Genomic DNA, 111658 nt, shown 5'->3' with positions numbered 1-111658 from the left:
GTATCGCAACATGGGCCAGACCTGCGTATGTACCAATCGTTTCTATGTGCACGACAAGGTGTATGACGCCTTTGCGCAGAAGCTGGTGGCGGCCGTGGAAAAGCTCAAGGTCGGCAACGGCCTGGAGGAGGGCGTCACCCAGGGGCCGCTGATCGACCAGGCCGCCGTGGACAAGGTCAGCGAGCACGTGGCCGACGCCTTGAAGCTGGGCGGCCGCGTGCTGACCGGCGGCAAGCAGCCCGAGCTGGGCGGACAGTACTACCTGCCCACGGTGGTGGCGGATGCCACGCCCGCCATGAAAGTGGCGCAGGAAGAGACCTTCGGCCCCATGGCTCCGCTGTTCCGCTTCAGCAGCGACGCGGACGTCATCGCCCAGGCCAACGACACCATCTTCGGCCTGGCCGCTTATTTCTACAGCCGCGACATCGGCCGCGTCTGGCGCGTGGCCGAGGCCCTGGAATACGGCATGGTCGCCATCAATTCCGGCCTGCTGTCCAACGAGGCCGCGCCTTTCGGCGGCGTGAAGCAATCCGGCCTGGGCCGCGAAGGCTCGCATTACGGCCTGGACGACTACATGGTCGTCAAATACATGCTGATGGGCGGTATCTGAGCTTTATCGCAGTACTGCAGCTAGACCTTGGCCCGCGCGTTGAATCGACCCAAAAAGTCCGGCTGCGCGCCGGGCTTTTTTCGTCCAGCCTCGTTGCGCCCGGGACGGCGCCGCGGCGCTCTGGACAAGAGCCCTTGCGATCAATCAATCAGCCTGCTGACTATCTAATAACTGTAAGCCTTTGATAGAAAAGGTGTAGTTGAAGAAAATTACCTAGGGTATTCACTATATTTTTATTTATTCATCGTTTAGTTAATATTTTTCCGACAGCAATTCCAAGACTTACAAACATCCTTCAGGAGACAAGAATGCGGAAGACAATGCTGATGACCGTGGCCGGATTGGCGCTCGGCATGGGGGCGGCGGCGCAAGCCGAGAGCATCAGGATCGGCGTCATCCAGCCTTTGACCGGCTCGGTGGCGTACAACGGGGTGGCGGATGTGAACGGTTCGCGCCTGGCTGTCCAGCAGCGCAACGCCAAGGGGGGCGTGCTGGGGCAGCAGGTGGAGCTGGTGGTGGAGGATGGCGAATGCCAGCCGTCCAAATCGGTGAACGCCGCCGAAAAGCTGATCCAGAAAGACAAGGTCGCGGTGATGTCCGGCGCATTCTGCAGCTCGGCCACCATCGCCGTCATGAGCGTGGCCCAGAAGTACCAGGTGCCGCTGCTGTCCGGGGTGTCGTCCAAGAGCGATCTGACCGAACGGGGCAATGAATGGTTCTTCCGCACGGCGGAGACCGACGGCCTGCTGGCGCATGCCTTTGCCAAGCTGCTGGTCGAGCAGCTCAAGCTCAAGCGCATCGCCTACATCGGCGTGAACGACGACGGGGGCCGGGGCGGCATGGAGGAGATCTCGCGACAGATCGAGGCGCTGGGCGGCGAGACGGTGGAGAAGCTGTATTTCGATCACGGCGCCACGGACTTCTACACCATGCTGACGCGCCTGCGCGCCCAGAAGCCGGACGGCATCTTCGTGGCCGCGGAAACCCAGGACGGCTCCATCCTGGTCAAGCAGATGAAGGAAGTGGGCCTGCAGTCGCGCATCTTCGGCGTGGGCAGCTGGGCCACCGCGGACTTCGTGGGGCTGGCCGGCGAGGCGGCCGAGGGTATCTACGCCGCCGTGCCCTACGCGCATACCATCAAGCGCGAGCAGAACCAGCAGTTCGTGAAGGACTACCAGGCTGCGTACAAGGAGCTGCCCGGCAAGTACTCGGCGGCCGGCTACAACGCGCTGAACATCATCATGGACGCGATCGAGCGCGCGGGCGCCGCCGATCCCGACAAGATCCGCCAGGCGCTGGCCGCCACGGACTACCAGGGGCCCAACGGCAGCTTCACGTTCAATGACAAGCGCCAGGCCTACGGGTTCGACGCCGTGCTGGTCCAGCTGCAGGGCGGACAGCCGCAGATCGTGGCCGAAACGTCGGTGACCAATGACTGATCGGCCCGGACTTCGTTCTGGCTTTGTTGAGGAGATAGCAAAGTGCTGGACCTAACGTTGCAGTTCATCGTGAATGGGCTGGTCAATGGCACGTTCTACGCCTTGTCGGCCCTGGGCTTGACCCTGATCTTCGGCTTGATGAGGCTGGTGAACTTCGCGCATGGCGAGTTCTACATGATAGGGGGGCTGCTGGGCTGGATCGTCACCCAGCAGCTGGGCTTGAACTTCTTTGCCGGGCTGGCCCTGGTCATCCTGGTGATGGCCGCCTTCGGCTGGCTGCTGGATCGCTTCCTGATCGAGCGCATCCGTGACAAGGGGCCCGAGCCGGGCATCCTGCTGACCATAGGGATGTCCATATTCCTGGCCAACACCGCCTTGATGCTGGTGGGCACGGCGCCGCAGAAGGTCCTGGCGCCGGTGCCCAGCGCGCCCCTGTTCGTCGGCCCGGTGTTCATCACCGAAGTGCGCCTGTTCGCCATCGCCATGTCGGTGCTGGCCATCGTCGCGGTGCGTCTGCTGATCCAGAAGACCAAGCTGGGCAAGGCCATGCGGGCGACCTTCCAGGACCCGACCGCGGCCAGCCTGGTGGGCATCAAGACCTCCACCATCTATGCGGCGACCTTCGCCATGGGTTCGGCCCTGGCCGCCACTTCGGGCATGCTGCTGGGCTCCATCTACGTCGCCCAGGCGTCCATAGGCGGGCTGATCAGCCTCAAGGCCTTCGTGGTCGTGATCCTGGGCGGCATGGGGAATTTCGCCGGCGCCATCCTGGGCGGCCTGATCCTGGGCGTGGCCGAGGCTCTGTGGGGCGGCTTCGTGCAGACGGGCACCGTGGACATGGTGGGCTTCGCCCTGGTGATCCTGATCCTGCTGTTTCGCCCTTATGGTTTGTTTTCCGTCCGTGCGGAGCGTGCCTGAATGACTATCGAACGACGTTTTCTGATCGGCAGCCTGATCGTGGCCGCCGTGCTGGGGGCGTGCTGCAAAGCGACTACCTCCTGCACATCCTGGTCCTGATGCTGCTTTACGCCATCCTGGCCAGCAGCCTGAACCTGATCGTGGGCTATGTGGGGGAATTTCCCCTGGGACACGTGGCCTTCTTCGGAATCGGCGCCTATGCAGTGGCCATCCTGAGCTCGCCCTCCGTGGGCTGGCCAGTCACCTTGTCGCTCTGCGCCGCCGCCCTGATCGCCGCCGTCCTGGGGTGGCTGATCGGGCGCATCACGCTGCGTCTGAACGGCCCCTTCTTCGTCATCGTGACGCTCGCCTTCGCCGAGGTGCTGCGCCTGCTGGCCAACAACTGGATAGGCCTGACCAACGGCCCCATGGGCATCGCCGGCGTCGCGCACCCGGCGATCCTGGACGCGGTGCCTTTCCTGCACGGCAAGCGGGGCTTCGTGGCCATGGGCGTGGCGCTGGCCGCCCTGACCTTCTACGTGTGCTACCGGCTGGTTCATTCCAGCGCCGGCCGCGCCGCCGTCACCTTGCGGGAGAACCGCTATGTGGCGCAGTCCGTGGGCATCAATCCATTCCGCTACGCCCTGTTCGTGTTCGTGGTGGCTGCCTTCCTGGCGGGCCTGGCCGGCGCCTACTACGCCACCTACATCGGCTTCGTGGGGCCGGAGGTCTTCGGCTTTCCGTTCACCGCCACCATGATCATCATCGTGCTGCTGGGCGGCAAGGGCACCCTGATCGGCCCGGTCATAGGCGCGGTGATCGTGACCCTGCTGGAAGAGTATCTGCGCGAATTCAAGGAGCTGCGCCTGTCCCTGTTCGGTCTGGTGGTGATGGGTGTGGTGCTGTTCGCCCCGGACGGGGTCATGGGATATGTGCGGCAGCGTTTCGCGCAGGGATTCAGGAGGGTGCGCCATGCTTGAGGTTCAAGGACTGGGTAAATCATTCGGCGGCATCCATGCCGTGCAGGACATCGATTTCGCGGTGCCCAAGGGTCAGATCGTCAGCCTGATCGGCCCTAACGGCGCGGGCAAGACGACCTGCTTCAATCTGATCACCGGCTTCTATCAGCCCTCCAGGGGGCAGGTGCGCTGGGACGGGCAGGACGTGACCGGCAGCCGGCCCTACGACATGGCCCAGCGGGGCGTGATCCGGACCTTCCAGAAGACCAATGTGCTGCGCTCGCTGCCGGTCTTCGACAATCTGGTGCACGCCCAGTACATGCAGGACCGGGACCCCCTGTGGCGAACCTTCTGGCCCGGAGGCCGGCGCCAGGCCCAGAGCCGGCAGATGGACGAGGCGGCCGGCGCGCTGCTGGAGCTGGTCGGACTGAGTCGCCGCGCGGATGTGCAGGCAGGTTCGCTGTCCTGCGGAGAGCTGCGTCTGCTGGAGGTGGCGGTCGCGCTGGCGGCGCGGCCGCGGCTGCTGATGCTCGATGAGCCGGCAGCCGGGCTGAACACGCGGGAGGCCGAGCACCTGGCCGAGCTGCTGCGCAGCCTGCCCGGCCAATGGGTGGAGTCCGTGCTGGTGGTCGAGCACAACATGAACCTGATCATGCGAGTCTCGGACCACATCGTGGTGATGAACTTCGGCAAGAAGCTGGCCAGCGGCACGCCCGCCCAGATCCAGGCCGATGAACAGGTGCTGGAAGCGTACATGGGGAGGAAAGCCGCATGAAGGTCGTGAACACGCCGCCCTTGCTGGAACTGGACCAGGTCGTGGCCGGCTATGGAAATCTGGTGGCCCTGCACGAGGTCAGCCTGACGGTGCAGCCCGGGGAAGTCGTGGCCCTGCTGGGCGCCAACGGCGCCGGGAAGTCCACGACGCTGCGGGCCATCTCCGGCCTGATCAGGCCCATGGCGGGCGCCATACGCTGGAAGGGCCAGGACATACAGGGACGCAGCCCGGATCACATCCTGCGCCTGGGACTGTCGCACTGCCCCGAAGAGCGCCACGTCTGGCCGGAAATGAGCGTGGAGGAAAACCTGGAGCTGGGCGCGTACCTGATACGGTCGCGCATCGAAGTCGCGCGCCGCCAGGCCCTCGCCTTCCATCGCTTCCCCCGCCTCAAGGAACGCCCCCGCCAGTTGGCCGGACCCCTGAGCGGCGGCGGGCAGCAGATGCTGGCCATCGCGCGGGCGCTCATGTCCGAACCCGAGCTGCTCATCCTGGACGAGCCGTCCCTGGGCCTCAGCCCCAAGATGGCGCTGGAAGTGTTCGAGGTGGTGCGGGAGATCAGCGAGCACGGCGTGTCCATCCTGGTCGTGGAACAGAACGTGCACAACGCCTTGAGCGTGGCGAGCCGGGCCTATGTGCTGGAGACCGGGCAGGTGATCGCCGAGAAGGACAGCTCCAGCTTGCGGGACGATCCGGAATTGCTGAGCGCCTACCTGGGCGGCTGATCGGAGGCCGGAGCCGCTCGGCAGCGCGGCCTGGTTCGGGTCATGAATTATTTATTCGATTAATTAAATTAATGTTGTTGCCCGCTGGACGGGCGGAGGAAGAGAGCATGAGCAAGACCTTGAAAGTGGGAGTGATGGGCGCGGGCATCGGCGGCGTGACGCTGGCGGCGGCGCTGGCGCAGCGCGGCATCGAGGTGCACCTGTTCGAGCGGGCGGCGGGCTTCGGCGAGGTGGGGGCGGGCATCCAGATGACGCCCAACGCCGTCAAGGTGCTCAATGCCCTGGGCGCCCACGAGGCCCTGGCGGCCGTCGGCTTCCTGCCCGAGGCGCTGGTGGGGCGCAACTGGGAAACGGGCGAGGAAAGCTTCCGCATTCCCTTGAAGGCGGACTGCCCGCGCCTGTATGGCGCCGAGTTCTTCCATGTGCATCGCGCCGACCTGCATGAGCTGCTGACTCGTCTGCTGGGCGATGCGCGCGTCACGTTCAATGCCCAGTGCGTGGGCATCAGCCAGGATGCGGACAAGGCCGTGGCGCATTTCGCCGACGGCAGCCGCTGCGAGGCGGATCTGATCGGCGGCGCCGACGGCGGGCGCTCGGAGGTGCGGCGCGCCCTGTTCGGCGCCGAGGCGCCGCACTTCACCGGCAATATGTGCTATCGCGCCGTGGTGCCATTCGAGCAGATGCCCGATTTCGTGGCGCCCGAAGCCTCGTTCTGGTTCGGCCCCAAGAGTCATGTCGTCACCTACTTCGTCAATGGCGGCAAGGCGGTCAACATCGTGGCGGTCAATGAGACCAGCGACTGGGTGGAGGAATCCTGGAACGTGCGCAGCACGCGGGAGGAAATGCTGGCGGCTTTTGCGGGCTGGCATCCCAACATCCAGCGGCTGTTCGAGCGCGTGCAGGAGGTCTATCGGTGGGGACTGTTCGACCGCGACCCGATGGCGACCTGGACGCAGGGGCGCGTGACGCTGCTGGGCGACGCCGCCCACCCCATGCTGCCGTTCCTGTCGCAAGGCGCCGCCATGGCGATCGAGGATGCGTATGTGCTGGCCGCCGCCCTGGCGGCCTGGCCGGACAACCTGGCGCTGGCCCTGCAGCGCTACGAACAGGAGCGCCTGCCGCGCACCAGCCGCGTGCAGCTGGAGGCCCGGGAACGCGGCCGCACCTATCACCTGGCCGACAAGGAGGAGCAGGCGCGGCGCGATGCCGCCTACCGCGAGCAGCAAGCCCGCAATCCGCACGCCGGCGGCATCAAGACCGATTGGGTGTATTCGTATAATGCCACTGACTTCCAGCCGGAAACCGCGCCGGTTTCGTCCTGAGCTTACGGAGAACCTGATTGCAATTTCTGCGCCAGCGCATCGAAGACCAGATTCACGCCGTCACCGGGCTGGATTCCAGCCCGGTGGACTTTACCGTGCCGCCGGGAGATCCAGGGCTGTTCGGCCCGGATTCGGCGGTATGGATCGTGCATTCGGATTTCACCTCCATGCTGATAGGCGGGGTGGCGGCGCTGTATCTGCAGATGCTGGATCCACGGGTGCTGGCGGGCGTCTGGGATCATTCCAATTTCCGCCAGGACATGCAGGGCCGCCTGGCGCGCACGGCCCAGTTCATCTCGGCCGTCAGCTATGGCGGACGTGAGCAAGCCGAGCAGTTCATCGCCCGGGTGCGGCGCCTGCATGAGCGGGTGCATGGGCATTTGCCGGACGGCACGCCGTACGACGCCAATGATCCCGAGTTGCTGGCCTGGGTGCATCACAGCCAGGCTTACAGCTTTTTGCGCGCGCACCTGCGCTACCGCCGTCCCGACCTGGCCGGAGAGCTGCAGGATCGCTACATCCGCGAATACCGGGTCGTGGCCCGGGCCCTGGGAGCGGACGCCGGGCTGGCGTGGGACCGGGAAAGCCTGCAGCAGCGCATGGACCAGCATCGCGCCCTTGTCGTGGTGGACGAGCGCACTCGCGAGGTCGCCCGCATCCTGAGGCGATCCGCGGACCAGTTCAAGGGCCCCAAGGCGTTGGCGGGCCGGATCTTCATGGCCTCGGCCCTGGATCTGCTGCCGCCCTGGGCGCAGGCCTGCTTCGGGCATGAGCCTTCCGGGCTGGAGCAGCGCTGGCGCCTGGCCGCCGTATCGACCATGGCGCAAGGCTTGCGCTGGGCGACGCGCAACGGCTCCATGCACAGGGCCCGGCGACGCATGGGGCTGTCGTGAACGAGCCATTCGGCGGAAAATAAGGAATCATCGAAGGGGAGAATGGGTATGCCATCAGCCGCCGCAGGGCGCTGGGTCAAGCGCGACCGGCCGGGACGGCCGGAAGGGGCGGGCGACAATGCGTCCGAACGCATCCTGGATGCGGCCGAGCAGGAGTTTTCGGAAACCGGCTACGCGGGCACCACGCTGCGCACCATCGCGCAGCGCGCCGCCGTGACGCAGGCCCTGATCAATTATTACTTCGGGTCCAAGTACGGCCTGTACGAGGCCGTCTTCATCCGCCGCGGCCGCCTGATCTCGGATGAGCGCCTGCGGCGCCTGGAACAGATTCGCGCCCAGTCCGGCGCGGCCCGGGTGGAGGAGGTCGTGCGCGCCTTCCTGGCGCCGACCATCGCCTTGCGCGAGACCGAAGGCGGCCGGCGCTTCCTGCGCCTGCAGGCGCGCCTGCACACGGAGCCGGCGGAGATCTCCTACAAGCTGCGCAACGAGGCCTACGATGCCTCCACGCGCGCCTATGTGCACCTGCTGGAGGAAATCCTGCCGCAGTTGCCGGCGCGCGATGTGTACTGGCGCATGGTGCTGATGATAGGCGCCTACATGTACGCGTTCTCCGACACGCACCGCCTGGAGGAGCTGGCGCCCGTGGTCTGCGACCCGAACGACACCGGCGAGGTGTTCGAACAGATCGTGGCCTTCGTGACGGCGGGGCTGCAAGCCGAAGCGGTGCGCCAGGGCGAATCATTGCGAAGCCCTGCAGGGAAATCCTAACCTGTTGAATTTAAATTTTTTTCTATGCCAAACTTTACTTGGACCCGCCCCGATTTACAGCTCGAATTGCCCAAAGGCTCGTAGGTGGCAAGTTGGCGGGTAGATAGAGGTAAAGGAAATCTTGCTATCCGGTCAAAGAGGAATAATCGCTGCGCCGGGCAGCCGGGCGGCATTCTGATCGAATGTAGCCAGGGTACGTGTATTCTGAACCGCATTGGCAATGTGCATGCAATCCGCAAAGTCAGCGCCAACCCAGTTGCGCCATAGCTTGAGGGCCTCTTCCAGTACGGCAGGCTCTTGCACGACGAGCTCATGTGTCTCCAGGACCGCATTGAAGGCCTGCTGGATCTCCGCCGGCAAAAGCTTGTAGCGGCTGCGCAGCACCCATTCCGTTTCCAGAAGTACACCCGACGAAATCAACACTGGCGTGCCTTCTTCCGCAGCGGCCTGCACGATCCGAACTGCTGCCGCGCACTGTGTTTCATCGTCGCGAGTCAGAAGCCGGACGAGCACGTTTGTGTCTATGGCTATGCTCATGAGACGGAGTCATCGGTCGGTAGGTCAACAGTCATCTCTTTGAGCGGCACAGGTGTTCTACCAGGTTTATGCAGCAGCCCGGCCAAGTCCGACACATGCCGCAGTTTGGGCCGCACAACCAGGGTCCCGTCGCTGAGCAGCGAGAAGGTGATCTTGTCGCCGGGCTTCAGCCCCATTCGCTGTCGTATATCCCTAGGCACGGTCACTTGTCCCTTTGATGTCAGAGTGATGGCCTCGGTCATAGCGGTCTCCCGGGTGAAAGTATTACGTTATAGGGTATCGTACTGCTTTCGTGCCGCAGGGTCAAACCTTGGCGAGCCCAAGGCGCATGCGGGCGCCAAGGCGAGTGAAGCCCGGCTTTTCGGGTTCAGGACGCGGTCTGCAGCAGGAAGTTCAGCAGCGTCAGGGCGCTGGGCTGCAGGTCCCGGCGCCGGCGCACGCCGATCAGGATGTCTCGCCGGCTCCAGTCGTCCTCCAGTTCTATCATGCGCGTCTGGGGCACCTTGTAGATGCGGGCGCTCTCGCGCGGCAGGATGGCGATGCCCATGCCGGCGTTCACGAGCAGGCACATGGCGTCGTAGCCCGACACTTCCGTGCGCACGCGCACCGAACGGTTGGCTTCCATGGCGACCTTGGTGATCTGGTAGTTGATCTGCGTGCCGGGCAGCAGGGTGATCTGCTCGTGTTCCAGGGTCTGTTCGAAGCGCAGGCGTTCGTACCGGGCCAGAGGGTGGTCCAGGGGCGCGAGCACCACCAGTTCGTCGCTGCGAAACGGATAGGCCTCGATGTCGGCGTCGTAGGGCAGGCGCGTGAACACGCCCAGGTCGGCTTTGCCGTCGGCCAGGGCGCGGATGATGTCCAGGCTGGTCTTCTCTTCCAGTTGCAGCCGTATGCTGGGATGCAGCCGCCCGAATTCGCCCAGCGGCGCGGGCAGGAACTGCGAGATGGCCGAGGTGTTGGCCAGGATGTGGACCAGGCCTTGCTGGCCCTGTGAATAGGCCTGCAGGCGTGATTCGATATCCTCGACGCTGTTGAGCAGGGCGCGCGAGCGGTACAGCAGCTCCAGCCCCGCCGCAGTGGGGCTGACGCCTTTGTTGGTGCGCACCAGCAAGGTGGTGTTCAGGGCCTGTTCCAGGTCGGCGATGCGGCGGCTGACGGCGGCCGCGGCGATGTGCTCGCGCTCGGCCGCCTGGCTGATCGTGCCTTCTTCCAGTACCCGGACAAACAGTTTGAGGGTCAGGAGGTCCAGTTTCATGCACGCATCATATCGTTTTTTTCTTCATCGACGATATGAAAAAAAGCCCTGCCGGCGCAGACCGGCAGGGCTTTGCGCAACGATGCGGGCGATCAGGCCTGCTGGGGCTTGGCGCCGGACAGGATGTGGCCGGCGTTGGGTACGCGGGTTTCCAGACCCAGGGTCTTGAGCATCTGGTACACGGTGCAGACGGCGGCCGACAGCACGGGCTTGCCGATCAGGTCCTGGGCGCGCTGGATGGCGGGCAGGGAAGTCATCTGCACGCAGGCGGACAGGATCACGGCGTCCACGCCGTCGTGGTTCAGGCGCTGCACGTGTTCGAGCAGGTTCTCGGGGTTCAGCAGGCCCACTTCCAGGTTGTCGGACACTTCCAGGCTGATGGAGTCCTGCACTTCGATGCCCTCGGCCGTGATGTAGTCGGCCACGCGCTTGGTCGGGGGTTTCATGTAGGGGGTGATGATGGAGACTTTCTTGTAGCCGAATTCCTTCAGCGTATCGACCAGGGCGCCCGCCGAGCTCAGCACGGGGATCTCCACGCCGTTTTCCTTGACGGTGTTCTGCAGGCGGGCCTGCGAGACGCGGTGGTAGCCGTCGCCCTGGGCCATGATGGCCACCAGGCAGGCGTAGGCCATGACGTTCATGCGGGCGTCGCTCAGTTCGACGGCGCAGCGGTCGCTGGCGATGTCCATGGCCTTCAGTTCCTCGGGGTTCACGTGCATCATGCGCATGCGCGAGGAGTGGAAGGTGAAGCGCTCTTCCGGAAACTCGGCGTAGCGAGCCTGCAGCATGGCAGGAATCTCGGTTTCCATGGTGGTGTTGGAGCTTGGGACGATCTGGCCGATGCGGTAGGTTTTCATAGCGGTCTGTCTCTGAATGAGGTTTTTAGATTGACGGCTTCATTCTAGAGGCCGCTTTCCGCCTTGCAAATCAATCATCTGTCAACGTGCCATCGCCGTTGGCGATGGCAGCATGGAGCGCCCGCCTATTCCTGGCTGGCCTGCCAGCGCCAGGCGTCGTCGCACATTTCCTGTATGTCCCTGACTGCGGTCCAGCCCAGCTTTTCACGCGCCAGGCGCGTATCGGCCCAGCAGGCGGCGATGTCGCCTGGACGGCGCGGCGCAATGGTGTAGGGAATGTCCCGGCCGCTGCTGCGCGCGAAGGCCTGGATCATCTCCAGCACGGAATAGCCGCGGCCGGTGCCCAGGTTCACGGCCAGCAGCTCGGGCTCGCTGTCCTGCAGGTAGCGCAGGGCGGCGACGTGGCCCTGCGCCAGGTCCATGACGTGGATGTAGTCGCGCACGCCGGTGCCGTCCGGGGTGTCGTAGTCCTGGCCGAAGACCTGCACCCGTTCGCGCTGGCCGCTGGCGACCTGCGCCACATAAGGCATCAGGTTGTTGGGCACGCCTTGCGGGGCTTCGCCGATCAGACCCGAGGGATGCGCGCCCACGGGGTTGAAGTAGCGCAGCAGAGCGATGCGCCAGCCCGGCTCGCTCCTGGACAGCTGGCCCATGATTTCTTCCAGGACCAGCTTGGTGTGGCCGTATGGGTTGGTGGCCGACAAGGGGTGGTCCTCGGGAATGGGAAGCTGCTGCGGGTCGCCGTAGACGGTGGCGGACGAGGAGAACACCAGGCTGCGCACGCCGGCCTGCTGCATGGCCTGCAGCAGGGTGACAGTGCCGGCGACGTTGTTGTCGTGGTAGTCCAGCGGCCTGGCGACGGATTCGCCGACCGCTTTCAGGCCGGCGAAGTGGATGACGGCGCCGATGTCGTGCTGCTTGAAGATCGAGTCCAGCAGGGCGCGGTCGCGGATGTCGCCGCGGATGAACCCGGGCCGCGCGCCAGTAATTTGTTCAACGGCGTCCAGGACGGTTTCCCGACTGTTGGACAGATTGTCCAGGACCAGGACCTGATAGCCGCCGGCGATCAGTTCAACGCAGGTGTGGGAACCAATGAAACCGGTTCCGCCGGTCACGAGAATCTTGCGGGTCATCGGGTGAATCTCCAGTAGATGACGAGGCGAGGGAATAAGCTCAATCCAGGCGCTTGAGGGCCGTCTTGTAGTGGGCGGCGCGTTCGGCGTAGACCTTGGCATTGTGGCGCAGCCTGGCCACCTCTTCATCGCTCAGGGTGCGCACCGCCTTGGCGGGCGAGCCTATGATCAGGCTGCGTTCGGGAAAGACCTTGCCTTCGGTGACCAGGGCGCCGGCCCCGACCAGGCAGTCGCGCCCGATGACGGCGCCGTTCAGCACCACGGCCTGGATGCCGATCAGGGCGCCCGCGCCTATGGTGCAGCCGTGCAGCATGGCCTGGTGGCCGATGGTGACGTGTTCGGCGATGTCCAGCGGAAAGCCCGGATCGGTATGCAGTACCGCGCCTTCCTGCACGTTGGAGCCGCGGCCCACGGTGATGGTCTCGTTGTCGCCGCGTATGACCGCGCCGGGCCATACGCTGCTGTTTTCTTCCAGCACGACCTTGCCGATCAGGGTGGCTTCCCTGGCCACGAAGGCGCTGTCGTCGATCCGGGGGCGGTGTTCGTCCAGTTGATAGATGCTCATGGCTTGTGCGGGGCCGGAGCGCCGGCCCATGAGGTTACAGGGCCTGCGCGAACAGGTCGTACTCGCTGGAGTCGGTGATGCGCACGCGCACCATCTGGCCGGGCTGGAGGGGCTGCTCGCTGGTGACGAACACATTGCCGTCGATCTCCGGCGCGTCGGCGCTGGAGCGGGCGACGGCGTCGCCGTCCTCGTCGATCTCATCGACCAGCACGTCCACCTCGCGGCCTACCTTGGCGGCCAGGCGGGCGGCGGAGATGGCCTGCTGGTGCTCCATGAAGCGTTCCCAGCGCTCCTGCTTGACTTCATCGGGCACCGCGCCGTCCAGTTGGTTGGCGGGCGCGCCTTCCACGGGCGAATACTGGAAACAGCCCACGCGGTCCAGCTGGGCCTCGCTCATCCAGTCCAGCAGGTACTGGAAGTCGTCCTCGGTCTCGCCGGGAAAGCCCACGATGAAGGTGGAGCGTATGGTCAGGTCCGGACAGTCCTGGCGCCATTGCTTGATGCGCGAGAGCGTGCGGTCTTCGAAGGCGGGGCGCTTCATGGCGCGCAGCACGGAGGGGCTGGCGTGCTGGAAGGGGATGTCCAGGTAGGGCAGGACCTTGCCTTCGGCCATCAGGGGGATGATGTTGTCCACGTGCGGGTAGGGATACACATAGTGCAGCCGCACCCAGGCGCCCAGCTCGGACAGGGCGGCGCTCAGGTCCACCATGCTGCTCTTGACGGGGCGGCCGTTCCAGAATCCGGTGCGCTGGCGGATGTCCACGCCGTAGGCGCTGGTGTCCTGGGAGATGACCAGCAGTTCCTTGACGCCGGCCTTGACCAGGCGTTCGGCCTCGCCCAGCACATCGCCCACGGGGCGGCTGACCAGCTTGCCGCGCATGGACGGGATGATACAGAAGGAGCAGCTGTGGTTGCAGCCCTCGGAGATCTTCAGGTAGGCGTAGTGGCGCGGGGTCAGCTTGACGCCCTGCGGCGGCACCAGGTCCAGGTAGGGGTTGTGCTCGAGCGAGGGCGGGGCGGCTTCGTGCACCGCGCGCACCACCTGTTCGTACTGCTGGGGACCGGTGACCGACAGCACCGAGGGGTGCACGTCGCGGATGACGCTTTCGTCCACGCCCATGCAGCCGGTGACGATCACCCGGCCGTTCTCGGCCAGGGCCTCGCCGATGGCCTCCAGCGACTCCGCCTTGGCGCTGTCGATGAAGCCGCAGGTGTTGACCACCACCACGTCGGCGTTGTCGTAGCTGGAGGTGATCTGGTAGCCGTCGGTGCGCAGCTGGGTAAGAATGCGTTCGGAGTCCACCAGGGCCTTGGGGCATCCCAGGCTCACGAATCCGACTTTGGGGGCGGTCATAGAGGGTCCTTCTGGAGCCGGATGGCTCGAAATTGGCAAATAGGATTGATTTTAACGTCCTGCGCGTTCAAGCGCGCCGGTCTTTGGCTTGCGGGCCGGCCAATGCGTCAAATAGTGCTAAAGTCGCAGACATATTTTTCTTTACTACCGGTTTTCCAGTGTCCGACACGCACCTTTCCCCATCCCTGCCCTTGTCCGAAGTCCTGCTGCTCAGCGCCCGCCATGTCGAGGGCGTGCTGGCGGGCAAATCGCTGTCCGACAGCCTGGCGGCCACGCCTGCGCCTGCGCGGGCGGCGGTGCAGTCCGTCAGCTTCCACGTGCTGCGCCGCCTGGGCCATGCGCGCCAGATACGTATCACGCTGGTGCCGCGCCAGCCGGGCAACCCCTGGCTGGACGCCTTGCTGATGGTGTCGCTGGCGCTGCTGGATACGGCCATGCGCGTGCAGGCCGACGCGCAAGTCTTCGCCGACCGGCCCGACGTTCCGGTATACGCGGTGCACACGGTGGTGGACCAGGCGGTGCGCGCCGCCGACAGCCAGGCCGCGCTGCGCCAGTCCAAGGGGCTGGTCAATGGCGTGCTGCGCCGCTTCACGCGCGAGCGCGAGACAATTTTAGCGCAGGTCGAGTCCCGACCAGAAGCCCGCTGGAATCATCCGGGCTGGTGGGTCAAGGAATTGCGCCGCGCCTACCCGCGCGACTGGGAAGCACTGTTGCAGGCCGCCAACCGCCCCGGCCCGCTGACGCTGCGCGTGAACCAGCGCCGCTGCACGGTGGAACGGCTGCGTGCCGTGCTGCAGGAGGCCGGCATCGCTTCCAGCTCGCCCGGCCAGGGCGCGGTGACCCTGGACAAGGCCTTGCCGGTGCATGCCATTCCGGGCTTTGATCTGGGCTGGTGGTCGGTGCAGGACTGGTCCGCCCAGCAGGCCGGCCTGCTGCTGCCGCTGCGCGACGGCATGCGCGTGCTCGACGCCTGCGCGGCGCCCGGCGGCAAGACCGCCCATCTGCTGGAGCAGGCGGACCTGTCCCTGCTCGCCCTGGATTCGGACGCCGAGCGCCTGCAGCGCGTCTCGCAGAACCTGCGCCGGCTGGGGCTGGACGGCGAGCATGTGCGGGTTGCACAGGGCAACGCCGCCCGCCCCGCGCAGTGGTGGGACGGCCGGCCTTTCGACGCCATCCTGGCGGACGTGCCCTGCACGGCCTCGGGCATCGTGCGCCGCCATCCGGACATACGCTGGCTGCGGCGCGAGTCCGATGTGGCCGACACCGCCCGTCTGCAGAGCACCATTCTGGACGCTTTGTGGTCCACCCTGCGAGTGGGCGGCCACCTGCTGTATTCGACCTGCTCGATCTTTCCGGCCGAAGGCCAGCAGCAGGTGGAAGCCTTCCTCGCCCGTCACGAGGAAGCCGAGCTGCTGCCGTCTCCCGGCCAGATCCTGCCCGGCGTGCCGGGCCGTTCCCTGGCCGATGGCGACGGCTTTTTCTATGCTTTATTTACGCGTCGTGCTTGAGCCGTCACAATAAGGGTTCCGACTTTGTTCTCCTTGCGGTTGATCCCGATGTGGCGCGTTCTTCTGTCCTTCCTGCTGATTTTCCACTGCGCGCTGACGTCTGCCGAAGACATCGTGCCGGTCGCGGCGTCGGGAGAGCGGGTGGTCAAAGTGGAACCTCACATTCGGGACGAGAAGCTCTACATCGACGCCGACATCGAATTCGAGCTCAGCGACGAATTGCGCAACGCCGCCGAGAAGGGCGTGCCGCTGTATTTCACGGCTGAAGTCGAAGTGGCCCGACCACGCTGGTGGTGGTTCGACAAGAACGTTGTCAAGGAACAACAGACCTGGCGGGTCGTATACAACGCCCTGACCCGGCAATGGCGCGTGGGCACCGGGGACTTGTCCCTGCCGGAGTCGTCCATGAACGATGCGCTGGACATGCTGCGCCACATCCGCGGCTGGGCCGTGGCCTACGTGGCCGACCTGGACCATGACCTGGAATATCACGGCCGCCTGCGCCTGCGGCTGGATACCTCCCTGCTGGCCCGTCCTTTCCAGGTGGATGCCATCAACAGTTCTGCATGGTCGCTTGCTACCCCATGGAAAACCTTTTCTTTTTCCGTCTCCGTCGCCGAGCCCCGGCCTTGATCCGCTGGGTTTTGCGCACCGCCCTGGCCGGGGCGGCGGTCAGCGCCCTGGCGCTGTTTTCCCTGCTGGTCTGGTCCACGGGCAACGCTTCGCGCTACGCGCAGCAGTACGACCTGCTGCTGGTGCTCAACGGCGTGCTGGCCGCCACCCTGATCTCCTGGGTGCTGCTGCTGACCGCCCGCCTGGTGCGGCAGATACGCCGACGCCAGTTCGGCGCGCGCATGACGGCGCGCTTCGCGTTCTATTTCACCCTGATCGGCATCATTCCCGGCGTGCTCATCTACATCCTGTCGGTGCAGTTCATGTCGCGCTCGATCGAATCCTGGTTCAACGTGCGCGTGGACACGGCGCTCGAGTCGGGCTTGAGTCTGGGGCGCGCCGCGCTCGACTCCCAACTGAACGAACTGGAGGGCAGGGCGTACGAGATGGTGGCCGCGCTGAACAAGTCCGACGGTGCGCAGTACAGCAGCCTGCTGACCACCCTGCGCGAGAACAACGGCGTGTCCGAGGCCATGATTTTTTCCAGCAACGGTCGTCTGCTGGCGTTCTCCTCTTCCCGATACGACACCTTGCTGCCGGACATGCCGCCCTCCAGCGTCATGAACCAGCTGCGCATCTCCCGCCAGTATTCCGCGGCCGAAGTGGACGACGATCAGCCCGCGTCCGACGGAGCCGTCGACGAAAGCGGGGCGCCGGTGGAATCCACCGGCCTGCGCCTGCGCACGGTGCTGCCGCTGGGCGAGGCCAATCGTTTCACCGCTTCGCTGGGCGGCAACGCCGACGCCCGCTGGCTGCAGGTGATCCAGCCGGTGCCCGACAAGATCGCCCGCAATGCCAATCAGGTGCAGCAGGGCTTTCGCGACTACCAGGAGCTGGCCTTGTCGCGCCAGGGCCTGCGCAAGCTGTACGGCATCACCCTGACCCTGGCGCTGATCCTGGCGGTGTTCACGGCCGTGGCCGCCGCCCTGGCCCTGTCGCGTCGCCTGACCCGTCCCCTGCTGACGCTGGCGGCGGGCACCCAGGCCGTGGGCGTGGGGGACTACCGGCCCCTGCCCGAACCCCCCGCCAAGGACGAGTTGGGCCAGTTGACCCGCTCCTTCAACGCCATGACCCGGCAACTGGACGAGGCGCGCCGCATGGTGGAGAAGAACCGGCTGCAGCTGGAACGCTCCAACGTCTATCTGGAATCGGTGCTGAGCAATCTGTCCAGCGGGGTGCTGGCCTTTGACGAGATGTTCCGCGTCACCATGTTCAACCAGGGCGCGCAACGCATCCTGCACGTGGACCTGCGGGCCATCAAGGGCCGGCCGCTGGAGACGCTGGACGGCGCCCTGAAGTTCGCCACCGTGATCCGCGAGGCCTTCGCCGCGCATAAGGCCCTGGGATCCGAGCATCCCTACTGGCAGCAGCAGTTCGAACTGGAGATGGGCGAGGCCAACGAGGCGCGCGACACCATCGTCACCGTGCTGGCGCGCGGCACGCTGCTGCGCGTGGACGGGCAGGCCACGGGCTACCTGGTGGTCTTTGACGACATCACCGACGTGATCTCGGCCAGCCGCCTGGTGGCCTGGAGCGAGGTGGCGCGCCGGCTGGCGCACGAGATCAAGAACCCGCTCACGCCCATCCAGCTTTCGGCCGAGCGCCTGGCCATGAAGCTGGAATCGCAGCTGGACGAGACGCACGCGGCCATGCTGCTGCGCTACACCAATACCATCGTGAACCAGGTGGGTTCGCTCAAGAAGATGGTGGAGGATTTCCGCGAATACGCGCGCAAGCCCGCCACCCAGATGCAGGACATCAACATCAATTCGCTCATCACGGAAGTCCTGACGCTGTACGGCTGGGATCCGGTGGACGGGATGGTGCGCGACGACGGCTACAGCGTGGCCATCGATGTGGAGCTGGATCCGGACCTGCCTCTGATACAGGGCGATCCCACGCAGTTGCGCCAGGTCATCCACAACCTGCTGGCCAACGCCCGCGAGGCCGCCGCCCAGGATCAGTCGCTTGACCAGGCGCGGGTATTTGTTAAAACCATGATGGCGGGCGTGGAAGGAGCGGATTCACCGGCCGCGGTGCGCTTCGTGGTCTCGGACAACGGACCGGGCTTCGATCCCCAGATGCTGGCGCGGGTTTTTGACCCCTATGTAACCACCAAGCCCACCGGCACCGGTCTGGGACTTGCTATAGTTAAGAAAATCATCGAGGAGCACGGCGGCAGGATCGATGTCTCCAATCGCCGTGAGGGGGGCGCACGCATTTCCATCCTCTTAACACGGCTTGCCGGCCAGCATATTCGTCTGGACTCTGGGCGGCAAGCAAACGATAATGCGTAAAAAGTACGTAGGTGACGCTATATGGCCAGAATTCTGGTAGTTGATGACGAAATCGGCATTCGCGAACTCTTGTCGGAAATTCTCTACGACGAGGGGCACACCGTTCAGCTGGCGGAAAATGCCGCCCAGGCTCGCGAGGCCCGCCTGCGCGGCCGTCCCGATCTGGTCCTGCTGGACATCTGGATGCCCGATACCGATGGCGTCAGCCTGCTCAAGGAATGGGCTTCCCAGGGGCTGCTGGACATGCCGGTCGTCATGATGAGCGGTCACGCCACCGTGGACACGGCTGTGGAAGCCACGCGCATCGGCGCCGTGGATTTCCTGGAAAAACCCATCACCATGCAGCGCCTGCTCAAGACCGTGTCCGCCGGCCTGGAGCGCACCGTCGCGCCCAAGGCCCTGGCCGCCGCCCGTCCGGCCGCCAACGGCAACGAGCGCCGGCCCGACGTCCCGGCCGCGCCTGCCGCTCCCGGCCAGCCGCCGGCGGTGGCCGCGCCCGAGCCTGAAGTGGACGAATCCCAACTGGGCAGCATCTCCCTGGACCTGCCCCTGCGTGAAGCGCGCGATGAATTCGAGCGCATCTATTTCGAATACCATCTGCGCCGCGAGAATCACAGCATGACCCGGGTGTCCGAGCGCACCGGCCTGGAGCGCACTCACCTGTACCGCAAGCTCAAGCAGCTGGGCATCGATTCGTCCCGCAAGCGCAATCAGTCCTGATCCAGTGGCAACACGAAGAAAAGCCCGCGAAACGCGGGCTTTTCTTCTTTGGCGGCAGCGACGCCGGCGCGCTTAGAGACCGTGGGCATAAAGACATAACCTCTGTTTCGTTTTCCCCTTGATAGCGGGTGCTTAGAATGGTCCGGCGCCCCATCGCCTGCGCTTTTCCCGAGGATCCATGAGCACTACATCGACAACCATCCGCAAACATACCGTAGCAGTCATCGGCGCCGGCGCCGGCGGCGCGGCCGTGGCGGCCCGCCTGCGGCGCCAGCAGGCCGACCTGGACATCGCCGTGATCGATCCGTCCGAGCATCACGATTATCAGCCTGCCTGGACGCTGGTCGGCGGCGGCGCCTGCCGCGCCCAGGACACGCGCCGACCCCTGCGCGACTGTCTGCCCGCCACGGTGAACCACATCGCCCGGCGCGTGCTGCGGCTGCTGCCCGAGGAGAACCGGGTCGAGCTCGACGATGGTACGAGCGTCGCCTACGACTATCTGGTCGTGGCGGCCGGCATCCAGATCAACTGGGATGCCATCGAAGGCCTGGCCGAATCGCTGGGCAAGAACGGCGTCACCAGCAATTACCGCTATGACCTGGCTCCCTACACCTGGGAGCTGGTCCGGCAGTTCACGGGCGGCACGGCGATCTTCACGCAGCCGGCCGGCGCGGTGAAATGCCCGGGGGCGCCGCAAAAAGCCCTGTATCTGGCTGCCGATCATTTTCGGAGCCAGGGCGTACGGCCGCACAGCCTGCAGTTCCGCAGCGCCGGTCCCACGGTGTTCGGGGTGCCGTTCTATGCGCAGGCCCTGGAAAAGGTCATGGCGGCGTATGACGCCGACACCCGGTTCGGGCAGAATCTGGTGCAGGTGCGCGGCCAGGACAAGATAGCCGTGTTCGAGTCCGTGGTGGACGGACAGCCCGTACGGGAAGAAGTCGCCTATGACCTCCTGCACGTGGTGCCGCCGCAGTGCGCGCCGGACTTCATCCGCCAGAGCGCGCTGGCCGACGCCAACGGCTGGCTGGAGGTCGACAAGAATACGCTGCGCCATCCGCGCTACCCGAACGTGTTCGGCCTGGGAGACTGCACGTCCACGCCCAACAGCAAGACGGCTGCCGCCATCAAGAGCCAGGCCCCGGTGCTGGTCGGCAATCTGTTGAGCGCCTTGCGCGGTGGCGGGCAGGTGCATTCCTACGACGGCTACGCCGCCTGTCCCCTGACCACGTCCAGAGGCAAGGTGCTGCTGGCGGAGTTCACCTATGGCGGCACGGTCGCCCCGAGCCTGCCCCTGGATCCGCGTGTGCCCCGGCGCCTGTATTGGGGCCTGAAGCGCTCCTTCCTGCCCTGGTTTTATTGGAACGTCCTGATCAAGGGACGCAGCCTGCCTGTCATCGCTCACAAGCCGCGCCAATTCCAGGCCGGCGTGCCGACCGTCCAGCCCTGAGCCCGCATCTTGCGGATCCAGAAAAAAAGGAACCCCCTGGAGCAGGGCGGTTCCTTTTTTGTTCAGTAGCGCTGTCTCAGAGAGCGGGCGCGGCCAGCGGCATGGGCAGGGCCTGCAGCTTGGCCACGGTGTCCAGGCAGGTGCGGGCGGCTTCCTGGCCCTTGATCACGAAGTGGCGATGGAAATAGTCGTGGTGCTCACGGCCATCATGGAAGTGGTGCGGCGTCAGCACCACCGAGAACACGGGCACGCCGGTTTCCAGTTGCACCTGCATCAGGCCCTGGATGACGGCCGTGGCCACGAAGTCGTGGCGGTAGATGCCGCCATCGACGACCAGGCCGGCCGCCACCACGGCGGCGTATTGGCCCGATTGCGCCAGACGCTTGGCATGCAGGGGGATTTCAAACGCGCCGCCGACCTCGAAGCAGTCGATCTGCGCGGGATCCGGGCCCAGCGCGCGCACGTCGTCGACGAAGCCCTGGCGGGCCTGGTCCACGATGTCCTTGTGCCAGCATGCCTGGATGAAAGCGATACGGGGAGCCAGCTGGCTGGCGGGGGTGAAGCTGTTCATGATGATTTCCTGTTTCAAGACAACAAACAGGGCTTGCAGGAAGCAGGATAGGCAATCGGCCGACGCCGGACGCAGGCCCGGCGTGGTGGAGAGATCTGTATCCCGTTCTCTCTTCATCCGGACTGTTACCGTCGGCTCCGGAATCGCACCGGATCTGCTGTCCCCGGCCATGGGCCAGGCGCTCGCGGGCTAGGTCAAGAACCTGTTCAAGCATTTTTCATGAACAGGTTCCAGGGCCATTACCGCCGGTGGGGACTTGCACCCCGCCCTGAGAACGCAGCCGGCCATGGGGCCGGCCGAACAAGTTTACCTCTAAACAGATGGTTTGTCAGAAAGGGCCTGGCGCGCCGCCTCAGGGCTTGGGACGGCGGCCTATGGTGGAGATGGGCACGCTGACTTCGCCCTGCATGCCGCGCTGGCTGCGGGCGCGCCAGGCGTGGCCATAGGCCACTTCCAGGGTGAGGTGCAGCGTGCCGTCCATGTGGCGCTGTTTTTCCAGCGCCTGCAGCAGGCGCTGACGCCACTGCAGGCTGCTCAGGCCTGGCCTGCGGCCGATGTGCGGGTTGCCGCCCAGGATGCGCAGGTCGTCCAGCAGCTTTTCCGCGGTGCGATAGGTAAGGGTGATGATCTCTTGGTCCATCACGGGATCGGCGAAGCCGTTTTCCAGCAGCAGGTCGCCGAAGTCGTGCATGTCCACGAATTCCATGCTGTGCGTCCCCAGGTCGGCCTGGGTCATGGCGCTGCGCAGCTCGGCCAGAGACCCGGGGCCCAGGCACGAGAACATGACCAGCGTCTCGGGCTTGAGCAGGCGCCGCCATTCGGCCAGCACTCGATGCGGCTCGGGATGCCAGTGCAAAGCCATGTTGGACCAGATCAGCTCCTGGCTTTCGGCGGGCAGGCCGCTCTGGGCCAGATCCGCCTGCACCCAGCTGGCGGCCGGCGTGGGCTGGTTGCGCAAGCGTTGCCACAGACTGGGCTTGGATTGGTAGCGTTCGCGTGCGGTCTCCAGCAATCTGGCGCTGCGGTCCAATCCGACGTAGTTCATGTCTGGGTAGCGGGAGCGCAGCGGCTCGAGCGCGTGGCTGGCGCCGCAGCCGGCATCCAGGATGTGGGCCGGCTGCAGGCGTATCAGGGCCAGCCGGGAGAGCATGCGCTGGGCGACTTCCCCGTACAGGAACTGGGCCTGGTCCAGGGGCGCGCGACGGTCGAACTGCCGTTCGACGTGGACGGGATTGTCGGGCAGCGAGGGGAACCGGGCCATGTTTGCGCAAGTGGCGCTGGCGCGGATCCCGGTCTCGTGGTGTGATCAGGCCAGCGTATTTCCGTAAGGACAACAAGTTATTATGGCGCATCCCCCGCCGCCGCGCGACCTGCAACCCCTGGCCTTGTGGCGTCATTTTCCGGCCAGGCCCTGCCTGTTGTGCGGCTTGCGTTCGACGTCAGGCGCCTTGTGCGGGCTGTGCCGGCAGGTGCTGGGACCTCGTCCGGGCTGCGTGCGGTGCCCGCGCTGCGCGCTGGCCCTGCCGCCCCTGGCGCTGCTGGCCTGTCCTGATTGCGGCGCCGGGCAGGTATCGCTGTGCTCCACGGTGGCGGCTTTCGATTACGAACACCCTGGCGACATGCTTATCCATGGGCTTAAAATTTCGCATCAGCTGGAGGTCGCACCGGCCTTGGCCGAACTGATGGTCGATCAGTGGCGGCGCTGCGGCCCCGGCCTGGGCGCCGATGCCTGGGTGATCCCCGTTCCGCCCAGGCCGCAGGCCCTGCGCCGCCGCGGCTTCAGCCCCAGCGCCGTGCTGGCGCGGCGGGTCGCTCGTCTGCTGGGCCTGCGGATGCGGCCCGGGGTCGTGCGCTGGGCGGGAGCCCGGGACCTCGCCCAGAAGCGGCTGGGCAGGCAGGCGCGCCGCGCCGCCATGCGCGCCGCTTTCGTGGCCGGAGACGAGCTGCGGGGCCGGGAGCTGCTGCTGGTGGACGATGTCCTTACCACGGGCGCTACGCTCGATGCATTGGCCCGGGCCTGCCGGACTGCGGGAGCGCGGTCGGTCCACGCCCTGGTGGCGGCCCGCGCTCCCTGGACCGTGGCTGTACCGTAAATCATGCCTGGCCGCTTTGGCGGCGTTTTTTCTGGATGCTTCATGTTTCATATCGTGCTGGTCTCACCCGAAATCCCTCCCAATACGGGCAATGTCATCCGCCTGGCCGCCAATACCGGCAGCGTGCTGCATCTGGTGCGGCCCCTGGGTTTCGAGCTGGAGGACAGCAAGCTTCGGCGCGCCGGCCTGGACTACCATGAATGGGCGCAGGTGCGCGTGCACGATGACCTGCAAGAAGCCCTGCAGGCCACGGGCGCGGCGCCGGGCCGCTGTTTCGCCCTGACCACGCGGGGCAGCCGCCTGATCGGCGAGTCATCCTTCCGACCGGGCGATGCTTTCGTGTTCGGCCGCGAAACCGCGGGACTGTCCGCCGAGCAACTGGACCTGTTCGCGCCGGAGCAGCGTATCCGCCTGCCCATGAGGGCCGGCCAGCGCAGCCTGAACCTGTCCAATGCCGTGGCGGTCTGCGTCTTCGAGGCCTGGCGCCAGGCCGGCTATGACGGGGGCGTATGAACGGCGAACCTGACCGGCGCTCATGAAAAAAGCCGCTTCCCGGGAAGCGGCTTTTTCGTCTGAGGGACCGGCGCTTATTCCAGCGACAGTTTCAGGCGCTCGATCACGGCGTCCCAGCGGGCCTTGTCGGAGATGACTTTGTCCGTCATTGCCTGGGGCGTGGACGGTTCGGACGAAAAATAGAAGGCGTTGAGCTTGGCCTTGATGTCCTCGCGCTGCAGGATGGCGGTGACTTCCTTGTTCAGGCGGGCCACCACGTCCTCGGGCGTATTGCTGGGCACGAAGAAGGCGTCCCAGGAGATGGCCTCGAAATTGTCCAGTCCGGCCTCGACCATGGTTTCCAGGCCGGGCAGCAGCTCGCTGGGCTGCAGCGAGGTGATGGCCAGAGCCTTGACCTTGCCGGCCTGCACCTGCGGCATGGCGATGCCCGGCACCATGAAGGCGGCGTCGATGTCGCCGGCGATGATGGCGGTCAGGATCTGTGGAAAGCCCGAGTAGGGGATCTGCTCCAGCTTGATGCCGGTGGCGTGCTCGAGCATGGCCATGGCCAGGTGGGCGGAGCTGCCGGGCCCTACTGTGCCGTAGTTGAGCGCGCCGGGGCGGGATTTGGCCAGTTCGATGAATTCCTGGACGCTGTTGGCGGGTGAGTCGGCCGGAACCACCAGCACGTTAGGGCTGGTGCCTATCATGGAGATGGCTTGCAGGTCCTTGAGGGGATCGTAGCCCAGCGTGGTCTTGTACAGAGTGGGAGCGGTCACCATGGGGCCGTTGATGGTCAGCAGCAGGGTGTAGCCGTCCGGTTTGGCGTGCGCCACGAAACGGGTGCCAATGTTGCCGCCCGCGCCCGGGCGGTTGTCCACGATGACGGGTTGGCCCAGGGCCTGCGCCAGCGGCTCGGAGATGGCGCGCGCCAGCGCATCCGGAGAGGAGCCGGCCGGGAAGGGCACGACCATCTGGATGGGGCGCTCGGGCCAGCTGGACTGGGCCGACGCCGAGGCGGCCGTCAGGCCGGCGCAGGCCAGGCCCAGCAGGGATTGGGACATCAAGCGGCGGAAGCGTGCTAGCAATGACATGGTTCGGATTCAAAAAATAAGTACGGGTTCGCCCTTGGGCGCAAGGAGAGGGCTCGCGGCCCTGTCGGCGCAGCCGTGGACGGGCGGCGCCACGATGGGTGTTCAGCTGCTTTCCTGCTTGGCCTCGCGCGCCAGCAGTTCGCTGACCGCCTGGCGGGGCGGGAGTTGGTGAAAGAGGATCTGGCAAACCGCTTCGGTGATGGGCAGGTCGACGTGATGGGCTCGGCCCATGGCCAGCGCCGCGCTGGCGCAGCGCACGCCTTCGGCGGTGATGCCGGTGGCCAGGATGCTGTCCAGGCTTTGGCCGGCGCCCAGCGCCAGGCCGACCTGGCGGTTGCGCGACAGCTCGCCGGTGGCGGTCAGGACCAGGTCGCCCAGCCCGGTCAGGCCGGAGAAGGTTTCCGCCTGGCCGCCCAGGGCCACGCCCAGGCGCTGCATCTCGGCCAGGCCGCGCGTGATCAGGGCTGCGCGGGCATTGTGTCCCAGGCCCAGCGCATCGGCGATGCCGCAGGCGATGGCCATGATGTTCTTCAGGGCGCCGCCCACTTCCACGCCTATGATGTCGCTGCTGGTATAGAGCCGCGCCTGGGTGCCGTGCAGCGCGTCCAGGGCCACATGAGCCATGGCGGCGGGCTCGCTGGCCAGCGTCAGGGCCACGGGCAGCCCCTTGGCTACTTCCAGTGCGAACGAGGGGCCCGAGAGCACGGCGCGCCCCAGCCAGGCATGGCCCGGCAGGTTCTGTTGCGCGATCTGGTGCGGCAGCAGCCCGCTTTCATGCTGGAAGCCCTTGCAGGTCCAGACCACCAGCACGGGCTGGCGGCGTTCGGCGGGCAGGTGGCGCGACAGGTCCTGGCAGGTCTGGGCCAGGCCGCGCACCGGCACGCCCAGGATGATCAGCGCAGGCGCGGCATCGTCGTCCAGCACGAAGGCCATGGCCTGCGAAAGCTGGTCGGTGGCCTGCAGGTTCTGCGGCAGGGCGAGCCCGGGCAGATAGTGTTCGTTGCGGTGCCGGGTGTTGATCTCCTGCGCCGTGGCAGGGTTGCGCGCCCACACCAGGGTGGGGGCCTGGGCGCAGGCCAGGGCGGCCAGCGCCGTTCCCCAACTGCCCGCGCCCAGGACGGCGACGCGAGGGGTGGTGCGCGCTTGCGGCACGATCAGGCCTGCAGGGGCTGGTTGCCGGACTGTTCAGCGCCTTGCGCCAGACGCTGCTCGTACAGGGACTGGAAGTTCACTTCCGTCAGATGGAGCGGGGGCAGGGACGTGCGATTGATGGCATCGGCCACGGCGGCGCGCAGGTAGGGGTAGAGCATGGTCGGGCACACGATGCCCAGCAGCGGGTCGAGTTGATCGGCGGGGATGTTGGCGGCTTCGAAGATGCCGGCCTGGGTGGTCTCCACCAGGTACATGACCTTGTCGCCGATACGGGTGGTCACGGTGGCGGTCACCGTGCTTTCGTAGACCGTGTCGGCCAGGCGCTGGCCGCCGACATTGATGGACACTTCAACGGTGGGGGCCTCCTGCTCCAGGAAGATCTGGGGAGCATTGGGCATTTCGATGGACATGTCCTTGATGTAGGTGCGCTGCAGGCTGAAGCTGGGTTGCGCTTCCTGGTCGGCAGCGGTCTGGGTGTTCTGGTCGGCCATGGTGGGTCCTATGGGGTGAGAGAGTGGTAAGTAAAAGAATCAGGCGGAAAGCAGCGGCAGCAGGCCGCCTTCGCGGTCCAGGGCGGCCAGGTCGTCGTAACCGCCGACGTGGGTGTCGCCGATATAGATCTGGGGCACGGTGCGTCGGCCGGTGCGTTCCATCATGATGGCGCGCTGCTCGGGCTCGCGGTCGATCAGGATCTTGTCGATCTCGGTCACGCCGCGCTGCTTGAGCAGCATTTCGGCGCGCACGCAGTATGGGCACACCATCGTGGAGTACATCGTTACTTTTGCCATGAGTACCTCGTGGAGCGTTGGCTTACGATTTTTTGACGGGCAGGCTGGCCTGCATCCAGGCCTGGATGCCGCCTTCCAGCGTGTAGACTTCCTGCAGGCCGTGCTTGCGCAGCACGGCCACGCTGCGCGGAGCGCTGCGGCCGGTGTCGCACACCAGGATGACGGGCTTGTCCTTGGGCAGGCTGGCGGCCTTGGCGTCCAGGTCGGCGGCGGGGATGTTGCGGGACTGCGCAATGGCGGCGGCCTTGAACTGGTCGGCGCTGCGCAGGTCGATCAGCACGGCCTCTTTCTGGTTTACCATCTGTACCGCTTCGGCGGTTGAAACGGCCCGTCCGGCACGGCCTTTGAAAAAGCTGGGCATTAACAGCATAATGCCGGCAACCAGCGCAATTGCTAAAATTAGAAGATTATTCTGACTTAATATGAAGTCCACGTTAAATCCTGTTGAGTGCCAAGAAAAACAAGAAAAAAGGGCGGGATCACACGATTATAGAGTGGCGCCGATTTTTCAACCTCGAGGCTGTTTTTACCATGTATAAACTTGTACTGATGCGACACGGCGAAAGCCAATGGAACCGGGAAAACCGGTTCACCGGCTGGACCGACGTCGATCTTACCGAAACCGGGCGCCAACAGGCAAAGCAGGCAGGTGAGCTGCTCAAGGAAAACGGCTATGAGTTCGACCTGGCTTTCGCGTCGGTACTCAAGCGCGCCATCCGTACGCTGTGGATCGCCCTGGATTCCATGGACGCCATGCACACGCCCGTAGGACTGAGCTGGCGCCTGAACGAACGCCATTATGGTGCTTTGCAGGGCTTAAATAAAGCCGAAACCGCACAAAAATACGGCGAGGACCAGGTGCTGGTCTGGCGTCGCGCCTACGCCATCGCTCCCGATCCGGTGGGCGAGGACGACCCGCGCATTCCGCGGTTCGACCGCCGCTACGCGCGCGTGCCGGCCGAACAGCTGCCGCGCACAGAATGCCTGAAGGACACGGTCGCCCGCGTGGTGCCGTTCTGGGAGGAGTCCATCGCGCCCGCCATCCGCTCGGGCCGCCGCGTGCTGGTCACGGCTCATGGCAACAGCCTGCGCGCCCTGATCAAGCACCTGGACGGCATCTCGGACGAGGACATCGTCCACCTGAACATCCCCACCGGTCAGCCGCTGGTTTATGAACTGGACGAGAACCTGCGTCCCATCCGTCATTACTACCTGGGCGACCAGGAAGCCATCCAGGCCCAGATGCAGGCCGTGGCCAACCAGGGCAAGGCCCATCAGTAATGCGGCGCGCCGGCTTCTGCCTGCTGCTGGCTGTCTGGGCCCTGCCGGCCCTGGCCGCCGACCCTGACCTGACCGCGCGCCAGGCCCAGGCACAGAAGCAGCAGGCGGAGCTGCGCCAGAAGATCGACGCGCTGCGCAAGTCCATCGACAGCAGCGAGGGTTCGCGCCGGGACGCCGCAAGCGCCCTGCGCGAATCCGAACAGGCCATCTCCGACATAGACCGCCGCCTGGCGCAACTGGAGCGGCGCCAGGAGGAACTGCACGGGCAGCTCCAGGTCCTGGGCCGGCAGATCGCCGAGCAGCAGGCCCTCAAGGCCCGGCGCCAGCAGGAGCTGGCCGAGCAGCTGCGCACGCAATATGCGAACGGCGTCTCGCCCTGGGCCGCCCTGCTGTCGGGCGACGACCCCAACGCCATCAATCGCGAACTGCATTACCTGGGCTATGTGTCGCGCCAGCAGACCGAACAGGTCCACAAGGTGCGGCGCACCGTCGAACGGCTGGACCGCCTCCAGCAGCAGCTTGCGGCGCGCGAGAAAGAACAGCAGCAACTGGCGGCCGAGGCCGAGGAGCAGAAGGCGGCCCTGGAAGAACAGAAGGACAAGCGCGCCAAGGTGCTGGCCGACATCAGCGCCGAGCTGGATCGCCAGCGCGGGGAAGCTTCGCGCTTGCAGCAGAACGACAGACGACTGGGCGAGCTGATCTCCGGCCTGGAGGTGGAGATCGCCCGCCAGGCGGAGCTGGCGCGCAAGGCCGAGGAACAGCGCCGGCGTGAGGCCGCCAGACGCGCTGAGGAGGCTCGCCGCGCCGAGCTGGCGCGCCAGGAGGCGCAGCGTCGCAAGGCGCGCGAGGAGCAGGCCGCCCGCGAACAGGCGCGCCTGGAACGGGAGCGCGAATTGCTGGAGCGCGCACGCGCCACCCAGCCCGCGCCGCTTCCCGCGCCGCCGCGCAGCCCATCCGCCGCGCCGGAGCCGGAAGCGCCGCCAGCGGCACCTCCGCCAGCGGCACCTCCGCCATCCACTTATCGGCCGCCCGCCGAGCACGAGCGCCTGCTGTCCGACAGCCTGGATGCGCCGTCCGAGCCCAGCCCGGCCATCAGCAGGCCGGAGCGGCCGGCGGTGCCCGAAGTCGAAGCCGTACCGGAGGAGCCGGCGCAGGCCCAGCCCGCCGTGGAGCCCGAAGGCGGGTTCCGGGGAATGGCCCGGGGCCTGCCGTACCCGGTGCGCGGCCAGGTGCAGGGCGAGTTCGGCGCCGCGCGCCCCGACGGCGGCATCTGGCGCGGCATCGTGCTGCGCGCCAACGCCGGCACGCCGGTGCGCGCCGTGGCCCCCGGCCGGGTGGTATTCGCCAACTGGATGTCGGGCTTCGGCAACCTGCTCATCATCGACCATGGCCGAGACTACCTGAGCGTCTACGCCTACAACCAGAGCACGCTCAAGCAGGTGGGCGACATCGTGGGGCGCGGCGAGGCGGTGGCCCGCGTGGGCGCGACCGGCGGGCAGGTGGAACCCGGCCTGTATTTCGAATTGCGCCACCAGGGCAAGCCCATCAATCCGCAAGTCTGGCTCGGCCAGTAAGATCGTAAACAGGTTCCAAGCGCCGCGCACCCGTCTGCGACACGGTAAATTTGCATTGGTTATCAACGGACAGGCTGCTAGTATGGCTTTTTGGGCTACTCTATAATGCTTGGGCGGGCCGACAGGAACATCCCGGCCCAGTCTTGAATCTGAATTAATGGGAATGTGCATGGGCACTCGAAGGTTTGGCAGCATCGGTCTGGTGGCAGCAGGCGCCGTGGGCGGCATTTTGATCAGCCTGGGCATTACCGCAGCCGCCCAGCGTGGCGAGCCCTTGCCGTTGCGCGAACTGCAGCAGTTCGCCAATGTGTTTGCCGCCATCAAGAATACATACGTGGAGCCCCTGTCCGACCAGGCCCTGATCAACAATGCGATCAAGGGCATGTTCAATGATCTGGATCCGCACTCGGCCTACCTGGACGCCGACGCCTTCAAGGAAATGGAAGCCATGACCCAGGGCGGCTTCGGCGGCCTGGGCATCGAGATCGGCAGCGAGGACGGCATGCCCAAGGTGATCTCCCCCATCGAGGATACTCCGGCCGCGCGCGCCGGCATCCTGGCGGGCGACATCATCACGCACATCAATGGCAAGCCCACCAAGGACATGACGCTGAACGACGCCATCAAGCAGATGCGCGGCGAACCCAAGACGTCCATCAAGCTGACCATCCGTCGTGCCGGACGTGAAAAACCCATTGAATTCCAGCTCGTGCGCGACTTGATCAAGGTGCGCAGCGTACGCTCTAAGATGCTGCCCGGCGATGTGGCCTACGTGCGCATCGCCCAGTTCCAGGAACGCACCGCGGCCGACCTGATCAAGCAACTGGCCACCGTCAACAAGGGCGCCGGCGCGCCCAAGGGGCTGGTCATCGACCTGCGCAACGACCCGGGCGGCCTGCTCGAGAGCGCCATCGGCGTGTCTTCGGCCTTCCTGGAGCCCGGCACCCTGGTGGTGTCCACCAAGGGCCGCATTCCCTCGTCCAACCGCGAGTACTACGTCAAGCCCATGCAGTCCGTTCTGGGCGAGCTGGATGCCGACGCCGACATCCTCAAGCAGGTCGACTGGCTCAAGAAGGTGCCCGTTGTGGTGCTGGTGAACGTGGGTTCGGCCTCGGCGTCCGAGATCGTGGCCGGCGCCCTGCAGGACCACAAGCGCGCCACCATCATCGGCAATCGCACTTTCGGCAAGGGTTCCGTGCAGAGCGTGGTGCCCCTGTCCGATGATGCCGGCCTGAAGCTGACCACCGCCCTGTACTACACGCCCAGCGGCCGCTCCATCCAGGTGACCGGCGTGGAACCGGACGTGGTGGTGGACGACACCGCCCCGGGCAACCTGTTCCGCCTGCCGCGTGAAGTGGACCTGAAGCGTCATCTGCTCAACAGCAAGGTGGACGAGGAGGCCGACGGCGCCAAGGACGAAGTAGCCTTGAACCCTGACCTCAAGATGTTCGAGTTCGGCGGGGACGACGACTTCCAGTTGCAGCAGGCGCTCAATCAACTGGCGGGCCGCCCCGTCAAGAAGAACGACCCCGCCAAGGTGGCGGCCGCCAAGCAGGCGGCCCAGGACGCCAAGGCCGGTGAAGAGGCCGCTGCTGAAAAAAAAAGTCCGCTGAGTGATCAACCGCGCATCGAGCGCTTCCGCATCACGCCCAAGGGCGTGGAGCCGGTGACGCCCTGATCGCGAGCGTGCAGACGTGGAAGATCAGCAACTACTGCGCTATGCGCGGCATATCCTGCTCGACGAGTTCGGCGTGGAAGCCCAGGAACGCATCCTGGCTTCCCACATCCTGGTCGTAGGCGCCGGCGGCCTGGGTTCGCCGGTGGTGGCCTACCTGGCGGCTTCGGGGGTGGGCAGGATGACCCTGGTCGACGACGACCAGGTCGAACTGAGCAACCTGCAGCGCCAGATCGCCCATACCACCGACAGGCTGGGATGGGACAAGGTGGAGTCCGCCAGGGTCCACATCCATCAGCTCAATCCGGAGGTCCAGGTGCAGCCGGTGGTGCAGCGTCTGGACGACGCGGCCTTGATGCACTGGGTCGGGCAGGTGGACCTGGTGCTGGACTGCTGCGACAACTTCGCCACGCGTCATGCCATCAACCGGGCCTGCGTGGCCCACCGCAAGCCGCTGGTCTCAGGCGCCGCCATCCGCTTTTCCGGGCAGGTCAGCACCTACGACCTGCGTCAGCCGCAGGCTCCGTGCTACCACTGCCTGTTTCCCGAAGCCGACGATGTGGAAGAGCTGCGCTGCGCCACGACGGGCGTGCTCTCGCCCTTGCTGGGCATGGTGGGCAGCGTGCAGGCCGCCGAGGCCCTGAAGGTGATGGGCGGCTTTGGCGAACCCCTGGTGGGCCGCCTGCTCAGCGTGGACGCCTTCAACATGAACTGGCACACCGTGCGCTTTCGCAAGGACCCGGGCTGCCCGGTCTGCAGCGCGGCCGAGCTGCTTTAAGACAACCCCGTATTTTCCAGAGTAGAGCCGCCATGCCGGTGGTTGCCCAGCTGGGCGATCCGGCTGATGCGGCTGTCCACGTACTGGTTGCGCCCTCGATGCAGGGCGCTGAAGGGCGTGCCCGCGTTGTAGATGTGGATGGTGCGCATGCCCATCTGGCGGGCGCTTTTCAGGTTGCGCAAGGTGTCTTCGACCAGGATGATGTCGCGCGCCTGGGCCTGCAGCACGGCCAGGGTCTGGCGCATGAGCGCGCGCGAGGGCTTGGGCCGGTAGCGGCCCTGCAATTGCATGTGCTCGATGGCCCAGATGCCGTCGAAGACGGGCAGCAGGTTCAAGGCCTTGAGCACCCGGCGGGCATATTCCAGCGGCGCGTTGGTCAGCAGCAGCTTGTAGCCCGGCAGGCGTCGCACTTGCGCCGGCAGGCCTTTCTCCGCACTGAGCAGGGCCGGCACGTCGAAATCGTGGGCGTGCCTCAGGAAGGCCGCCGGATCGGCGCCGTGATGGCGGTGCAGGCCTATCATGGTGGCGCCGTAGCGCTGCCAGTATTCCATGCGCAGCCGGTCCGCCGTGTCCATGTCCACACCCAGGGTCTGGGCCACGCCGATGCGCATGCGCTGGTCTATGGCCTGGAAGATGCCGCCGGAGGCATTGTGCAGGGTGTTGTCCAGGTCGAACAGCCAGATGGGGCCGCCCTGGCGGCAGGCCGTGAGGGGCCGCGCCCAGGGATGGGCGCGGATTGGGTCGCGCATATCGGTGTCGGCAGGCTTTAGTGCGAGCTGATCATGGTGCCCACGCCGCGATCGGTCAGGATCTCCAGCAGCAGGCAGTGCGGCACGCGGCCGTCGATGACGTGCACGGAATTGACCCCGTTGCGCGCAGCGTCCAGGGCCGAGGATATCTTGGGCAGCATGCCGCCGGAGATCGTGCCGTCGGCGAACAGTTCGTCGATGGTCTGGGCCGACAGGCGGCGCAGCAACTGGCCGCTCTTGTCGAGCACGCCGGGCGTGTTGGTCAGCATGACCAGTTTTTCAGCGCCCAGTACTTCAGCCATCTTGCCGGCGACCACGTCGGCGTTGATGTTGTAGGCTTGTCCGTCCTCGCCGTAGCCGATGGAGGAGATCACGGGGATGAACTGGTCGTCCTGCAGCGCCTTGACCACCTCGGGCTGACTGCGCTGGATGTCGCCCACGAAGCCGATGTCCAGGAGCTCCCCGGGGTGCTCGGCGTCGGGCAGCATCTTCTTGGTGACCTGGATCATGCCGCCGTCCTTGCCGGTCAGGCCCACGGCCTTGCCGCCGGCCTCGTTGATCATCATGACGATGTCCTGTTGCACCTGGCCGCCTAGCACCCATTCGACCACTTCCATGGTCTCCGCGTCCGTGACGCGCATGCCCTGGATGAAGGTGCCTTCCTTGCCGATGCGCTTGAGCGCGTCGTTGATCTGGGGGCCGCCGCCGTGCACCACGACGGGGTTCAGGCCCACCAGCTTCAGGAGCACGACGTCATGGGCGAAGCTGCGCTGCAGGGCTTCTTCGGTCATGGCGTTGCCGCCGTATTTGATGACCACCGTCTTGCCGTGGAAGCGGCGGATGTAGGGCAGGGCCTCGGACAGGACCTCCGCTTTGACGGTGGACGAGTAATTCTGCGAATCTGTGGTGCTCATTGACGCGCTCACTTGAAGAAAACCCGGGTCCACTGCTGGCACCCGGGGTTGTATGTGGCTGGGGCGAAAGTAAAGATCAGCTGCTGGACAGGGCTTTCTCGACCGTGGCGATGAATTCCTGCTTGTCGTAATTGCCCAGGTATCGCTTGATGATGTGGCCCTGCTTGTCCAGCAGGAAGGCGGTAGGGGTCAGGCGCACGTCGCCGAAGGCCTTGGCGATCTCGCCCGTGTCGTCGTGGGCGACCGTGAACGGCAACTGGCGCGACTGGGTGAAGTTGCGCACGTAGTTGATGGGGTCGTGCTTCATGGCCACGGCCACGATGTCGAAGCCCTTGCCGGACAGGGCGTTGAAATTGGCGATGTTGTCGGGCATCTGCGCCACGCAGGTGGTGCAGTCGGTGGCCCAGAACTTGACCAGCACCACCTTGCCGCGCAGATCTTCGGTGTGGAAGGTCTTGCCGTTCAGGTCGGTGAAGGCCACATTGGGGGCGCTGGGCTTGGAGTCGGACATGGTCCAGACTCCCAGGCCCACGGCTGCCGCCACGGCGACGGCGATGATCAGTACTTTTTTCATTGGACAGGCATGACTTCGACGGAGGTGGCGGCGGGGGCTGGCTCAGCCGGCGCCGGAGACGGAGTCGTCTTTTGCGTGTTGCTGGACAGCGGCTGCGCCAGGCTTTCGGCGCTGACGTATTCGAACAGCTTGACGACCTTGTTCACGCCGGGCACGCCTGCGGCCGCAATGGCGGCGCGTTCGCCTTCGTCCTGGGTGACGCGTCCCTGGAGATAGACCACGCCGCGCTCGGTGGTGACCGAGATGGTGCGGCTGGGAACTTCCTTGGTGTTGATGAGCGCGGTGCTGACCCGGGTGGAAATCCAGGAGTCGTTGGAGCGTACGCTCAGCGGGGTGGGTTCACCCACGCGCAATTCGTTGACCACGCGGGTGACTTTCTCGACCTGTGATACCAGGCGGCCGGCCTCGGCCTTGTCGGCTTCGGTGGGCACGTCGCCCGTCAGCAGGGCCACGCCTGCGTAGGAAGACGTGTTGATGCGGCCTTCCTTGTTTTCCAGCAGGCGGCGCGTTTCCGAACCCGCCTTCATGACGATGGCCCTGTCCTCGACCTGTTCGCCGGTGGTGCGCCGGTCCGTGGCGACCGCGGCGGTGGTGGCGGCGGCGCCGCCCACGACCAGCAGGCCGCAGCCCGACAGGGACAGCAGGGATCCGGCCAGCAGGCCGGCGATGATCAGACGGTTGTTCTTCATAGGGGGTCTCCGAGCAGCAGGGCGTCGATGCCGTCGCACATGGCGTGCAGCAGGACGATGTGGACTTCCTGGATGCGCATGGTCCGATCGTGGGGCACGCACAGGTGGATGTCGGTGTCGGAGAGCAATTCGGCGATCTTGCCGCCGCCCTTGCCCGTCAGGGCGATGATGACCATGTCGCGCTCGCGCGCCGCTTCGATGGCGCGGATGACGTTGGGCGAGTTGCCGCTGGTGGAGATGGCCACCAGGATGTCGCCGGTCTGGCCCAGGGCGCTGACCTGGCGTTCGAACACGCTGTCAAAGCCGTAGTCGTTGCCGACGGCGGTCATGATGGAGGTGTCGGTGTTGAGGGCGATGCCCGCCAGCGGCAGGCGGTCGCGTTCGAAGCGACCGACCAGTTCGGCGATGAAGTGCTGGGCGTCCGCCGCCGAGCCGCCGTTGCCGCAGGCCAGAATCTTGCCGTCGTTGGCCAGGGTGGCGAACAGCAGCTCCACGGCCGCGGCCAGGGTTCGGCCAGTTCGCGGGTGCTGGCTTTGAGGGTGTCGACGGAATCGTCGAAATGCGATGTCATTAAGGCGATAAGGTCCATAGCGCGCATTATCGCATGGAGAATTTCGCCGTGGGGCAGGCAGATCGTGTCATGTTGAAAAAAACGCAGCCGTATTTAAAAGACTATGACAGGCCCGTTTCCGGAAGGTTCCCGGCGCAGGGGATCAAGGGCGTTTTCACTGGTCGGCGAAGGCGTTGCGTATCCAGCGCAGCGACTCGCCTTCGATGGCGATCACATCGAAGCGGCACGGCGGCAGCCGTCCCTGGAAATGGCGCCGGGCCAGGGCCGGCAGCCATTGGCGGGCGGCCAGGATCAGACGGCGCTGCTTGTCCCGGTTTACACTGGCAAGCGCCCCGCCGAAACGATGCGAATTGCGCTGGCGCACTTCAAGGAGGACCAGATGCTCTTCGTGCCAGAGCAGCAGGTCGATCTCGCCGCCGCGGGCGCGCAACTGGCGCGCCAGGATGCGCGCGCCATGCCGCTGCACGTGGTCGGCGGCGCGCTGCTCCGCCCGGTCGCCGCGTTGCTGGCTGGGGGAACGGCGCTCCGAAGGGGCCGCAGAAGCGGGGCGAGCGCGCCGCAGGCGGCGCAGCGCGCGTTCCTGGGACCGGCGGGCCTGTTCGAAGGGATTCATGGGCAATCAATGACAACGATGTTTAGACAGGATTTAGCATGAGCGACACAGAGGGCCGCACGCCGTCGGCCGGAGCCTGGCAGGGCATGATGGACAAGGTCAGGGGCCAGGTCTGGCCCGAGTCCTGCCTGTATGTGGTGGCCACGCCCATCGGCAACCTTGGAGACCTTACCCTGCGCGGCTGGCAGGCGCTGGAACAGTGCGACATTATTGCGGCGGAGGATACGCGCGCAACGCGTCCCTTCCTGCAGGCCTGGGGCATACAGACGCCGCTGATGGCCGCGCATCGGCACAACGAGGCCCAGGCGGCATCGGCCATCATCGAGCGGCTGGCGCAGGGCCAGAGAGTGGCGCTGGTCTCGGACGCGGGCGCGCCCGCCGTCAGCGACCCGGGCGCGCGCGTGGTGCGCGAAGTGCGGCAAGCCGGTTACCGGGTCGTGCCGTTGCCGGGAGCTTCGGCCGTGATCGCGGCGCTGATGGGCAGCGGAGCGACCAGCGACGAAAATCCGGCCTTTGCCTTTGCGGGCTTCATGCCGTCCAAGGCAGTGGCGCGCCGCAAGTGGCTGCAGCAGTGGGCCGGCCTGGACATGCCGGTGCTGATGTTCGAGTCGCCGCATCGCCTGCGGGCGGCCGTGCGCGACATGGAACAGGTCTGCGGGCCGCAGCGCCGCCTGACCTTCGCGCGCGAGCTGAGCAAGCGTTTCGAGCAGATCCATACCGTGCCCCTGGGGCAGGCCGAGCAATGGCTGGCCGAGGACGGCCATCGGGAGCAGGGCGAGTTCGTGCTGATCCTGCACGAGGCCCCGCGCCAGGAGCATGATGCGCCGGAGCTGGATGCGGCCACGGAGCGCTGGATGTCGGCCTTGCTGGAGCAGGTGTCGCTGCGCGATGCGGCGCGCATCGGCAGCCAGGCTAGCGGCGTGCCGCGGGATGTGCTGTACGCCTGGGGCCTGGCGCGCCAGGCCCGGGAGGAGCGGTCCGGCGATTGAGCCGTTTCGTCAGCGCACCGCCACGGCCGGGTTCAGGCCCGTCTCCTGGCGGATGCGCAAGGCCGCATTGATGGCTTCCGTGCGGCTCTGGTAGGGGCCTATCTGCACCCGGAACAATTCGTTGTGCGCTTCGACCTCGGCGTTGCGGTACTCCACCTGCGCGATCTGGCGGTTCAGTTGCTGCGCCAGGGCGGAAGCGTTCTGGCGCGCGGAGAAGGCGCCGAACTGCAGGTAGACGCGGGTCTCGCCGGATGCGGAGTTGCGGCGCGGCTGGGCTGGCGCGGCGGACTGGACGATCAATTGCTGGTCGCTTGCATCGCTGCTCCAGCTGGGCGATTCGTCCAGTTCCAGGTCCAGTTCTTCCTGCGCCAGCGCGTCCAGCGCGTCCGGAGTCGGCTGCTGCTCCTCCTTGACCACCAGGCTGGGCTTGGGAGCCGGAGCGGGCGCGGCCTGCGTGGCGGCCCGGGCGATCCGGGTTTCGTTGTCGTCGAAGCGGCCTGCGCGGATTTCATCCTCGGTGATGGCCTCCACCAGTACGGTGCCGCTGCCGGGCGCGATCAGGTCCAGCTTGGCGGCGGCCACATAGGACAGGTCGATGATGCGAGAACTATGAAATGGACCCCGGTCGTTGATGCGCACGATGACGGATTTGCCGGTGCTGGGCCGGGTCACGCGCGCATAACTGGGAATCGGCAGCGTGGGATGGGCTGCCGTCATGGCGTACATATCGTAGGTTTCGCCGTTGGCGGTTTTCTTGCCATGGAACTTGCGGCCGTACCAGGACGCGGTGCCGGTCTGGGAGAAGGGCTTGTGGCTGGTGTGGGGGACGAAGCTCTTGCCGAGCACCGTGTAGGGACGGGTATTGCTGCGGGCAATGGGTTCGAGGCGGGGGTGGCGTTGGGAGTGGAGAGCAGATTGGCGGGGATGCGGCCGGCGGGCCCGTCATCTTTGTAGTAGCCTCCGCCGCGAGGGGCGGAGACGGTGGCGCCGGGCTTGGGCTTGGAGCGCTTGGGGCTGGAGGAGCAGCCCGCCAGCAGCGCCAGGGCCGCCAGCATGGCTCCCAGCGCGCGCAGGGAGGATGGATTCATGGGACTGGATTGATGGGTGGCTGGTTGCGGTGGCGCACCAGCAGGGGCGCGTGGTCGGCGAAGCGCAGCGCCAGCTGCTCGGTGACGTAGACGGAACGATGCTGGCCGCCGGTACAGCCGATGGCCACGGTCAGATAGTGGCGGGTGTCCTGCATGGACAGCGGCAGCGAGGGGCGCACGGAGCTGGCAAGGTCGGCGGCCATGTTTGCCACCGAGCCGACCTGGGCCAGCCATCTGGCCACGGGCTCGTCGCGTCCGGTCATGGGGCGCAGTTCGGGATCGTAGTGGGGGTTGGGCAGGCAGCGCACGTCAAAGACCAGGTCGGCATCGCCCGGCACGCCGCGCTTGTAGGCGAAGGACTCGAAAGTCAGCACCACGCTGGCGCGGTCGGCCTGCACCAGGTCGCGCACCCAGGCGCGCAGCTGGCCGGGCGTGGTGTCGCTGGTGTCGATGACATGCTCCAGTTCGCGCAGCGGCGCGGTCAGCTCGCGCTCCACGGCGATGCACTCCTCCAGCGACGGCGAGCGGCCGTCCTGGCGCAGACGGTCGGTGAGCGGGTGCCGACGGCGCGATTCGGAGTAGCGCTGCAGCAGGGTATGGTCGCTGGCGTTCAGGAAGATGACGCGCAATGCGTAGCCATCTTCGCGCAGCTTGCGGATGACCTCGGGCAAGGTGTCCAGATCGCCGGAGCCGCGCACGTCGATGGCCACGGCCAGGCGCTCCAACCCCTGCTCGGCCAAGCTTTCGACGGATTCGGCCAGGAAGCGGGCGGGCAGATTGTCCACGCAGGTATAGCCGGTATCTTCCAGCAGGCGCAGCGCAACCGATTTTCCCGATCCGGATATGCCGGTGATCAATACAACTTTCAGCATTGTGGTTAGGGCCTGTTAACACGATGCGATGATTCGCATTCGAATCAGTTCGTCGGCAGGCTCGGCCTGGCCGACGATTCGTCAGAAACGGGGCAGCCGCAAAGGCTGCCTAGTCTTCACGGCTGTTCATGATGGCCAGGGCCTGGCGCTCGATGAAGTCGCCCATGGTGTCTATGCCGCGGAAGGCGAGTATGGTGTTGCGAACCGCCGCTTCCACCAGCACGGCCAGGTTGCGGCCGGCGGCCACCTGCAGCATGACGCGCTTGATGCCGATGCCCAGCACGTCCTGGACCTGGTCCTGGGTGGGCAGGCGCTCGAAGTTGTCGGGGTTGGAGCGGACGAGATGCACGATCAGCTTGAGCTTCATTTTACGACGAACCGAGGTTTCGCCAAAAATGGTGCGTATGTCCAGCAATCCCAGGCCGCGCACTTCCAGCAGATTCTGCAGCAGCGGCGGGCATTGGCCGTCGATGATGTTGGGCGCGGTGCGCGACAGTTCGACCGCGTCGTCCGCGACCAGGCCGTGGCCGCGCGAGATCAGCTCCAGCGCCAGCTCGCTCTTGCCCAGGCCTGATTCGCCGGTGATCAGCACTCCCAGGCCCAGCACGTCCATGAATACGCCGTGCATGGTGGTCTTGGGGGCCAGGCGCTTGCCCAGGTAGATGCGCAGCAGGTCGATGAGCTGGGCGGCGTCGATGGGCGTGTAGAGCAGCGGCACCCCTTGCGTCTCGCAGAACTCCAGCAGGTCGGCCGGCGCGGAGGCGTTGTTGGCGATGAAGATGGCCGGCACGCCACCCTGCACCAGGTCTTCCAGGTGATGCTGGCGCCGCTTGACGTCGAAGCGGTTGTAATAGGAAAGCTCTTCCGGCCCGAAGACCTGGATGCGGGAGGGATGGATCAGGTTCAGGTGGCCGACCAGGTCGGCGGCCGCCATGCCAAGATCGGGGATAGGCCGGCTGGCGGCGTGCTTGCCGGCGGCCCAGCTGACCGCGATCTTGTCGTTGTTGTCATTGACCAGCTCTTGGACTGTCAGCATCGGGGTCTTCCGCTTGAAGGGCTGCGGGCTGGGTCAGGATGTGGTGGATCCGGGCCGGATCGGTTTCCTGCGCCAGGGCCTGGCGCACGTCCGGATCGGCCATCAGGCGGGCGATCTCGGCCAGCAGGTCCAGGTGCGTCTGGGTGGCGGTCTCGGGCACCAGCAGGAAGAACAGCAGGCTGGCGGTGCGTCCGTCGCTGGCGTCAAAGCGCACGGGTTCGGCCAGGCGCATGAAGACGGCGCAGGGCTCCTTCAGGTCCTTGATGCGACCGTGGGGCACGGCCACGCCGTGGCCAAGCGCTGTGGAGCCCAGCCGCTCGCGAGCGATCAGGCTGTGGAACACGGCTGTCCGGGCGATGCCGTGATGGTTCTCGAAGATCAGTCCGGCTTGTTCGAAAGCGCGTTTCTTGCTGGTGGCAGCAAGATCCAGAACCACATTGGACAGAGGCAAAATGCGCGACAAGAGATTCATGACGGCCATTATAGGGGGGAATGTTTTTTAGCTGAACACTTTTTGCACAGCGTGGAACAGAGCGGCAGTGTGCCATAAAACACAAAACCCCGAACCGGACGGTGCGGGGTCTGTCGGCAGGTCGGGCCTGCTGATGAGAGTCCTGCGCGGTCAGGCGGCCGGGACCTCGAGCCGCTTGGCGGGCTCATTTGCGTGGCTGGTCGCCTTTTCCTTGGACTTGACCACCTGGCGGTCGATTTTATCTGCCAGCAGGTCGATGGCGGCGTACAGGTTTTCGTCGGAAGCGGCGCAGTGGATGTCCTTGCCGGGCACGCGGACGGTGACTTCGGCAGTGTGCTTCAGACGTTCGATGGAAAGCATGACCTGGGAGTCGACCACATTGTCGAAATGCTTGTCGATCCGACCGATCTTGTTCTTGACGTAGTCGCGGATAGCAGGGGTGATGTCGAGATTACGGCCACTGATGTTAAGGCTCATATAGGCTCTCCGTAGTAGTGATGCTGGTGCGTCCAAGACGCGGGAGGGTTCGTTCTGAAGGCTCCTTACTATTGATGTTGGAGATTCCAGTATACCTATATGTCAGCGGGATTACATGACTTGGATCAAGGGAAAATGTCAGGAAAACCCTAGGGTGGACGCGCTTTAGAAAGCCCCGGCGCAAGGGCCGGGGCAGGGGGGACTACATGCGGAAATTCGAGCCCAGGTAGACCTTGCGCACGGCCTCGTTGTCGATGATCTCGGAGGGGTGCCCGCTGGTCAGCACCGTGCCTTCGCTGATGATGTAGGCGCGGTCGCAGATGCCCAGGGTCTCGCGCACGTTGCGGTCGGTGATGAGCACGCCGATGTTGCGGCCCTTCAGGAACTGCACGATGCGCTGGATCTCGATGACGGCGATCGGGTCCACGCCGGCGAAGGGCTCGTCCAGCAGGATGAAGCGCGGATTGCTGGCCAGGGCGCGGGCGATCTCCACCCGTCGGCGCTCCCCGCCGGACAGGGATACGGCGGTGTTGCGGCGGATGTGGCTGATCTGCAGTTCGGCGATCAGGGTCTCCAGGCGCTCGCCGATCTCGCGCGAACTGATGGCGCGGCCCTTGTCGTCCTGCTGCAGCTCCAGCACGGCGCGGATGTTTTCCTCGACCGTCAGCCGGCGGAACACGGAGGCGTCCTGGGGCAGGTAGGACAGGCCCAGGCGGGCGCGCTTGTGCATGGGCATGCCGGTGATGGGGGTGCCGTCGATCTCGATGCGGCCGGCGTCGGCGTGCACGATGCCCACGATCATGTAGAAGCTGGTGGTCTTGCCGGCCCCGTTGGGGCCGAGCAGGCCGACGACCTCGCCGCTTTCCACGTTCAGGGACACGTCCTGCACCACGGTGCGCTTGCCATAAGTCTTGCGCAGGCCCTGGGCGATCAGGCTGCCTTTGACGGAATTGTCGGCGCGGGTTGGAGTGGACGGGCTGGAGGATGCAACCATGTTAGAGCGGAATCCGGGCTATTTGCGGGGAGAGGACTTGCGCTGGCATTCGGCCAGGGCGGCGTCGGCGCTGGCGCGCGAGCGCGCCACCGAGCGTACCCGGCCGTCGCGCGTGGCCGATTCGGCGCCGCCGAAGGCCTGGTAGGTGCCGCTTTTCTGGCGGTAGATGATGCGCTGGCCCTGGATGGTGTCCTGCAGCTTGCCGCAGACGTAGCGGTTGACGATGGCCTTGCCGATGAGCTCGATTTCCTCGGTCTTGCCGTTATAGACGGCCTTGACGCCTTCGGCGGTCAGCAGCTCGAACTTGGCTGGCTCTTCCTGGCGTATGGTGACGCGCGGGCGCTCGGTGACCGTAGCGGTGCCGTGCTGGAAGCCTTCGGCGTCCTGTTCGATGGCGAGCTGGTCGGCCATGAGGGTCAGGGCGCCGCGCGTGAGCACGATATTGCCCTTGTAGATGGTCTGCTTGGTGACGTCGTCGTAGGTCAGGGTGTCGGATAACACGGAGGTGTCCGGTTCCTGGGCCGCTTCCGTGCTTGCCTGGGCCTGCGCGGGCGCGCCCGGCAGCAGGACCAGGGCGGCCGAGGCCATGGCCAGGCCCAGGGCGCTGCGCAGGAGGCGGGTGAGGAGCTCGGGCCGGAGGCTGGAGCTGGCGCTGTGACGCGTGGTCATGGTGGGGAATCCTTAGAGCTGTTGGAGGATCGCGCTTTCTGTGTCTGCTGGCCCGAGATTTTAACGTCGGATTCCGACATGACGTTCAGTTGGCGAACGCGATTGTCGTAGCGCATGCCCGTGCCGCGCATGGTGGACTGGCCATTGACCACCAGGGCCGGTTCGTTGGTGTAGACCACGTCTTCGTCGGGCAGGATGATGAGCACGCTGCTGCGCACGTCCAGGGCCTCGTCCTCGGCCGTGGCCTGGCGGTGGATGTGGGCGTTGCCTTTCATGGTGATCGTGTCGCCGCCGGCGCTCGTGGGGGCGGTGTCCGAGGTGGCGACGGTCCGGGGCGACTGGGCGCGGCTGCTGACGGCGCGCGGTTTTTCGATTTCGTAGGAATCGTCGTCGGGAAAGTGATAGGCCAGTTCGCCGTCCAGGCGATTGGTGGCCATGCCGGTGGCGTCGGTGCTGACCATGGTGAAGTTGCGCGCCCAGGAATCGGGTTCATGGGTGACGCGGCGCGGCGGGTCGATGGCCACTGAGCGCTGGGTGTAGTCGACCGCCCACCAGGTGGCCAGCACCAGCAGGGCCAGAAGCAGCAGGGAAATGACGGTGGGCAGGCGATCGCGCATGGTTACTGGATGACTCCGGTGGTTTTCAGCAGACCGCCGGCGATGAAGGTCGCCAGGCGGCCCTGGGCGGCCAGGATGGCGTCGCAGCATTCGCGCACGGCGCCCTGGCCGGCGGGCAGGGTGGAGACCCAGCTGGCCATCTGGGAGACGTAGAAGGGCGCATTGGGCACGCTGGCGGAAAAGCCCACGCGCTGCATGGCGGCCAGGTCGATGAGGTCATCGCCCATGTAGCCGAGCTCGTTCAGGGCCAGGCCGTTCTCCTGGGCGATCTGCGACAGGATGGCGACTTTGTCGCGCACTCCCTGGTGCACGAAGCGTATGCCCAGCTCGGCGGCGCGGCGCGCCACGATGCCGCTCTCGCGGCCGGTGATGATGGCCACCGAGATGCCGCTCTCGCCCAGCATGCGCAGGCCGTGCCCGTCCAGGGCGTGGAAGCCCTTGAAGACTTCTCCTTGTTCGCTGTACCACAGGCGGCCGTCGGTCATGACGCCGTCCACGTCAAAGACCAGCATGCGCAGGGCGCGCAGACGTTCACGGGTGGTCTCGGGCAGCTTGGCGAGGATTTGCGCTTCGGCGGGGTGCAGCGGGGCGGTTGGATTGTTCAACATGGTCAGATTACCTTTGCGGCCAACAGGTCGTGCATGTGCAGAGCCCCTAATAGTAGCCCGTTTGCGTCCAGTACCAGCATCTGGTTGATGCGCAGCTTGTCCATCTGGCGGGCCGCCTCGATGGCCAGGGCGTCCGCGGAAATGTTGCGTGGCTGGCGCGTCATGCCTTCTGAGACGGGCAGGCCGCGGATGTCGCCCTTGCGGGCGATCAGGCGGCGCAGGTCGCCGTCGGTGAACAGGCCCACCGGATGACCCGGCGGGTCGGCCACGATGGTCATGCCCATGCCTTTGGCGGACATCTCGGCCAGCGCGTCGGGGACCGGCGTGTCGGGCGTCACGACGGGCAACTGCTCGCCGCGGCGCATGATGTCGCGCACGAACGTCAGCAGCTGGCGTCCCAGGGCCCCGCCGGGGTGCGAGCGGGCGAAGTCCTCGCGGCTGAAGCCCTTGGCCTCCAGGCAGGCCACCGCCAGCGCGTCGCCCAGCGCCAGCGCGGCCGTGGTGCTGGCGGTGGGCGCCAGGTTCAGCGGGCAGGCCTCGTGCTCCACGTGGGCGTCCAGGTGCAGGTCGGCGTTCAGGGCCAGTTCGGACTGGGCGTTGCCGGTGATGGCGATCAGCTGGGCGCCCATACGGCGCAGCACCGTCAGCACGGTCATCAGTTCCTGCGCCTGGCCGGAGTATGAGATGGCGACCACCACGTCCTGGCTGGTGATCATGCCCAGATCGCCATGCAGGGCCTCGGCCGCGTGCATGAAAAAGGCCGGCGTGCCGGTGGAGGCCAGGGTGGCGGCGATCTTGCGGGCGATGTGGCCGGATTTGCCGATGCCGGTGACCACCACGCGGCCCTGGCAGTGCATGAGCATCTGCGTGGCCTTGACGAAATGTTCGTCCAGCCGGGCGCTGAGCGACTGCAGGCCCTCGATTTCAGTGGCGAAGGTGCGACGCGCCGAAGCCAGGATCTGGTCGGGGTCGGGAAGGTCCGGTTTATTCATTGAGAAATTGTAAACGCGAAGCGCATGCTTGGCATGTCGGTTTGCCGGGCCTTATTTTAAGGCCCCCGGCGTGAAACCAGTAGCCGCATGAATACTTTAGGGTTAAGATACGATCTGTTTCGTTGTTTCAGTAATTACTGAAAATTCAAAATACCATGAACCTAGGACCACAGGCGGAACGATTCGTTCTGCACTTCGGGGAAATGGGCGGACGCTGGGGGGTCAACCGTACCGTCGGCCAGATCTACGCCCTGCTCTTCATTTCCCCCGAACCCCTGCACGCCGATGAAATCGCCGAGACGCTGGGCATCTCGCGCTCGAACGTCAGCATGAGCCTGCGCGAGCTGCAATCCTGGCGGCTCGTCAGCATGACCCACAAGATCGGCGAGCGCCGCGAATACTTCGAGTCCCCCAAGGACGTGTGGGAGATCTTCCGCACCCTGGTGGAGGAGAAGCGCAAGCGCGAGATCGACCCCACGCTGACGCTGTTGCGAAGTATCCTTATGGAAGCGCCCGTGAACGAGGAAGAGGCGTACGGCCAGCAGCGCATCACCGAGATGCTGGAATTGATCGAGTTGGCGTGTGGCTGGTTTGACGAAGTGCATCATTTGCCGCCGGAGACTTTGCAGAACCTGATGCGCCTGGGCAGCAAGGTTCAGAAAGTCCTGGGTTTTGCCGGAAAGATTCGCAAGGCTGATCAAACTGGGGGTCGTCATGATTGATCTGGATGTCGTTACCTTGTCGCGGCTGCAGTTCGCATCCACCGCGATGTTTCACTTCTTGTTCGTGCCGCTGACGCTGGGCCTGTCCTTCCTGCTGGCCATCATGGAAAGCGTCTACGTCATGACGGGCCGCGAGATCTGGCGCCGCATGACCAAGTTCTGGGGCGTGCTCTTCGGCATCAACTTCGCGCTGGGCGTGGCCACCGGCATCGTGATGGAGTTCCAGTTCGGCATGAACTGGGCCTATTACAGCCACTACGTGGGCGACATCTTCGGCGCGCCCCTGGCCATCGAAGGGCTGATGGCCTTCTTCCTGGAAGCCACCTTCGTCGGCCTGTTCTTCTTCGGCTGGGACCGCCTTTCCAAGCTGGGCCACCTGGCCGTGACCTGGCTGGTGGCGCTGGGCACCAATCTGTCCGCCCTGTGGATCCTGGTGGCCAACGGCTGGATGCAGAATCCGGTGGGCGCCGTCTTCAATCCGCAGACCATGCGCATGGAGATGACGGACTTCGCCGAGGTGATCTTCAACCCGGTCGCGCAGGCCAAGTTCGTGCACACGGTCAGCGCCGGCTACGTGCTGGGCGCCATGTTCATCATGGGCATCAGCGCCTGGTACCTGCTGCGCGGGCGTCACATCGACCTGGCCAAGCGCTCCATGACCGTGGCCGCCAGCTTCGGCCTGGCCTCGGCCCTGTCGGTCGTGGTGCTGGGCGACGAGAGCGGCTACCTGACGACCGAGCACCAGCAGATGAAGATCGCGGCCATGGAAGCCATGTGGGAGACCGAGGAGGCGCCGGCCAATTTCAACCTGATCGCCATCCCGAACCAGGAGGCGCGCGAGAACAGCTTCGCCATCGAGATCCCCTGGGTCATGGGCCTGATCGGCACCCGTTCGCTGACCACGCCCATGCTGGGCATCAATGAACTGGTCGAGCACGCCAAGGTCCGCATCGCCAACGGGCTGCGCGCCTACCAGGCCTTGCAGGCCGTGCGCGCCGACGCCTCCGACATAGAGGCGCGCCGCCTGTTCGACGCCAACTGGCGCGACCTGGGCTACGCCTTGCTGCTCAAGCGCTACATGCAGGACATCACCCAGGCGAGCCCCGAGGACATCGCCAAGGCGGCCTGGGACACGGTGCCGCAGGTGGCGCCGCTGTTCTGGACGTTCCGCGTCATGGTGGGGCTGGGGCTGTATTTCATCCTGTTCTTCGCCGTGGCCTTCTTCCTGGCCTCGCGCGACCGGCTGCAGCGTCATCCGCGCCTGCTCAAGCTGGCCGTCTGGAGCATACCGCTGCCCTGGATCGCCATCGAATGCGGCTGGTTCGTGGCCGAGTTCGGCCGCCAGCCCTGGGCTATCGAGGGCGTGCTGCCCACGTATTACGCCGCCTCGGGGCTGTCCTTCACGGACCTGATGATCAGCATGAGCATCTTCCTGCTGCTGTACGGCACATTGGCGGTCATCGGCGTGAAAGTCATGCTGCATGCGATCCGCAAGGGACCCGACGAGCATGGCGCGCCGCCCGCGCCGTCGGCCCTGTCCTATGGCTCGCGCAATGCGCCCTTGCTGCGCGGTTAAGGGGGAAACACCATGGAAAAACTGATTCTTCTCGATTACGACACGCTGCGCGTGATCTGGTGGCTGCTGCTGGGCGTGCTACTGGCCGCCTTCGCCATCATGGACGGGGCCGACCTGGGCGTGGCGATGGCCTTGCCGCTGGTGGCCCGCACGGACGACGAGCGGCGCGTGCTCTACAACGTCATCGGCCCCGTGTGGGAGGGCAACCAGGTCTGGCTGATCGTGGCCGGGGGCGTGGCCTTCGCGGCCTGGCCCCTGCTGTATGCCATGGCCTTCTCCGGTTTCTACCTGGCCATGATGCTGCTGCTGGTGGCGCTGATCGTGCGGCCGGTGGCCATCAAGTACCGCAGCAAGCTGGCCTCGCGCCGCTGGCGTCGCAACTGGGACGCCATCTGGACCGTAGCCGGGCTGGTGTCCGCGCTGGTGTTCGGCGTGGCCATCGGCAATGTGATGCTGGGCGTGCCCTTCGGTTTCGATTCCACCACGCGGCGCCCCATGTACGATGGCAGTTTCTTCGGCCTGTTCCAGCCCTTCGCCGTGCTGTGCGGCCTGCTCAGCGTGCTGATGCTGGCTTTCCAGGGCGTGGTGGTGCTGGCCTGGAAAGCCTCGGACCAGGTGGCGCGCCGCGCCCGAGCCTGGGCTGTGCCTCTGGGCCTGCTGTCCATCCTGGCTTTTGCCGCGGGCGGCTGGTGGATCACCCACCTGAACGGCTACGCCATGAGCTGGCCCGAAGTCGGCCACGCCATGTCCAACCCCATCGGCAAGGCGGTGGACGTGGTGCCGGGCGGCTGGCTGGCCAATTACCGCCAATGGCCGCTGCTCTGGCTGGCGCCGGCCGCCGGCTTCGCCGGGCTGCTGCTGGGCGCCTTGCTGGCCGGACGCGGGCGCGGGTTGCTGGCGGTGCTGTTCTCCTCCCTGGCACTGGCGGGCATCATCCTGACCTTCGGCTTCGCCGTCTTTCCCTTCCTGCTGCCTTCGTCGCTGACGCCGGGCTCCAGCCTGACGCTGTTCGACGCCTCGGCCAGCCACCTGACGCTTTGGCTGATGCTGCTCATCACCCTGGTGTTCCTGCCCATCATCGTGCTCTATACCTCCTGGGTGTATCGCGTGATGCGCGGCAAGGTGACGGTAGCCGGCATGAACGACGCTCCCCATTCCTACTAAGGAGGCCTGAGACTATGTGGTATTTTTCCTGGATTCTGGGCCTGGGTCTGGCCTGCGCCTTCGCCATCCTGAACGCGATGTGGTTCGAACTGCGCCAGACCACGGCCGTGCTGGACGATGTGCAGCGCGCGCCTGGCGCGGACATCGAGGTCTGATTGGAGTTGCAGGCGCCATCGGCGCAGCAGTGGCTGGGGGAGTTCTCCGCCCGCGCCCGCGCGGCCCTGCGCTGGCCCATGGCCGCCCCGGTGCTGGCGGGCGCCTTGCTGATTCCCCAGGCATGGCTGCTGGCCGGCGTGGTGCAGGCCGTGGTCGTGGACGGACTGGCCTGGGCCGGCCAATGGCCGGCCATCGGCCTGGTGTTGGTCCTGCTGCTGGCGCGCGCCGCCCTGCTGGCCAGCGGCGAGCGCCGCGCCCAGCAGGTGTCGGAGCAGATCAAGCAGGATCTGCGCACCGAGCTGTTCGCCCGCCTGTTCCGCAGCACCGTGCCGCGCCTGCGCTCCAGCAGCAGCGGAGAGCTGTCCACCAGCCTGGTCAGCCAGGTGGAGGCGCTGGATGGATTCCTGACCCGTTATCTGCCGTCCATGGCGGCGGCCGCGCTGGTGCCCTTGGCCCTGATGCTGGCCGTGCTGCCCGTGGACGGGATCGTGGCCCTGATCCTGCTGTTCAGCACGCCCTTGATTCCCTTGTTCATGGCTCTGGTGGGCTGGGGCGCGGAAGCGGCCAGCCGCGACCAGCAGCAGGCCACCTTGCGCCTGTCCGGTTTCTTTGCCGACCGCCTGCGCGGCATCTTCACCTTGAGCCTGCTGGGCCGCAGCCGGGACGAAATCGATAGTGTCGAGATGGCCAGCCAGGAGTTGCGCACGCGCACCATGAAGGTGCTGCGCATCGCCTTTCTGTCCTCCGCCGTGCTGGAGTTCTTCGCCGCGCTGGGCGTGGCCGGCATTGCGGTCTACATAGGCCTGGGCTACCTGGGCTATCTGGGCGACTCCTTTTCCGGCCTGAGCCTGCAGCAAGGCCTGTTCTGCCTATTGCTGGCGCCCGAGGCCTATCAACCCTTGCGCCAGCTGGCGGCCAATTATCACGACCGGGCGGCCGCCCGGGCCGCGGCGGCGGAATTGGACCGGGTCTGGGCCGGCCTGGGGCGGGACCTGATCCCGGCCGGGTCGCCGGCCGAGACGGGCTCGGTTTTTTCCGCATTGCCCATGCTGGTGCTCAGTCATCTGCGACTGCCGCAATTGGGCGGCGCTGGAACACTGCTGCAAGTTCCGGGCCTGCAGCTCTACATCGACCAGTCCTATGCTTTGCTCGGCGCCAGCGGCACGGGCAAGACCAGCCTGCTGGAGACCCTGGTCGGCCTGCGGCCGCTGGAAGACGGGCGGGTGATGCTGCGCGGCAACGATACGACCGGCCGCCTGTTGACGCGCCACGACGGCGTGGTGCTGGTGTCCCAGCAGGCGTTCCTGTCCATGGAGTCGATCCGCGCCTGCCTGCGCCTGGCCGATCCGCACGCCAGCGATGCACAGCTCTGGCGCGCGCTCGAGCTGGCCTGCGCCGATGATTTCGTGCGTGCGCTGCCGCAGGGCCTGGACAGCGCATTGGGAGAAGGCGGTTTCGGCTTGTCCGGCGGGCAGATCCAGCGTCTGGCCCTGGCCCGCCTGTTTCTGACCGATCCGCATCTGGTGCTGCTGGACGAGCCGACTTCCCGGCTGGATGCGGCGACGCGGGACCGGGTCATGGACAACATCCTGGACTTCTGCCGCGGCCGTTGCCTGGTGCTGGCGACCCATGACGAGCATCTGGCCTCCCGTTGCTCGGCGCGCCTGCGCATTGTTCAAGGGGTGCTGTCGGCATGAAGGCCTGGTTCCGTTTGTTGATCGGCAGCCTGCGCGCCCGGCGCGGCACACTTCTGCTGACCATTCTGCTGGCTTCGAGCACCGTGGCCGCCGGAGTGGGGTTGCTGGGGGTCGTCGGCTGGTTCCTCAGCGGCGCGTTCCTGGCGCCGCTGGGCATCGTTTTCAACCTGTTCGGGCCCTCCGCCCTGATACGCGGCCTGTCCTTCTGGCGCATCGCCTCGCGTTATCTGGAGCGCGTCGTGGGCCATGCGCTGACCCTGGATCTTCAAGTAAGCATCCGTACCCGGGTGTTCGGGAGCCTGGCCCGTTTCAGCCAGGCCAGGCTGGCGCAGTTCCGCGATGGCGAGCTGGCCGCCAGCCTGACCGCCGATGTGGCCGTGCTGGACCTGGTGTTCCTGCTGCTGGTCGCGCCCCTGACGACGTCCGTGCTGGCGGGCCTGGCCTTCAGCCTGATTCTCGGCGTCTGGCTGGCATGGTGGGCCTGGCTGGTGCTGGCCTGCATCCTGCTGGCGGCGTGCCTGGTGCCCTACCTGTGCGCCCGCGGCGCGGCGCATGCCGCCCGGCGCGTGCATGGGCTGGAAAACCGCCTGCGCACCTTGACCCATCATGCGGTGCGCGCCTATGTGGACATTCAGATTTTTGCTGCCCAGCAGACCGTGCAGGAGCAGGCCGAGGCAATCAGCCGCAATCTGGGCCGAGCTCGCTTGCACAGCAGCGTCTGGGGCGTGGCCGGCCAATTTCTGCAACAGGTCCTGATGGGCCTGGCGCTGCTGACCTGCCTGATGGCGGGGGCGCGGCAGGTTGACCTGGCCGCCTTGAGCGGTCCTGTCTGGGTAGGGCTGGTGCTGGCCTTGCTGGGCCTGTTCGAGATCATGGCGCCCATGATGCGCGGCGCCGCGCGCCTGGGCGAGGTCGAGGCGGCCAGCCGCCGCCTGCTTCAGGTCGTGGACGAGCCGCTGGACGAGGGGGCGGACCAGGGGCGCGAGCTGCCGACCGGCCGGCCGGCCTTGCTGGAACTCAGGAAGCTGGACTTTGCCTACGGAGATCAGCCGGTCCTGGGCGGCGTGGATTTGCGGGTGAGTCCCGGCGAGCATCTGGCCCTGTTCGGGGCCAGCGGTTCCGGCAAGTCCACTTTGCTGGGCGCGCTGATGCGGCTGCTGCCGGCTCTGCCGGACAGTTATTGCATCGAAGGCGAACCCGCCGCAGCGTGGTCGCGGTCCGGCTGGTTTCGCCATTGCGCCCTGCTGGCGCAGGATTCGCCCTTGTTCCTGGGCTCCGTACGGGACAATCTGCTGCTGGCCGATCCCGCTGCCGCCGAGCAACGCCTGTGGCAGGCCTTGCGCGACGCCCAGCTGGAGTCCGTGGTGCGGGCCTTGCCGCAGGGGCTGGACACCTGGCTGGGGGAGGGCGGACAGCAATTGTCGCTGGGGCAGCAGCGTCGTCTGTGCCTGGCTCGCGTCCTGCTGTCGCCGGCTCGCATCTGGTTCCTGGACGAGCCCACCGCCAGCCTGGACGGCCCCACCAGTCAGGCCCTGATGCGCGACATTCTGAACGCCGGCCAAGGCAGGACGGTGATCATGGCCACGCACGACACGCGCCTTTTGCCGCTGGTCAACCGTGTACTCCAACTGGAAGGCGGAACCCTGGTGGAAGTGTCCGATCAAGAGCGGGATTGACCACGAGCCTTCGCTTGACGGCGGCGAGGCTCGGCAAGATCGGATCGACGCGGCGCTGGACTTGCTTGTGCGTTGCGGCGGTCAAGTGCGTCGTATTAGTACAACGTCTTGCAACAAGTCGGCCCGGCCCTTGTTGCTCCGGCCCAATTGTGTACACTTGCGGCGTATCCATGGACGCTTTTCGCGTCAGGATTTTTCTTGTTGTAGAAGCTTAGCCATGCAAACTGATCCTGCCCAATACATACGTCAAACGATCCGCAATGTGCCGGATTGGCCCAAACTGGGCGTGACGTTCCGCGATATCACTCCTGTGCTGCAGGATCCGCGCTCCTTTCGGGTGCTGATCGACCTGTTCGTGTACCGTTACATGGGCCAGAAGCTGGATCTGGTGGCGGGCGTGGATGCGCGCGGCTTCATCGTGGGCTCGGTGCTGGCCTACGAATTGAATCTGGGTTTTGTGCCCGTGCGCAAGAAGGGCAAGCTGCCTTTCAACACCGTGGCCGAAGAATATTCCCTGGAATACGGCAACGCCAGCGTCGAGATGCATACCGATTCGGTGCGTCCCGGCCAGCGCGTCCTGCTGATCGACGACCTGATCGCCACGGGCGGCACCTTGCTGGCGGCGGCGCGCCTGCTGCAGCGCCTGGGCGCCAATGTGGTCGAAGCGGCCGCCATCATCGACCTGCCCGAGTTGGGCGGCTCCAAGGCCGTCATCGATTCAGGCCTGCCGGTCTATACCGTCTGCAGTTTTAAGGAAACGGATCGTTGATGTGAAAAGCCCGCTTGCAGCGGGCTTTTTCTTGAAACCGCATCCCTGCCATGCCGGAGCATCGCAGGGATCTTTGCCTTGGGGCGGACGTCAGAACTTCACTTTCAGGGACAAGGACCCGGCGTGGTCCTGGTTGCGGCCGAACTGGCCCTGATAGTTCAGGCCGAAGGAGGTGCGCTCGCTGGCCAGCAGCTCGGCGCCGAGCTCGGCCACCGCGGCGTTCTTGGCGATCGGCGCGCCGCTGATGCGGAAGTCGTTGCCGGGCAGGGCGGCAAAGGCCAGGCGACGCTCGGGCGTGGAGTCGCCCATGGCGTGCCGCCAGCCCAGTCCGGCCGTCAAGGCCAGGCTGGCGCTCTTGATCTCCAGCGTGGTCTTGCCGCGCAGGCCCAGCGTCACGGTGCTCAGGTCCTGGCGCTGCGCATCGGCGCGCAGCGCGGCCTGGCCGCCGTGCTCGGTGAAGGAGCCCTGGCGCAGCTGATGCCAGTTCACGCTGGCATAGGGTTCGATCTGGGCGTGTTCGCCCACCGGCATGCCGTAGCCGAGCTGGGCGAAGGCCTGCACGCTGTGCGCCCGGTAGTCGGCCTTCAGGGTCTGGGGCGCACCCAGCTCGAGCTGGCGGCGGCTGTCCAGGCTGTGGCGGGTGTAGGCGCCGCCAGCCAGCAGGTTCAGGCTGCCGGGGCCGGCCTGCCAGCTCTGGGCGCCGTACAGCGCGGCGCTGTAGCTGTTGCTGCGCGCAGACTGGCCGTGCGCGTCCAGCTTGATGCGGTTCTCCAGGTAGCCCAGCGCGGCGCCCAGGCGCCAGCCCTGGCTGCCCAGGGCGGTGTCGCCGCCCAGGAACAGGCCGCCGACATCGTGGCGCACGTCGCGGCTGTTGCCGTCGCCGTCCAGGTCGCGGCGCTGCTGGATCACGTCGGCCCACAGCACTGTGTCCCGGCCGGCGGCCCGGCGGGCGGCGCCGGCTTGGCGGGCCAGCGTGCGCGGCAGCAGGTCGCCGTTGCCCAGCAGGGCGGAGGCGGCGCCGGCATGGACCTGGCCCTGCAATTGCTCCATATGGCCGGCCACCTGGCCGGCCTCGGCGTTCAGCACGGTGTCGTAGACATCCGCCATGGCGGCCGGAGGCTGCGCGGAGGCCGGATCCAGGGCATGGGCGACGGCCCGCTGGTTGGCGGTGTCGGCAAAGCGGGCGAACGGCACGTCATTGCGCTGGATCAGCAGGGACAGGTCCTGGCCGCGCAGCAGCGTGGGCGACAGGAACGCCATGCTGTAGGTGATGTGGGCGAATTCGCCGGTCACGCCCTGGCCGGCTTGCAGGAAGGAGTAGGGCACGTTCTGGCGGTAGGGGCCGCCGGCCAGCTTGAGGGTGCCGGCAAGGTGGGCCTTGCCGCCCACGACCAGGCGGTCGGTGGCGCCGGCCGGGCCGACTTCCAGCTCGTGCACGGAGCCTTCGTGGGCGGTGTAGTCGCCGCTCACGGTCAGGGTGCCGACCGAATTGCCGGGCGCCAGGGTACCGTAGTTCTCGACCTGACTGACCACGCCCGAGCCGCCCAGCGTGCCGCCGGGCTCGATGGTCACGGCCGAGGCCAGGGTGCCGTTGACGGCCAGCCGCCCGCCGCTGACGATGGTCGGTCCGCTGTAGGTGTTGCGGCCAGTCAGTTGCAGCGAGCCTGCGCCGCGCTTGCTCAGCCCGCCGCTGCCGCTGATGTCGTTGGAGAAGGTGGAGTCAAAGCCCAGGGTGTCCACGTCGAACAGGCGGGTGAACTGGGCGGGGCCGCGCACGGCCTTGCCCACGTTCAGCAGGCCCCAGCCGTAGATCTCCGGATGGCCCATGTCGGTGGCGGTGGTCAGCAGGGTCTGCTGCAGGTGATAGGCCGTGAAGTAGGGAAAGGCCTCCTTGACCAGGGCGGCGGCGCCGGCGACATGCGGGGCGGCCATGGAGGTGCCGCTCATGTAGGTGTAGCCTCCCTTGGAGTTGACGGAATAGATGCCTGGTTCGTGGCCCCCTCCGGGTGCGGCCAGACACCATCCGGCGGCCACGCCGCAACGGTTTGCATACGGAGCCAGGTCTCCATCTTCGTCCAGGGCCGTGACCGCCAGCCAATTATCTCTGAGCTCTGGGAACCAATAGGGGGCGCCGGCCAATAGGTCGGGGTGGGGCTGACTTTCATTGCCGGTGGAAATGACCATCAGCGAGCCAGCTGCTGCGCTGTTTCGAAATCCCTCGATGGTCAGGGGATGGGTTTCCTGCGCCGCCTGCGCCGAGCCGTAGTCGACAACATTGCAAGGCGGCGGGTCCGATGCTTTGTTGCAGCCATTCACGCCCAGACTGCTGTTGATGATGGGTAGTTTGAAGCCAGCCAGGTAATTCCAGCCCTGGGAAAGAGAACGGTCGAAAAAAGCGATGGCTTCGGCACGCTCCTCAGGCGTAAGGGGCGTGTCATCATCGTCGTCCTCTTCCTGGGGAGGCACCAGCGAGGACACCGCAAAGAGCTTGCTGTTGAAGGCGACGCCATGCATGCCCACGCCGTCCCGGCGGGCTGCGATGATGCCGGCCACATGGCTGCCGTGACCGCCCTCCTTCGCGGCATCGGGGTCCTGGTCGATACCTGAGCCGGGCGCATAGGCCGTGCCGGTATTGAAATCGAAGCCGCCCACGATGGCGCTGGACAGTTCGGGATGGCTGGCGGCGATGCCTGAATCCAGGTAGCCGACCGTGCCGCCTTTGCCGGTATAGCCCAGGGCATAGGCTTCGGCGGCCCGAATCATCTCCAGGCCGGGCTGGCGCCTGTATTCCTTGGTCTTCCAGTCCTGGACCGAGGCGGCCTGAGCGACGGGCAGGGCGGCCAGGCCCAGAAGGCCGGCTTGCAGCAGGCCGGCTTTGATTCTCTTATGCGACATTCTTGCTCTCTGTGATTCTTGCATGCTCGTTGCGGTGCTGCATCCCTGGCGGGCGGCGGTCGCCGCGGTCTCTGTGATTGACGGCAGAGAGCCTGCATCTTATAGCCTGGCTGGACCTCGGTTCCGCGTGCCAGGCGTTTGAAACGTAGCGCCAGTGACGAGTGCATAAAAGCCGTTATCTGACTCGGGCTGGAAACGCCCTGGTAAAGAAGCCGTTTAATGTGCGGAACAGGCATGTCTTGCAAGCCCGGCGCATGTTCAGTTCTGTTGCGTGCCCGCGGCGGCTCTGCAGACACGAAGCCGGCGCAGTCAGATGTCCGACGCCAGCAGCTGGCGGACTTTCTCCGGGTCCAGGCTGCGGGCGGCGCCAAAGCCGGCGACGTGGCGCACGCGTACGATGGCCAGAGAAAAGAAGTGGAAATCCTGGAACGAGGTCATGAACTCGCTGTCCGCGAAGCGCGTCAGATAAGCCTGGCGAGCCTGCTCCCAGGCCCGGTCGCCGCGCTTCAGTTGGACGGCCCGCGTCTGGAAGGTGGCGCGCGGCAGGTCATGGACGCTGACGCCGTCCTGCTCGCCGCGGCAGACCAGCAGGCTGGCGTCGGGCCGCTGCATCAGGTAGCGGGTGTGGGCCGCCAGCTCGCTGATATGGATGACGATGCCTTGCTGTTCCGGGCAGACAGCGAAGGGCACCATGGAAACGAAAGGCAAGCCCCGGTTTGTCAGCGTGCCCAGCGCGGCCGTGCGCTGGGTCTTGAGCAACTGTTGCAGGCCGGTGAGCAGCAAGGCGTCGTCGGACATGGGAGAGCTCCGGGCGGATGTTCAGGAAAGTGCAAACGAAAACGGGCCGGCATCGAGCCGGCCCGTTTCCTGGCGAAGCGGAATGATCAGACCAGCGCGCGCTCGATGCCGCCCTCGTTGGCGCGGCGTACGTACTCGGGCATCCAGTTCTCGCCCAGCATGTGCTTGGCCATCTCGACGACGATGTAGTCTGCATCCATCTTGGTTTCGTCCTGGTAGCGCGCCAGGCCTTGCAGACAGGAAGGACAGGAGGTCAGGACCTTGACTTCGCCCTGAAAGCCGTCGCTGCTCACTGCCTGCTTGTTCTTGAGCAGTTCCTCGTACTTGCGAAAGCGGATCTGGGTGGAAATGTCCGGACGCGACACGGCCAGCGTGCCCGATTCGCCGCAGCAGCGGTCGGCCTTGATGGTGGATTCGCCCACCAGCGACTTGACCGTCTTCATGGGGTCCTGCAGTTTCATGGGAGTGTGGCAGGGGTCGTGGTACATGTAGCGCACGCCTTGCACGTCCTCCAGCTTCAGGCCTTTTTCCAGAAGGAATTCGTGGATGTCGATCAGGCGGCAGCCGGGGAAGATCTTGTCGAATTCGTAGCCGGCCAACTGGTCGTAACAGGTGCCGCAACTGACCACCACGGTCTTGATGTCCAGGTAGTTCAGCGTGGTGGCCATGCGGTGGAACAGCACCCGGTTGTCCGTGATGATCTTCTCGGCCTTGTCGCTCATGCCGTTGCCGCGCTGCGGGTAGCCGCAGCACAGGTAGCCGGGAGGCAGCACCGTCTGCACGCCCACGTGCCAGAGCATGGCCTGCGTAGCCAGGCCGACCTGTGAGAACAGGCGTTCGGAACCGCAGCCCGGGAAGTAGAACACCGCTTCCGAGTCAACGGAGGTCGTGTTCGGGTTGCGGATGATGGGCACGTAGTTCGGGTCTTCAATGTCCAGCAGCTTGCGGGCGGTCTGCTTGGGCAGGCCGCCGGGCATCTTGCGGTTGATGAAGTGGACGACCTGCTCGCGGATGGGCGCCTTGCCGGTGGTGGCGGGCGGGGCCGCGACCTGCTTGCGGGCCGGAGCGGCCAGCACATCATGGGCCAGGCGCTGGGCCTTGTAGCCCACGTCTATCATGGCCGTGCGGGTGGCCTTGATGACGCGCGGATCCTTGGCGTTCAGGAAGAACATGGCGGCCGCGGTGCCGGGGTTGAAGGATTTCTTGCCCATGCGCCGCAGCAGCGAACGCATCTCCATGGAGACGTCGCCGAAGTCGATGTCCACCGGACAGGGGTTGTAGCACTTGTGGCACAGCGTGCAGTGATCGCCCACGTCCTCGAATTCCTCCCAGTGCTTGAGGCTGATGCCGCGCCGGGTCTGTTCTTCGTACAGGAAGGCTTCGATCAGCAGGGAGGTGGCCAGGATCTTGTTGCGGGGCGAGTACAGCAGGTTGGCGCGCGGCACATGGGTGGCGCAGACGGGCTTGCACTTGCCGCAGCGCAGGCAATCCTTGATGGCGTGGGAGATCGAGCCGATCTCGCTGCGCGTCATGATCAGGGATTCGTGGCCCAGCAGGTTGAAGCTGGGCGTCCAGGCGCGGCTGAGGTCGGCGCCGGGCATGAGCTTGCCGGCGTTGAAGTGGTTGCCGGGGTCCACTTCGCGCTTGTAGTTCTGGAAGGGCTCCAGCTCTTCCTGGGTCAGGAACTCGTACTTGGTCAGGCCGATGCCGTGCTCGCCGGAGATGACGCCGTCCAGGTTGCGTGCGATCTGCATGATGCGCGCCACGGTGACGTTGGCCTGCTGCAGCATGCCGTAGTCGTCGGAGTTGACCGGGATGTTGGTGTGCACGTTGCCGTCGCCTGCGTGCATGTGCAGGGCCACGAAGACGCGGCTCTTGAGCACGCGGTCGTGGATGGCCTGCAGTTCGGTCAGGACGGCGGCGCAGTCCGCGCCGGGGAAGATGTGCTCCAGCCGTTCGCGGATCTCCGTCTTCCACGAGGTGCGGATGGTGTGGTCCTGCAGAAGCTGGAAGATGGTGGCTTTGGGCTGGGCCTGCAGGCGTTCGGCGACGGCGGCGGGCTCCAGGGGCACGCCCAGCTCGGCCAGCGCGTCCTGGCTGCCGGCCAGCGGCGTGTCCAGGTTGTCCAGCAGCCATTGCCAGCGGCGGCGCACGTCCTGCACCACCTGCAGGGCGTCGTGACGGCGGGCCTCCAGGATTTCCTCGCGGGTGTGCTCGGCGTCGTCCGGGTCCTCGATCTTGCCCACGGGCAGGTCGCCCTTGAGGAAGTCTTCCAGCTCGCGCGTCAGGCGCAGCTTGTTGTCGGTGGAGAGTTCGATGTTGATGCGCTCGATCTCTTCGGTGTATTCGCCCATGCGGCGCAGCGGGATGACCACGTCTTCGTTGATCTTGAAGGCGTTGGTGTGGCGCGCGATGGCGGCGGTGCGGGAGCGGTCCGCCCAGAACTTCTTGCGGGCCTCGGCGCTGACGGCCACGAAGCCTTCGCCCGAGCGGCCGTTGGCCAGGCGCACGACTTCAGAGGCGGCCTTGGCCACGGCATCCGGGTCGTCGCCGACGATGTCGCCGATCAGGACCATCTTGGGCAGGCCGCTGCGCTTGCTCTTGGTGGCGTAGCCCACGGCGCGCAGATAGCGTTCGTCCAGGTGCTCCAGGCCGGCCAGGATGGCGCCGATGCGCTTGCCTTCGCCGTTCAGGTAGTCGATGACTTCCACGATGGACGGCACGGCCTCCTTGGCCTGGCCGAAGAACTCCATGCAGACGGTGCGGGTGTGCGCCGGCATGCGGTGCAGCACCCAGCGGGCCTGCGTGATCAGGCCGTCGCAGCCTTCCTTCTGAATGCCGGGCAGGCCGGCCAGGAACTTGTCGGTGACATCCTTGCCCAGGCCTTCCTTGCGAAAGCGCCGGCCTTCGATGGCCAGCACCTCGGTGCGCAGCAGCCGCGCGCCGGGAGCCTGGCTGCCGTCGAACCATTTGAGCTCGAAGCGGGCCACGTCCACGTCGTGGATCTTGCCCATGTTGTGGTCCAGGCGCGTGACTTCCAGCCAATCGCCCTTGGGGTCCACCATGCGCCACCAGGCCAGGTTGTCCAGGGCCGTGCCCCACAGCACGGCCTTCTTGCCGCCGGCGTTCATGGCGATGTTGCCGCCCACACAGGAGGCGTCGGCCGAGGTGGGATCCACCGCGAAGACGGCGCCGGCCGCCTCGGCGGCCTCGGCCACGCGGCGCGTGACCACGCCCGCGCCGGTGAGGATGGTGGTGACGGGCTGATCGACGCCGGGCAGCGAGCTTTGCTCGGGCTTGCCGATGGCGTCCAGTTTTTCCGTGTTGATGACCACCGAGCGCCAGGTCAGCGGGATGGCGCCGCCGGTGTAGCCGGTGCCGCCGCCGCGCGGATGATGGTCAGCTTGAGGTCGATGCAGGCCTTCACGAGGGCGGCCATTTCGTTTTCGTGATCGGGCGTGAGCACCACGAAGGGGTACTCCACGCGCCAGTCGGTGGCGTCGGTGACGTGCGAGACGCGCGACAGGCCGTCGAACTTGATGTTGTCCTTGGAGGTCAGGCGCGAGAGGCTGCGCACCACCTGCTGGCGCAGGTCGCGGGTGTCGTTGAACTCCTGCTCGAAGGCGGCCACGGCGTCGCGGGCGGCGCGCAGCAGGCGCATGACCTTGGCGTCGCGCTCGGGCGCGGAACTGTCGCGGCGATGGTCGATCTCGTTCAGGCGGTGGTTGAGCGCCTCGATCAGCTGGTGCTGGCGCTTGGGATTGTCCAGCAGGTCGTCCTGCAGGTAGGGATTGCGCTTGACGACCCAGATATCGCCCAGCACTTCGAACAGCATGCGCGCCGAACGGCCGGTGCGGCGCTCGGAGCGCAGTTCGGAAAGCTTTTCCCACGCTTCCTCGCCCAGCAGCCGCAGGACGATCTCGCGGTCCGAGTAAGACGTGTAGTTGTACGGGATTTCACGCAGGCGCGGCGTGTCGGTGTTGCTTGCCTGGGAGGCCAGGTACTGACTTGCGATGGGGGCGTTCATGGCGATAGTTGGCAATGCCCGTCAAGGGCGCTCGGGCTCGAGCGGATATGCAAAAGACAAGTGTATACGAATCCCAGCCCGGCTGCCCTCATACCAGGGGGCCGCGTAATGATTAAGCGCGGAGCGCCGGCCTGTATGGAATGAATTTGTTGCTTGACGGCAGGGGAAGCCTTTGTGAAGACGCCATTCGAGGCGGGGGGGCTCTTTTCACCAGCCCAGGCGGGGGAAGATCCACAGCAGTCCGGCGGTCATGCTTATATAGCGGGCCAGCTTGCCGATGGCCATGTAGACCGTGCAGGGCCACAAGGGCAGGCGCAGCCAGCCGGCGACCGCGCACAAGGGATCGCCCACCACGGGCAGCCAGGAAAACAGCAGGGCGGCCGGTCCCAGGCGCGTGAGCCAGCGCGAACTGAAGTCATGCCAGCGGCCCGCCGTCTTGCTCTTGAGGGCCTGGCCCTGGCCCGAGTCTTCGGAATGCGGGTGCTTGAGGCGCCAGGCTTCGTAGGCTTTCTCCGCGCCCGCGCCCATGGCGTAGCTGATCATCCCGCCCAGGGTGTTGCCCGCCGTGGCCACCAGCACGGCGGGCCAGAACATGTGGGGCGCGAGTTTCACGTAGGCGAAGACGGCGGGTTCGGAACCCAGCGGCAGCAGCGTGGCCGATACCAGGCTGACGGTGAAGATGGCGCTCAGGCCGACTTCGGGCAATGACAGGGCGGCCAGGAGCCAATTGATGGATTCGTGCAACCAGGCTTGCATGGAGAAAAAGGGGTCGGGTGCGTAGAGTGAAAGTGGACGCCAGCGGGGGCGCCTGCCTATGGTATTCTGTTTTTCTTTTCCGGTGATGGGGCCCGTGGCGTGCGCCATAGGACCGCCAGGGTGGCAAACCGGTCGTTAATTTAAACCTGAATCATGTCGAACGATTACCTAAAGCGAATACTCACCTCGAAAGTGTACGACATTGCCGTCGAAACACCTCTTGAACCCGCTCCCCAGGTATCGGCTCGAATTAGCAACACGGTGCTGCTCAAGCGCGAGGACTACCAACCGGTCTTCAGCTTCAAGCTGCGCGGCGCCTACAACAAGATGGCCAATCTTTCGGCTGCCGAGCTCAAGCGCGGCGTGCTGGCCGCCTCGGCGGGCAATCACGCGCAGGGCGTGGCCATGTCGGCGCGCAAGCTGGGCTGCCGGGCCGTCATCGTCATGCCCACCACCACGCCGCAGGTCAAGATCGACGGCGTGCGCAATCTGGGCGGCGAAGTCGTATTGGCTGGCGACAGTTATTCCGATGCCTACCAGCATGCCTTGGAACTGGAAAAGAACGAAGGCCTGACCTTCGTGCATCCCTTCGATGATCCGGACGTGATCGCCGGCCAGGGCACGGTGGCCATGGAAATCCTGCGCCAGCACCCCGGCCCCATCGAGGCGGTCTTCGTGGCCATAGGCGGGGGCGGCCTGGCGGCCGGCGTGGCTGCCTACATCAAGGCCCTGCGTCCTGAAATCAAGGTCATCGGCGTGCAGACCGAGGACTCTTGCGCCATGGTGCGCAGCGTCAAGGCCGGACGACGCGTGAATCTGCCGGACGTGGGCCTGTTTTCGGACGGCACGGCCGTCAAGCAGGTAGGCGCCGAGACCTTCCGCCTGGTGCGCCAGTACGTGGATGATTTCGTGGTGGTGGACACCGATGCGGTCTGCGCCGCCATCAAGGATGTGTTCCAGGCCTCGCGCAGCGTCCTGGAGCCGGCCGGCGCCCTGGCCCTGGCCGGCGCCAAGCGCTACGCCGTCCAGCACAAGCTCAAGAACAAGACCTTGATCGCGGTCACCTCGGGCGCCAACATGAACTTCGACCGCATGCGCATGGTGGCCGAGCGCGCCGACGTGGGCGAGGCCCGCGAAGCCCTGTTCGCGCTGACCATTCCGGAGCGCAAGGGCAGCTTCCGCCGCCTGTGCGACGCTCTGGGCACCCGCTCGGTCACGGAGTTCAACTACCGCATGTCCAATCCCGAACAGGCGCATGTGTTCGTGGGCATGTCGATCTCCTCTGAAGCCGAGATCGCCAAGCTCGAAGAGCGCTTCCTGAAGAAAGGCTTCGGCACCCAGAACCTGACCGGCAACGAACTGGCCAAGACGCATCTGCGCTACATGGTGGGCGGTACTTCCAGCGAGGCCACCAACGAAGTCCTGCTGCGTTTCGAGTTCCCCGAGCGCCCCGGCGCGCTGCGCAAGTTCCTGAGCAGCATGAACCAGGACTGGAACATCAGCCTGTTCCACTATCGTAACCAGGGCGACGACTACGGCCGCATCCTGATCGGCATCCAGGTCCCGCCGGCGGACAAGAAAGAATTCAAGGCTTTCCTGGACGCCCTTGGCTATCCTTACTGGAACGAGACGGACAATCCGGCCTACAAGCTGTTTCTGTAAGCGCGGCGCCTCGCCAAGTCAACGCCCCGGCAAAGCCGGGGCGTTTTGTTTGCGGCAGCGTCAGGGCCGGAATATTTGTTCCAGCGTTTCCGCTTCAAGCAGGTTCAGGCTCCAGTCCAGCAGTTGTTTGCTGTCCGCTTGTTGAAGGCGCTGTTCAATATTGCTATTGATTGGGCCGAAGCGGCGTTGCAGCAGCTGATGCAGAATGCGCTGTTCGCCTGCACGCTCTCCTTGCGCATGTCCTTGCTTCATCCAGCGCAGTTCCCAGTTGCGTTCCTCGTAATTGATCATGGCGTCGATCTCCTCGAAAGTATGGATCAGGGGGTGTCCAGATGGGGCAGGTGCAAGGGCAGCACCACGTGCTGGACCCAGCCGGTCAGCAGTCGGCGCAGCCGAGCATGTTCAACGGGATGGGTCAGCCTGGCAATAGTGTGCAGGCAGCCCCGCAGCTCGTCCATGCTCTGCAGGTGCTGCAGGCGGAAGATTTGGGTGATGATGGCTTCGGGCGGCAGGGACTGGTTCAGAAGCAGTTGTTTTTGCTCAATCAGCAGGAAAGCTTGCGAGGGGTTGTAGCGCTGCAGCCACGGCGGCGTATCGGTCATGAGCGTCTGCATGTCGCAAGCCGCGCTCCAGGGCGTATCGCCCGTGTGCAGCACCACGGGCAGGATGGGAGGCAGGGGCGTGTTGGGCTGGCGATGCTGATGCTGTTCGTGCAGCAGGGCGCCGTAGCTGCGCATGCGCAGCGCCATGGAGCGGTCGCTGCGCGATTGGTGCTCCAGCAAGAGCAGCATGTTCTGGCCGCCGTCCAGAGTCAGGCTCCAGGCCATGTCGGCCTGGCGTGTGGGTCGATCGGCATGGGCGAAGTGGGTGTTCAAGGCCTGCAGCGATTCCTGCTCGATGCGTTCGCCCAGCTCGGCGGGCAGGCAGTGGGCGATGAAGTCGTGCAGCACAAGAGGCTCGTCGAGCAGGCTGCGATAGAAGGCGTCGTGACGGGACATGGAAAGGGTTCCTGAAGGGGTGAGGACCAGGAACCAGAATGACTGATTGCTTCCGGCAGAACAGCCGGGCGCGCAGCCGTTTGTCCATGCGTGGAATTACCCCAGGCAGTCCTGCAAGGACAGGCGCAGCGGCTGCAGGCTGTCGCTCAGGCGCTGGAAGGCCTGCTCCTGGCGGGTGCTGAGGGACAGGGCCTGATCCAGCGTGACGACCTCGAAGCCCAGGCTCTGGCCGGGCAGGCGCTGGGCCAGTTGGGCCAGGTCCACGGCGGCGACCTGGGCGATGCGCGGGTAGCCGCCAGTGGTCTGGCGATCGGCCATCAGCACGATGGGCTGGCCATCGTTGGGAACCTGGATGGTTCCAAAGCAGGTGGGCGCGGAAAGCAGTTCCTGGGTCCTGCCGCGCTGCAAGGCCTGTCCTTCAAGGCGGTAGCCCATGCGTTCCGAAGCCGGACTGATGCGGTAGCTCTGGGTCTGGAACAGCTCCAGCGATTCGGGCGTGAACAGGTCCGCCTGCTCGTCCAGAACGACGCGCACACGGTCGCGCACGGGCAGGGCCAGGGCGGCCGGCAGGTAGATGCGCAACTCGTCCAGTTGTCCCTTCAGACGGTCCAGCACCTGTGGATCCGCCGGCAGGGGGCGGGCCAGGGGCAGGATGTCGTTCTTGCGCAGAGCCCTTCCGTCCAGACCTCCCAGGCCTACGCGCATGTGCGTGCTCTGGCTGCCCAGTACCGGCTCCACGTCGAATCCGCCGTGAATGGCCAGATAGGCGCGCGCGCCCTGGCCGGGACGCGCGACCTGCAACGTCAGGGTCTGTCCGGTGCGCGCCAGGATGGGGCGCAAGGGGGCGACGGGCTGTCCGTCCAGGGCCGCGTTCAGGTCGGCGCCCGCCAAGGCGAAGATGCAGGGGGAGTCGAAGACCAGGGCGGGGCCTGACACCGTGATTTCCAGGCTGGCCAGGTCCTGGTCCTGCCGATTGCCAGCCAGCAGGCGCGCCAGGCGGTGGGCGCGTTCGTCCATGGCGCCGCTGGGCGAAACGCCCAGGTGCTGCTGGCCATAGCGGCCCCTGTCCTGCAGGCTGGTCAGCAGGCCTGGTTTGACGATGCGCAGGCTCATGTCTCGGTCCAGTGCTCGAATTGCTCGGGGGCGATGGGGATGAAGCGCACCTGGTCGCCGGGCGCCAGGCGGGCGGCGGGCGAGCGCCGCGCGGCGAACAGGTCCAGGGGCGTGCGGCCGATCAGGTGCCAGCCTCCGGGCGACTCGTTGGGGTAGATGATGGTCTGCCGGTTTGCAATGGCCACGGAGCCCTTGGGCAAAGCAGTGCGCGGCGTGGCCCGGCGCGGCAGGTTCAGGGCTTCGGGCAGGATGCCCAGGTAGGGCGCGCCCGGCGCGAACCCGACCATGAAGACCAGTTGCGGCGTGCTGCAGTGCAGCTCGATCAATTGCGCCTGGCTCAGGCTCAGCTTTGCGGCCATGTCGGCCAGGTCGGGGCCGAAGTCCCCTCCGTAGCAGACCGGAATGTCGACCAGGGCGCCGGTGGCGGCCTGTTCCCCGGCCGCGTCCAGATCCTGGAGCGCTTCATGGACATAGGCGTGCAGCCGTTCGGGCTGATCGGCGCTGCCGTCGGGCTGGAAATGGACGGCCACGGCGGTGAAGCTGGGCACCAGATCGCGGACGCAATCCGGCGCGCGGGCTCGCAGCAGCCGGGCGGCCTGTGTGCAACGCAGACCGGTTTCCAGGGAAATCCCGCCGCCGAATTGAATCAGCAGGCAGCGGTCGCCTTGCTGAACGAGTTGCCAGGGGAGGGACATGCTTATTTGGCGAACAGCGAGTCCAGGTTGTTGAAGGCCTTGAATTCCAGCGCGTTGCCGGACGGGTCCAGGAAGAACATGGTGGCCTGCTCGCCGGGCTCGCCCTTGAAGCGGATATAGGGCTCGATCACGAAGTCCGTGCCTTGGGCCACCAGCTTGTCGGCCAGTTCCTGCCAGGTCTGCATGTCGAGCACGATGCCGAAATGGCGCACGGGCACATTGTGGGCGTCAACGGCGCTGGTCGCATTGCTGCCGCATTCCTCGGGCGCCAGGTGCGCCACGATCTGATGGCCGTAGAAATTGAAGTCGATCCACTGGTCCGAGGAGCGTCCTTCCGGACAGCCCAGCGTCTGCCCGTAGAACTGCCGCGCCACGGCAAGGTCGTGAACCGGAAAGGCAAGATGGAATGGGCGTAGCCCGCTTGTGTTCGACATGCTTGGCTCCTGTGCGGCCCGCGGCCGCCAACGTGGGTAGAGCCGTTCATTGTAGGGCCAATGCAGCACCCGTAGATTCTTAGTTGTCCAGGATGCGGACGCGGCTCTTGGGAAAGCGCAGCGTGAAGATGCTGCCCACGCCCAGGCGGCTCTGGATCTGCAGTTCGGCGTTGTGGCGCACCACGATGTGCTTGGTGATGGCCAGGCCCAGTCCGGTGCCGCCGGTCGAGCGCGAGCGGCCCTTGTCCACGCGGTAGAAGCGTTCGGTCAGGCGAGGGATGTCCTGGGGCGCGATGCCGATGCCGGTGTCCTGCACCGAGTAGCAGGCGTCGCCGTTGTCCAGCACGTACCAGCTGACCGTGATGGTGCCGTCCTTGGGCGTGTAGCGGATCGCGTTGGTGATCAGGTTGGAGACGGCCGAGCTGAGCTCGTTCTCCATGCCCTGAATGGCCAGGTTGGGGTCCAGGTTGGTGACGAAGGTGTGCTGTCCGCCGGAGAGGGCCTCGCCCTGTTTGAGCGCGCTCTGGATCAGGTTGCTGACCTGTACGGTCTCGCCCTCGACGGTGGGCGAGGACTCCAGCGTGGACAGGGTCAGCAGGTCGGCCACGATGGATTGCATGTGCCGGGTCTGCTCCAGCATCATGGTCTCGTAGCGCTGGCGCTGCTCGGGCGTCAGGCTTTCGGGCGGCATGTCCTGCAGGGTCTCCAGAAAGCCCAGCAGCACGGTCAGGGGAGTGCGCAGCTCGTGCGACACGTTGGCCACGAAGTCCTTGCGGGTGGTTTCCAGCTTCTCGACCTGGGTGACGTCGCGCGTGACGATCAGGAATTGGCCCAGTCCGTAAGGGGTCAGTTGGAGCAGCAGGGACTTCTCCAGGCCGTCCTTGTCGATGTGCAGCAGCAGGGGGCCGTCCCAGCGGGACTGGCGCGCGTAGCGCGAGAACTCGGGCGCGCGCAGTATGTTGAAGATGCTGTGGTGGCGGTCGGTGGCCAGGTTAAGGCCGATGTGCTCGCAGGCGGTCTGGTTGCACCACTGCAATTCCATGTCGGCGTTCAGGGTGATGGCGCCGTCGGGCAGGGCCTCGGCGGCCATCATGATGCCGTCCACGTGGCGGTTCAGGTCCAGGATCTCGTGGCGGTCGCGCCGCAACTGGCGATAGACCGGAGCCAGGATGGCGTCCCACGGGCCGATGGACGGCGGCGGGGGATCGTTCAGGTTGCGCGTCCATTTCTGGATGCGGGACACGTGCGCCCCGCTGACCAGCACCATGATGAGCAGGCCGAAGGCCAGGCAGGCGAAGCCCGTGGCGGCCCCAAGCCACCAGCCCATGATGGCGCCGAATACGGCCCAGAGAAAAATAGACGTCAATGTGCTGAGCATGGGGTCAGGCTACCGGTGCTTTTTCCAGGGGGGAGAGGGCAAAACGATAGCCTGAGCCACGGATGGTTTCAATATGCTTGTCGTGCCCGGTGGGTTCCAGCGCCTTGCGCAGGCGTCGGATGTGCACGTCCACGGTGCGCTCCTCCACGAAGACATGGTCGCCCCAGACCTGGTCCAGCAGTTGCGAGCGCGTGAAGACGCGTTCGGTATGCGTCATGAAGAAATGCAGCAGGCGGAATTCGGTGGGGCCTATGGTCAGGGCCAGGCCGTCGCTGGACAGGCGGTGCGTGCCCGGATCCAGTTGCAGGTTGCCGATGGTGATCATGTCGTCGGTCAACTGGGGCGCGCGGCGGCGCAGCACGGCCTTGATGCGGGCGATCAGCTCCTTGGGGGAGAAGGGCTTGGTGATGTAGTCGTCCGCGCCGGCCTCCAGGCCGTCCACCTTGTCCTGCTCGGAACCCTTGGCCGTGAGCATGATGACGGGAATATGGCGCGTGCGCTCGTCGGTGCGCAGCTTGCGCGCCAGACTGATGCCCGAGGAACCGGGCAGCATCCAGTCCACGAGGATCAGGTCGGGCAGCTCGGCGCGGATCAGCACCTGGGCCTGCTCGGCATCGAAGGCGCGCAAGACCTTATGGCCGGCGAAAGAGAGATTGACTGAAATCAGTTCCTGGATCGCGGGTTCGTCTTCCACGACTAATATGCTTGTACTCATTGTTTCTTCAGGCAGGTCCGATAGAGAAGTGAAAGGGCTGCGGGGGTGTCTGAAAGTCGGTTCACCCTAGGATATGCCGCCATCATATGGCGCAAATGTTTCAGGTTTGTGAACGTGCATGAAACTGCAACATGTGCCTGCGGACGGGAGCCTTGTCACTTTTTTTCCGGCGCCGGAAATCTGCGTTACGATTACGTCATTATGGAAACACAGCGCCCTCATACTTCCTCCGCCCAGGATTCCGCCACGCATTTCGGCTTCCAGACTGTCGCCGAAAATGAAAAGGCCGGCAAGGTCGCCGAGGTCTTTCACTCGGTGGCCAGCAACTACGACATCATGAACGACCTGATGTCGGGCGGCCTGCACCGTATCTGGAAAGCCTTCACCATAGGCCGGGCCGGCGTGCGTCCGGGCATGAAGGTGCTGGACATCGCGGCGGGTACCGGCGATCTGACCCAGTCCTTCGCGCGCCAGGCCGGCGCCGACGGCGAAGTCTGGCACACGGACATCAACAGCTCCATGCTGCGCGTGGGGCGCGACCGCCTGCAGGACAAGGGCATTCTTACGCCGTCGGCGGTCTGCGACGCCGAGCACCTGCCTTTTCCGGACGGATACTTCGATCGCGTGTCGGTGGCCTTCGGCCTGCGCAACATGACGCACAAGGATCGCGCCCTGGCGGAAATGAAACGGGTGCTGCGTCCTGGCGGAAAGCTGCTGGTGCTGGAATTCTCGCGCATCGCCAAGCCGCTGCAGGCGCCCTACGACTGGTACTCCTTCAACATCCTGCCGCGCATCGGCAAATGGGTGGCCAAGGACGAGGACAGCTACCGCTATCTGGCCGAATCCATCCGCATGCATCCCGACCAGGAAACGCTGGCCGGCATGATGCGCGAGGCGGGCCTGGAACGGGTGCAGTATTTCAACCTGACCGCAGGCATCGCGGCTTTGCACGAAGGCGTGCGCCTGGACTGAGCCCGGCCTTCGCAGACAATCACGGCACCCGCGGGTGCCGTTGTCTTTTTCACCTGTTCCCTTGAAAAAATCTGGTATGGTGGAAAGTGTCATGGTAATGTTCAGCTTTCCGTAAGTTTTCTTGAACAATCGACTGGGGTGGCCCCAGGCTGCAGCGGACAAGGTCCGGTGTCGCAGGCAGGTCATGTCAGCCAGGAGTCTTGCACTATGTCTAGCCGACTTTCTCGTTTCTTCATGGCCGCTGTGCTGGCCGTCAGCACCGGCGCTATGTTGACGGTGTCGTATGATGCGGAAGCCCGCCGCATGGGCGGCGGTTCCAGCATGGGCCGGCAGTCTTCCAACATCACCCAGAACCGTTCCGCCGTGACGCCTCCGGCCGCGGCCAACACCACGACGCGCCCGGCGGCCCCGGCCGCCGGCGCGCCAGGCGCCGCCGCAGCCGGCACGGCCGCCAAGAGCGGCATGTCGCGTTTCCTGGGCCCGATCGCCGGCATCGCCGCCGGCCTGGGCATTGCCGCGCTGCTGTCCAGCCTGGGCCTGGGCGGCGCCTTCCTGGAAATGATGTCCAGCCTGCTGCTGATCGGCCTGGTGGTGTTCGCGGTCCTGTTCATCGTGCGCCGCCTGCGCGGTTCCTCGTCCCGGCCCGCCATGCAGCAGGCCGGCGCCGGCGCCCAGCCCATGATGCGCAACAGCCAGGCGCCCACGCCCTGGCAGCAGTCCAATCCCGCTCCGGCCGCCGCGCCTGCCGCCGCGCCTGCCGCCGTGGCTGCCGCGCCGGCCCCGCCAGTGGACGAGAGCTGGTTCATTCCCGGCGATTTCGATACCCCCACCTTCCTGGCCAATGCCAAGAAGCAGTTCGTGGAAATCCAGAAGCTGTGGGACAAGGGCGACCTGGACCAGCTACGCAACTACCTGACCGATGACCTGCTCAAGGAAGCCGCGCCGCAGATCCTGCAGCGCCAAGGCGACAACGTCACCGAAGTGGTGCTGCTCAATGCCGAGCTGCTGGGCATAGAAAAAGTGGCCGATGGCCACCTGGCCAGCGTGCGCTACTCGGGCATGCTGCGCGAAGAGGCCGGCGCCGATGCGTTCCGCTTCGAAGAAGTATGGAATCTCTTCAAGGCCGATGGCGCCGGCTGGCTGCTGGCCGGCATCCAGCAGATCCCGGTCGATCCCAACGCCTGATCGGGCGTGGCCGCAGAGACAGCCGCCTCCGAACATGGAAGGCGGCTGTTGTCACAAGGATGGGCGCTTGCCCCGGCTCGCGGCCAGGGCGCGCTTATCCTTTCAGTTCCGTGCATCGAACGGTGTCTATGTCGGGTTAAACTGACTGTTTTCATTTGACTGGTTTGCTGGCGTCGGCAGCGAGCCCACATGGACATGCCTGCTATCCCTTCCTTCCTCGACCCTGCCGCCGCGGGCGTGCGCCTGCTCAATGCCTTGCTGCGCCGCGAGCAATGGGCGCGCGATCGCTTGCGCGCCCATTCCGGCAAGACGGTGGCGCTGGTGCTGGGACGCCTGCGCCTGGTCTACACGATCACCTCCCTGGGCGAACTGGACCTGGGGCATCCGGCCGTGGTGCCGGACGTCACCCTGACCCTGCCGGCCGAGCGCCTGCCGGATTTGCCGCAGGTGCTCAAGGACGGCGATTTCAGTCGCGTTGCGCAGCTCATGCTCGTCCAGGGTGAAGCCGGCCTGGCCAATCTGGTGTCGGACCTGGCCGCCAATCTGCGCTGGGACGCCGAAGAGGACCTGTCCAGGCTGGTGGGCGATGTCATGGCGCATCGCCTCGTCGGCGGCGCGCGCCAGGCTTTTGCAGGCCTGCGCGATCTGGGCCAGCGCCTTGCGGACAATGTCACGGAGTACCTGTCGCAGGAAAGCGGACTGCTGGTGCCGCATTCCGAGTTCGAGCGGCTTCGCGAGCAGGCCCAAGGCCTGTTGTCCCGGCTGGACGGGCTGGAACGGCGCCTCGAGCAGGCTGAAATCAAGCGGCGCGAGCACTGACCATGTTTTCGTTCAGCCGCCTGTTCACCATTCTTCTGGTCGCCTTCCGTTATCGCCTGGACGAGCTCGTGCTCTCCAGCATCCGCCACCCCTGGGCCTTCCGGATGTTGCGCATCGTGCGACTGGGGCGCGCGCCCCGGCTGCCGCGCGGCGTGCGCCTGCGGCTGGCGCTGGAAAGCCTGGGCCCGATCTTCGTGAAGTTCGGCCAGGTGCTGTCCACGCGCCGCGACCTGATACCGCTGGACATCGCCGAGCAACTGGCGCTGCTTCAGGACCGCGTACCGCCGTTTCCCTCGGAAGTGGCCGCCGCCACCATTCACAAGGCGCTGGGCGCTCCGCCTCAGGAGCTGTTCAAGCGCTTCGACATGCAGCCCATCGCTTCGGCATCGATCGCCCAAGTGCACTTCGCCGAGCTGCACGACGGGCGCGAGGTGGCCGTCAAGGTGCTGCGTCCGGGCATGCACGAGGTCATCTACAAGGATCTGCGTCTGATGCGCGCGCTCGCCGGACTGATAGAACGTCTGGGGCCCGACGGCCGGCGCCTGAAGCCGCGCGAAGTCGTGGCCGAGTTCGACAAATACCTGAACGACGAGCTGGACCTGATTCGCGAAGCGTCCAACTGCAGCCAGCTGCGCCGGAATTTCTCCCTGGTGAAAGAGCGTGCCGAACTGCTGATCGTCCCGGAAGTCATCTGGGAATATTGCGCCTCCTCGGTATTCACCATGGAGCGCATGAAGGGCATTCCGATCAACCAGATCGACCGCCTGCGCGCCGCCAATGTGGATCTGAAGGACCTGGCGCGCAAGGGCGTGGAAATCTTCTTCACCCAGGTATTTGCCGACGGCTTCTTCCATGCCGACATGCACCCCGGCAATATCTACGTGTCCGATGCGCCGCAGACCCTGGGCCGCTACATCGCCCTGGACTTCGGCATCGTCGGCTCCCTGTCCGAATTCGACAAGAACTACCTGGCCCAGAATTTCCTGGCCTTCTTCCGCCGGGACTCCCGCCGGGTGGCGCAGTTGCACATCGAATCGGGCTGGGTGCCGCCGCAGACGCGCGAAGAGGAGCTGGAAGGGGCGGTGCGGGCTGTGTGCGAGCCTTATTTCGATCGTCCGCTGTCGGAGATCTCGCTGGGACAGGTGCTGCTGCGGCTGTTCCAGACCTCGCGGCGTTTCAATGTCGAAATCCAGCCGCAGCTCGTGCTGCTGCAGAAAACCCTCCTGAACGTGGAGGGCATGGGGCGGGACCTGGATCCGGAACTGGATCTGTGGGACACGGCCAAACCCTATCTGGAAAAGTGGATGTACCAGCGCGTCGGTCCGTCCGGCTTTTACCAGCGTCTGCGACAGGAAGCGGGGCAGTGGGCCCAGATACTGCCGCAGCTCCCGCGTCTGGTCTATGCCAACCTGGACAGGCCCGATACACGGCAGACGCTGAACCAGGAACTCAGGCTGTTGCGCCAGTCGCAGCAGCAGACCAATCGCCTGCTCACGGTGCTGTGCGCCGTGCTGGCCGTGGCGCTTGGCATTGCCATCTGGGCGTTGGCGGGACGATGAACTGTATGTTCCACGCGACGCGTCGGTCTTTTTCTTTGACTGACATATTTCTGATAACCACAGGTTCTACGATGGACGCAGGCTGCCGGCCGTTTTCCCGCGCCGGCCTCTTGCAGCCTTGTCCGGCCGGCCTTCGCGCCGCCGTCAAGGAACCGCTTGATTCTTTTTAGGAATCGTTATGCTCTACCACGAATTGTTCAAATCCATGGAGGCGGTGCGCTGGAACCTGTCGCACGACATACCCTGGGACGATTTTGACGGCAGCAAGCTCAGCGACGAGCAGGCCTACACCATCAAGATGAACGCCATCACGGAATGGGCCGCCCTGCCGGCCACCGAGATGTTCCTGCGCGACAACAAGGACGACAGCGACTTCTCCGCCTTCATGTCGGTCTGGTTCTTCGAGGAACAGAAGCATTCCCTGGTATTGATCGAATACCTGCGCCGTTTCCGTCCCGAGCTCATGCCTACCGAGGAAGAGCTGCACAAGGTGCGCTTCGAGTTCGATCCGGCGCCGGCCATGGAGACGCTGATGCTGCATTTCTGCGGCGAAGTGCGCCTGAATCACTGGTATCGCCGCGCCGCCGACTGGCACACCGAGCCGGTCATCAAGGCCATCTACAAGATCGTGGCCCAGGATGAAGCCCGCCACGCCGGCGCCTACCTGCGCTACATGAAGCGCGCCCTGGTGCACAAGGGCCAGGAGTTCGGCCTGCAGGCCCGCATGGCCTTTGCCAAGATCGGCGTGCTGATGGCTTCGGCCCACCGCACGGCCCAGGCCCTGCATCCGACCAACCTGCACGTGAACAAGGCCCCTTATCCCCAGGACACCGTGCAGCCCAAGCTGCCTTCGCCGGGCTGGCTGGAGAACTGGCTGGACAGCCAGATCCGCTTCGACAAGGAATGGGAGCACAAGGTCAGCACGCGCATCCTGCACAATATGTCCTTGCTGTTGGGCGGCTCCTTCGAAACGGTTCAGGACCTGAACCGCTATCGCAAGGAATTGACGCGTCAGGCGGCGCCCGAGTCCCTGGTTCCGGCCTGACATGACGGCGCGCTTCGAAGCCAAGATACTGGATCGCGACGCGCTGGTCCTGGCCATCGCCCAGGGCCGGCTGCCGCGCCCGCTGGTCTTTACCAACGGCGTGTTCGACCTGCTGCACCGCGGTCACGTCACCTATCTGGACGAGGCCGCTCAACTGGGCGCCTCGCTGGTGGTGGGCGTCAATGCCGATGACTCGGTGCGCCGCCTGAACAAAGGTCCGGAACGCCCCATCAATGGCGAGCAGGACCGGGCCGCGCTGCTGGCCTCGCTGGCCTGCGTGGATGCGGTGGTCATCTTTCCGGAGGACACGCCCGAAGCTCTGATCGCCGCGCTGCGGCCGGACCTGATCGTCAAGGGCGGCGACTACGACATGGAGGTGCTGCCGGAAACCGCGCTGGTGCGCAGCTGGGGCGGCGAGGCCCGCGCCATCCCTTTTGAGTTCCAGCGCTCCACGACGGCGCTGGTGAAGAAGCTGCGGCAATAGCGGATTTCCCGCGGCCGGGCTTATGTCGAAAGTGGTCAAGATTGATTACACTGGGGCATGGTCAAACAACTCGAAAAAGACGGTGCGACCGCCGCCGACAAGGCCGGCGTGCTGGGCAAGGCGCTCAAGGTGCTGGAGATGGTGATTCTGTCGCCCAGCCCGCCTTCGGCCGCGCAGATCACCGATGCGCTGGCGCTGTCGCGCCCCACGACCAATCGCCTGATCGCCCAGCTCATACGCCTGGGCTACCTGAAGCGTGACGTCCGCCGCAGCCAGTTGATGCCGGGCGATGCCCTGGTGCGCCTGTCCGTGGGCGCCGTGGCCGAACAGGTGCGGCGCGGCCCGCGCCACGAAGTCCTGCGCACGCTGTCCTTGCGTACCGGCGAGACCTGCAATGTGGCCATGATCGTCAATGGCCAGGCCCAGTATCTGGACCGCGTCGAGGCCCAGTGGCCCTTGGCTTTCCGGCTGGAGCCAGGCAGCCACATGCCCCTGCACTGCTCGGCGGTGGGCAAGATGCTTCTGAGCCAATTGTCGGAGTCCGAGCAGGACAAGTACCTGGGCGCCTTGTCCTTGCAGGCCTATACCCCCAATACCATTACCGACCCGGATGAATTGCGCCGGCATTTGCGGCAGATCGCCCGGGAGGGCGTCTCCCTGGATCAGGAGGAGTTCCTGAGCGGCGTGCTGGGCATGGCCGTGGCCATTCCGACCGGCTCCCGGCAGTCCGTTCTGGCGGTGGCGATCGCGGCTCCGCGGGCGCGCGTCACGGTGGAGCAGTTGCGAGGAGAGCTGCCGCATCTGCAGGACGCCGCCCGGCAACTCGCGTTCTGCTACGACTGATCGCCCGCCCGGCGGGCTGGCCGCCGGGCTCCGGCCTGTTCAATGCATGGCGTGGCTGCGATTCGCGCCGTTCACGACCAGGCGAGCCACCAGCCCCGGTTTTTCCCATTGCGGCATGTGGCCCGCGTCGGCCAGCAGATGCAGGCTGGTCTGGGCGGGCGCGTCCAGCGCGTCCTGCCAGTTGACGATGGCGTCCTGACGCCCTTGTATCAGTGTGACGGGCACGGTCAGCTGCTCCAGGACAGGCAGCAGGTCGTGCTGCTGGACGCCGGCATGCGCCAGTTCGGCACAGATTCCCGCCAGCGTGGCTTTGCGGCGCTCGATGTGATCCAGCATACCGCCCAGCTGCGTGTCCGACAGCGGGACGCTCTCGGCGGTCAGGCGCTTGAGTTCGCGTTGCAGGGCCTGCGGCGTGCGCGCGTGCAGCATGCCGTCCAGGAAGTCCTGATTGATGCGCGTGCCCATGCCGGCCGGGGCGATCAGCACGAGGCTGCGTACGGGGAGGTCGGCGCGTCTGGCCAGGTGGGCGGCGACCAGCCCGCCGAAAGAGTGGCCTACCAGCACGATGGGGCCGCCCTCGCCGCTCTTCAGGCGCGTTGCGCAATCCTGGACGATGTCTTCCAACTGGCTGAGATCTTCCTGATTGGCGCCGTGGCCGGGCAGCTCCAAAGTTTGCACCGCCAGATTCTGGCGACGCAGCTGGCTTTGCAGGCCTGACCAGGCGCTGGCGTCGCCGAAGATGCCATGGATGAGCACGAATCGCGGCGACTGGCCCGGCGCGCCGCCCGTGCGCAGCTGGGCCTGCACGTCGGCCACTTGCACGCGGCGGGACTGCATGGGAATGTCCTGCAGCGACAGACCGTTTTCGCGCGCCAGTCGGCGGGCGGCGGGCGTGGCGGGGATGCGGGCGCCCGGAACACGGGCCGTAGCGTCTGCAGGGACGTCCGCAGGGGCTTGCGCAGAGGCGTCAGCAGGGGCGCTTGCAGTGATGCCTGCCGGGGCGGCGCTCGTGGCGGCCGGCGGCGGGGCCTCGTCAGGGGCGGGCTCTTGGGGCTCGCCCTCGACCTGGGCCTTGGCATAGACGCCCAGCGGCTCCAGCATCTCGCCTTCGGCGACGCAATGCTCCAGCAGCACGCCGTCTTCTTCGGCGGCGATCTCGATGATGGACTTGTCGGTTTCCAGCTCGAACAGCACCTGGCCGGCCGCGTAGGCCTGCCCGGGCTGGACGAGCCAGCTCACCACGCGGGCGGCGTCGGCCACTTCGCCCGTAGGCGGCAATGTCAGGGTTTTCAGGTAAGTCATGGCAATATCGATCCAGTGTCGGGAGTGGATGGGCGGGCGGCCCGCCCAGCGTGTCAGACGTCGTGCACGTAGTAGCGGCTTGGCGTGTTGGCGGCCTGGTTGAGCTGTTCGAAGACATCCAGCGAGCCAACCAGCGATTTCTTCATATCGTCCCATTCGCTGCGCTGTGCGCCGGCGGCTTCTTTCCATTGGGCGAGCTCGTCCTTGCTGGGGTGGTAGAACTGCACGCCGGCCTGCTCCATTTCGGCCATGGCGAACTCGCGCGCGGCGGGCACATGGGCCATGTTCTGCAGGAAGGTGATCTGCGCGGCCCACAGCAAGGCCTCCTGGGTGTCGCTGTCCAGGCTCTGGAACCATTTCAGGTTGCAGGAGTAGGCGCCGCCGTCGGGCACGGCGCGGATGAAGGAGACGTGGGAGATGATTTCCTTGAAACCGAAGAGGTTCAGCCCCATGACGTTGGGGTCCAGGCCGTCGGCCACGCCCTGGCGGATGGCCGAGGCGGTCTCGCCCCAGGACACCGGCGTGGGGTTGGCGCCCATCAGACGGTATACCTGGGCCAGGATCTTGGAGCCGGGCACACGGAATTTCATGCCGCGCAGGTCTTCCGGCGTGCGGATGGGCGTGTCCCGGAATCCCTTGCGCAGCGAGATGGTGCGCGGGTCCACGCATTGGTAGAGCAAGGGCTTGAAGCCGTTGGCCTCGACGCGCTGGTTGACGTGCTCGGCCCAGGCCCTGGAGCTGACCAGATTCACGAATTGCCGATTGTCGCCGCACCAGTAGGGCATATTGATCAGGTCCACGGCCGGCGCGAAAGGCGCGAAATTGGACATGGAGTGCTGGGCGCCCTGGATGGTGCCGGCCTGCACCTTCTGCGCCAGCTCGGAGTCCGAGCCTATGGCCCCGCCAGGCACCAGCTTGACGTAGATGCGTCCGCGCGTGGCGTTCTGGATGTTTTCCTTCAGGTGCAATTGCATCACCGGGAAGGTGCGGTCCGTTCCCACCCGATAGGAGGTGGCGATGGTCATGGTGTACTTGGCGGCTTCGGCGCGTTCGCGCTCCTCGTTCTTGGTCTGCGCCACGGCCTCGGGACTGAACAGCGCGCCGCCGCCCGCGGCGACCGCGGCGACGGTGAAGCCCGTGGTGGCGCTCAGCTTCAGGAAGCGGCGGCGCTCGGGGGCGCTCAGCAAGGGGGATGGGGTGGTTTTCATGCTTGTCTCCTGTGGATTGCGCTTCAAGGCGCTGGTATAGGGATCAGCGGGACGGCAGACTGCAGGTGTAGGCCACGAAGCTGCCGGCCGCCAGCAGCAGCACGAGGAATTCGGCCGCGTCGTCCAGGCGTGGGAAGGTCCCCAGCTTCAGGGCGTGCAGCTTGCCCAGGAGCAGGTTCAGGACGAAGGCGGCGAACAGCAGCAGGGTCAGGGCGCCGAGCAGGCGCGTGCAGACGCGGGAGCGGGGAGCATTCATGGCGTCTCCTTGGGCAGGGGGATCAGAGGGATGCGCCCGGCAAGCTGCTGCACCGCCAGCAGCATGGCGGTGCAGTCCGCCTTGGCCAGGCCCAGGTTCTGGGCGCTCTGGAACAGGGCCTGGCTGGCCTGGCCGACGAACAGGGGCACGCCCAGCTCGCGGCCCAGTTGCACGCCCAGGCTGATGTCCTTCAGGCCCAGGTGGATGGGGAAGTCGGGACTCACATCGCCGCTGAGCACCTTGCGCGGATAGTTGACGTTGATCTGCCCCCGGCCGGCCGTGGTGTTCTGCAGGACCTCGGCGGCCAGCAGCGGATCGATGCCGCTGGCTTCGGCCAGGGCCAGGGTCTCGGCGGTCATCACCATGCCGACCATGGACATGAAGTTGTTGATGATCTTCATGCGCACGCCGTTGCCTTGCGGCCCCAGATGCAGCACCCGGTCGGCCATGCAATCGAGCGCGGGCCGGGCGCGTTCCAGTTGCTGCGCGGTGCCCCCGGCGAGCGCCAGCAGGGTGCCGGCGCGCGCGTCGGCCGGGGTGCGGCCCACCGGCACGTCCATCATGTCTATGCCGGCCCGGGCAAGCTGCGCCGCCATGTCCTGGCTGCCGGCCACGGAAATGGTGCTCATCTCCACCACCAGCGCGCCGGGCGCCGCGTGCTCGAGCACGCCATCGGCCCCCAGCAGCACGGCGCGCACATGCTCTTCGCGCGGCAGCATGGTGATGATCAGTCCGGCTTGGCGGCAGGCCTGGGCGATGTCGGCGCAGGCCTGGCCGCCTTGCCCGGCCAGTTGCACCAGCGCTTCGGGATTCAGGTCGTGGCCCTGCACCTGGAAGCCGCCGCGCACGAGGTTCAGCGCCATGGGCAGGCCCATGGTGCCCAAGCCGATGAAGGCGATGCGGCGATCAGTCATGGCGCTCTCCCGGCGCCCCGGGCGCCTGCGCGTCCAGGAACTGGATGAATTCCGTCACGGCTCCCTCGGGCTCGGCCAGGTAGAAGGCGCGGGTGGCGCCGTTGCGCAGCGTCTGCGGCGGGGAGACGCAGGCGTAGCCGGCCTGCACGGCTTGCTCGTAGACCTTATCCACGTCGGGCACCACGAAGCCGATGTGGTTGTAGCCCAGGTCGCACTGGCGGCGGGGCTGCGTATCGCCCACGGGTTCGTAGTACTTGAACAATTCGACGCGCTGGCTTCCCAGGCGCAGCATGGCCCAGCGTATGCAGGCGCCGGGCAGGCCGACCACGGTGGCCAGCGCGGGCTCCCGACGCTGGTCCATCTCGCCTTCCACCTCGAAGCCGAGAAAGCCGGTGTAGAAGCGCAGCGCGCGGTCGAAATCATGCACGCTCAGCGCCGTATGGTGCATGAGGGCGTCATCAATCCTGGCTGGCATGTTCGGGACTCCAGTTGGGGTTGCGGGTGCGCTGGAGCTGGACGAGCGCCCGGGCCAGATCGTCCTGATTGGCCAGGGCGGCGGCCTCCAGCACCTTGGAGACGACAGGGGATGACTCGGAGCCGGTCACGTGGACGATCTCGTGGTCCAGCCAGTCGAACAGGCGGGCCTGGGCGTCGCTGATCAGGCGCGAGCCGATGGACGTGCCGCGCGTGGTCTGCTCCGCGACGACCAGCGCCTGGGTGCGGCGCACGCTGGCCTCGATGCATTCCCAGTCGATGCCGGCGGCGTCCAGGCTGCGCAGGTCGATGACTTCGGCGTCCACGCCGCTGAGCTCGGCCGCCCGGCAGGCCATGCCCACCATATTGCCGTAGGTCAGCACCGTGCAGGCCTGGCCGGGGCGGGCGATGCGGGCCTTGCCGAAGGGCACGATGTAGTCCCATTCGTCGGCGGGCACATCGTCCACATTGCGGAACAGGTCCTGGTATTCGACGATCAGCACGGGGTCGTGGCAGCGCAGGGCGGCGTTGAGCAGGCCGATGTAGTCGTGGGGGCGCGAGGGGGCGACGATGCGCCAGCCGGGATACAGGGCGAACAGGCCGGCCGCGTCCATGGAATGCTGGGATCCGTAGCCCGTGCCGGCGGACATGCGGCTGCGCACCAGCACGGGGACCGGGAATTCGCCGCCGAACATGTGGCGCACTTTGGCGATCTGGTTGAACAACTGGTCGGCGGCCACCAGCGAGAAGTCGGGGTACATGATCTCCACCACCGGCCGCAGGCCGTTGAGCGCCGCGCCCAGCGCCAGGCCGGTGAAGCCGTTCTCGCAGATGGGCGTGCCGATCAGGCGGTTTGGGTATTGTTCCCCGATATTGCGCGTGGCGCCGGCGGTGCCTCCGCGCAGGCGGTGCACGTCTTCGCCGAAGATGACGATGCCGTCGTCCCGCTGCATGTTGCGCAGCATGGCCGCGGAAATCACGTCCACGAACTTGGCGGGCTGGCGCCGTGTCGCGGGCAGGTCCTCCTGCTCCAGGACCGGCAGGCCGTTCAGTTCGCTGAGATCGCCGCGGATGCCGTAATCCACGGTCTCGGGGCGCGGCCACAGCTCGGCGCGGATGCGCGGCTGCTTGCCGGCGTGGTCCTGCACCAGGACGTCCAGGGCGGCGTTCAGAACCGCGTCCATCTTGGCGGACAGGGCCTGGAATTGCTCCTGATCCAGCAGGCCCCGGGCCATCAGCTGGCGGGGATAGACGATCATGGGGTCGCGCTCGGCCCATTGGGCCTCCTCGTCCTTGGCGCGATAGCCGAAGGCGCTGCCCTTCTGCGCTCCGGACTGGTGCAGGTAGCGGTAGGTGCGGGCCTCGATCAGCACGGGGCCGCCCTGTTCGCTGATGATGCGCAGCGCCTCGCGCATGGCCGCCCGGGCCGCCAGCACGTCCATGCCGTCGAACTCGATGGCCGGCACGCCCAGCGACAGGCCGCGGGCCGACAGGCGGGTCTCGCGGGTCTGTTCGCTGACGTGCGTGGAGACGGCGTACAGATTGTTCTCGATGAAGAAGATGGTGCTGGTCTTGTACAGCGCGGCCAGGTTCAGCGCTTCGTAGCAGGCTCCGCTCTGGGTGGCGCCGTCGCCGAAGAAGGCCACGGACACGGCGGGGCGGCCGCGCAGCTTGTCGGCGAAGGCGTAGCCCACGGCGTGCGAGGGATTGCCGCCCACGATGGCGTTGGAGCCGTAGATGCCGGCCTCGGGATGGCGCAGGTGCATGGAGCCGCCGCGCCCGCCGCAGTAGCCGGGCGTCAGGCCCAGGATTTCCGCGTAGGTGCGCATGACCACTTCCTGCATGGCGGCGGGATAGTCCTGTTGCAACGGATCGTAGTCGGCCGGGCAGGCATGGTTCAGGGCCTTGGCCAGGAACTGGTGGTGCATGCGATGGGTGCCGTTGATCTTGTCCTGGGACCCCAGCATGGACAGGGCGCCCACGGCGGCTCCATCCTGGCCGATGCTGGAGTGGGCGGGGCCGTGCAGCACGCCCAGCACGCTCAGGTTCAACAGGCGTTCTTCGAAGCGGCGGATCAGCAGCAGTTGTTCCAGCATGCGCACGGCCTGCCGGGGGGCCATGGTCTGCAGTTCCTGGTCATCGGTCTCGAGCCGCCACCAGGGCGTCTCGGTGGTCAGGTCGATGAGCTGGCAAGTCATACGGCATCTCCGGATAAGTGAAAACCAGTGAAAGGTCAGCGGGCGGTGAAACCGCCGTCGAGAAAAAGGGTCTGCCCGGTCATGAACGAGGAGGCCGGGCTGCACAGGTAGATCGCCAGCCCGTGCAGGTCCTCCAGCTGCCCGTTGCGGCCCACGCAGGTGGAGGCGGCCATGCGCGCCAGTTGTTCCGGGTCGCGGTACAGCGCCTGCGTCAAGGCGGTGGGAAACAGCCCCGGCGCGATGGCGTTGCAGGTGATTCCGTCGCCGGACCAGGCTTGGGCCATGGCGCGGGTCAGTTGCACGATGGCGCCCTTGGTGGCGCCGTAGGCCATGCTGTCGGGAAAGGCGCGGACCGACTGCAGCGAGCCGATGTTCACGATGCGGCCCCAGCCGCGCCGGCGCATGGCGGGCGCCAGGGCCTGGGCCAGCAGGAAGGGGGCGGTCAGGTTCAGGCGCAGGGTGTAGTCCCAGTCCTGCAGGGATGTGGCCTGGGCGGGCTGGCGCAGGTTGACGCCGGCGGCGTTGACCAGGATGTCGGGACTCTGCCCTTCGCCCAGCTCCGCGGCCAGGGCGGCGATGGCCTGGGGATCGGACAGGTCGGCCTGGCGCGCATCCGCCGTGCCGGGGCGCGCCGCGTTCAGGCGCTCGCATTGTTCGGCCAGGGGAGCGGCGCGCCGGCCGACCAGGGTGAGGCGGGCGCCGGCCCCATGCAGGGCGCGGGCGATCTCGGCCGCCAGCCCCGTGCCGCCGCCGGTGACCAGGGCGTGGCGGCCTTCCAGCGAAAACAGGGAATCAAGTAAAGACATGCGTATCTCTCTAGAAGGCCCACAGCGAAAGCTGCGGGACGAAGGCGATGATCAGGGCCACGGCGACCAGGGCGATCACGTAGGCGACCGAATGCCGGGCCACGTTGAGGATGGGCTGACCGGTCACGCCGGAAATCACGAACAGGTTCAGGCCCAGCGGCGGCGTGATGAAGCCTATGCCCAGGGTGGTGATCATGAACACGCAGAAGTGCAGCGGATCCATGCCGATCTCCATGGCCAGCGGATACATGATGGGCGAGAGGATGACGATGTTCGGCGTGGCTTCCATGAAGCAGCCGGCCAGCATGAAGATGGCCAGCATCAGCAGGATGATGAGCACCGGGTCGCTGGTGTAGTCGCTGATCATGCCGGCGAAGGCCTGGGGCACTTCCACCAGCGCCAGGGCCTGGGCCAGCGGCAGGGCCACGGCGATGATGGGCACGATCACCCCGTTGACCTTGGCCGAGCTGGCCAGCATCTTGGGAATGTCGGCCAGCGTGATGGTCTTCTTCCAGAAGCCGATGGCCAAGGTGATCAGCACGGCGACGGCGGCCGCCTCGGTGGGCGTGAACAAGCCGGAATAGATGCCGCCCAGGATGACCACGGGAATGGACAGGGCGTACTTGCCGTCCCACATGGCGGCCAGCCAGCGGCCCCAGTCGAAGCCCTGGCTGCTCTGCTCGTAGCCGCGCCAGCGGTTGATCAGGATGTTGGTGATCATGATGGCCACGAGCACCAGCACGCCCGGAATGGCGGCCGCCAGGAACAGGCTGGTGACCGGCACGCCCAGGACCAGGCCCACGATGATGTAGGCGATGGACGGCGGGATCAGGATGCCGGTGCAGGAGCCGGCCGCCACCAGTGCGGCGGCGTAGGCGGGCGGATAGCCTTTCTCCACCAGCCGGCCGAAGGTGATGCGCCCCGCGGCCGCGCAGCCGGCCGCATCGGAGCCGGAAATGCAGGCGAAGAAGCCGCAGCCCATGACGGTGGAGGTGCCCATGCCGGTGCGCAGCGAACCCATGGTGGCTTCGGCGATGTTGAGCAGTTTGTCCGACAGGCCGGTGCGCACCAGGGCGTCGCCGGTCAGCAGGTACAGCGGGATGGCGATCAGGGCGAAGGCGTCCACGCCGTTGAACAGGCTCTCGCCCAGCAGCGAAAGGGGCAGGGCGCCGGTGAACCAGAGCATGGCCAGTCCGGTCAGCCCCAGGGACACCCAGATGGGCACGCCCAGCGCGAACAGGGCCAGCATCAGCAGCAGCGGGCCGGCCACATCCATGCCGACATTCAGCTCGGCGCTGTAGTTGGAATAAAGCATGCTTGCTCCCTCAGTCGAAAAGTTTGCTGTCGGGCAGGGTGACGGAGCCGCGCAGCAGGTCGCTCACGCTGATCCAGGTCATCTGCACGGCGCGCAGCAGCACCAGCGTGAAGCCGAAGGGCACGGCGAACAGGAACCAGGCCTTGGTCAGGCGCAGGCCGTCGGTGACGGAGTCGTACTGCATGGATACGGCCACGGGCTCCCAGGACAGGCGCAGCGCAAAGACGGCGAAGACGACGGAGCAAAGGCCGGCCAGGATGTTCAGCAGGGCGACGCCCCGGGGCGGCAGCAGGTTGAACAGCAGGTCGATGCGGATGTGGCCGTTGCTCTTGATGGCGGCGGCCGCGCCGATCCAGGTCAGGTAGATGAAGGCGTAGCGGGCGGCCTCTTCCCCCCATAGCGAGGAGTAGTCCAGGGCGAAGCGCCGCAGCACTTCGACGACGATGACGATGACGACGAAGGCATAGAGCCAGAGCATGAGGCAGCGCTCCAGGTGCCGGTCCAGCTTTCTGAGAAATTTCATGGAATGGTCTCCGTTTCCCCTGGATCTCTGGCGGATCTTTCCGGGTGGTTGGCAATGGGTCCAACGGGTCCGCACGGGACGGCAACGGATGCAAGGCTGTCGCGTACGATCAAATCAGATCATTTGATGATTTGAATCATATCGACATGTAATTTGAAAAAAAGATGGCCGGCTGCCGGTCCAGCCTTGAAACGAGCTTGCATGAATGAGTCAGGCGACGCGGGCAGGCTTGGATCCATTGCGTGTGGCCAGATGAAAAAACCTTTTTTATCAGTTGACTGGAAAGAACTGGCGAAAGGGATTGGATCCAGGGCCGGGACGCGAGCGCGCGCCCGAGACAGGGACTTCCCTATCCGGGTATGCACTGAGCTTTGGAAAGAAGATCAGATCACTCTTTGATCCGATCCGACGCATGGATTCAGGGTTGCGTCGTACGGGAGGAATCGAGCAGTTCGTTGACGGCGCGCAGGTCGTTCTCGTCCAGCGTGCCGCTGGCGGCCTTCAGGCGCAGGCTGTTCATCAGGACGTCGTAGCGGGCCTGGGACAGGCTGCGCTGGGTTTCGTACAGTTGCTGCTGGGCGTTGAGCACGTCGATGTTCACGCGCACGCCGATCTCGTAGGCCAGCTTGTTGGCCTGCACGGATTCCAGGCTGGATTTTTCGGCGGCTTCCAGGGCCTGCACGCGGGCCAGGCCGGTGGTGACGCCCGAAAAGTACTGGCGCGTCTGCTGGATGGCCTGCTGCACGGCGAACTGCTGCTGATAGCGCGCCTGCTGCAGGCGCGAGGTCTGTTCGCGTACCTGCGAAGAGGTTTCGCCGCCCCGGAAGATGGGAATGCTCAGTTCCAGCCCCACGGAGCTGTTCAGCGAGCGCGGGCCGCCGCCGGTCTGGCCGAACAGGGTCTGGTCGCTACCGCTGCCGGTCTGGGCCTTCAGGGCCAGCGTGGGCTGGTGCTGCGCCTGGGTGCTCTTGAGTTGTTCCTCGGCGGCGCGCGCGTTAAGGTCGGCCAGCGCCACCGCCAGCCCGGACTGGGTGGACTGGTCCAGCCAGTCCTGCAGGCGCGCCGGCTGCGGGGCGGGCAGGCGCAGCGGGCTGCGCAGCCGGGCCAGCTCCCCGGGGCGTTCCAGGGTCAGGGCGGCCAGCTTGTCCTGAGCGACCTGCAGGGCGTTCTCCGCCTGCAGCACGCTGGCGCGCGTCAGGTCCAGGCGGGAACGCGCTTCGTAGGCGTCGGTGATGGTGGCGCCGCCCAGTTGGAAGTTCTGGTCGGCGGCGCGCAGTTGTTCGTCTATGGCGGCCTGCTGGGCCTTCAGGGTGGCCAGCGCGTCCTGCGCGGCCAGCACGTCGAAATAGCCCTGGCTCACGCGCAGCATCAAGTCCTGCCTGTCCAGCGACAGACGGACGTCGGCGCTGCGGGCCAGAAGCTGGGCGCGCTCGTATTGCGCCCAGGCGCTGCGGTTGTAGACGGGCTGGCTCAAGGCCAGCGTCCAGGCGGCGCGGTCCGTGGAGTTGCGGTTGGCGAACTGACTGGTCTGGCGCCGTTCCTGCCATTCAGCCGTGCCGGTGGCGGTGACCTGCGGCAGCAGCTTGGCGCGGCTTTGGGGAACGAGTTCCTGGTCCGCCTGCCGGGCCGCCTGGGAGGCGCCGAACTGTGGTTCGCGCGCCAGCGCCTGGTTCCAGATCTGGAGCAGGTCCTGGGCCTGGGCGGCGCCGCCCAGGACGCCGAAGGCCAGAATGCACAGTTGCAGGCGGATGGCGGACCCCATGCCGGCCTGGTTCAGAAGCGGAACTGGGACACGGCGGTGCCGCGCAGAGGCTTGATCCAGGTGTCGAACAGGGGGTGGTCTCGAAGCTGGCGGCGCTGGTGCGGGTGATGCGCACGGCCGTCATGACGGGATTCTGGCCCACCACCACGACCAGGCGGCCGCCGACGCACAACTGGTACTTCAGGGCGTCGGGGATGGCGGGTACGGAGCCGGTGACCAGGATGGCGTCGTATTCGGTGGTGCCCCAGCCGGCGTGGGCGTCGCCCACTTCGACCTTGACGTTGCGCACATTGTTGCGCTGCAGGTTTTCCTGCGCGAATGCGGCCAGCTTGCTGTCGATTTCGATGGAGGTGACCTGCTGGGCCAGGTGGGCGAGCAGGGCGGCCTGGTAGCCCGAGCCGGTGCCGATTTCCAGCACGCCGTCGGTGGGCTGCAATTGCAGTTCCTGGGCCAGTCGGGCCTCGACCTTGGGCGAGAGCATCGTCTCGTGGGTGTCCACGGCGTTGATGATCAGGGGCAGCTCGGTGTCCGAGAAGGCCATCGAGCGCAGGGTCGAGGGAACGTAGCGTTCGCGCTGGACGGAGAACAGGGCTTGCAGCACGTTTTCGTCGGACACGTTCCAGGGCCGGATTTGTTGTTCGACCATGTAGTAACGGGCACGTTCGAGTTCAGACAGCGCGGTGATGTTCATAGCTTCCAGAAAACTAAAGGCTTGGCAAAGAATCGATTATAAGCCAGCGCACCAGTATCAGCGCGCCGGGGCATGGAACCTGTCCACGTTCTCAGCATGCCGGCACCATGGCGTGCAGCAGGGCGCTGGCATTGTCCACGGCGATCGGCAGGAAGGTGTCGAAATCCATGTGCGCGCCCTGGTTGGCATTGTCGGAGATGCTGCGGATGCAGACGAAGGGCAAGGAGTTCAGGTAGCACACGTGGGCGATCGCGGCGCTTTCCATCTCGCAGGCCAGCGCTCCGAACGTACGGGTCAGCCATTGTATTTTATCGTTACAGGCGACGAATTGGTCGCCGGTAACAATTCGGCCCACGTGCACCCGGTGGCCCTCGATGCGCTGCGCGGCCTGGCGGGCGATGGCCAGCAGGGCGGGGTCGGCCGGAAAGTCGAAGGTGTCCAGGCGGAATATCTGGCCGGGCGGCAGGCCCAGGGCCTGCACGTCCATGTCGTGCTGCACCAGCGTGTCGGCGATGACCACGTCCCCGGGCACGATGCCGGGGGCCAGGCCGCCGGCGATGCCGATGTTGATGATGCGGCCGACGGAGAATTCCGAAATCAGCAATTGCGTGCAGGCGGCCGCATTGACCTTGCCCACGCCGCAGACTACGGCCACCACGGCCTTGCCCAGGTAGGCGCCGCAATGGAAGGTCATGCCGGCGCGGTGATGGGTCCGGGCGTCCTGCAGGCGGGCCAGCACGACTTCCAGCTCTTCGTGCATGGCGACGATGATACCGAGTGTAGACATAGAAGCGAAAGGCGCCGCCCGTGGGCGGCCGCAGTTAGGAGGACGGCCAGAGGCGGTGGAAATGGTGCACCGGGCCATGGCCGCTGCCCACTTCCAGCTCGCCGGAGCGGGCGATGGCTTCGTACAGGTACTGCTTGGCCGCCAGGGCGGCTTGCGGCACGCTGGCGTGCTGGGGCAGCAGGGCGGCCAGCGCCGCTGACAAGGTGCAGCCGGTGCCGTGCGTGTTGGCCGTGGCGATGCGCTTGGCCGGCATTTCTATCATCTGGTCGCCGTCGTGCAGCAGGTCGATGCAGTCCGAACCGGGCAAATGGCCGCCTTTCAGGAATACCCAGCGCTGGTCGCTGTGGTCCATCAGGCGGCGCAGGCGTTCGGCCGCCTGGCGCATTTCCTTCAGGGTCTCGACCGGGCGGGCGTCCAGCAGCACGCCGGCCTCGGGCAGGTTGGGCGTGATCATGGTGCATTGGGGAACCAGTTCTTCGCGCAGGGCGTTGACCGCGGCGCGTTCCAGCAGGTGGTCGCCGCTCTTGGCGATCATGACCGGATCCAGCACCAGATGCCTGGGCTTGAAGTGCGCCATGCGGTCGGCCACCACGCGGGTGACGGCTTCCTGGCCCAGCATGCCGATCTTGACGGCGTCGATGCGCACGTCGGCGAACAGGGTATCGATCTGCTGGCGCACGAAGTCCACGGGGACGGGGCAGATGCCGGTGACGCCCTGGGTGTTCTGGGCGGTCAGGGCGGCGATCACGGCGGTGGCGTAGGCGCCCAGCGCACTCATGGCCTTCACGTCGGCCAGAATGCCGGCGCCGCCGGAGGGATCGACTCCGGCGATGGTCAGCGTATTGGGGATCATGTCGTCAGGACGTGCGGGAGTGGATCAGGCCTTCGGTGGGCGAACTGGGGTCGGCGTCGTAGTACTTGCGCGGCACGCGGCCGGACAGGTAGGCCTGGCGGCCGGCCTGCACGGCCAGGTTCATGGCGCTGGCCATCAGGATGGGCTGGCGCGCGCCCGCGATGGCGGTGTTCATCAGCACGCCGTCGCAGCCCAGCTCCATGGCGATGGCGGCGTCCGAGGCCGTGCCCACGCCGGCGTCCACCAGGACGGGGACCTTGCTCTGGTCGATGATCAGGCGCAGGTTCCAGGGATTGAGGATGCCCATGCCCGAGCCGATCAGCGAGGCCAGCGGCATGATGGCCACGCAGCCTATGTCCTCGAGCATGCGCGCCTGGATGGGGTCGTCGGCGCAGTAGACCATGACGTCGAACCCTTCGGCGACCAGTGTCCTGGCGGCTTTCAGGGTCTCGGGCATATTGGGGAACAGGTTGCCGGAGTCGCCCAGCACTTCCAGCTTGACCAGCTTGTGGCCGTCGAGCAGCTCGCGCGCCAGGCGCAGGGTGCGTACCGCGTCTTCGGCGGTGTAGCAGCCGGCGGTATTGGGCAGCAGCGTGTACTTGGAGGGCGGCAGATAGTCCAGCAGGCTGGGTTCGTCGGCGTTCTGGCCGATATTGGTGCGGCGGATGGCCACGGTGACGATTTCCGCGCCGCTGGCTTCGATGGCCTCGCGCGTTTCGTCGAAATCCTTGTATTTGCCGGTGCCCACCAGCAGGCGGGATTGATAGGTCTTGCCGGCCAGGACAAATGGGTCGTTCTTCAGGGTGTGGGTCATGGTGGTGATGCGGGAGAACTGCGCGCGGACAGGCGCAGGCTGTTTCAAATAGCCAATAAACAGAAGAATAATCGATTTATGGATTCCGCGTGGGCTGGCCCGCGGCCATCGTGGCGAATCGGCGGCCAAGCGCGCGGCGTCCGTCCGGAAGCGACGCTCAGGGCTGGCTGGCCCGGTAGTGGTCCAGCTGTTCGCACAGCTCGTGCGCGGCGTCGATCAGGCGGGGGCCGGGGCGGTACAGGGCGTCGGGGTCCAGGTTGAGCAGGGCCTGGGGCGCCAGCCCCAGGTGCCTTTCCCAGAAACGGTGGCGCTCGCGCAGCATTGCCGGGTCGCGGTAGGCCATGATGACCACCTGCGGCTTCTTGTGCAGCACGTCTTCCAGGCTGATGGTGGGCGCCACGGCGGCGTGCCCGGCGTAGATGTTGCGCGCGTCGCAGGTGTCGAGCACATCCTGGGTCAAGGGATCGCGGGCCAGCGTATACAGGGGCTCGTGGCCGATCTCCAGGAAAGCCGTTACGGCGTCGCCCGGATGGCGGTCCTGGCGCAGCGCGGCGATCTGGTTCTCCAGGGCGGCGGCGGCCCGTTCGGCCTGGTCCCGCGTGTCCAGTTCCAGCCCGGCCTGACGCACCAGGGCGGGAATGTCGTCCAGGCGGACGGGAGCGGCCAGGGTCAGGCCTATGCCGGCCTGCTGCAGCTGCCGGGTCAGTTCGGGGCCGATCTGGCCGCTCTGCCAGGCCCAGACCTGGTCGGGCTTGAGCTGCAGCAGCCGTTCGGGGTTGACGCGCAGCGCATCGCCGATGCGCGGCAGGGTCAGGGCGCCGGGCGGAAAGTCGCTGGCGCTGTCCACGGCCAGCAGATGGTCGCCCGCGCCGGCGGCAAAGAGGATTTCCGTGATGTGCGGGGCCAGGCTCACGACCGTGGGAGATTCCGCCTGCGCCGGCGCGCCCAGGGTGCTCGCACAGGCCGCCTTCGCGGCCAGCAGACATGCGCCCGCCATGGCGCTCAGGAGCCGTCGCAGGCGGGAAGTCGTGGCGAAAGCGGGCATGGTCGGGTTTCCAGGGCGGGCCGGCGCAAGGCCGGCCCTTGCGCCATTCTTACATGCGCCAGGCCAGGTTCAGGAACACGCTGGAGCCGGGATTGTTGTAGCCGCGGATCAGGGTGTAGTCCTTGTCCAGCACGTTGTTCCAGCGCAGCTGGGCTTCCAGGCTGGCGGTGATGGGGTAGCTGGCCGTCAGGTTCAGCAGGCCGTAGCCGCCCAGGCGCACCTTGTTGTCCGCGTCTTCGAAGCGGCGGGTGGCGAACTGGTACTCGGCGCCGACTTTCAGGGCGTCAAAGCGCTGTTCCACGGCCAGCTTGTAGTTCTGCCTGGCGCGGCGGATCAGCTGATTGCCGGTATTGTCGTCCTTGGGATTGGCGAAGTCGGCGCTGGCCGTCAGAGTGGTGTCGCCCAGTTGCTTCATGGCCGTCAGGGTCAGGCCGGTGATGCGGGCACGTTCCGTGTTGGAGGTCGTGCATTCGAAATTCGCATCGCAGACGTAGGGGTTGATCATGTCGCGGATGCGGTTCTGGTAGACCACCAGGCCCAGCTCGGTCGTGTCGTCGGCATAGCGTACATGGCCTTCCACGTTGCGCGACTTCTCGGGGCGCAGGTCGGGATTGCCCTGGAAGCCCCAGCTGTAGGGGGTGTACAGGTCGGCAAAGGTCGGCGCGCGAAAGCCGGTGTTCGCCGCCACGCCCACGGTCCAGTTGTCGGTCACGTCCAGGTCGTAGCCCAGGCCGCCGGTCACCTTGTTGCCGTAGCCGCTGATATTGTCGTTGCGCACGCTGGCCTGCAGGTGGTGGCGGTCCAGGTCGCCGCGGTAGATCAGGGCGAAGGCATTGGTGTTGCGCTTGTCTTCGTTGTGCACGGTGGTGTGCTTGATGCGCTCTTCCAGGCGCTCGGCCAGCAGCGAGACGGTATGGCCCCGGGCCACGGCCAGGTCGTTCTGCCAGCTGTACTGGCGCTGCAGGGTGGAATAGCGTGAGCCGTACAGCCGGGTTTCCACATCTTCCTTGCTCAGCGAGGCGCTCAGGCGGCTGGTCCAGCGTTCGGCCAGCTTGTTGGTGCTGGTCAGGCCATAGGCCTGCTGGCGGGTCAGTGTGCTGGGAGTCTTGATGCCGGGGCCGCCGTCGAACTGGCCGTCCATGTAGCTGTTCAGCGCGGTCAGGCCCAGGTGCTGGCCCTGGGCCCATTCATAGCCCAGCGTGCCGCTGAAGCCGTGCTGCGTGTAGCCGTTCTTGTCGCGGTTGTAGGTGAAGCTGCCGGCCTGGGGGTTGGTGGCGTTGAAGCCGTCGCTCGTGCCGTAGCTGGTCGCCAGGCTGTAGTCCCAGCCCTGCGTGGCGCCGGAGAAGCCGGCGCTGGACTTGAAAGTGTCGTAGGAACCCAGGCCCACATTGCCCCAGGCGCTCAAGGCGCGTTCGCGCTGGCCTCTCCGGGTGATGATGTTGATCACCCCGCCGATGGCGTCCGATCCGTACAGGCTGCTGCCGGCGCCGCGCACGATCTCGATGCGCTCGATCAGCGCGGGATCCAGCGCCTGCCAGTTCACCGAGCCGCTGGTCGAGCTGTTGATGCGCATCCCGTCGATCATGACGCGGGTCTGCTGCGGATTGGTGCCGCGCAGGTAGATGCTGGTGACGGCCTGCGGGCCGCCGTTGGTGGTGATCTCCACGCCGGGCTGGCGCTGCAGGATCTCGGCCACGCTGCTCTGGCCGGCTTTCTGGAGGGCATCGCGGCCGATCACGGTCACGTCGCCCACGACGTTCTTCAGCGGCTGTTCGATGCTGCTTGGAGTGACCACGATTTGTTCGAGCTTGGCGACGGGGGCGGTCTGGGCGGCGGCGAGCAGCGGCAGGGCGCCGGCCACGGCGGCCATCAATGGCCGGAGGGAAAATGCGGACATGGTGATTCCTGTATGACGTGCGTCCCCGCACGTCGTTGAACGAGGCCGCCCGGCGGTGGGGCGGCAATGGATTCAGGGCGGCAGGAACCTGCGGGCAGGTCCCAAGAGGCTGGTATCGGGCTATGCGCGGGGCATGTACCGTTGCGGGGGCAGCACGTTTGGCCGCTCCTGGGCGGAGCGGGGGTCGTTTCCCATTTGACTTTCCCAGGCCCGGGCGGGGCCGGACCGGAAAGCACCTCTTTCCGAGCGGCAAATGTTACATGCCTGTGACGCAAACGTTAAGGGTTTGGGTCTGTTCGCGGATGCAAAAGGCTACAATTGTGGCGTCAATCCACCAGATTCGCGGCCGGCGCCCTTGGAGGCCAGCAAGCCGGAGGCGCGGCGCGGGGGTCTTTTTTTACTTGCCACGGGGTTTGCCAGTGTCCCATCCTGCTTTGCCTTATCCGATTTCCGCCTACACTCGCGGGGCCGAGTTCGCTCGCCGCCTGGGCCAGCGGATCATGATCCTGGACGGTGCCATGGGCACCATGATCCAACGTTACAAATTGGGCGAGGCGGATTTCCGGGGCGAGCGTTTCGCGGACCATCACAAGGACCTGAAGGGCGACAACGAACTGCTGTCGCTGGTGCGCCCGGACATCATCCGCGAGATCCACGACCAGTACCTGCGAGCGGGCGCGGACGTCATCAGCACCAATACCTTCGGCGCCACGGACATCGCCCAGGGCGACTATGACCTGCCGGGCATCAGCTACGACCTGAACCTGGAATCGGCGCGTCTAGCCTGTGCGGCGCGCGACGCCTTCAGCACCCCGGACTGGCCGCGCTTCGTGGCCGGCGCGCTGGGCCCACAGCCCAAGACCGCCTCCATTTCCCCGGACGTGAACGATCCGGCGGCCCGCAACGTGACTTTCGAGCAGTTGCGCGTGGCCTACGCCGAGCAGGTCAACGCCCTGCTGGACGGCGGCGTGGACATCCTGCTGATCGAGACCGTGTTCGACACCCTGAATGCCAAGGCGGCGGTGTTCGCCCTGGAAAGCGTCTTCGAGGAGCGCGGCGAGCGCGTGCCCGTCATGGTGTCGGGCACGGTGACGGACGCCTCCGGGCGCATCCTGTCGGGCCAGACCGTGGAAGCCTTCTGGAACTCCATGCGCCATGCCCGCCCCATCACCATAGGCCTGAACTGCGCCCTGGGTGCGGCGCTCATGCGCCCCTACGTGGCCGAGCTGTCCAAGCTCTGCGACACCTATGTCTGCGTGTACCCCAACGCCGGCCTGCCCAATCCCATGGCGGAAACGGGCTTTGATGAAACGCCGGCCGATACCTCCGCCCTGCTGCAGGAATTCACCCAGGCCGGACTGGTGAACATGGTGGGCGGCTGCTGCGGCACCACGCCCGAGCACATTGCCGCCATCGCCGAGCTGTGCCGGGACCTGCCGCCGCGCGTCGTGCCCGAGGTTCCCGTCAAGACGCGCCTGTCGGGCCTGGAGCCCTTGAACATCGACGACGACACCTTGTTCGTGAACGTCGGCGAGCGCACCAACGTCACGGGCAGCAAGGCCTTTCTGCGCCTGATCCGCGAAGAGAACTACGAAGAGGCCCTGTCCGTGGCGCGCCAGCAGGTCGAGAACGGCGCCCAGATCATCGACATCAACATGGACGAAGGCATGCTGGACTCGGCGGCCTGCATGCACCGCTTCCTGAACCTGATCGCCTCCGAGCCGGATATCGCCCGCGTGCCCATCATGATCGACAGTTCCAAGTGGGACGTGATCGAGACCGGCCTGCGCTGCGTGCAGGGCAAGGCCATCGTCAACTCCATCTCCATGAAGGAGGGGATCGAACCCTTCCTGGAGCACGCCCGCCTGTGCCGCAAGTACGGCGCCGCCGTGGTGGTCATGGCTTTTGACGAGCAGGGCCAGGCCGACAACCTCCAGCGCCGCATCGAGATCTGCGAGCGCGCCTACCGCCTGCTGGTGGACGAGGTGGGCTTCCCGCCCGAGGACATCATCTTCGATCCCAACGTGTTCGCGGTGGCCACGGGCATGGACGAGCACGCCAACTACGGCCTGGACTTCATCCAGGGCGTGAGCTGGATCCACAAGAATCTGCCGCACGCGCGCCTGTCGGGCGGCATCTCCAACGTCAGCTTCTCCTTCCGCGGCAACGAAGCCATGCGCGAGGCCATCCACACGGTGTTCCTGTATTACGCGATCCAGGAAGGCCTGACCATGGGCATCGTGAACGCGGGCCAGTTGGGCGTGTATGCCGACATCGAGCCGCATCTGCGCGACCTGATCGAGGACGTCATCCTGAACCGCGCCGAGCCCAAGGGCAAGACGGATCCGGCCGATGAGCGCACCCCTACGGAGCGTCTGGTGGAGATGGCCGAAAGCGTGAAGGGCTCGGGCGCCAAGAAGGAAGAAGACCTGGCCTGGCGCGAAGCCTCGGTGGAGCAGCGTCTGATCCACTCCCTGGTGCATGGCATCACCACCTTCATCGTGGAAGATACGGAAGAGGTCCGGCAGAAGATCGCCGCCCAGGGCGGCCGCCCCATCTCCGTCATCGAAGGTCCCCTGATGGACGGCATGAACGTGGTGGGCGATCTGTTCGGCCAGGGCAAGATGTTCCTGCCGCAGGTGGTCAAGTCCGCGCGCGTCATGAAGCAGGCCGTGGCCCACCTGATTCCCTTCATCGAAGAAGAAAAGCGCCAGATCGAGGCGGCCGGCGGCGACGTGCGCTCCAAGGGCCGCATGGTCATCGCCACGGTCAAGGGCGACGTGCACGACATCGGCAAGAACATCGTGTCGGTGGTCATGCAGTGCAACAACTTCGAAGTGGTCAATATGGGCGTGATGGTGCCCTGCGCCGAGATCCTGGCCAAGGCCAAGGAAGTGCAAGCCGATATCGTGGGCTTGTCGGGCCTGATCACGCCCAGCCTGGAGGAAATGGCCTACGTGGCGTCCGAAATGCAGCGCGATCCCTACTTCCGCGAGCGCAACATTCCCCTGATGATAGGCGGGGCCACCACCAGCCGCGTGCACACGGCCGTGAAGATCGCGCCGCACTACGACGGCCCGGTCATCTACACGCCGGACGCCAGCCGCTGCGTGGGCGTGGCCACCAACCTGGTGTCGGACAATGTCGAGGAGTTCCTGGCCGAGATCCGCGAGGAATACGAGCAGGTGCGCCAGCGCCATGCCAACCGCAAGGCCACGCCGCTGATCTCCCTGGACAAGGCGCGCGAGGACAAGCCGGCCATAGACTGGTCCGCCTATGTGCCGCCGCGTCCCAAGTTCATCGGCCGGCGCGTGTTCAAGAACTACGACCTGGCCGAAATCGCCCAGTACATCGACTGGACGCCTTTCTTCCAGACCTGGAGCCTGTTCGGCAAGTATCCCGCCATCCTGGAGGACAAGGTGGTGGGCGAGCAGGCCAGGACCTTGTTCGCGGAAGGACAGGCCATGCTCAAGAAGGTCATCGAAGGCCGCTGGCTCACCGCCAACGGCGTGGTCGCCTTCTACCCGGCCAACACGGTCAACGGCGAGGACATCGAGGTCTATGCCGATGAGTCGCGCAGCGAGGTGCTCTTCACCTGGCGCAACCTGCGCCAGCAGGGCGTCAAGCGCGAAGGCGTGGACAGCAAGTGCCTGGCCGATTACATCGCGCCCAAGGAAAGCGGCGTGGCCGACTACATCGGCCTGTTCGCCGTGACCGGCGGCCTCGGGGTGGACAAGCTGTCCGAGCGCTTCCAGGCCGAGGGCGACGATTACTCGGACCTGATGATCAAGGCCCTGGGCGACCGCTTCGCCGAGGGCTTCGCCGAGTGCCTGCACGCTCGCGTGCGCACCGACCTGTGGGGTTACGTCACCGACGAGCGCCTGTCCAACGAGGAGCTCATCGATGAAAAATACCAGGGCATACGCCCGGCTCCCGGCTATCCGGCCTGCCCGGAGCATGTGGTCAAGCAGGAGATGTTCCGCGTGCTGCAGTGCGAGGAGATCGGCATGTTCATCACCGACAGCTACGCCATGATCCCGGCCTCCAGCGTGTCCGGCTTCTACTTCAGCCACCCCCAGTCCAAGTATTTCAACGTGGGCAATATCGGCGAAGACCAGTTGCAGGACTACATCCGGCGCAGCGGCCGCACGGAAGAGGACGTGCGGCGTACCTTGTCCAGCGTGCTGGGCTGACATGGGCGGGCGCACCGGAACCGCGGCGGAGCAGTCCGCCGCCCTCACCCGGCGCCAGGCGCTGGGCCGCTTCCTGCGCCATGCCCGTGAACGCATCCGGCCCGAGGCCCTGGGCCTGGCCCCCGGCGTGCGGCGGCGCACGCCGGGCCTGCGCCGCGAAGAGGTGGCGCAGTTGTGCGACATCAGCACCACCTGGTACACCTGGATCGAGCAGGGCCGCGATGTCACCGTCTCGCCGGCGGTCTGCGCGCGCCTGGCGTCCGTGCTGAAGCTGGCCCGCGCGGAGCGCCACTACCTGTTCGAGCTGGCCGACTGCGCCGATCCGGAACACTGGCAGGGCGACATCCAGCCCCTGCCGCAGGGCTTGAGCGCCTGCGTGGACAGCATCACTGCGCCGGCCTACATCCTGGATCGCAGCTGGAACGTGCTGGCGCGCAACGAGGCCCTGCTGGAGCTGTTCGACGGCTGGCCCGACCGCAGCGAGCAGCCCAATCTGCTGCGCTATATCTTCCTGGATCCGGCCGCGCGCGACCTGGTGCAGGACTGGGAGCAGCGCGCCAGCCGCGCGGTGGCCGAATTCCGCGCCGCCGTCGGCGCGCAGGCGAACGAGCCGGCTCCGCAGGCCCTGATCCACGAACTGGCCCAGCAAAGCCAGGTGTTCGCCTTCTGGTGGGGGCGGCAGACGGTGGTCGAGCGCGAAGGCGGCCTGCGGGATTTCCGGCACCCGCGGCTGGGCGGGCGGCGCGTCCAGCAGTTCACCTTCAGGCTGGCGATCCGGCCGGACTGCAAGCTGGTGATGCTGCTGGCCGATGCGGCCGCTCCAGCCTGAACGCCGGCGCTGCGCGGCCTCTAGCGCTGGATGACTTTCGGGTCTGTTTTTCCTGCAGGGCGTCGCCGTCAGCCGGCGACAGGCGGGCGAAGGACAGGCTGGAGGCGGCCGTGATGGCGCCCAGGATCAGGAAGGCCCAGACCACGTCCTGCGTGGCAACGGCGGTGGCGCCGCGCAGGGACATGCTGACGTTCAGGGTGACGGCCGCGCAGGCCACCCCCAGGCTGATCGCCAACTGCTGGGCCATGGCCGCGAAGCTGCTGGCGCGGCTCATGGCGTGCGAGTCCAGGTCGGCATAGGTCAGCGTGTTCACGGCCGTGAATTGCAGCGAACGGAAGAAGCCGCCCGCCGTCAGCACGGCGGCCATCAGCCACAGCGGCGTGCTGGCCTGGAACAGGGCGCAAAGGGCGATGAACAGCCCGGTCAGCCAGGCGTTCACGATCAGCACCCGGCGAAAGCCATAGCGCCGTATGATGGGCGGAGCGGCCAGCTTCATGACCAGCGCGCCGATGGCGCCCGTGAAGGTGATCAGGCCGGCGGCCAGGGCGCTCATGCCGAAGCTGGTCTGCAGCAGAATGGCCAGCAGGAAAGGCGAAGCGCCCAGGGAAAAGCGGCACAGATTGCCGCCCAGCACGGAAATGGCGAAGGTCTTGGTGCGCAGCAGCGTCAGGTCGATGATGGGGTAGGCGGCCTGGCGCGAATGCCAGCCGTACCAGAGCCCGGCCGCCAGGCCGGTCAGGGTCAGCCAGCCCAGGGTGGGCCAGCTCAGCGTGCCGTGGCCCACGTTCTCGAAGCTGGTCACCAGCGTGGCCAGGCAGACGGCGCTCAGCAGAAAGCCCAGCCAGTCCAGGGGGCGCGCTCCATGGGGTAGTCTTCGCGGATGTACTTGAGCACCAGGGCGATGCCCAGCAGCCCTACGGGGATGTTGATCAGGAATATCCAGTGCCAGGTGGCGTAGGTGACCAGGAAGCCGCCCACCGGCGGGCCGATGATGGGCCCCAGCAAGGCGGGCAGGGTCAGCACGGCCATGGCGCCCAGCAACTGGTCCTTGGGCACGCGGCGCAGCAGGATGATGCGCCCGACCGGGACCATCATGGCCCCGGCCATGCCCTGCACCACCCTGGCGGCCACCAGTTGCGGCAGGTTCTGGGACAAGGCGCATGCAACAGAACTGACGGTAAAGAGTAAAATGGCGGCCAGGAACACCTTGCGGGCGCCGAAGCGATCGGCGGCCCAGCCGCTGATGGGCACGAACACGGCCACGGCCAGCAGGTAGCTGGTGATGATGATGTTCATGCGGATCACGCTGGTGTCCAGCGAGAGCGCCATGGTGGGCAGGGCGGTGGCCACCACCGTGGAGTCCAGCATCTGCATGAAGAGCGCGCAGCCGACGATGTAGGGAATGATGCGTATGGCGCGGCGCTCCTGGGAAGACATGGCCGCATCGGCAGCGGTTTCGGTCGTGACAGACGTCATGCAGCGAGCTCTCCGGTGTTCGGTGCAGTAAACTCGAACTTTTCTGTTATCCAATTACTTTAGGCGTACAGGTATTATGGCAAAGAATTACGAATCGGAAATCACCCAGTTCCTCAAGCAATACAAAGATCAGTATCCCGATACCGAAGCGCGTCAGCGCGAAGGCCGTCATCGTCTGTGGGACAAGCAGATCGACCAGGAGCTGCAGGACGGCTACAAGGCGGCGCGCACGCCTCAGAAGCCTTACGTGTACTACGAGAACAACTGAAGCCGCACGCCTGACCTGTGTCCGAGATCGAACAGGAAATCGCGCTGGACGAGCCGCAGGCCGATGCCGATGCGGTGCTGGCGCGACTGTACGGCGAACCCCTGTTCGCCATACCCCAGGATCTGTACATCCCGCCCGATGCGCTGGAAGCCTTTCTGGACGCCTTCGAAGGCCCGCTGGACCTGTTGCTGTACCTGATACGCAAGCAGAACTTCAACGTCCTGGACATTCCCATGGCCCAGGTCACCGGGCAGTACCTGGCCTATGTTGAGCAGATCCGCGCCAGCAATCTGGAGCTGGCCGGGGAGTACCTGCTGATGGCGGCCCTGCTCATCGAGATCAAGTCCCGCATGCTCCTGCCCGTGCGCAAGGCCGACACCGGCGAGGAGGTCGAGGACCCGCGCGCCGAGCTGGTGCGCCGCCTGCTGGAGTACGAACGCATGAAGCTGGGGGCGCGCCGCCTGGACGAGCTGCCCTTGCAGGGACGCGATTACCTTCTGGCGGCCGCCCACGCCGAGCTGGTCGTGGAGGAGATCCTGCCCGAGGTCTGCGCCGACGACCTGCGCCAGGCCTGGCTGGGCATCCTCAAGCGCGCCAAGCTCAACGCCAGCCACAAGATCACCCGCGAGCAATTGTCGGTTCGCGATCACATGAGCCAGATCCTGCGCCGATTGCAGGACGTGCGCTTCATGGAATTCACCCAGCTTTTTTCCGAACGCCTGGATCAGGGAGATCCGGCGGCGGTGATTGTCGTGCACTTTCTGGCCATGCTGGAACTGGCACGAGAGTCCCTGCTTGAAATCACCCAGGCCGAGCCCTATGCTCCCATTTACCTGCGCCTGACCTACATCCGGGCCTAGGGCGGGCCAGCCGGCCTCATTCCGTAGCGGAGAAATTTTTGAAAGTCGTCCACAACATCCAAGAACTGCGCGATCAGCTCCAGGGCCAGACACGCGTGGCATTCGTGCCTACCATGGGCAATCTGCACCAGGCTCACCTGTCGCTGATGAAGCTGGCCCGTCAGCACGGCGATCCGGTGGTCGCCAGCATTTTCGTCAACCGCCTGCAGTTCGGGCCCAACGAGGACTTCGACCGTTATCCGCGCACCTTGCAGGACGACGTGGCCAAGATGGAGCAGGAACGGGACGTCTACGTACTGTTCGCGCCGTCGGAAAAGGAAATGTACCCGGAGCCGCAGAATTTCCGCGTCAGCCCGCCGGACCACCTGGGCCGCATCCTGGAAGGGCATTTCCGCCCCGATTTCTTCGAAGGCGTGTGCACGGTGGTGCTCAAGCTGTTCTCCTGCGTGCAGCCGCGCGTGGCCGTGTTCGGCAAGAAGGATTACCAGCAGTTGATGGTGGTGCGCCAGATGGTGCGCCAGTTCCAGCTGCCGGTGGAAATCCTGGCGCACGAGACCGTGCGCGAGACCGACGGCCTGGCCATGTCCTCCCGCAACCGTTACCTGAGCGAGGCCGAGCGCGCCGAAGCGCCGCAGCTCTACCAGGCGCTGCAGGAAATGGCGCGGCAATTGCAGCAGGGCGACAGCCGCGAGCAGATCGAGGAGCGCGCCGCCCGCCGCCTGACCGAACGCGGCTGGCAGGTGGACTACATGGCCCTGCGCCGCCAGTCCGACCTGCTGGAACCCACGCCGGAACAGATCCAGGGCGGCGAGCCGCTGGTGGCCTTGGCCGCCGCCAAGCTGGGCGCCACCCGGCTGATCGACAACCTGGAGATGGTGAAGGCCTGATTGCGCGATCACGGCAGCAAGGACAACGAAGCACGGTTCAGGCCGTGCTTTTTTATTGACCACTTAGACCTGTGACAAAGTCATCCTGTCAGAGCTAACAGTCGCTCGTATGTTGCATAAAATGACAAAATATGTCTTATGGTTAACAAGTTGAGCCGGCAGCGGCACGGCCGCCCGGCACATGTATCGCGAGGCTGACATGGTATTGAATGGTCATCTTCCCGCCAACGTCCTCTTCGACAGCCTGACGCCGCGCGAGCGCGACGTGCTGTCCTATATCGCCATCGGCAAGGCCAACAAGGTGATCGCGGCCGAACTGGCTATTTCCCAGCGCACCGTGGAAGCGCACCGGGCCCGGGTCTTCCAGAAACTGCGGGTGCGCAATGCCGTGGAGCTGACCCGGTGCGTGTTCAGCGAACCGGGCCTGCTGGAGGCGCTGCCGCCCAGGGTATCGGGCAGGCGGGCGGGTTAGAGCCGGTCCGTGCTCAGCGGCAGGCCGGGACGGGCTTGCCGTCCAGCTCGGCAATGGGGTCGATGTCGGCCTGGCGGGTCAGGCGGCTTTCCAGCGTGGGGCGCTGCTGGTTGAACGTATTGATGCGCAGTACATTGCCATTCACGAAGCTCAGGTCGGCCAGCGTGGTGTCGTTGTCCGCCAGCAGGGCGATGCGCGTGGGCTGCGCGCCTATGGGCACCCAGCAGCCGCCGGCGCTGCGCGCCTGTCCGCCGTCCAGGGGCATGGCGCGCAGGCGCCACTGGCCGGCGGGCGCCAGCGTGACGCTGATCTTGGAAGGCGAGCAGGCGCCGCCCTGGGGCGGGCAGGACAGCGTGCCCAGGAAGGTCTTGGGCTCGGCCAGTTCGGCCACTGTCGTGCCCAGCGGCGCGGCTTGCTGTTCAGGCTGGGCGGGAGCGACGGGGCGCACGCCTTCCTGGTCGCCGAAGCCCAGGGTGATCTGCGAAGGAGCGCGGGTCGTGTCGCGGCCCTGGGCGTTGCGCAGGGCATCCTGCTGCGTAGAACCGCGCCCTTCGTTGGGGTCGGGCTGGGCCGGGCTCTGGGCGCAGGCCGCCAGCAGGGCGACCATGGCCAGGGAAAGGGGACGCAGGGACGTGATCTTCTGAAAAGGCATGGCGGACTTCCGTGGAGAGGGATACTGCGATTCTACGCGAGACCTTGCGCGCAGGACAGCGCCGCCCTTTGCCTGCGGGGTAGGAGGATTGCCGTCCTTACGTTACAGTTTCATTTTTGACGGATGGACGGCGCATGCTGACGATAGGGCTGACGGGGGGAATCGGATCGGGCAAGAGCAAGGTGGCGGATTTCTTCGCCGCCTGGGGCGCGGCCGTCATCGATACGGATGTGATCGCCCATCAGCTCACCGCGCCCGGCGGGCAGGCCATCGAACCCATCCGCCAGGCCTTCGGGCAGGAGTTCATCGCCGCGGACGGCTCCATGGACCGCGACCGCATGCGCGCCCGCGTCTTTCAGGATCCGCCGGCGCGCCGCCGCCTGGAGGGCATCATTCATCCCTTGATTTCAGCCGTAACAAAAGCACAGACCTTGACTGCGCAGGGATGTTATCTTGTCGTGGTGGTGCCTTTGCTGGTGGAGTCGGGCCGGTGGCGGGAGCGGGTGGACCGCATCTGCGTCGTCGATTGCGATCCGGCCACCCAGGTGCGCCGCGTGCAGCAGCGCAGCGGGCTGTCCATTGCCACGATTGAGCGTATCATGGCCGCACAGGCCACGCGCGAGCAGCGTCTTGCGCTGGCCGATGATGTCGTCCTGAATGACGGGGAGACGACGCTGCCGCTCCTGGAGCAGCGCGCCCGGGCCATGTGAAAAAGGGACGGGTCCGGTGGACCGGGGTCCCCCCCCCGCCGCAAGCAGTCTAATAAAGGTTTCTAAACGCGTGACTCTATACGAATACCCATGCAACGAGCGTGTCAGGGCTTTGCTCCGGGTGGAATACCTGTTCGAGCGGCTGTTTCACTTTGCCCGCAGCCTGGACGCGCACTCCCATCAGGTTGCCGTGGCAACCCTGTTCGACTTGCTGGACATCTCCGATCGCACCGACTTGCGCTCCGCCGTCCTGCAGGACCTCGAGCGCCAGCGCATCGCGCTGGCGGCCTTGCGCGAGCATCCCGGCGTGCAGTTGCAGGCGCTGGACAAGATGCTGGATGAAATCAACGGCGCGGCGGCCGAGCTGTCCGCGCAGGGGCGGGTCGGCCAGGGCCTGCGCGACAATGAATGGCTGGCCAGCCTGCGCGGCCGGGTCGCCGTTCCGGGCGGCACCTCGCAGGTGGACATGCCGTCCTACTACTCCTGGCAGCAGCGCCCCGATGCCGAGCGCGTCGAGGACATCCGGCGCTGGTCGGAGCCCTTCGCGCCCCTGTACCAGGGCCTGGCCCTGATCCTGCGCCTGCTGCGCCAATCGGGCGACGCGGTCGAGCAGACCGCCCGCGAAGGCTCCTACCAGGAGATGCTGGCCGGCAAGTCCTTCCAGTTGCTGCGGGTGTGGGTGAACGCCGGCGCGCGCATCTATCCCGAGATGAGCGCCAACCGCTATGTGGTGTGGGTGCGCTTCGTGCAGCAGGACAACCAGCTCAAGCCGCAACCGGTCACGGCGGACATCCCTTTCCGGCTGGCGCGCTGCAATTTCGGTTGAACAGTTCCGTTCATATCAGGTTCAGGTAGCGGCTTTTATACTTGGCCGGGCAGGCGCGCGCCGGAGCGGGCGGCTGTTGCACGCAGGCTTCGCGCACGGACATAAAACCCTCCCTTGCGCCGGGCTCAATGGAATAATGTCACACGTTGCGCGAGCGCGTCCGAAACGGGCGCGCTGCTGTTAAACGCTGGTTTTGACGCTGCGTGCGGACAATCGAGTTTTAGCCGGGGAGCTTACATGTCGGAGTTAAATACAGGCAGAGGTCGGAAGTCCCGAACCTTTTATGTCTGCTTGGTGCTGGGTCTGTTGGTGGCGGGAGGCCTGGCTTATTACGCTTTGTCTCCGAAGCCCGCCGCGACCGAAAGCGCCTCCGGCCAGCCGCGCGGACCGCGCGGCATGATGGTCTCCGCCAAGGTGCCGGTGCGCGTCGTAACCGTGCAGGAAGGGCTGATCGACCAGACTTTGACGGCCATCGCCACGGTCAAGCCCCTGCAGACCGTGGCCGTGCGCGGCGAGGTCGACGGCGTGCTGGTGCGCGTCCTGTTCAAGGACGGCCAGCGCGTCAAGGCCGGCGACCTGCTGGCCGAGATCGATCCGCGCACCTATCAGGTCCAGCTGGATCAGGCGCGCGGCCAGTTGCTGCAGAACCAGGCCCAGCTCAAGGGCGCGCAGCAGGAGCTGCAGCGTCACCGCGTGCTGTTCCAGCAGAATTCGATTTCGCGCCAGGCGCTGGAGACCAAGGAAACCGCCGTGCAGCAGCTTCAGGCGCAGGTCAAGTCCAGCCAGGCGGAAGTGGCCCGCACCCAATTGCAGCTGGATCGCACCCGCATTACGGCGCCGCTGGACGGTCGTCTGGGTCTGCGCAAGCTGGATCAGGGCAACCTGATTTCCGCCGCCAATACCGACGGCCTGGTCGTCATCACCCAGACCGATCCGATCGGCGTGGAATTCTCCCTGCCCCAGAATCAGTTGGCGGCTCTCTCGCAGGCCATGCGCCAGAGCCAGGCGCCGCTGCGCGTGGAGGTCACCGACAGCAACGGCCGGGTGCTTTCCAGCCAGGGCCGGCTGCAGGCCCTGGACAATCAGATCGACGTGGCCACGGGCACCTTGCGCGTGAAGGCGGAGTTCGACAATCCCGACGAGACCCTGTTTCCCAACCAGTTCGTCAATGCGCGCATCTACCTGGGCCAGCAGCAAGGGCTGCTGATCCCGTCCTACGCGGTGCAGCGCGGCTCGGTGGGCACCTATCTGTATACGTTGGACGCGGACGACAAGGTGCATGTGCAGCCTGTGGAACTGGGCACCGCCTCGCTGGACACCACGCTGGTGGCTTCGGGCTTGAAGGCGGGCGAGCGCATCGTGGTGGAAGGCACCGACCGCCTGCGCGAAGGTTCGGTCGTGGAAGTGATGGACGCAGCCGGCAAGGCCCAGGCGCCGGCGGCCAAGCCGGAACAGGCCCAGCGGCCGGCCGGCGGATCGGGCCGGCGCGCACGCCCAGCGGGTGAATAAACGGTGAGCATGTCCCGACTTTTCATTCTGCGCCCGGTGGCCACCACCCTGGCCATGGTCGCGCTGCTGGTGTCCGGCCTGCTGGGCTATCGCATGCTGCCGGTGGCGGCCCTGCCGCAGGTGGACTATCCCACCATCCAGGTGGTCACCCTTTATCCGGGCGCCAGTCCCGATGTGGTGGCGGCCCTGGTCACCTCGCCGCTGGAGAGGCGCTTCGGCAGCATGTCGGGCCTGTCGCAGATGATCTCCTCCAGCTCGGGCGGCGCCTCGCGCATCACCTTGCAGTTCGACCTGGGCCTGTCGCTGGACGTGGCCGAGCAGGAGGTGCAGGCGGCCATCAATGCGGCGTCCAACATGCTGCCCAACGACTTGCCCGCCCCGCCCATCTACAACAAGGTCAATCCGGCCGACACGCCGGTGATCTCGCTGGCGGTGACCTCGCCCAACATGCCCCTGCACGAGGTGCGCGACCTGATCGACGTGCGGGTTGCGCAGAAGCTCTCGCAGGTCAACGGCGTGGGCCTGGTCAGCATCGCCGGCGGCCAGCAGCCGGCCGTGCGCATCCAGGCCGACCCGGCCGCCCTGGCCGCGCGCAACCTGACCCTGACCAATCTGCGCCAGGCCGTGGTCGCGGCCAACGTCAACCAGCCCAAGGGCAATCTGGACGGACCGCAACGCTCCACCAGCATCAGCGCCAACGAACAGCTCAAGTCGGTGCGCGACTACGAGAACTTGATCATCGCCTATCAGAATGACGCCGCGGTGCGGCTGGGCGAGGTGGCGACCGTGGTGCGCGACGCCGAGGACGTGCGCCAGGCCGCGTGGGCCGGATCGGAGCCGGCCATCCTGCTGAACATCCAGCGCCAGCCCGGCGCCAACGTCATCGACGTGGTCGACCAGATCCAGCGCCTGCTGCCCGAGATCCGCCGTTCGCTGCCGGTGGGCGTGGACGTGTCGGTGGCCACCGACCGCACCCAGACCATCCGTGATTCGGTGGACCATGTGCAGAAGGAGATGATCCTGGCCATCGTGCTGGTGGTGCTGGTCACGTTCGTGTTCCTGCGCACCTGGACGGCCACCGTCATCCCCAGCGTGGTCGTGCCCATTTCACTGATCGGCACTTTCGGCATCATGTTCCTGTGCGGCTTCAGCGTGAACAACCTGACGCTCATGGCTCTGACCATCGCCACCGGCTTCGTGGTGGACGACGCCATCGTCATGATCGAGAACATCGCGCGCTACATCGAAAAAGGCGAGAGCGCCCTGCAGGCGGCCCTGAAGGGCGCCGCCCAGATCGGCTTCACGCTGCTGTCCCTGACCATTTCCCTGATCGCCGTGCTGATACCGCTGCTGTTCATGAGCGATGTCATCGGGCGGCTGTTCCGCGAGTTCGCCATCACGCTGGCCGTGGCCATCCTGCTGTCGTTGTTCATCTCTCTCACGCTCACGCCCATGATGTGCGCGCGCATGCTCAAGCCCAGCGCCGAGCAGAAGCACGGCCGCTTCACGACCTGGGCCGGCGTCCAGATGGACAGGGTCATTCACGCCTACGACAAGGGCCTGGTCTTCGTGCTGCGGCGCCAGAGGCTGACCCTGCTGGTGGCCCTGGGCACGGTGGCGCTTACCGGCCTGCTGTACGTGGTGGTGCCCAAGGGCTTCTTTCCGCAGCAGGACACCGGCCTGATCCAGGTCATCACGCAAGGGCCGCAGACGGCTTCTTTCGGCGCCATGAGTCGCCTGCAGCAAGAGGCGGCCGCCATCGTACTGGAAGATCCGGATGTGGATACCGTCACCTCCTTCATCGGCGTGGACGGCACCAATGCCACCCTGAACAACGGCCGCATGCAGATTTCCCTGAAGCCCCGGAGCAGCGGGCGCGCCGGCGCCGATGAAATCATGGCGCGGCTGGGCGAACGTCTGGCGGACATTCCCGGCCTGACGGCGTACCAGCAGTCCATACAGGAGCTGACGGTGGACGACCAGATCAGCCGCAACGTCTACCAGATGGCCCTGTCCGATCCGGACACGGACGTGCTGAACGAATGGATGCCCAAGTGGCTGGACGCCGTGCGTCGGCTGCCGCAGATCAAGGACGCGTCCATGGGGCTGCAGAACGATGGCCTGCAACTGCTGCTGGACATAGACCGCGATGCGGCCGCGCGCGTGGGCGTGACCAAGGCCAATATCGACGACGCCTTGTACGATGCTTTCGGCCAGCGCCTGATCTCCACCATCTATACCCAGTCGACCCAGTACCGCGTCGTGCTGGAAGTGCAGAGCGATTATCGCCAGGCGCCGCAGGACCTGGAGCACATCTACGTCACGACCAGCTCCGGGACTTCGGTGCCGGTCACGTCCCTGGCGCGCATCCAGCTGCTGCCCAGCACCTTGTCGGTGGAGCGGCTCGGCCAGTTCCCGGCCGTGAACGCATCCTTCGACGTGGCCGAGGGCTATTCGCTGTCGGACGCCATAAGCGCCATCGAGACGGTGCGCGAGGACATCGGCATGCCGGCCTCGGTGGACCTGCGCTACCTGGGGGCGGCCAAGGCCTTTCATGCCTCCTTGTCCAGCACGCTATGGCTGATGCTGGCGGCGGTGCTGACCATGTACATCGTGCTGGGCATCCTGTACGCGAGCTACATCCATCCTATCACCATCCTGTCCACGCTGCCGTCGGCGGCCATCGGGGCTCTGGTGGCGCTGTTGCTGGCTGGGCGGGACCTGGACATGGTGGGGGTGATCGGCATCATCCTGCTGATTGGCATCGTCAAGAAGAACGCCATCATGATGATCGACTTCGCCCTGGAGGCCCAGCGAGAGCAGGGCCTGCCTCCGCGCCAGGCCATCCATCAGGCGGCCTTGCTGCGCTTCCGGCCCATCCTGATGACCACCCTGGCCGCGCTGTTCAGCGCCATCCCGCTGATGTTCGCCACCGGCTCGGGCGCGGAGCTGCGCCAGCCGCTGGGCCTGGTTATGGTGGGCGGCCTGCTGGCCAGCCAGCTGCTGACGCTGTTCACCACGCCCGTCATCTATCTGTTCTTTGACCGCTTCACCCGCCGCAGCGGCGCGCGCGAGGCCTCATGAAGCGTCTGCTGGGTCTGTTCATCTTCCGGCCGGTGGGCTCCAGCCTGCTGGCGCTGGCCATGGTGCTGGCCGGCGCCTTGTCGCTTCGCCTGCTGCCCGTGGCGCCGCTGCCGGAAATGGATTTCCCCATAATTGCGGTCGAGGCCCGCCTGCCCGGCGCCAGCCCCGAGACCATGGCCTCAAGCGTGGCCACGCCCCTGGAGCAGTCGCTCGGTTCGATCGCCGGCATTTCCGAGATGAGCTCGCGCAGCAGCGAAGGCTCCACCCAGATCATCCTGATATTCGAGCTCGACCGGGACATCGAGGGCGCGGCCCGCGACGTGCAGGCGGCCATCAACCAGGCCCGGCCCATGCTGCCCTCGGGCATGTCCAGCGTGCCCACCTACGAAAAGGTCAATCCTTCGTCCATGCCCGTCATGGTGCTGGCCCTGACCTCGCCCACGGCGACCAAGGCCCAGCTCTACGACATGGCCAGCGGCATCGTGCAGCAGAAGCTTGCGCAGATTCCGGGCGTAGGCTCGGTGGACGTAGGCGGAGGCTCCCTGCCGGCGGTGCGCGTGGGCTTGAACCCCAAGGCGCTGGCCTCGGCCGGCGTCGCGCTGGATGACGTGCGCGCCGTCATCAACAATGCCAACAGTCTGCGGCCCAACGGTTACCTGGAAGACGGCAAGGATCAGTGGCAGCTCAGTTCGGGCAAGCAGTACAACCAGGCGCGCCAGTTCGAGCCGCTGGTGCTCAAGACCCAGGACGGGCAGGTGATCCGCCTGGGCGATGTGGCCAAGGTGGAGGATTCGGTGGAGGACATCCACAGCCTGGGCTACCTGAACGACCAGCCGGCGGTCCTGCTGATCGTGCGCCGCCAGGCGGGCGCCAACATCATCGAGACCGTCAATACCATACGCGAGCGCCTGCCCGACATCGAGGACATGCTGCCCAGCGAGGCCCACCTGTCCGTCGCGCAGGATCGCACGCCCAGCATCCGCGCCACGCTGGACGAGGCCCAGCTGACCCTGATCATCGCCGTCGCCCTGGTGGTGCTGGTGGTGCTGCTGTTCCTGCGCAACTGGCGCGCGGCCCTGATTCCGGCGATTGCGGTGCCGGCTTCGCTGATCAGCACCTTCGCCCTGATGTATCTGTTCGGCTTCACGCTCAACACCATTTCATTGATGGCCCTGATCGTGGCCACGGGCTTCGTGGTGGACGATGCCATCGTGGTGCTCGAGAGCATCATGCGCTACCTGGAGAAGGGCTTGTCGCCCATGCGCGCGGCGTTGCGCGGCACGCGCGAGGTCGGCTTCACGGTGACGGCCATGAGCCTGTCCCTGGTGGCCGTGTTCATTCCCCTGTGGCTGATCGGCGGCCTGGCCGGGCGCCTGTTCATGGAGTTCGCCGTCACGCTGTGCACGGCGGTGATGGTCTCGCTGATCATCTCGCTGATGCTCACGCCCATGATGTCGGCGCGCCTGCTGCGTCCGGGGCCGCAGCATGGACAGGCGCGCAATCCGCTCAGCCGCTTCCTGGGCTGGTTCGGCGAGGTCAGCTGGCGCGGCTATCGGCGCTCCCTGGACTGGGCCCTGAAGCATCATCGCATCATGCTGTTGTCGCTGTTCGCCACCATAGGGCTGAACGTCTACCTGTACGCCGTGGTGCCCAAGGGTCTGTTTCCCCAACAGGACACGGGCCAGCTGATGGGGTTCTTCCGCGTGGACCGCGGCACATCCTTCCAGGCCATGGAGCCCAAGCTGGAGCATTTCCGGGCCATCCTGAACCAGGATCCGGACATACGTTCGGTGGCCGTGTTCGCGGGCGGGCGTGGCGGCAGCACCTCGTCCTTCATCCTGGTCGAGCTCAAGCCGCTGGACGAGCGCACATCCAGCGCCACGGACGTGGTCAACCGCCTGCGCGAACCGCTCAGCACCACGCCGGGCGCGCGCATGTTCATGGTGCCCCAGCAGGACATCCCGGTGGGCGGGGGAAGCGGCTCGCGCTCCGGATCCTACGACTATTCGCTGCTGGGCAGCGACCTGGAGCTGCTCAAGACCTGGCTGCCCAAGGTGCAGCAGGCCATGGCTGAACTGCCCGAACTGGTGGATGTGGACACCAGCACGGACGACAAGGCAGGCCTGGTACAGCTGGAGATAGATCGTGACCAGGCCATGCGTCTGGGCGTGGACATGGCGCTAGTGGCCAATACGCTGAACAACTCCTTCAGCCAGCGGCAGGTCGCGACCATTTACGGGCGCCTGAACCAGTACAGCGTGGTCATGGGGGTGGAGCCGCGCTTCGCCCAGGATCTGCAGTCATTGAAGGAGATCGAGGTCGTCGCCCGCGACGGCACGCGCGTGCCCCTGTCGGCCTTCACGCGTTTCACCACCGGCACGACGCCGCGCAGCATCAATCACATGGGTCTGCTGGTGGCTGAATCCGTATCCTTCGGCCTGGCCGAAGGCGTCACCTTGAGCCAGGCCACGGCGGCCATCGAGCAGGCCATGGCGCGCATCCAGCTGCCCACGCGCGAGATCCAGGCCGGCTTCGAAGGCAATACTGCCCAGATGCTGGATTCCATCGCCAAGCAGCCGCTGATGTTCCTGGCCGCGCTGGTCGCCCTGTACATCGTGCTGGGCATGCTGTACGAAAGCTACATGCATCCGCTGACCATTCTGTCCACGCTGCCCTCGGCGGGCATAGGGGCCTTGCTGGCCCTGATGATGACCAGCGGCGAATTCAACCTGATCGCCATGATAGGCGTGTTCCTGCTGATCGGCATCGTCAAGAAGAACGCCATCATGATGGTGGACTACGCCCTGCAGATGGAGCGCGAGCACGGTCTGGATTCGCGCCAGGCCATCTATGAAGCCTGCCTGGTGCGTTTCCGGCCCATCATGATGACCACGCTGTCGGCCATCTTTGGCGCCGTTCCGCTGGTGCTGGCCTCCGGTCCCGGCGTGGAGATGCGCCAGCCGCTGGGCGTCACCATCGTGGGCGGCCTGGCGCTGAGCCAGATCCTGACCCTGTACACCACGCCGGTGGTCTATCTGTACCTGGACCGCCTGCGCCACCGTTTCCTGCGCCGCATGCGCCGCACTACTTTGGACGAGCAGACTGACCATGCCCGCTAACCGTCTTTTCTTCGCGCCCCTGACGCGCCTGAGCCTGGCCTTGCTGCTGGGGGCCCTGGCCGGCTGCGCCGTGGGTCCCGACTATCAGCGTCCCGACGCCCCCGTGGGCGAGCATTTTCGCGAAGCCCGCGTCGAGGGAGCCTGGAAGACCGCCCAGCCGGCGGACCTGCAGGCGCGCGGCGCCTGGTGGGCGGCCTTCAACGATGGCGTGCTCGACGAACTGATGCGCGGCCTGAACACCCAGAATTTTTCCGTGCAGCAGGCCGAGGCGCGGGTGCGCCAGGCCCAGGCGGCGCTGTCCAACGCGCGCTCGGGCCTGTTCCCGCAGGTGAACGGCACGGCGGCTTCCACCCGCCGCGGCAGCGGTTCGGGCCAGACCAGCCAGAGCGGCAGCACGTATGACTTGAACGCCAACGTGTCCTGGGAGGTGGACCTGTGGGGGCGCATCCGCCGCCAAGTGGAATCGGGCGACGCCTCGCTGCAGGCCAGCGCGGCCGACATGGTGGCCACGCGCCTGAGCCTGCAGTCGCAACTGGCGCAGACGTATTTCCAGTACCGCAGCGCGGAGTCGGCCGAGCGCCTGCTGGACCAGACCGTACAGGCTTACGAGCGCTCCTTGCAGATCAATCAGAACC

At 66.0% G+C, this 111658-nt stretch carries 103 protein-coding genes, 4 pseudogenes and 1 riboswitch (2 of these 108 running past the window's edge); of the genes and pseudogenes, 48 read left to right on the top strand and 59 right to left on the bottom strand.

Annotation, left to right across the window (positions count from 1 at the left end; genetic code table 11):
- The 9 genes from ACWPWO_RS14450 to ACWPWO_RS14410 all read left to right on the top strand — a co-directional run.
- Positions 1-610: the 3' portion of an NAD-dependent succinate-semialdehyde dehydrogenase gene (locus ACWPWO_RS14450; RefSeq protein WP_454007171.1), read on the top strand. It extends 845 nt beyond the left edge of the window; 610 of the gene's 1455 nt are visible here — the last part of the coding sequence; its start codon lies off the left edge, out of view; it ends in the stop codon at positions 608-610.
- Positions 611-918: 308 nt separating this feature from the next.
- Positions 919-2049, top strand: a complete 1131-nt coding sequence (locus ACWPWO_RS14445; protein ID WP_454007170.1) for an ABC transporter substrate-binding protein — start codon at positions 919-921, stop codon at positions 2047-2049.
- 42 nt (positions 2050-2091) lie between these two features.
- On the top strand, positions 2092-2967 hold the full coding sequence (locus ACWPWO_RS14440) for a branched-chain amino acid ABC transporter permease (RefSeq protein ID WP_394062181.1): 876 nt from the start codon (positions 2092-2094) through the stop codon (positions 2965-2967).
- Positions 2968-3026: 59 nt separating this feature from the next.
- A complete protein-coding gene (locus ACWPWO_RS14435; RefSeq protein ID WP_454007169.1) occupies positions 3027-3926 on the top strand; it encodes a branched-chain amino acid ABC transporter permease in 900 nt (299 codons plus the stop codon).
- Complete coding sequence (locus tag ACWPWO_RS14430; protein ID WP_454007168.1) at positions 3919-4680, top strand: ABC transporter ATP-binding protein; 762 nt, start codon at positions 3919-3921, stop codon at positions 4678-4680. Before ACWPWO_RS14435 ends, ACWPWO_RS14430 begins: the two co-directional genes overlap by 8 nt.
- Positions 4677-5405: an ABC transporter ATP-binding protein gene (locus ACWPWO_RS14425; protein ID WP_454007167.1), complete on the top strand. Its 729-nt coding sequence runs from the start codon at positions 4677-4679 to the stop codon at positions 5403-5405. The genes ACWPWO_RS14430 and ACWPWO_RS14425 overlap by 4 nt, the downstream gene beginning before the upstream one ends.
- Positions 5406-5512: 107 nt before the next feature.
- Complete coding sequence (locus tag ACWPWO_RS14420) at positions 5513-6727, top strand: FAD-dependent monooxygenase (RefSeq protein WP_454007166.1); 1215 nt, start codon at positions 5513-5515, stop codon at positions 6725-6727.
- Between the two features lie 17 nt (positions 6728-6744).
- Positions 6745-7620: an oxygenase MpaB family protein gene (locus ACWPWO_RS14415; protein ID WP_454007165.1), complete on the top strand. Its 876-nt coding sequence runs from the start codon at positions 6745-6747 to the stop codon at positions 7618-7620.
- A gap of 48 nt (positions 7621-7668) precedes the next feature.
- A complete protein-coding gene (locus tag ACWPWO_RS14410; RefSeq protein ID WP_454007164.1) occupies positions 7669-8388 on the top strand; it encodes a TetR/AcrR family transcriptional regulator in 720 nt (239 codons plus the stop codon).
- A 132-nt stretch (positions 8389-8520) separates the two neighbouring features.
- Here the strand turns inward: ACWPWO_RS14410 and ACWPWO_RS14405 are convergent, their stop codons facing one another.
- The 7 genes from ACWPWO_RS14405 to rimO all read right to left on the bottom strand — a co-directional run bounded on the left by ACWPWO_RS14405 (position 8521) and on the right by rimO (position 14089).
- Positions 8521-8925, bottom strand: a complete 405-nt coding sequence (locus tag ACWPWO_RS14405; RefSeq protein ID WP_454007163.1) for a PIN domain-containing protein — start codon at positions 8923-8925, stop codon at positions 8521-8523.
- Positions 8922-9167, bottom strand: a complete 246-nt coding sequence (locus tag ACWPWO_RS14400; protein WP_454007162.1) for an AbrB/MazE/SpoVT family DNA-binding domain-containing protein — start codon at positions 9165-9167, stop codon at positions 8922-8924. Before ACWPWO_RS14400 ends, ACWPWO_RS14405 begins: the two co-directional genes overlap by 4 nt.
- A gap of 125 nt (positions 9168-9292) precedes the next feature.
- On the bottom strand, positions 9293-10180 hold the full coding sequence (locus ACWPWO_RS14395) for a LysR substrate-binding domain-containing protein (protein WP_454007161.1): 888 nt from the start codon (positions 10178-10180) through the stop codon (positions 9293-9295).
- Between the two features lie 92 nt (positions 10181-10272).
- Positions 10273-11037, bottom strand: a complete 765-nt coding sequence (locus ACWPWO_RS14390) for a maleate cis-trans isomerase family protein (protein WP_454007160.1) — start codon at positions 11035-11037, stop codon at positions 10273-10275.
- A 125-nt stretch (positions 11038-11162) separates the two neighbouring features.
- Complete coding sequence (gene galE, locus ACWPWO_RS14385) at positions 11163-12170, bottom strand: UDP-glucose 4-epimerase GalE (RefSeq protein WP_454007159.1); 1008 nt, start codon at positions 12168-12170, stop codon at positions 11163-11165.
- Between the two features lie 40 nt (positions 12171-12210).
- Positions 12211-12735, bottom strand: a complete 525-nt coding sequence (locus ACWPWO_RS14380) for a gamma carbonic anhydrase family protein (protein WP_394062157.1) — start codon at positions 12733-12735, stop codon at positions 12211-12213.
- A gap of 34 nt (positions 12736-12769) precedes the next feature.
- On the bottom strand, positions 12770-14089 hold the full coding sequence (gene rimO, locus ACWPWO_RS14375; RefSeq protein WP_454007158.1) for a 30S ribosomal protein S12 methylthiotransferase RimO: 1320 nt from the start codon (positions 14087-14089) through the stop codon (positions 12770-12772).
- Between the two features lie 158 nt (positions 14090-14247).
- On the opposite strand from rimO, the gene rsmB reads away from it, so the two are divergent.
- The 5 genes from rsmB (at position 14248) to ACWPWO_RS14350 (ending at position 20733) form a co-directional block, all read left to right on the top strand.
- Positions 14248-15597, top strand: coding sequence for a 16S rRNA (cytosine(967)-C(5))-methyltransferase RsmB (rsmB, locus tag ACWPWO_RS14370; protein WP_454007157.1), 1350 nt, complete (start codon positions 14248-14250; stop codon positions 15595-15597).
- 48 nt (positions 15598-15645) lie between these two features.
- The gene (locus tag ACWPWO_RS14365) at positions 15646-16230 is read left to right on the top strand and encodes a DUF4390 domain-containing protein (protein ID WP_454007156.1); all 585 of its coding nucleotides are present in this window, start codon (positions 15646-15648) and stop codon (positions 16228-16230) included.
- The gene (locus tag ACWPWO_RS14360) at positions 16230-18566 is read left to right on the top strand and encodes an ATP-binding protein (protein ID WP_454007499.1); all 2337 of its coding nucleotides are present in this window, start codon (positions 16230-16232) and stop codon (positions 18564-18566) included. Before ACWPWO_RS14365 ends, ACWPWO_RS14360 begins: the two co-directional genes overlap by 1 nt.
- A gap of 21 nt (positions 18567-18587) precedes the next feature.
- The gene (locus ACWPWO_RS14355; RefSeq protein ID WP_454007155.1) at positions 18588-19286 is read left to right on the top strand and encodes a response regulator; all 699 of its coding nucleotides are present in this window, start codon (positions 18588-18590) and stop codon (positions 19284-19286) included.
- 178 nt (positions 19287-19464) lie between these two features.
- Positions 19465-20733, top strand: coding sequence for an NAD(P)/FAD-dependent oxidoreductase (locus tag ACWPWO_RS14350; RefSeq protein ID WP_454007154.1), 1269 nt, complete (start codon positions 19465-19467; stop codon positions 20731-20733).
- A gap of 76 nt (positions 20734-20809) precedes the next feature.
- Here ACWPWO_RS14350 and ACWPWO_RS14345 read toward each other — a convergent pair whose 3' ends face one another.
- Together ACWPWO_RS14345 and ACWPWO_RS14340 are read right to left on the bottom strand one after the other, a co-directional pair.
- Positions 20810-21304, bottom strand: coding sequence for a 6,7-dimethyl-8-ribityllumazine synthase (locus ACWPWO_RS14345; RefSeq protein ID WP_454007153.1), 495 nt, complete (start codon positions 21302-21304; stop codon positions 20810-20812).
- Between the two features lie 100 nt (positions 21305-21404).
- Positions 21405-21584, bottom strand: a riboswitch (FMN riboswitch).
- Positions 21585-21656: 72 nt separating this feature from the next.
- Complete coding sequence (locus ACWPWO_RS14340; RefSeq protein ID WP_454007152.1) at positions 21657-22565, bottom strand: methyltransferase domain-containing protein; 909 nt, start codon at positions 22563-22565, stop codon at positions 21657-21659.
- Between the two features lie 82 nt (positions 22566-22647).
- On the opposite strand from ACWPWO_RS14340, the gene ACWPWO_RS14335 reads away from it, so the two are divergent.
- Positions 22648-23397: a ComF family protein gene (locus ACWPWO_RS14335; protein WP_454007151.1), complete on the top strand. Its 750-nt coding sequence runs from the start codon at positions 22648-22650 to the stop codon at positions 23395-23397.
- A gap of 42 nt (positions 23398-23439) precedes the next feature.
- A complete protein-coding gene (locus ACWPWO_RS14330; RefSeq protein ID WP_454007150.1) occupies positions 23440-23910 on the top strand; it encodes a tRNA (cytidine(34)-2'-O)-methyltransferase in 471 nt (156 codons plus the stop codon).
- Positions 23911-23984: 74 nt separating this feature from the next.
- On the opposite strand, the gene ACWPWO_RS14325 is transcribed toward ACWPWO_RS14330, so the two are convergent.
- The 5 genes from ACWPWO_RS14325 to ACWPWO_RS14305 all read right to left on the bottom strand — a co-directional run bounded on the left by ACWPWO_RS14325 (position 23985) and on the right by ACWPWO_RS14305 (position 27356).
- Positions 23985-24983, bottom strand: a complete 999-nt coding sequence (locus ACWPWO_RS14325; RefSeq protein WP_454007149.1) for a Bug family tripartite tricarboxylate transporter substrate binding protein — start codon at positions 24981-24983, stop codon at positions 23985-23987.
- Between the two features lie 102 nt (positions 24984-25085).
- Positions 25086-26135 (bottom strand): NAD(P)H-dependent glycerol-3-phosphate dehydrogenase, encoded by a 1050-nt coding sequence (locus ACWPWO_RS14320; protein WP_454007148.1) that lies wholly within the window; start codon positions 26133-26135, stop codon positions 25086-25088.
- 2 nt (positions 26136-26137) lie between these two features.
- Positions 26138-26626, bottom strand: a complete 489-nt coding sequence (secB, locus tag ACWPWO_RS14315; protein WP_454007147.1) for a protein-export chaperone SecB — start codon at positions 26624-26626, stop codon at positions 26138-26140.
- A gap of 39 nt (positions 26627-26665) precedes the next feature.
- Positions 26666-26923 (bottom strand): glutaredoxin 3, encoded by a 258-nt coding sequence (gene grxC / locus ACWPWO_RS14310; RefSeq protein WP_394062131.1) that lies wholly within the window; start codon positions 26921-26923, stop codon positions 26666-26668.
- A 22-nt stretch (positions 26924-26945) separates the two neighbouring features.
- A complete protein-coding gene (locus tag ACWPWO_RS14305) occupies positions 26946-27356 on the bottom strand; it encodes a rhodanese-like domain-containing protein (protein WP_454007146.1) in 411 nt (136 codons plus the stop codon).
- 98 nt (positions 27357-27454) lie between these two features.
- Here ACWPWO_RS14305 and gpmA point away from each other — a divergent pair, with 98 nt between their 5' ends.
- From gpmA to ACWPWO_RS14285, 4 genes are all read left to right on the top strand, one after another.
- Positions 27455-28204, top strand: a complete 750-nt coding sequence (gene gpmA, locus ACWPWO_RS14300) for a 2,3-diphosphoglycerate-dependent phosphoglycerate mutase (RefSeq protein ID WP_454007145.1) — start codon at positions 27455-27457, stop codon at positions 28202-28204.
- On the top strand, positions 28204-29778 hold the full coding sequence (locus tag ACWPWO_RS14295; RefSeq protein ID WP_454007144.1) for a murein hydrolase activator EnvC family protein: 1575 nt from the start codon (positions 28204-28206) through the stop codon (positions 29776-29778). Before gpmA ends, ACWPWO_RS14295 begins: the two co-directional genes overlap by 1 nt.
- A gap of 169 nt (positions 29779-29947) precedes the next feature.
- On the top strand, positions 29948-31456 hold the full coding sequence (locus tag ACWPWO_RS14290) for a S41 family peptidase (RefSeq protein ID WP_454007143.1): 1509 nt from the start codon (positions 29948-29950) through the stop codon (positions 31454-31456).
- 16 nt (positions 31457-31472) lie between these two features.
- Positions 31473-32231 carry a HesA/MoeB/ThiF family protein gene (locus ACWPWO_RS14285; protein ID WP_454007142.1) on the top strand — a complete coding sequence of 253 codons (759 nt, stop codon included), beginning with the start codon at positions 31473-31475 and terminating at the stop codon, positions 32229-32231.
- Here the strand turns inward: ACWPWO_RS14285 and ACWPWO_RS14280 are convergent.
- The 6 genes and pseudogenes from ACWPWO_RS14280 to ACWPWO_RS14255 all read right to left on the bottom strand — a co-directional run bounded on the left by ACWPWO_RS14280 (position 32228) and on the right by ACWPWO_RS14255 (position 36341).
- Complete coding sequence (locus tag ACWPWO_RS14280) at positions 32228-32980, bottom strand: pyrimidine 5'-nucleotidase (protein ID WP_454007141.1); 753 nt, start codon at positions 32978-32980, stop codon at positions 32228-32230. The two genes, ACWPWO_RS14285 and ACWPWO_RS14280, sit on opposite strands and share 4 nt — an antisense overlap.
- A 17-nt stretch (positions 32981-32997) precedes the next feature.
- Positions 32998-33894, bottom strand: a complete 897-nt coding sequence (argB, locus tag ACWPWO_RS14275) for an acetylglutamate kinase (RefSeq protein WP_454007140.1) — start codon at positions 33892-33894, stop codon at positions 32998-33000.
- Between the two features lie 76 nt (positions 33895-33970).
- Positions 33971-34468 (bottom strand): TlpA family protein disulfide reductase, encoded by a 498-nt coding sequence (locus tag ACWPWO_RS14270; RefSeq protein ID WP_394062116.1) that lies wholly within the window; start codon positions 34466-34468, stop codon positions 33971-33973.
- Positions 34465-35157 carry a BON domain-containing protein gene (locus tag ACWPWO_RS14265; RefSeq protein WP_454007139.1) on the bottom strand — a complete coding sequence of 231 codons (693 nt, stop codon included), beginning with the start codon at positions 35155-35157 and terminating at the stop codon, positions 34465-34467. The genes ACWPWO_RS14270 and ACWPWO_RS14265 overlap by 4 nt, the downstream gene beginning before the upstream one ends.
- Positions 35154-35746, bottom strand: a pseudogene (locus tag ACWPWO_RS14260) (phosphoheptose isomerase). The gene ACWPWO_RS14265 and the pseudogene ACWPWO_RS14260 overlap by 4 nt, the downstream one beginning before the upstream one ends.
- Positions 35747-35882: 136 nt before the next feature.
- Complete coding sequence (locus tag ACWPWO_RS14255) at positions 35883-36341, bottom strand: YraN family protein (RefSeq protein WP_454007138.1); 459 nt, start codon at positions 36339-36341, stop codon at positions 35883-35885.
- 38 nt (positions 36342-36379) lie between these two features.
- Between ACWPWO_RS14255 and rsmI the strand changes: the two genes are divergently transcribed.
- On the top strand, positions 36380-37330 hold the full coding sequence (rsmI, locus tag ACWPWO_RS14250) for a 16S rRNA (cytidine(1402)-2'-O)-methyltransferase (RefSeq protein WP_454007137.1): 951 nt from the start codon (positions 36380-36382) through the stop codon (positions 37328-37330).
- A gap of 9 nt (positions 37331-37339) precedes the next feature.
- Here rsmI and ACWPWO_RS14245 read toward each other — a convergent pair whose 3' ends face one another.
- From ACWPWO_RS14245 to ACWPWO_RS14200, 10 genes are all read right to left on the bottom strand, one after another.
- Positions 37340-38176, bottom strand: coding sequence for a septal ring lytic transglycosylase RlpA family protein (locus ACWPWO_RS14245; protein WP_454007136.1), 837 nt, complete (start codon positions 38174-38176; stop codon positions 37340-37342).
- 238 nt (positions 38177-38414) lie between these two features.
- Positions 38415-39290 (bottom strand): RNase adapter RapZ, encoded by an 876-nt coding sequence (rapZ, locus tag ACWPWO_RS14240; protein WP_454007135.1) that lies wholly within the window; start codon positions 39288-39290, stop codon positions 38415-38417.
- Positions 39291-39399: 109 nt separating this feature from the next.
- Positions 39400-40326: an HPr(Ser) kinase/phosphatase gene (gene hprK, locus ACWPWO_RS14235; protein ID WP_454007134.1), complete on the bottom strand. Its 927-nt coding sequence runs from the start codon at positions 40324-40326 to the stop codon at positions 39400-39402.
- Positions 40298-40798 carry a PTS sugar transporter subunit IIA gene (locus ACWPWO_RS14230; protein ID WP_394062100.1) on the bottom strand — a complete coding sequence of 167 codons (501 nt, stop codon included), beginning with the start codon at positions 40796-40798 and terminating at the stop codon, positions 40298-40300. Before ACWPWO_RS14230 ends, hprK begins: the two co-directional genes overlap by 29 nt.
- A gap of 150 nt (positions 40799-40948) precedes the next feature.
- Positions 40949-41275 carry a ribosome hibernation-promoting factor, HPF/YfiA family gene (hpf, locus tag ACWPWO_RS14225; protein ID WP_454007133.1) on the bottom strand — a complete coding sequence of 109 codons (327 nt, stop codon included), beginning with the start codon at positions 41273-41275 and terminating at the stop codon, positions 40949-40951.
- A gap of 202 nt (positions 41276-41477) precedes the next feature.
- The gene (gene lptB / locus ACWPWO_RS14220; RefSeq protein WP_454007132.1) at positions 41478-42269 is read right to left on the bottom strand and encodes an LPS export ABC transporter ATP-binding protein; all 792 of its coding nucleotides are present in this window, start codon (positions 42267-42269) and stop codon (positions 41478-41480) included.
- 18 nt (positions 42270-42287) lie between these two features.
- The gene (gene lptA, locus ACWPWO_RS14215; protein ID WP_454007131.1) at positions 42288-42938 is read right to left on the bottom strand and encodes a lipopolysaccharide transport periplasmic protein LptA; all 651 of its coding nucleotides are present in this window, start codon (positions 42936-42938) and stop codon (positions 42288-42290) included.
- Positions 42935-43555, bottom strand: a complete 621-nt coding sequence (lptC, locus tag ACWPWO_RS14210; RefSeq protein ID WP_454007130.1) for an LPS export ABC transporter periplasmic protein LptC — start codon at positions 43553-43555, stop codon at positions 42935-42937. Before lptC ends, lptA begins: the two co-directional genes overlap by 4 nt.
- Positions 43556-43557: 2 nt before the next feature.
- On the bottom strand, positions 43558-44163 hold the full coding sequence (locus ACWPWO_RS14205) for a KdsC family phosphatase (RefSeq protein ID WP_454007129.1): 606 nt from the start codon (positions 44161-44163) through the stop codon (positions 43558-43560).
- Between the two features lie 2 nt (positions 44164-44165).
- Complete coding sequence (locus ACWPWO_RS14200; RefSeq protein WP_454007128.1) at positions 44166-45155, bottom strand: KpsF/GutQ family sugar-phosphate isomerase; 990 nt, start codon at positions 45153-45155, stop codon at positions 44166-44168.
- A 155-nt stretch (positions 45156-45310) separates the two neighbouring features.
- Here ACWPWO_RS14200 and ACWPWO_RS14195 point away from each other — a divergent pair, with 155 nt between their 5' ends.
- The 7 genes from ACWPWO_RS14195 (at position 45311) to ACWPWO_RS14165 (ending at position 52915) form a co-directional block, all read left to right on the top strand.
- Positions 45311-45877 (top strand): GbsR/MarR family transcriptional regulator, encoded by a 567-nt coding sequence (locus tag ACWPWO_RS14195; protein WP_394062086.1) that lies wholly within the window; start codon positions 45311-45313, stop codon positions 45875-45877.
- A complete protein-coding gene (locus tag ACWPWO_RS14190; protein ID WP_454007127.1) occupies positions 45870-47453 on the top strand; it encodes a cytochrome ubiquinol oxidase subunit I in 1584 nt (527 codons plus the stop codon). Before ACWPWO_RS14195 ends, ACWPWO_RS14190 begins: the two co-directional genes overlap by 8 nt.
- 12 nt (positions 47454-47465) lie before the next feature.
- Positions 47466-48617 carry a cytochrome d ubiquinol oxidase subunit II gene (gene cydB / locus ACWPWO_RS14185; RefSeq protein WP_454007126.1) on the top strand — a complete coding sequence of 384 codons (1152 nt, stop codon included), beginning with the start codon at positions 47466-47468 and terminating at the stop codon, positions 48615-48617.
- 14 nt (positions 48618-48631) lie between these two features.
- On the top strand, positions 48632-48772 hold the full coding sequence (gene cydX / locus ACWPWO_RS14180) for a cytochrome bd-I oxidase subunit CydX (RefSeq protein ID WP_454007125.1): 141 nt from the start codon (positions 48632-48634) through the stop codon (positions 48770-48772).
- Positions 48773-50470 carry a thiol reductant ABC exporter subunit CydD gene (gene cydD / locus ACWPWO_RS14175; protein WP_454007124.1) on the top strand — a complete coding sequence of 566 codons (1698 nt, stop codon included), beginning with the start codon at positions 48773-48775 and terminating at the stop codon, positions 50468-50470.
- Positions 50467-52146, top strand: coding sequence for a thiol reductant ABC exporter subunit CydC (cydC, locus tag ACWPWO_RS14170; protein ID WP_454007123.1), 1680 nt, complete (start codon positions 50467-50469; stop codon positions 52144-52146). Before cydD ends, cydC begins: the two co-directional genes overlap by 4 nt.
- A 217-nt stretch (positions 52147-52363) precedes the next feature.
- On the top strand, positions 52364-52915 hold the full coding sequence (locus ACWPWO_RS14165; protein ID WP_454007122.1) for an adenine phosphoribosyltransferase: 552 nt from the start codon (positions 52364-52366) through the stop codon (positions 52913-52915).
- A gap of 90 nt (positions 52916-53005) precedes the next feature.
- Here ACWPWO_RS14165 and ACWPWO_RS14160 read toward each other — a convergent pair whose 3' ends face one another.
- The 4 genes and pseudogenes from ACWPWO_RS14160 to ACWPWO_RS14145 all read right to left on the bottom strand — a co-directional run bounded on the left by ACWPWO_RS14160 (position 53006) and on the right by ACWPWO_RS14145 (position 61391).
- Complete coding sequence (locus ACWPWO_RS14160; protein ID WP_454007121.1) at positions 53006-55810, bottom strand: autotransporter domain-containing protein; 2805 nt, start codon at positions 55808-55810, stop codon at positions 53006-53008.
- Positions 55811-56119: 309 nt separating this feature from the next.
- Positions 56120-56608 carry a HugZ family pyridoxamine 5'-phosphate oxidase gene (locus ACWPWO_RS14155; protein ID WP_454007120.1) on the bottom strand — a complete coding sequence of 163 codons (489 nt, stop codon included), beginning with the start codon at positions 56606-56608 and terminating at the stop codon, positions 56120-56122.
- A gap of 86 nt (positions 56609-56694) precedes the next feature.
- Positions 56695-60635: pseudogene (locus ACWPWO_RS14150) on the bottom strand (DUF3683 domain-containing protein).
- A 207-nt stretch (positions 60636-60842) separates the two neighbouring features.
- Positions 60843-61391, bottom strand: a complete 549-nt coding sequence (locus ACWPWO_RS14145; RefSeq protein WP_454007119.1) for a YqaA family protein — start codon at positions 61389-61391, stop codon at positions 60843-60845.
- Between the two features lie 153 nt (positions 61392-61544).
- On the opposite strand from ACWPWO_RS14145, the gene ilvA reads away from it, so the two are divergent.
- The gene (ilvA, locus tag ACWPWO_RS14140) at positions 61545-63053 is read left to right on the top strand and encodes a threonine ammonia-lyase, biosynthetic (RefSeq protein ID WP_454007118.1); all 1509 of its coding nucleotides are present in this window, start codon (positions 61545-61547) and stop codon (positions 63051-63053) included.
- A gap of 60 nt (positions 63054-63113) precedes the next feature.
- On the opposite strand, the gene ACWPWO_RS14135 is transcribed toward ilvA, so the two are convergent.
- The 7 genes from ACWPWO_RS14135 to phoB form a co-directional block, all read right to left on the bottom strand.
- The gene (locus ACWPWO_RS14135; protein ID WP_454007117.1) at positions 63114-63344 is read right to left on the bottom strand and encodes a DUF4351 domain-containing protein; all 231 of its coding nucleotides are present in this window, start codon (positions 63342-63344) and stop codon (positions 63114-63116) included.
- A gap of 26 nt (positions 63345-63370) precedes the next feature.
- On the bottom strand, positions 63371-64051 hold the full coding sequence (locus ACWPWO_RS14130; RefSeq protein ID WP_454007116.1) for an Rpn family recombination-promoting nuclease/putative transposase: 681 nt from the start codon (positions 64049-64051) through the stop codon (positions 63371-63373).
- A 96-nt stretch (positions 64052-64147) separates the two neighbouring features.
- A complete protein-coding gene (locus tag ACWPWO_RS14125; RefSeq protein ID WP_454007115.1) occupies positions 64148-65164 on the bottom strand; it encodes a 5-oxoprolinase subunit C family protein in 1017 nt (338 codons plus the stop codon).
- On the bottom strand, positions 65161-65859 hold the full coding sequence (gene pxpB, locus ACWPWO_RS14120; protein WP_454007114.1) for a 5-oxoprolinase subunit PxpB: 699 nt from the start codon (positions 65857-65859) through the stop codon (positions 65161-65163). Before pxpB ends, ACWPWO_RS14125 begins: the two co-directional genes overlap by 4 nt.
- Positions 65860-65861: 2 nt before the next feature.
- Entirely contained in the window at positions 65862-66293 is a 432-nt protein-coding gene (locus tag ACWPWO_RS14115) for a VOC family protein (protein ID WP_394062055.1), read from the bottom strand.
- Positions 66294-66372: 79 nt separating this feature from the next.
- A complete protein-coding gene (phoR, locus tag ACWPWO_RS14110) occupies positions 66373-67671 on the bottom strand; it encodes a phosphate regulon sensor histidine kinase PhoR (protein WP_454007113.1) in 1299 nt (432 codons plus the stop codon).
- Positions 67672-67675: 4 nt separating this feature from the next.
- Entirely contained in the window at positions 67676-68386 is a 711-nt protein-coding gene (gene phoB / locus ACWPWO_RS14105) for a phosphate regulon transcriptional regulator PhoB (protein ID WP_454007112.1), read from the bottom strand.
- Between the two features lie 201 nt (positions 68387-68587).
- On the opposite strand from phoB, the gene ubiE reads away from it, so the two are divergent.
- The 7 genes from ubiE (at position 68588) to ACWPWO_RS14070 (ending at position 75293) form a co-directional block, all read left to right on the top strand.
- Entirely contained in the window at positions 68588-69358 is a 771-nt protein-coding gene (ubiE, locus tag ACWPWO_RS14100; protein WP_454007111.1) for a bifunctional demethylmenaquinone methyltransferase/2-methoxy-6-polyprenyl-1,4-benzoquinol methylase UbiE, read from the top strand.
- 207 nt (positions 69359-69565) lie between these two features.
- Positions 69566-70543, top strand: a complete 978-nt coding sequence (locus tag ACWPWO_RS14095) for a Tim44 domain-containing protein (RefSeq protein WP_454007110.1) — start codon at positions 69566-69568, stop codon at positions 70541-70543.
- A 189-nt stretch (positions 70544-70732) separates the two neighbouring features.
- The gene (locus ACWPWO_RS14090) at positions 70733-71362 is read left to right on the top strand and encodes a ubiquinone biosynthesis accessory factor UbiJ (RefSeq protein WP_454007109.1); all 630 of its coding nucleotides are present in this window, start codon (positions 70733-70735) and stop codon (positions 71360-71362) included.
- A gap of 2 nt (positions 71363-71364) precedes the next feature.
- Entirely contained in the window at positions 71365-72921 is a 1557-nt protein-coding gene (gene ubiB / locus ACWPWO_RS14085; protein WP_454007108.1) for a ubiquinone biosynthesis regulatory protein kinase UbiB, read from the top strand.
- A gap of 178 nt (positions 72922-73099) precedes the next feature.
- Positions 73100-73966 (top strand): ferritin-like domain-containing protein, encoded by an 867-nt coding sequence (locus ACWPWO_RS14080; protein WP_454007107.1) that lies wholly within the window; start codon positions 73100-73102, stop codon positions 73964-73966.
- A gap of 1 nt (position 73967) precedes the next feature.
- Complete coding sequence (gene rfaE2, locus ACWPWO_RS14075; protein ID WP_454007106.1) at positions 73968-74450, top strand: D-glycero-beta-D-manno-heptose 1-phosphate adenylyltransferase; 483 nt, start codon at positions 73968-73970, stop codon at positions 74448-74450.
- A gap of 57 nt (positions 74451-74507) precedes the next feature.
- Positions 74508-75293 carry an IclR family transcriptional regulator gene (locus tag ACWPWO_RS14070; protein WP_454007105.1) on the top strand — a complete coding sequence of 262 codons (786 nt, stop codon included), beginning with the start codon at positions 74508-74510 and terminating at the stop codon, positions 75291-75293.
- A gap of 39 nt (positions 75294-75332) precedes the next feature.
- Here the strand turns inward: ACWPWO_RS14070 and ACWPWO_RS14065 are convergent, their stop codons facing one another.
- The 16 genes and pseudogenes from ACWPWO_RS14065 to ACWPWO_RS13990 form a co-directional block, all read right to left on the bottom strand.
- Positions 75333-76595, bottom strand: coding sequence for an alpha/beta fold hydrolase (locus tag ACWPWO_RS14065; RefSeq protein ID WP_454007104.1), 1263 nt, complete (start codon positions 76593-76595; stop codon positions 75333-75335).
- Positions 76596-76648: 53 nt separating this feature from the next.
- Entirely contained in the window at positions 76649-77803 is a 1155-nt protein-coding gene (locus ACWPWO_RS14060; RefSeq protein WP_454007103.1) for a TRAP transporter substrate-binding protein, read from the bottom strand.
- Between the two features lie 43 nt (positions 77804-77846).
- A complete protein-coding gene (locus tag ACWPWO_RS14055; RefSeq protein WP_454007102.1) occupies positions 77847-78059 on the bottom strand; it encodes a hypothetical protein in 213 nt (70 codons plus the stop codon).
- The gene (locus tag ACWPWO_RS14050) at positions 78056-78973 is read right to left on the bottom strand and encodes an NAD(P)-dependent oxidoreductase (RefSeq protein WP_454007101.1); all 918 of its coding nucleotides are present in this window, start codon (positions 78971-78973) and stop codon (positions 78056-78058) included. The genes ACWPWO_RS14055 and ACWPWO_RS14050 overlap by 4 nt, the downstream gene beginning before the upstream one ends.
- Positions 78966-79448, bottom strand: coding sequence for a VOC family protein (locus ACWPWO_RS14045; protein WP_454007100.1), 483 nt, complete (start codon positions 79446-79448; stop codon positions 78966-78968). The genes ACWPWO_RS14050 and ACWPWO_RS14045 overlap by 8 nt, the downstream gene beginning before the upstream one ends.
- Positions 79432-81645, bottom strand: coding sequence for an alpha-ketoacid dehydrogenase subunit alpha/beta (locus tag ACWPWO_RS14040; RefSeq protein WP_454007099.1), 2214 nt, complete (start codon positions 81643-81645; stop codon positions 79432-79434). The genes ACWPWO_RS14045 and ACWPWO_RS14040 overlap by 17 nt, the downstream gene beginning before the upstream one ends.
- A 35-nt stretch (positions 81646-81680) precedes the next feature.
- Positions 81681-82451, bottom strand: a complete 771-nt coding sequence (locus ACWPWO_RS14035) for an SDR family NAD(P)-dependent oxidoreductase (RefSeq protein ID WP_454007098.1) — start codon at positions 82449-82451, stop codon at positions 81681-81683.
- 10 nt (positions 82452-82461) lie between these two features.
- Positions 82462-83766: a TRAP transporter large permease gene (locus ACWPWO_RS14030; protein ID WP_454007097.1), complete on the bottom strand. Its 1305-nt coding sequence runs from the start codon at positions 83764-83766 to the stop codon at positions 82462-82464.
- A gap of 10 nt (positions 83767-83776) precedes the next feature.
- Positions 83777-84289, bottom strand: coding sequence for a TRAP transporter small permease (locus ACWPWO_RS14025; RefSeq protein WP_454007096.1), 513 nt, complete (start codon positions 84287-84289; stop codon positions 83777-83779).
- A gap of 418 nt (positions 84290-84707) precedes the next feature.
- Positions 84708-86051, bottom strand: a complete 1344-nt coding sequence (locus ACWPWO_RS14020) for a TolC family outer membrane protein (protein WP_454007095.1) — start codon at positions 86049-86051, stop codon at positions 84708-84710.
- A gap of 11 nt (positions 86052-86062) precedes the next feature.
- A pseudogene (locus tag ACWPWO_RS14015) lies at positions 86063-86742 on the bottom strand (protein-L-isoaspartate O-methyltransferase family protein).
- Between the two features lie 91 nt (positions 86743-86833).
- Positions 86834-87529 (bottom strand): 5'-methylthioadenosine/adenosylhomocysteine nucleosidase, encoded by a 696-nt coding sequence (locus ACWPWO_RS14010; protein ID WP_454007094.1) that lies wholly within the window; start codon positions 87527-87529, stop codon positions 86834-86836.
- A 34-nt stretch (positions 87530-87563) separates the two neighbouring features.
- On the bottom strand, positions 87564-88382 hold the full coding sequence (gene thiD / locus ACWPWO_RS14005; protein WP_454007093.1) for a bifunctional hydroxymethylpyrimidine kinase/phosphomethylpyrimidine kinase: 819 nt from the start codon (positions 88380-88382) through the stop codon (positions 87564-87566).
- Between the two features lie 4 nt (positions 88383-88386).
- The gene (locus tag ACWPWO_RS14000) at positions 88387-89196 is read right to left on the bottom strand and encodes a thiazole synthase (RefSeq protein ID WP_454007092.1); all 810 of its coding nucleotides are present in this window, start codon (positions 89194-89196) and stop codon (positions 88387-88389) included.
- Positions 89197-89353: 157 nt separating this feature from the next.
- Positions 89354-90241, bottom strand: a complete 888-nt coding sequence (locus ACWPWO_RS13995; protein WP_454007091.1) for an ABC transporter substrate-binding protein — start codon at positions 90239-90241, stop codon at positions 89354-89356.
- Between the two features lie 49 nt (positions 90242-90290).
- Positions 90291-92138, bottom strand: a complete 1848-nt coding sequence (locus ACWPWO_RS13990) for a TonB-dependent receptor domain-containing protein (protein WP_454007090.1) — start codon at positions 92136-92138, stop codon at positions 90291-90293.
- Positions 92139-92557: 419 nt separating this feature from the next.
- On the opposite strand from ACWPWO_RS13990, the gene metH reads away from it, so the two are divergent.
- On the top strand, positions 92558-96331 hold the full coding sequence (gene metH / locus ACWPWO_RS13985; RefSeq protein WP_454007089.1) for a methionine synthase: 3774 nt from the start codon (positions 92558-92560) through the stop codon (positions 96329-96331).
- Position 96332: 1 nt separating this feature from the next.
- Positions 96333-97160, top strand: a complete 828-nt coding sequence (locus ACWPWO_RS13980; protein WP_454007088.1) for a helix-turn-helix transcriptional regulator — start codon at positions 96333-96335, stop codon at positions 97158-97160.
- Here ACWPWO_RS13980 and ACWPWO_RS13975 read toward each other — a convergent pair.
- A pseudogene (locus tag ACWPWO_RS13975) lies at positions 97093-98636 on the bottom strand (DHA2 family efflux MFS transporter permease subunit). The gene ACWPWO_RS13980 and the pseudogene ACWPWO_RS13975 sit on opposite strands and share 68 nt — an antisense overlap.
- 76 nt (positions 98637-98712) lie before the next feature.
- On the opposite strand from ACWPWO_RS13975, the gene ACWPWO_RS13970 reads away from it, so the two are divergent.
- From ACWPWO_RS13970 to ACWPWO_RS13955, 4 genes are all read left to right on the top strand, one after another.
- Positions 98713-98904, top strand: a complete 192-nt coding sequence (locus ACWPWO_RS13970; protein WP_394061996.1) for a DUF3460 family protein — start codon at positions 98713-98715, stop codon at positions 98902-98904.
- A gap of 17 nt (positions 98905-98921) precedes the next feature.
- Positions 98922-99764, top strand: coding sequence for a segregation and condensation protein A (locus tag ACWPWO_RS13965; RefSeq protein ID WP_454007087.1), 843 nt, complete (start codon positions 98922-98924; stop codon positions 99762-99764).
- A 38-nt stretch (positions 99765-99802) separates the two neighbouring features.
- Positions 99803-100651 (top strand): pantoate--beta-alanine ligase, encoded by an 849-nt coding sequence (panC, locus tag ACWPWO_RS13960; protein WP_454007086.1) that lies wholly within the window; start codon positions 99803-99805, stop codon positions 100649-100651.
- A 199-nt stretch (positions 100652-100850) separates the two neighbouring features.
- A complete protein-coding gene (locus ACWPWO_RS13955; RefSeq protein WP_454007085.1) occupies positions 100851-101123 on the top strand; it encodes a response regulator transcription factor in 273 nt (90 codons plus the stop codon).
- 13 nt (positions 101124-101136) lie between these two features.
- Here the strand turns inward: ACWPWO_RS13955 and ACWPWO_RS13950 are convergent, their stop codons facing one another.
- Positions 101137-101775 carry a hypothetical protein gene (locus ACWPWO_RS13950; protein WP_454007084.1) on the bottom strand — a complete coding sequence of 213 codons (639 nt, stop codon included), beginning with the start codon at positions 101773-101775 and terminating at the stop codon, positions 101137-101139.
- 134 nt (positions 101776-101909) lie between these two features.
- Here ACWPWO_RS13950 and coaE point away from each other — a divergent pair, with 134 nt between their 5' ends.
- The 6 genes from coaE to ACWPWO_RS13920 form a co-directional block, all read left to right on the top strand.
- On the top strand, positions 101910-102485 hold the full coding sequence (coaE, locus tag ACWPWO_RS13945) for a dephospho-CoA kinase (RefSeq protein WP_454007083.1): 576 nt from the start codon (positions 101910-101912) through the stop codon (positions 102483-102485).
- Between the two features lie 70 nt (positions 102486-102555).
- Positions 102556-103311 (top strand): cell division protein ZapD, encoded by a 756-nt coding sequence (gene zapD / locus ACWPWO_RS13940; RefSeq protein ID WP_394061984.1) that lies wholly within the window; start codon positions 102556-102558, stop codon positions 103309-103311.
- Positions 103312-103707: 396 nt separating this feature from the next.
- The gene (locus ACWPWO_RS13935) at positions 103708-104820 is read left to right on the top strand and encodes an efflux RND transporter periplasmic adaptor subunit (protein WP_454007082.1); all 1113 of its coding nucleotides are present in this window, start codon (positions 103708-103710) and stop codon (positions 104818-104820) included.
- Positions 104821-104823: 3 nt separating this feature from the next.
- On the top strand, positions 104824-107904 hold the full coding sequence (locus ACWPWO_RS13930; RefSeq protein WP_454007081.1) for a multidrug efflux RND transporter permease subunit: 3081 nt from the start codon (positions 104824-104826) through the stop codon (positions 107902-107904).
- On the top strand, positions 107901-111023 hold the full coding sequence (locus ACWPWO_RS13925) for an efflux RND transporter permease subunit (protein ID WP_454007080.1): 3123 nt from the start codon (positions 107901-107903) through the stop codon (positions 111021-111023). Before ACWPWO_RS13930 ends, ACWPWO_RS13925 begins: the two co-directional genes overlap by 4 nt.
- Positions 111013-111658 carry the beginning of an efflux transporter outer membrane subunit gene (locus ACWPWO_RS13920; protein ID WP_454007079.1) on the top strand. Its footprint extends 827 nt past the window's final position, so 646 of the gene's 1473 nt are visible here — the first part of the coding sequence; it begins with the start codon at positions 111013-111015; its stop codon lies beyond the right edge, outside the window. The genes ACWPWO_RS13925 and ACWPWO_RS13920 overlap by 11 nt, the downstream gene beginning before the upstream one ends.

The organism is Alcaligenes sp. Marseille-Q7550, assembly GCF_965112015.1.
Note: the sequence above shows the minus strand (reverse complement) of the source record. Positions and strands in the feature narration are given on the sequence as shown.

What these genes read in the sequence shown, in the direction of transcription:
- ACWPWO_RS14445 (WP_454007170.1), top strand. Translation starts at nt 919, where the DNA reads ATGCGGAAGACAATGCTGATGACCGTGGCCGGATTGGCGCTCGGCATG.
- ACWPWO_RS14430 (WP_454007168.1), top strand. Translation starts at nt 3,919, where the DNA reads ATGCTTGAGGTTCAAGGACTGGGTAAATCATTCGGCGGCATCCATGCC.
- ACWPWO_RS14425 (WP_454007167.1), top strand. Translation starts at nt 4,677, where the DNA reads ATGAAGGTCGTGAACACGCCGCCCTTGCTGGAACTGGACCAGGTCGTG.
- ACWPWO_RS14420 (WP_454007166.1), top strand. Translation starts at nt 5,513, where the DNA reads ATGAGCAAGACCTTGAAAGTGGGAGTGATGGGCGCGGGCATCGGCGGC.
- ACWPWO_RS14410 (WP_454007164.1), top strand. Translation starts at nt 7,669, where the DNA reads ATGCCATCAGCCGCCGCAGGGCGCTGGGTCAAGCGCGACCGGCCGGGA.
- ACWPWO_RS14405 (WP_454007163.1), bottom strand. Translation starts at nt 8,925, where the DNA reads ATGAGCATAGCCATAGACACAAACGTGCTCGTCCGGCTTCTGACTCGC.
- ACWPWO_RS14400 (WP_454007162.1), bottom strand. Translation starts at nt 9,167, where the DNA reads ATGACCGAGGCCATCACTCTGACATCAAAGGGACAAGTGACCGTGCCT.
- ACWPWO_RS14395 (WP_454007161.1), bottom strand. Translation starts at nt 10,180, where the DNA reads ATGAAACTGGACCTCCTGACCCTCAAACTGTTTGTCCGGGTACTGGAA.
- ACWPWO_RS14390 (WP_454007160.1), bottom strand. Translation starts at nt 11,037, where the DNA reads ATGAAAACCTACCGCATCGGCCAGATCGTCCCAAGCTCCAACACCACC.
- galE (WP_454007159.1), bottom strand. Translation starts at nt 12,170, where the DNA reads ATGACCCGCAAGATTCTCGTGACCGGCGGAACCGGTTTCATTGGTTCC.
- ACWPWO_RS14380 (WP_394062157.1), bottom strand. Translation starts at nt 12,735, where the DNA reads ATGAGCATCTATCAACTGGACGAACACCGCCCCCGGATCGACGACAGC.
- rimO (WP_454007158.1), bottom strand. Translation starts at nt 14,089, where the DNA reads ATGACCGCCCCCAAAGTCGGATTCGTGAGCCTGGGATGCCCCAAGGCC.
- ACWPWO_RS14365 (WP_454007156.1), top strand. Translation starts at nt 15,646, where the DNA reads ATGTGGCGCGTTCTTCTGTCCTTCCTGCTGATTTTCCACTGCGCGCTG.
- ACWPWO_RS14355 (WP_454007155.1), top strand. Translation starts at nt 18,588, where the DNA reads ATGGCCAGAATTCTGGTAGTTGATGACGAAATCGGCATTCGCGAACTC.
- ACWPWO_RS14350 (WP_454007154.1), top strand. Translation starts at nt 19,465, where the DNA reads ATGAGCACTACATCGACAACCATCCGCAAACATACCGTAGCAGTCATC.
- ACWPWO_RS14345 (WP_454007153.1), bottom strand. Translation starts at nt 21,304, where the DNA reads ATGAACAGCTTCACCCCCGCCAGCCAGCTGGCTCCCCGTATCGCTTTC.
- ACWPWO_RS14340 (WP_454007152.1), bottom strand. Translation starts at nt 22,565, where the DNA reads ATGGCCCGGTTCCCCTCGCTGCCCGACAATCCCGTCCACGTCGAACGG.
- ACWPWO_RS14335 (WP_454007151.1), top strand. Translation starts at nt 22,648, where the DNA reads ATGGCGCATCCCCCGCCGCCGCGCGACCTGCAACCCCTGGCCTTGTGG.
- ACWPWO_RS14330 (WP_454007150.1), top strand. Translation starts at nt 23,440, where the DNA reads ATGTTTCATATCGTGCTGGTCTCACCCGAAATCCCTCCCAATACGGGC.
- ACWPWO_RS14325 (WP_454007149.1), bottom strand. Translation starts at nt 24,983, where the DNA reads ATGTCATTGCTAGCACGCTTCCGCCGCTTGATGTCCCAATCCCTGCTG.
- secB (WP_454007147.1), bottom strand. Translation starts at nt 26,626, where the DNA reads ATGGCCGACCAGAACACCCAGACCGCTGCCGACCAGGAAGCGCAACCC.
- grxC (WP_394062131.1), bottom strand. Translation starts at nt 26,923, where the DNA reads ATGGCAAAAGTAACGATGTACTCCACGATGGTGTGCCCATACTGCGTG.
- gpmA (WP_454007145.1), top strand. Translation starts at nt 27,455, where the DNA reads ATGTATAAACTTGTACTGATGCGACACGGCGAAAGCCAATGGAACCGG.
- ACWPWO_RS14295 (WP_454007144.1), top strand. Translation starts at nt 28,204, where the DNA reads ATGCGGCGCGCCGGCTTCTGCCTGCTGCTGGCTGTCTGGGCCCTGCCG.
- ACWPWO_RS14290 (WP_454007143.1), top strand. Translation starts at nt 29,948, where the DNA reads ATGGGCACTCGAAGGTTTGGCAGCATCGGTCTGGTGGCAGCAGGCGCC.
- ACWPWO_RS14280 (WP_454007141.1), bottom strand. Translation starts at nt 32,980, where the DNA reads ATGCGCGACCCAATCCGCGCCCATCCCTGGGCGCGGCCCCTCACGGCC.
- argB (WP_454007140.1), bottom strand. Translation starts at nt 33,894, where the DNA reads ATGAGCACCACAGATTCGCAGAATTACTCGTCCACCGTCAAAGCGGAG.
- ACWPWO_RS14270 (WP_394062116.1), bottom strand. Translation starts at nt 34,468, where the DNA reads ATGAAAAAAGTACTGATCATCGCCGTCGCCGTGGCGGCAGCCGTGGGC.
- ACWPWO_RS14265 (WP_454007139.1), bottom strand. Translation starts at nt 35,157, where the DNA reads ATGAAGAACAACCGTCTGATCATCGCCGGCCTGCTGGCCGGATCCCTG.
- ACWPWO_RS14255 (WP_454007138.1), bottom strand. Translation starts at nt 36,341, where the DNA reads ATGAATCCCTTCGAACAGGCCCGCCGGTCCCAGGAACGCGCGCTGCGC.
- rsmI (WP_454007137.1), top strand. Translation starts at nt 36,380, where the DNA reads ATGAGCGACACAGAGGGCCGCACGCCGTCGGCCGGAGCCTGGCAGGGC.
- rapZ (WP_454007135.1), bottom strand. Translation starts at nt 39,290, where the DNA reads ATGCTGAAAGTTGTATTGATCACCGGCATATCCGGATCGGGAAAATCG.
- hprK (WP_454007134.1), bottom strand. Translation starts at nt 40,326, where the DNA reads ATGCTGACAGTCCAAGAGCTGGTCAATGACAACAACGACAAGATCGCG.
- ACWPWO_RS14230 (WP_394062100.1), bottom strand. Translation starts at nt 40,798, where the DNA reads ATGAATCTCTTGTCGCGCATTTTGCCTCTGTCCAATGTGGTTCTGGAT.
- hpf (WP_454007133.1), bottom strand. Translation starts at nt 41,275, where the DNA reads ATGAGCCTTAACATCAGTGGCCGTAATCTCGACATCACCCCTGCTATC.
- lptB (WP_454007132.1), bottom strand. Translation starts at nt 42,269, where the DNA reads ATGGTTGCATCCTCCAGCCCGTCCACTCCAACCCGCGCCGACAATTCC.
- lptA (WP_454007131.1), bottom strand. Translation starts at nt 42,938, where the DNA reads ATGACCACGCGTCACAGCGCCAGCTCCAGCCTCCGGCCCGAGCTCCTC.
- lptC (WP_454007130.1), bottom strand. Translation starts at nt 43,555, where the DNA reads ATGCGCGATCGCCTGCCCACCGTCATTTCCCTGCTGCTTCTGGCCCTG.
- ACWPWO_RS14205 (WP_454007129.1), bottom strand. Translation starts at nt 44,163, where the DNA reads ATGTTGAACAATCCAACCGCCCCGCTGCACCCCGCCGAAGCGCAAATC.
- ACWPWO_RS14200 (WP_454007128.1), bottom strand. Translation starts at nt 45,155, where the DNA reads ATGAATAAACCGGACCTTCCCGACCCCGACCAGATCCTGGCTTCGGCG.
- ACWPWO_RS14195 (WP_394062086.1), top strand. Translation starts at nt 45,311, where the DNA reads ATGAACCTAGGACCACAGGCGGAACGATTCGTTCTGCACTTCGGGGAA.
- ACWPWO_RS14190 (WP_454007127.1), top strand. Translation starts at nt 45,870, where the DNA reads ATGATTGATCTGGATGTCGTTACCTTGTCGCGGCTGCAGTTCGCATCC.
- cydB (WP_454007126.1), top strand. Translation starts at nt 47,466, where the DNA reads ATGGAAAAACTGATTCTTCTCGATTACGACACGCTGCGCGTGATCTGG.
- cydX (WP_454007125.1), top strand. Translation starts at nt 48,632, where the DNA reads ATGTGGTATTTTTCCTGGATTCTGGGCCTGGGTCTGGCCTGCGCCTTC.
- cydC (WP_454007123.1), top strand. Translation starts at nt 50,467, where the DNA reads ATGAAGGCCTGGTTCCGTTTGTTGATCGGCAGCCTGCGCGCCCGGCGC.
- ACWPWO_RS14165 (WP_454007122.1), top strand. Translation starts at nt 52,364, where the DNA reads ATGCAAACTGATCCTGCCCAATACATACGTCAAACGATCCGCAATGTG.
- ACWPWO_RS14160 (WP_454007121.1), bottom strand. Translation starts at nt 55,810, where the DNA reads ATGTCGCATAAGAGAATCAAAGCCGGCCTGCTGCAAGCCGGCCTTCTG.
- ACWPWO_RS14155 (WP_454007120.1), bottom strand. Translation starts at nt 56,608, where the DNA reads ATGTCCGACGACGCCTTGCTGCTCACCGGCCTGCAACAGTTGCTCAAG.
- ACWPWO_RS14145 (WP_454007119.1), bottom strand. Translation starts at nt 61,391, where the DNA reads ATGCAAGCCTGGTTGCACGAATCCATCAATTGGCTCCTGGCCGCCCTG.
- ilvA (WP_454007118.1), top strand. Translation starts at nt 61,545, where the DNA reads ATGTCGAACGATTACCTAAAGCGAATACTCACCTCGAAAGTGTACGAC.
- ACWPWO_RS14135 (WP_454007117.1), bottom strand. Translation starts at nt 63,344, where the DNA reads ATGATCAATTACGAGGAACGCAACTGGGAACTGCGCTGGATGAAGCAA.
- ACWPWO_RS14130 (WP_454007116.1), bottom strand. Translation starts at nt 64,051, where the DNA reads ATGTCCCGTCACGACGCCTTCTATCGCAGCCTGCTCGACGAGCCTCTT.
- ACWPWO_RS14125 (WP_454007115.1), bottom strand. Translation starts at nt 65,164, where the DNA reads ATGAGCCTGCGCATCGTCAAACCAGGCCTGCTGACCAGCCTGCAGGAC.
- pxpB (WP_454007114.1), bottom strand. Translation starts at nt 65,859, where the DNA reads ATGTCCCTCCCCTGGCAACTCGTTCAGCAAGGCGACCGCTGCCTGCTG.
- ACWPWO_RS14115 (WP_394062055.1), bottom strand. Translation starts at nt 66,293, where the DNA reads ATGTCGAACACAAGCGGGCTACGCCCATTCCATCTTGCCTTTCCGGTT.
- phoR (WP_454007113.1), bottom strand. Translation starts at nt 67,671, where the DNA reads ATGCTCAGCACATTGACGTCTATTTTTCTCTGGGCCGTATTCGGCGCC.
- phoB (WP_454007112.1), bottom strand. Translation starts at nt 68,386, where the DNA reads ATGAGTACAAGCATATTAGTCGTGGAAGACGAACCCGCGATCCAGGAA.
- ubiE (WP_454007111.1), top strand. Translation starts at nt 68,588, where the DNA reads ATGGAAACACAGCGCCCTCATACTTCCTCCGCCCAGGATTCCGCCACG.
- ACWPWO_RS14095 (WP_454007110.1), top strand. Translation starts at nt 69,566, where the DNA reads ATGTCTAGCCGACTTTCTCGTTTCTTCATGGCCGCTGTGCTGGCCGTC.
- ACWPWO_RS14090 (WP_454007109.1), top strand. Translation starts at nt 70,733, where the DNA reads ATGGACATGCCTGCTATCCCTTCCTTCCTCGACCCTGCCGCCGCGGGC.
- ubiB (WP_454007108.1), top strand. Translation starts at nt 71,365, where the DNA reads ATGTTTTCGTTCAGCCGCCTGTTCACCATTCTTCTGGTCGCCTTCCGT.
- ACWPWO_RS14080 (WP_454007107.1), top strand. Translation starts at nt 73,100, where the DNA reads ATGCTCTACCACGAATTGTTCAAATCCATGGAGGCGGTGCGCTGGAAC.
- rfaE2 (WP_454007106.1), top strand. Translation starts at nt 73,968, where the DNA reads ATGACGGCGCGCTTCGAAGCCAAGATACTGGATCGCGACGCGCTGGTC.
- ACWPWO_RS14070 (WP_454007105.1), top strand. Translation starts at nt 74,508, where the DNA reads ATGGTCAAACAACTCGAAAAAGACGGTGCGACCGCCGCCGACAAGGCC.
- ACWPWO_RS14065 (WP_454007104.1), bottom strand. Translation starts at nt 76,595, where the DNA reads ATGACTTACCTGAAAACCCTGACATTGCCGCCTACGGGCGAAGTGGCC.
- ACWPWO_RS14060 (WP_454007103.1), bottom strand. Translation starts at nt 77,803, where the DNA reads ATGAAAACCACCCCATCCCCCTTGCTGAGCGCCCCCGAGCGCCGCCGC.
- ACWPWO_RS14055 (WP_454007102.1), bottom strand. Translation starts at nt 78,059, where the DNA reads ATGAATGCTCCCCGCTCCCGCGTCTGCACGCGCCTGCTCGGCGCCCTG.
- ACWPWO_RS14050 (WP_454007101.1), bottom strand. Translation starts at nt 78,973, where the DNA reads ATGACTGATCGCCGCATCGCCTTCATCGGCTTGGGCACCATGGGCCTG.
- ACWPWO_RS14045 (WP_454007100.1), bottom strand. Translation starts at nt 79,448, where the DNA reads ATGCCAGCCAGGATTGATGACGCCCTCATGCACCATACGGCGCTGAGC.
- ACWPWO_RS14040 (WP_454007099.1), bottom strand. Translation starts at nt 81,645, where the DNA reads ATGACTTGCCAGCTCATCGACCTGACCACCGAGACGCCCTGGTGGCGG.
- ACWPWO_RS14035 (WP_454007098.1), bottom strand. Translation starts at nt 82,451, where the DNA reads ATGTCTTTACTTGATTCCCTGTTTTCGCTGGAAGGCCGCCACGCCCTG.
- ACWPWO_RS14030 (WP_454007097.1), bottom strand. Translation starts at nt 83,766, where the DNA reads ATGCTTTATTCCAACTACAGCGCCGAGCTGAATGTCGGCATGGATGTG.
- ACWPWO_RS14025 (WP_454007096.1), bottom strand. Translation starts at nt 84,289, where the DNA reads ATGAAATTTCTCAGAAAGCTGGACCGGCACCTGGAGCGCTGCCTCATG.
- ACWPWO_RS14020 (WP_454007095.1), bottom strand. Translation starts at nt 86,051, where the DNA reads ATGGGGTCCGCCATCCGCCTGCAACTGTGCATTCTGGCCTTCGGCGTC.
- ACWPWO_RS14010 (WP_454007094.1), bottom strand. Translation starts at nt 87,529, where the DNA reads ATGTCTACACTCGGTATCATCGTCGCCATGCACGAAGAGCTGGAAGTC.
- thiD (WP_454007093.1), bottom strand. Translation starts at nt 88,382, where the DNA reads ATGATCCCCAATACGCTGACCATCGCCGGAGTCGATCCCTCCGGCGGC.
- ACWPWO_RS14000 (WP_454007092.1), bottom strand. Translation starts at nt 89,196, where the DNA reads ATGACCCACACCCTGAAGAACGACCCATTTGTCCTGGCCGGCAAGACC.
- ACWPWO_RS13995 (WP_454007091.1), bottom strand. Translation starts at nt 90,241, where the DNA reads ATGCCCGCTTTCGCCACGACTTCCCGCCTGCGACGGCTCCTGAGCGCC.
- ACWPWO_RS13990 (WP_454007090.1), bottom strand. Translation starts at nt 92,138, where the DNA reads ATGTCCGCATTTTCCCTCCGGCCATTGATGGCCGCCGTGGCCGGCGCC.
- ACWPWO_RS13980 (WP_454007088.1), top strand. Translation starts at nt 96,333, where the DNA reads ATGGGCGGGCGCACCGGAACCGCGGCGGAGCAGTCCGCCGCCCTCACC.
- ACWPWO_RS13970 (WP_394061996.1), top strand. Translation starts at nt 98,713, where the DNA reads ATGGCAAAGAATTACGAATCGGAAATCACCCAGTTCCTCAAGCAATAC.
- ACWPWO_RS13955 (WP_454007085.1), top strand. Translation starts at nt 100,851, where the DNA reads ATGGTATTGAATGGTCATCTTCCCGCCAACGTCCTCTTCGACAGCCTG.
- ACWPWO_RS13950 (WP_454007084.1), bottom strand. Translation starts at nt 101,775, where the DNA reads ATGCCTTTTCAGAAGATCACGTCCCTGCGTCCCCTTTCCCTGGCCATG.
- coaE (WP_454007083.1), top strand. Translation starts at nt 101,910, where the DNA reads ATGCTGACGATAGGGCTGACGGGGGGAATCGGATCGGGCAAGAGCAAG.
- ACWPWO_RS13935 (WP_454007082.1), top strand. Translation starts at nt 103,708, where the DNA reads ATGATGGTCTCCGCCAAGGTGCCGGTGCGCGTCGTAACCGTGCAGGAA.
- ACWPWO_RS13925 (WP_454007080.1), top strand. Translation starts at nt 107,901, where the DNA reads ATGAAGCGTCTGCTGGGTCTGTTCATCTTCCGGCCGGTGGGCTCCAGC.